This window comes from Ramlibacter ginsenosidimutans (assembly GCF_016654015.1).
Lineage (GTDB): Bacteria > Pseudomonadota > Gammaproteobacteria > Burkholderiales > Burkholderiaceae_C > Ramlibacter > Ramlibacter ginsenosidimutans.
The window spans coordinates 55872-160783 of sequence record NZ_JAEPWM010000012.1 but is presented as its reverse complement, the minus strand read 5'-3'; the positions used below and the strand labels follow the sequence as shown (position 1 = coordinate 160783).

The 104912-nt window shown below is 69.5% G+C and carries 105 protein-coding genes and 1 pseudogene; 48 read left to right on the top strand and 58 right to left on the bottom strand.

The window, feature by feature from the left end:
• Positions 1-235: 235 nt before the first annotated feature.
• Positions 236-1465 (top strand): multidrug effflux MFS transporter, encoded by a 1230-nt coding sequence (locus tag JJB11_RS22750; RefSeq protein ID WP_201176932.1) that lies wholly within the window; start codon positions 236-238, stop codon positions 1463-1465.
• A gap of 7 nt (positions 1466-1472) precedes the next feature.
• On the opposite strand, the gene JJB11_RS22745 is transcribed toward JJB11_RS22750, so the two are convergent.
• The 3 genes from JJB11_RS22745 to orn all read right to left on the bottom strand — a co-directional run bounded on the left by JJB11_RS22745 (position 1473) and on the right by orn (position 6094).
• Positions 1473-3542, bottom strand: coding sequence for an ATP-binding protein (locus tag JJB11_RS22745; RefSeq protein WP_201176930.1), 2070 nt, complete (start codon positions 3540-3542; stop codon positions 1473-1475).
• A 169-nt stretch (positions 3543-3711) separates the two neighbouring features.
• Complete coding sequence (locus JJB11_RS22740; protein ID WP_242529078.1) at positions 3712-5247, bottom strand: DEAD/DEAH box helicase; 1536 nt, start codon at positions 5245-5247, stop codon at positions 3712-3714.
• A gap of 265 nt (positions 5248-5512) precedes the next feature.
• Entirely contained in the window at positions 5513-6094 is a 582-nt protein-coding gene (orn, locus tag JJB11_RS22735; RefSeq protein ID WP_201176921.1) for an oligoribonuclease, read from the bottom strand.
• Between the two features lie 35 nt (positions 6095-6129).
• Between orn and JJB11_RS22730 the strand changes: the two genes are divergently transcribed.
• From JJB11_RS22730 to trxC, 4 genes are all read left to right on the top strand, one after another.
• The gene (locus tag JJB11_RS22730; protein WP_201176919.1) at positions 6130-7392 is read left to right on the top strand and encodes a M48 family metallopeptidase; all 1263 of its coding nucleotides are present in this window, start codon (positions 6130-6132) and stop codon (positions 7390-7392) included.
• A gap of 55 nt (positions 7393-7447) precedes the next feature.
• The gene (locus JJB11_RS22725; RefSeq protein WP_201176917.1) at positions 7448-7780 is read left to right on the top strand and encodes a 4a-hydroxytetrahydrobiopterin dehydratase; all 333 of its coding nucleotides are present in this window, start codon (positions 7448-7450) and stop codon (positions 7778-7780) included.
• Positions 7781-7792: 12 nt separating this feature from the next.
• Positions 7793-8722 (top strand): ribosome small subunit-dependent GTPase A, encoded by a 930-nt coding sequence (rsgA, locus tag JJB11_RS22720; protein ID WP_201176915.1) that lies wholly within the window; start codon positions 7793-7795, stop codon positions 8720-8722.
• Positions 8723-8789: 67 nt separating this feature from the next.
• Positions 8790-9242 carry a thioredoxin TrxC gene (gene trxC / locus JJB11_RS22715; RefSeq protein ID WP_201176913.1) on the top strand — a complete coding sequence of 151 codons (453 nt, stop codon included), beginning with the start codon at positions 8790-8792 and terminating at the stop codon, positions 9240-9242.
• 312 nt (positions 9243-9554) lie between these two features.
• Here trxC and JJB11_RS22710 read toward each other — a convergent pair whose 3' ends face one another.
• The 6 genes from JJB11_RS22710 to rpsP form a co-directional block, all read right to left on the bottom strand.
• Positions 9555-10556 carry a CobD/CbiB family protein gene (locus tag JJB11_RS22710; protein WP_201176911.1) on the bottom strand — a complete coding sequence of 334 codons (1002 nt, stop codon included), beginning with the start codon at positions 10554-10556 and terminating at the stop codon, positions 9555-9557.
• A gap of 31 nt (positions 10557-10587) precedes the next feature.
• On the bottom strand, positions 10588-11304 hold the full coding sequence (locus tag JJB11_RS22705) for a CoA pyrophosphatase (protein ID WP_201176909.1): 717 nt from the start codon (positions 11302-11304) through the stop codon (positions 10588-10590).
• Positions 11305-11368: 64 nt separating this feature from the next.
• Entirely contained in the window at positions 11369-11749 is a 381-nt protein-coding gene (gene rplS, locus JJB11_RS22700; protein ID WP_201176908.1) for a 50S ribosomal protein L19, read from the bottom strand.
• Between the two features lie 110 nt (positions 11750-11859).
• Positions 11860-12603, bottom strand: a complete 744-nt coding sequence (gene trmD, locus JJB11_RS22695) for a tRNA (guanosine(37)-N1)-methyltransferase TrmD (protein ID WP_201176906.1) — start codon at positions 12601-12603, stop codon at positions 11860-11862.
• A 41-nt stretch (positions 12604-12644) separates the two neighbouring features.
• Positions 12645-13241 (bottom strand): ribosome maturation factor RimM, encoded by a 597-nt coding sequence (rimM, locus tag JJB11_RS22690; protein ID WP_201176904.1) that lies wholly within the window; start codon positions 13239-13241, stop codon positions 12645-12647.
• Between the two features lie 6 nt (positions 13242-13247).
• On the bottom strand, positions 13248-13523 hold the full coding sequence (gene rpsP, locus JJB11_RS22685) for a 30S ribosomal protein S16 (RefSeq protein ID WP_201176895.1): 276 nt from the start codon (positions 13521-13523) through the stop codon (positions 13248-13250).
• Between the two features lie 130 nt (positions 13524-13653).
• Between rpsP and JJB11_RS22680 the strand changes: the two genes are divergently transcribed.
• Positions 13654-14187: a GNAT family N-acetyltransferase gene (locus tag JJB11_RS22680; RefSeq protein ID WP_201176893.1), complete on the top strand. Its 534-nt coding sequence runs from the start codon at positions 13654-13656 to the stop codon at positions 14185-14187.
• Positions 14184-14630, top strand: a complete 447-nt coding sequence (locus JJB11_RS22675; RefSeq protein WP_201176891.1) for an NINE protein — start codon at positions 14184-14186, stop codon at positions 14628-14630. The genes JJB11_RS22680 and JJB11_RS22675 overlap by 4 nt, the downstream gene beginning before the upstream one ends.
• A 21-nt stretch (positions 14631-14651) precedes the next feature.
• On the opposite strand, the gene JJB11_RS22670 is transcribed toward JJB11_RS22675, so the two are convergent.
• Genes JJB11_RS22670 through JJB11_RS22660 form a run of 3 tightly spaced genes read right to left on the bottom strand, consistent with a single transcriptional unit; the run spans position 14652 to position 16744 of the window.
• Positions 14652-15662: an inorganic phosphate transporter gene (locus JJB11_RS22670; protein WP_201176889.1), complete on the bottom strand. Its 1011-nt coding sequence runs from the start codon at positions 15660-15662 to the stop codon at positions 14652-14654.
• Positions 15663-15669: 7 nt separating this feature from the next.
• Positions 15670-16317 carry a DUF47 domain-containing protein gene (locus tag JJB11_RS22665; RefSeq protein WP_201176887.1) on the bottom strand — a complete coding sequence of 216 codons (648 nt, stop codon included), beginning with the start codon at positions 16315-16317 and terminating at the stop codon, positions 15670-15672.
• Between the two features lie 55 nt (positions 16318-16372).
• Positions 16373-16744 (bottom strand): DMT family protein, encoded by a 372-nt coding sequence (locus tag JJB11_RS22660; protein WP_201176885.1) that lies wholly within the window; start codon positions 16742-16744, stop codon positions 16373-16375.
• Between JJB11_RS22660 and JJB11_RS22655 the strand changes: the two genes are divergently transcribed.
• Together JJB11_RS22655 and JJB11_RS22650 are read left to right on the top strand one after the other, a co-directional pair.
• Entirely contained in the window at positions 16743-17381 is a 639-nt protein-coding gene (locus JJB11_RS22655) for an RluA family pseudouridine synthase (RefSeq protein ID WP_201176883.1), read from the top strand. The two genes, JJB11_RS22660 and JJB11_RS22655, sit on opposite strands and share 2 nt — an antisense overlap.
• Positions 17382-17599: 218 nt before the next feature.
• A pseudogene (locus JJB11_RS22650) lies at positions 17600-18356 on the top strand (SDR family NAD(P)-dependent oxidoreductase).
• Between the two features lie 306 nt (positions 18357-18662).
• On the opposite strand, the gene JJB11_RS22645 reads toward JJB11_RS22650, so the two are convergent.
• Complete coding sequence (locus JJB11_RS22645) at positions 18663-19391, bottom strand: 2OG-Fe dioxygenase family protein (RefSeq protein ID WP_201176882.1); 729 nt, start codon at positions 19389-19391, stop codon at positions 18663-18665.
• Positions 19392-19489: 98 nt separating this feature from the next.
• On the opposite strand from JJB11_RS22645, the gene JJB11_RS22640 reads away from it, so the two are divergent.
• Entirely contained in the window at positions 19490-19960 is a 471-nt protein-coding gene (locus JJB11_RS22640; protein ID WP_201176880.1) for a bacteriohemerythrin, read from the top strand.
• Between the two features lie 178 nt (positions 19961-20138).
• Here JJB11_RS22640 and JJB11_RS22635 read toward each other — a convergent pair whose 3' ends face one another.
• From JJB11_RS22635 to JJB11_RS22620, 4 genes are all read right to left on the bottom strand, one after another.
• Positions 20139-20420, bottom strand: coding sequence for a DUF427 domain-containing protein (locus tag JJB11_RS22635; protein WP_201176879.1), 282 nt, complete (start codon positions 20418-20420; stop codon positions 20139-20141).
• Positions 20417-21352 carry an L-histidine N(alpha)-methyltransferase gene (gene egtD / locus JJB11_RS22630; protein ID WP_201176878.1) on the bottom strand — a complete coding sequence of 312 codons (936 nt, stop codon included), beginning with the start codon at positions 21350-21352 and terminating at the stop codon, positions 20417-20419. Before egtD ends, JJB11_RS22635 begins: the two co-directional genes overlap by 4 nt.
• Complete coding sequence (gene egtB / locus JJB11_RS22625) at positions 21346-22614, bottom strand: ergothioneine biosynthesis protein EgtB (protein ID WP_377371458.1); 1269 nt, start codon at positions 22612-22614, stop codon at positions 21346-21348. Before egtB ends, egtD begins: the two co-directional genes overlap by 7 nt.
• A 275-nt stretch (positions 22615-22889) precedes the next feature.
• Positions 22890-23312: a hypothetical protein gene (locus JJB11_RS22620; RefSeq protein ID WP_201176876.1), complete on the bottom strand. Its 423-nt coding sequence runs from the start codon at positions 23310-23312 to the stop codon at positions 22890-22892.
• A 207-nt stretch (positions 23313-23519) separates the two neighbouring features.
• Between JJB11_RS22620 and JJB11_RS22615 the strand changes: the two genes are divergently transcribed.
• The 3 genes from JJB11_RS22615 (at position 23520) to JJB11_RS22605 (ending at position 25948) form a co-directional block, all read left to right on the top strand.
• Positions 23520-23801 (top strand): hypothetical protein, encoded by a 282-nt coding sequence (locus tag JJB11_RS22615; RefSeq protein ID WP_201176875.1) that lies wholly within the window; start codon positions 23520-23522, stop codon positions 23799-23801.
• An 89-nt stretch (positions 23802-23890) separates the two neighbouring features.
• Entirely contained in the window at positions 23891-24871 is a 981-nt protein-coding gene (locus JJB11_RS22610; RefSeq protein ID WP_201176874.1) for a Bug family tripartite tricarboxylate transporter substrate binding protein, read from the top strand.
• Positions 24872-24976: 105 nt separating this feature from the next.
• Positions 24977-25948, top strand: coding sequence for a Bug family tripartite tricarboxylate transporter substrate binding protein (locus JJB11_RS22605; protein WP_201965041.1), 972 nt, complete (start codon positions 24977-24979; stop codon positions 25946-25948).
• Between the two features lie 191 nt (positions 25949-26139).
• On the opposite strand, the gene JJB11_RS22600 is transcribed toward JJB11_RS22605, so the two are convergent.
• On the bottom strand, positions 26140-27162 hold the full coding sequence (locus JJB11_RS22600) for a methionine synthase (protein WP_201176871.1): 1023 nt from the start codon (positions 27160-27162) through the stop codon (positions 26140-26142).
• A 78-nt stretch (positions 27163-27240) separates the two neighbouring features.
• On the opposite strand from JJB11_RS22600, the gene JJB11_RS22595 reads away from it, so the two are divergent.
• Complete coding sequence (locus JJB11_RS22595) at positions 27241-27654, top strand: response regulator (protein WP_201176870.1); 414 nt, start codon at positions 27241-27243, stop codon at positions 27652-27654.
• On the opposite strand, the gene JJB11_RS22590 is transcribed toward JJB11_RS22595, so the two are convergent.
• The gene (locus JJB11_RS22590; RefSeq protein ID WP_201965040.1) at positions 27655-28692 is read right to left on the bottom strand and encodes an LLM class flavin-dependent oxidoreductase; all 1038 of its coding nucleotides are present in this window, start codon (positions 28690-28692) and stop codon (positions 27655-27657) included.
• Positions 28693-28804: 112 nt separating this feature from the next.
• Here JJB11_RS22590 and JJB11_RS22585 point away from each other — a divergent pair, with 112 nt between their 5' ends.
• Positions 28805-29191 (top strand): DUF488 domain-containing protein, encoded by a 387-nt coding sequence (locus JJB11_RS22585; RefSeq protein WP_201176964.1) that lies wholly within the window; start codon positions 28805-28807, stop codon positions 29189-29191.
• Positions 29192-29210: 19 nt separating this feature from the next.
• Here the strand turns inward: JJB11_RS22585 and JJB11_RS22580 are convergent, their stop codons facing one another.
• From JJB11_RS22580 to JJB11_RS22565, 4 genes are all read right to left on the bottom strand, one after another.
• Positions 29211-30071, bottom strand: coding sequence for an ion transporter (locus JJB11_RS22580; RefSeq protein ID WP_201176869.1), 861 nt, complete (start codon positions 30069-30071; stop codon positions 29211-29213).
• An 82-nt stretch (positions 30072-30153) separates the two neighbouring features.
• Positions 30154-31059, bottom strand: coding sequence for an NAD(P)/FAD-dependent oxidoreductase (locus tag JJB11_RS22575; RefSeq protein WP_201176868.1), 906 nt, complete (start codon positions 31057-31059; stop codon positions 30154-30156).
• 7 nt (positions 31060-31066) lie between these two features.
• Positions 31067-31543 carry a DUF2269 family protein gene (locus JJB11_RS22570; RefSeq protein WP_201176867.1) on the bottom strand — a complete coding sequence of 159 codons (477 nt, stop codon included), beginning with the start codon at positions 31541-31543 and terminating at the stop codon, positions 31067-31069.
• Entirely contained in the window at positions 31543-32838 is a 1296-nt protein-coding gene (locus tag JJB11_RS22565; RefSeq protein WP_201176866.1) for an SDR family oxidoreductase, read from the bottom strand. Before JJB11_RS22565 ends, JJB11_RS22570 begins: the two co-directional genes overlap by 1 nt.
• Positions 32839-32939: 101 nt before the next feature.
• Between JJB11_RS22565 and JJB11_RS22560 the strand changes: the two genes are divergently transcribed.
• Entirely contained in the window at positions 32940-33407 is a 468-nt protein-coding gene (locus tag JJB11_RS22560; RefSeq protein ID WP_201176865.1) for a hypothetical protein, read from the top strand.
• 9 nt (positions 33408-33416) lie between these two features.
• Here JJB11_RS22560 and JJB11_RS22555 read toward each other — a convergent pair whose 3' ends face one another.
• From JJB11_RS22555 to JJB11_RS22540, 4 genes are all read right to left on the bottom strand, one after another.
• Positions 33417-35120 (bottom strand): response regulator, encoded by a 1704-nt coding sequence (locus JJB11_RS22555; protein ID WP_201176864.1) that lies wholly within the window; start codon positions 35118-35120, stop codon positions 33417-33419.
• Positions 35117-36631 carry a DUF7125 family protein gene (locus tag JJB11_RS22550; RefSeq protein WP_201176862.1) on the bottom strand — a complete coding sequence of 505 codons (1515 nt, stop codon included), beginning with the start codon at positions 36629-36631 and terminating at the stop codon, positions 35117-35119. Before JJB11_RS22550 ends, JJB11_RS22555 begins: the two co-directional genes overlap by 4 nt.
• 106 nt (positions 36632-36737) lie before the next feature.
• Complete coding sequence (locus tag JJB11_RS22545) at positions 36738-38432, bottom strand: long-chain fatty acid--CoA ligase (protein ID WP_201176860.1); 1695 nt, start codon at positions 38430-38432, stop codon at positions 36738-36740.
• Positions 38433-38775: 343 nt separating this feature from the next.
• On the bottom strand, positions 38776-39066 hold the full coding sequence (locus tag JJB11_RS22540) for a hypothetical protein (protein WP_201176858.1): 291 nt from the start codon (positions 39064-39066) through the stop codon (positions 38776-38778).
• A gap of 285 nt (positions 39067-39351) precedes the next feature.
• Between JJB11_RS22540 and JJB11_RS22535 the strand changes: the two genes are divergently transcribed.
• Entirely contained in the window at positions 39352-39690 is a 339-nt protein-coding gene (locus tag JJB11_RS22535; protein WP_201176857.1) for a four-helix bundle copper-binding protein, read from the top strand.
• A 7-nt stretch (positions 39691-39697) separates the two neighbouring features.
• Here the strand turns inward: JJB11_RS22535 and glgP are convergent, their stop codons facing one another.
• Positions 39698-41386 carry an alpha-glucan family phosphorylase gene (gene glgP / locus JJB11_RS22530; protein ID WP_201176855.1) on the bottom strand — a complete coding sequence of 563 codons (1689 nt, stop codon included), beginning with the start codon at positions 41384-41386 and terminating at the stop codon, positions 39698-39700.
• A 47-nt stretch (positions 41387-41433) separates the two neighbouring features.
• On the opposite strand from glgP, the gene JJB11_RS22525 reads away from it, so the two are divergent.
• Complete coding sequence (locus tag JJB11_RS22525) at positions 41434-42411, top strand: P1 family peptidase (protein WP_201176853.1); 978 nt, start codon at positions 41434-41436, stop codon at positions 42409-42411.
• Complete coding sequence (locus JJB11_RS22520) at positions 42408-43760, top strand: TAXI family TRAP transporter solute-binding subunit (RefSeq protein ID WP_201176851.1); 1353 nt, start codon at positions 42408-42410, stop codon at positions 43758-43760. The genes JJB11_RS22525 and JJB11_RS22520 overlap by 4 nt, the downstream gene beginning before the upstream one ends.
• Positions 43761-43812: 52 nt before the next feature.
• Here the strand turns inward: JJB11_RS22520 and JJB11_RS22515 are convergent, their stop codons facing one another.
• Positions 43813-44667, bottom strand: a complete 855-nt coding sequence (locus JJB11_RS22515; protein ID WP_201176849.1) for a hypothetical protein — start codon at positions 44665-44667, stop codon at positions 43813-43815.
• 240 nt (positions 44668-44907) lie between these two features.
• Between JJB11_RS22515 and JJB11_RS22510 the strand changes: the two genes are divergently transcribed.
• Both JJB11_RS22510 and JJB11_RS22505 read left to right on the top strand, forming a co-directional pair.
• Positions 44908-45417 (top strand): OsmC family protein, encoded by a 510-nt coding sequence (locus tag JJB11_RS22510; RefSeq protein WP_201176848.1) that lies wholly within the window; start codon positions 44908-44910, stop codon positions 45415-45417.
• 2 nt (positions 45418-45419) lie between these two features.
• A complete protein-coding gene (locus JJB11_RS22505) occupies positions 45420-45752 on the top strand; it encodes a hypothetical protein (RefSeq protein ID WP_201176846.1) in 333 nt (110 codons plus the stop codon).
• On the opposite strand, the gene JJB11_RS22500 is transcribed toward JJB11_RS22505, so the two are convergent.
• The 3 genes from JJB11_RS22500 to JJB11_RS22490 form a co-directional block, all read right to left on the bottom strand.
• On the bottom strand, positions 45749-47836 hold the full coding sequence (locus JJB11_RS22500; RefSeq protein WP_201176837.1) for a DUF1631 family protein: 2088 nt from the start codon (positions 47834-47836) through the stop codon (positions 45749-45751). The two genes, JJB11_RS22505 and JJB11_RS22500, sit on opposite strands and share 4 nt — an antisense overlap.
• Before the next feature lie 29 nt (positions 47837-47865).
• Complete coding sequence (ettA, locus tag JJB11_RS22495) at positions 47866-49533, bottom strand: energy-dependent translational throttle protein EttA (protein WP_201176835.1); 1668 nt, start codon at positions 49531-49533, stop codon at positions 47866-47868.
• A 117-nt stretch (positions 49534-49650) separates the two neighbouring features.
• Complete coding sequence (locus tag JJB11_RS22490) at positions 49651-51903, bottom strand: DUF1631 family protein (RefSeq protein WP_201176833.1); 2253 nt, start codon at positions 51901-51903, stop codon at positions 49651-49653.
• A gap of 325 nt (positions 51904-52228) precedes the next feature.
• Here JJB11_RS22490 and JJB11_RS22485 point away from each other — a divergent pair, with 325 nt between their 5' ends.
• Together JJB11_RS22485 and JJB11_RS22480 are read left to right on the top strand one after the other, a co-directional pair.
• Positions 52229-54010 (top strand): DEAD/DEAH box helicase, encoded by a 1782-nt coding sequence (locus JJB11_RS22485; RefSeq protein ID WP_201176831.1) that lies wholly within the window; start codon positions 52229-52231, stop codon positions 54008-54010.
• A gap of 304 nt (positions 54011-54314) precedes the next feature.
• Entirely contained in the window at positions 54315-54977 is a 663-nt protein-coding gene (locus tag JJB11_RS22480) for an NAD(P)H-binding protein (RefSeq protein ID WP_201176829.1), read from the top strand.
• A gap of 28 nt (positions 54978-55005) precedes the next feature.
• Here JJB11_RS22480 and JJB11_RS22475 read toward each other — a convergent pair whose 3' ends face one another.
• Complete coding sequence (locus JJB11_RS22475) at positions 55006-55776, bottom strand: transglutaminase domain-containing protein (protein ID WP_201176828.1); 771 nt, start codon at positions 55774-55776, stop codon at positions 55006-55008.
• A 300-nt stretch (positions 55777-56076) separates the two neighbouring features.
• Between JJB11_RS22475 and JJB11_RS22470 the strand changes: the two genes are divergently transcribed.
• The 4 genes from JJB11_RS22470 (at position 56077) to JJB11_RS22455 (ending at position 60366) form a co-directional block, all read left to right on the top strand.
• On the top strand, positions 56077-57156 hold the full coding sequence (locus tag JJB11_RS22470) for an ABC transporter ATP-binding protein (RefSeq protein WP_201176827.1): 1080 nt from the start codon (positions 56077-56079) through the stop codon (positions 57154-57156).
• A gap of 47 nt (positions 57157-57203) precedes the next feature.
• The gene (locus JJB11_RS22465) at positions 57204-58514 is read left to right on the top strand and encodes an ABC transporter substrate-binding protein (protein WP_201176826.1); all 1311 of its coding nucleotides are present in this window, start codon (positions 57204-57206) and stop codon (positions 58512-58514) included.
• A gap of 68 nt (positions 58515-58582) precedes the next feature.
• Complete coding sequence (locus JJB11_RS22460; protein ID WP_201176962.1) at positions 58583-59485, top strand: carbohydrate ABC transporter permease; 903 nt, start codon at positions 58583-58585, stop codon at positions 59483-59485.
• A 5-nt stretch (positions 59486-59490) separates the two neighbouring features.
• Positions 59491-60366, top strand: a complete 876-nt coding sequence (locus tag JJB11_RS22455; RefSeq protein WP_201965037.1) for a carbohydrate ABC transporter permease — start codon at positions 59491-59493, stop codon at positions 60364-60366.
• Between the two features lie 10 nt (positions 60367-60376).
• Here JJB11_RS22455 and JJB11_RS22450 read toward each other — a convergent pair whose 3' ends face one another.
• The 6 genes from JJB11_RS22450 to JJB11_RS22425 all read right to left on the bottom strand — a co-directional run bounded on the left by JJB11_RS22450 (position 60377) and on the right by JJB11_RS22425 (position 66500).
• Positions 60377-61120: a FadR/GntR family transcriptional regulator gene (locus JJB11_RS22450; protein ID WP_201176825.1), complete on the bottom strand. Its 744-nt coding sequence runs from the start codon at positions 61118-61120 to the stop codon at positions 60377-60379.
• Positions 61117-62208 carry an ABC transporter ATP-binding protein gene (locus JJB11_RS22445; protein ID WP_201176824.1) on the bottom strand — a complete coding sequence of 364 codons (1092 nt, stop codon included), beginning with the start codon at positions 62206-62208 and terminating at the stop codon, positions 61117-61119. Before JJB11_RS22445 ends, JJB11_RS22450 begins: the two co-directional genes overlap by 4 nt.
• Before the next feature lie 147 nt (positions 62209-62355).
• Positions 62356-63198: a carbohydrate ABC transporter permease gene (locus JJB11_RS22440; protein WP_340643178.1), complete on the bottom strand. Its 843-nt coding sequence runs from the start codon at positions 63196-63198 to the stop codon at positions 62356-62358.
• Between the two features lie 2 nt (positions 63199-63200).
• Positions 63201-64085, bottom strand: coding sequence for a carbohydrate ABC transporter permease (locus JJB11_RS22435; protein ID WP_201176823.1), 885 nt, complete (start codon positions 64083-64085; stop codon positions 63201-63203).
• A 19-nt stretch (positions 64086-64104) separates the two neighbouring features.
• Positions 64105-65490: an ABC transporter substrate-binding protein gene (locus tag JJB11_RS22430; protein ID WP_201176821.1), complete on the bottom strand. Its 1386-nt coding sequence runs from the start codon at positions 65488-65490 to the stop codon at positions 64105-64107.
• Between the two features lie 50 nt (positions 65491-65540).
• Positions 65541-66500: a 2-hydroxyacid dehydrogenase gene (locus tag JJB11_RS22425; protein WP_201176819.1), complete on the bottom strand. Its 960-nt coding sequence runs from the start codon at positions 66498-66500 to the stop codon at positions 65541-65543.
• 65 nt (positions 66501-66565) lie between these two features.
• Here JJB11_RS22425 and JJB11_RS22420 point away from each other — a divergent pair, with 65 nt between their 5' ends.
• The 4 genes from JJB11_RS22420 to JJB11_RS22405 are packed head-to-tail and all read left to right on the top strand — an operon-like array spanning position 66566 to position 70662.
• Positions 66566-68299 carry an IlvD/Edd family dehydratase gene (locus JJB11_RS22420; RefSeq protein ID WP_201176816.1) on the top strand — a complete coding sequence of 578 codons (1734 nt, stop codon included), beginning with the start codon at positions 66566-66568 and terminating at the stop codon, positions 68297-68299.
• Between the two features lie 37 nt (positions 68300-68336).
• A complete protein-coding gene (locus tag JJB11_RS22415; protein WP_201176814.1) occupies positions 68337-69224 on the top strand; it encodes a 2-dehydro-3-deoxygalactonokinase in 888 nt (295 codons plus the stop codon).
• On the top strand, positions 69221-69865 hold the full coding sequence (locus JJB11_RS22410; RefSeq protein ID WP_201176813.1) for a 2-dehydro-3-deoxy-6-phosphogalactonate aldolase: 645 nt from the start codon (positions 69221-69223) through the stop codon (positions 69863-69865). The genes JJB11_RS22415 and JJB11_RS22410 overlap by 4 nt, the downstream gene beginning before the upstream one ends.
• A complete protein-coding gene (locus tag JJB11_RS22405) occupies positions 69862-70662 on the top strand; it encodes an SDR family NAD(P)-dependent oxidoreductase (RefSeq protein ID WP_201176810.1) in 801 nt (266 codons plus the stop codon). The genes JJB11_RS22410 and JJB11_RS22405 overlap by 4 nt, the downstream gene beginning before the upstream one ends.
• Before the next feature lie 42 nt (positions 70663-70704).
• Here JJB11_RS22405 and JJB11_RS26215 read toward each other — a convergent pair whose 3' ends face one another.
• The 5 genes from JJB11_RS26215 to JJB11_RS22380 form a co-directional block, all read right to left on the bottom strand.
• Complete coding sequence (locus tag JJB11_RS26215; RefSeq protein WP_201965035.1) at positions 70705-70929, bottom strand: hypothetical protein; 225 nt, start codon at positions 70927-70929, stop codon at positions 70705-70707.
• Positions 70930-70987: 58 nt separating this feature from the next.
• Positions 70988-71167 carry a ribbon-helix-helix protein, CopG family gene (locus JJB11_RS22395; RefSeq protein WP_201176808.1) on the bottom strand — a complete coding sequence of 60 codons (180 nt, stop codon included), beginning with the start codon at positions 71165-71167 and terminating at the stop codon, positions 70988-70990.
• A gap of 233 nt (positions 71168-71400) precedes the next feature.
• On the bottom strand, positions 71401-72627 hold the full coding sequence (locus JJB11_RS22390; protein ID WP_201176806.1) for an MFS transporter: 1227 nt from the start codon (positions 72625-72627) through the stop codon (positions 71401-71403).
• Between the two features lie 195 nt (positions 72628-72822).
• Complete coding sequence (locus JJB11_RS22385) at positions 72823-76587, bottom strand: translocation/assembly module TamB domain-containing protein (protein ID WP_201176804.1); 3765 nt, start codon at positions 76585-76587, stop codon at positions 72823-72825.
• Entirely contained in the window at positions 76587-78398 is a 1812-nt protein-coding gene (locus JJB11_RS22380) for an autotransporter assembly complex protein TamA (protein WP_201965034.1), read from the bottom strand. The genes JJB11_RS22385 and JJB11_RS22380 overlap by 1 nt, the downstream gene beginning before the upstream one ends.
• Positions 78399-78502: 104 nt before the next feature.
• Here JJB11_RS22380 and gloA point away from each other — a divergent pair, with 104 nt between their 5' ends.
• Complete coding sequence (gene gloA / locus JJB11_RS22375; RefSeq protein WP_201176796.1) at positions 78503-78898, top strand: lactoylglutathione lyase; 396 nt, start codon at positions 78503-78505, stop codon at positions 78896-78898.
• Positions 78899-79088: 190 nt separating this feature from the next.
• On the opposite strand, the gene eda is transcribed toward gloA, so the two are convergent.
• Both eda and edd read right to left on the bottom strand, forming a co-directional pair.
• Positions 79089-79742 (bottom strand): bifunctional 4-hydroxy-2-oxoglutarate aldolase/2-dehydro-3-deoxy-phosphogluconate aldolase, encoded by a 654-nt coding sequence (eda, locus tag JJB11_RS22370; protein ID WP_201176794.1) that lies wholly within the window; start codon positions 79740-79742, stop codon positions 79089-79091.
• Positions 79733-81556 (bottom strand): phosphogluconate dehydratase, encoded by a 1824-nt coding sequence (gene edd, locus JJB11_RS22365; protein ID WP_201176792.1) that lies wholly within the window; start codon positions 81554-81556, stop codon positions 79733-79735. Before edd ends, eda begins: the two co-directional genes overlap by 10 nt.
• Positions 81557-81675: 119 nt before the next feature.
• On the opposite strand from edd, the gene JJB11_RS22360 reads away from it, so the two are divergent.
• A complete protein-coding gene (locus tag JJB11_RS22360) occupies positions 81676-82287 on the top strand; it encodes a gamma-glutamylcyclotransferase (RefSeq protein WP_340643177.1) in 612 nt (203 codons plus the stop codon).
• Here JJB11_RS22360 and JJB11_RS22355 read toward each other — a convergent pair.
• Positions 82284-82838: a nucleotidyltransferase family protein gene (locus JJB11_RS22355; protein WP_201176790.1), complete on the bottom strand. Its 555-nt coding sequence runs from the start codon at positions 82836-82838 to the stop codon at positions 82284-82286. The two genes, JJB11_RS22360 and JJB11_RS22355, sit on opposite strands and share 4 nt — an antisense overlap.
• A gap of 118 nt (positions 82839-82956) precedes the next feature.
• On the opposite strand from JJB11_RS22355, the gene pdxH reads away from it, so the two are divergent.
• Positions 82957-83604, top strand: coding sequence for a pyridoxamine 5'-phosphate oxidase (pdxH, locus tag JJB11_RS22350; protein WP_201176788.1), 648 nt, complete (start codon positions 82957-82959; stop codon positions 83602-83604).
• A gap of 27 nt (positions 83605-83631) precedes the next feature.
• Here the strand turns inward: pdxH and msrA are convergent, their stop codons facing one another.
• Positions 83632-84171: a peptide-methionine (S)-S-oxide reductase MsrA gene (gene msrA / locus JJB11_RS22345; protein WP_201176786.1), complete on the bottom strand. Its 540-nt coding sequence runs from the start codon at positions 84169-84171 to the stop codon at positions 83632-83634.
• A 163-nt stretch (positions 84172-84334) separates the two neighbouring features.
• On the opposite strand from msrA, the gene JJB11_RS22340 reads away from it, so the two are divergent.
• The 6 genes from JJB11_RS22340 to JJB11_RS22315 are packed head-to-tail and all read left to right on the top strand — an operon-like array spanning position 84335 to position 91812.
• Positions 84335-85018, top strand: a complete 684-nt coding sequence (locus tag JJB11_RS22340) for a TetR/AcrR family transcriptional regulator (RefSeq protein ID WP_201176784.1) — start codon at positions 84335-84337, stop codon at positions 85016-85018.
• Positions 85015-86187 carry an efflux RND transporter periplasmic adaptor subunit gene (locus JJB11_RS22335; RefSeq protein ID WP_201176783.1) on the top strand — a complete coding sequence of 391 codons (1173 nt, stop codon included), beginning with the start codon at positions 85015-85017 and terminating at the stop codon, positions 86185-86187. Before JJB11_RS22340 ends, JJB11_RS22335 begins: the two co-directional genes overlap by 4 nt.
• Before the next feature lie 4 nt (positions 86188-86191).
• A complete protein-coding gene (locus JJB11_RS22330; protein ID WP_201176781.1) occupies positions 86192-89377 on the top strand; it encodes an efflux RND transporter permease subunit in 3186 nt (1061 codons plus the stop codon).
• Between the two features lie 16 nt (positions 89378-89393).
• Positions 89394-90080 carry a protein-L-isoaspartate O-methyltransferase family protein gene (locus JJB11_RS22325; RefSeq protein WP_201176779.1) on the top strand — a complete coding sequence of 229 codons (687 nt, stop codon included), beginning with the start codon at positions 89394-89396 and terminating at the stop codon, positions 90078-90080.
• Between the two features lie 10 nt (positions 90081-90090).
• Positions 90091-90426, top strand: coding sequence for a rhodanese-like domain-containing protein (locus JJB11_RS22320; protein ID WP_201176777.1), 336 nt, complete (start codon positions 90091-90093; stop codon positions 90424-90426).
• A 57-nt stretch (positions 90427-90483) separates the two neighbouring features.
• The gene (locus tag JJB11_RS22315; protein ID WP_201176776.1) at positions 90484-91812 is read left to right on the top strand and encodes a TolC family outer membrane protein; all 1329 of its coding nucleotides are present in this window, start codon (positions 90484-90486) and stop codon (positions 91810-91812) included.
• Between the two features lie 45 nt (positions 91813-91857).
• Here JJB11_RS22315 and JJB11_RS22310 read toward each other — a convergent pair whose 3' ends face one another.
• The 3 genes from JJB11_RS22310 to JJB11_RS22300 all read right to left on the bottom strand — a co-directional run bounded on the left by JJB11_RS22310 (position 91858) and on the right by JJB11_RS22300 (position 95552).
• Positions 91858-93102: a 3-deoxy-D-manno-octulosonic acid transferase gene (locus JJB11_RS22310; RefSeq protein WP_201176774.1), complete on the bottom strand. Its 1245-nt coding sequence runs from the start codon at positions 93100-93102 to the stop codon at positions 91858-91860.
• On the bottom strand, positions 93099-94064 hold the full coding sequence (gene waaC / locus JJB11_RS22305) for a lipopolysaccharide heptosyltransferase I (RefSeq protein ID WP_201176772.1): 966 nt from the start codon (positions 94062-94064) through the stop codon (positions 93099-93101). The genes JJB11_RS22310 and waaC overlap by 4 nt, the downstream gene beginning before the upstream one ends.
• A 105-nt stretch (positions 94065-94169) precedes the next feature.
• Positions 94170-95552, bottom strand: coding sequence for a phosphomannomutase/phosphoglucomutase (locus tag JJB11_RS22300; RefSeq protein ID WP_201176770.1), 1383 nt, complete (start codon positions 95550-95552; stop codon positions 94170-94172).
• Between the two features lie 113 nt (positions 95553-95665).
• On the opposite strand from JJB11_RS22300, the gene JJB11_RS22295 reads away from it, so the two are divergent.
• From JJB11_RS22295 to JJB11_RS22280, 4 genes are all read left to right on the top strand, one after another.
• On the top strand, positions 95666-97147 hold the full coding sequence (locus tag JJB11_RS22295; RefSeq protein ID WP_201176768.1) for a DNA-3-methyladenine glycosylase 2 family protein: 1482 nt from the start codon (positions 95666-95668) through the stop codon (positions 97145-97147).
• A gap of 1 nt (position 97148) precedes the next feature.
• The gene (locus JJB11_RS22290; protein ID WP_277988872.1) at positions 97149-97673 is read left to right on the top strand and encodes a methylated-DNA--[protein]-cysteine S-methyltransferase; all 525 of its coding nucleotides are present in this window, start codon (positions 97149-97151) and stop codon (positions 97671-97673) included.
• 79 nt (positions 97674-97752) lie between these two features.
• Positions 97753-98652 (top strand): DMT family transporter, encoded by a 900-nt coding sequence (locus tag JJB11_RS22285; RefSeq protein WP_201176767.1) that lies wholly within the window; start codon positions 97753-97755, stop codon positions 98650-98652.
• A gap of 14 nt (positions 98653-98666) precedes the next feature.
• Positions 98667-98813 (top strand): hypothetical protein, encoded by a 147-nt coding sequence (locus tag JJB11_RS22280; RefSeq protein ID WP_201176976.1) that lies wholly within the window; start codon positions 98667-98669, stop codon positions 98811-98813.
• A gap of 7 nt (positions 98814-98820) precedes the next feature.
• Here the strand turns inward: JJB11_RS22280 and JJB11_RS22275 are convergent, their stop codons facing one another.
• Positions 98821-99192, bottom strand: coding sequence for a hypothetical protein (locus JJB11_RS22275; RefSeq protein ID WP_201176765.1), 372 nt, complete (start codon positions 99190-99192; stop codon positions 98821-98823).
• A gap of 101 nt (positions 99193-99293) precedes the next feature.
• Here JJB11_RS22275 and JJB11_RS22270 point away from each other — a divergent pair, with 101 nt between their 5' ends.
• A complete protein-coding gene (locus JJB11_RS22270; protein ID WP_201176763.1) occupies positions 99294-100043 on the top strand; it encodes a hypothetical protein in 750 nt (249 codons plus the stop codon).
• 21 nt (positions 100044-100064) lie between these two features.
• Here the strand turns inward: JJB11_RS22270 and JJB11_RS22265 are convergent, their stop codons facing one another.
• From JJB11_RS22265 to JJB11_RS22245, 5 genes are all read right to left on the bottom strand, one after another.
• A complete protein-coding gene (locus JJB11_RS22265) occupies positions 100065-100214 on the bottom strand; it encodes a hypothetical protein (protein ID WP_201176761.1) in 150 nt (49 codons plus the stop codon).
• Positions 100211-100363, bottom strand: a complete 153-nt coding sequence (locus JJB11_RS22260; protein WP_201176759.1) for a hypothetical protein — start codon at positions 100361-100363, stop codon at positions 100211-100213. Before JJB11_RS22260 ends, JJB11_RS22265 begins: the two co-directional genes overlap by 4 nt.
• Positions 100364-100379: 16 nt before the next feature.
• Positions 100380-100544: a hypothetical protein gene (locus JJB11_RS22255; RefSeq protein ID WP_201176757.1), complete on the bottom strand. Its 165-nt coding sequence runs from the start codon at positions 100542-100544 to the stop codon at positions 100380-100382.
• A 2-nt stretch (positions 100545-100546) separates the two neighbouring features.
• Positions 100547-100714 (bottom strand): hypothetical protein, encoded by a 168-nt coding sequence (locus tag JJB11_RS22250; protein ID WP_201176755.1) that lies wholly within the window; start codon positions 100712-100714, stop codon positions 100547-100549.
• 93 nt (positions 100715-100807) lie between these two features.
• Complete coding sequence (locus JJB11_RS22245) at positions 100808-101164, bottom strand: hypothetical protein (RefSeq protein WP_201176753.1); 357 nt, start codon at positions 101162-101164, stop codon at positions 100808-100810.
• Between the two features lie 170 nt (positions 101165-101334).
• Here JJB11_RS22245 and JJB11_RS22240 point away from each other — a divergent pair, with 170 nt between their 5' ends.
• Genes JJB11_RS22240 through JJB11_RS22230 form a run of 3 tightly spaced genes read left to right on the top strand, consistent with a single transcriptional unit; the run spans position 101335 to position 104054 of the window.
• Entirely contained in the window at positions 101335-102012 is a 678-nt protein-coding gene (locus tag JJB11_RS22240) for an aspartate/glutamate racemase family protein (RefSeq protein WP_201176751.1), read from the top strand.
• On the top strand, positions 102005-103063 hold the full coding sequence (locus tag JJB11_RS22235; RefSeq protein ID WP_201176749.1) for an Ldh family oxidoreductase: 1059 nt from the start codon (positions 102005-102007) through the stop codon (positions 103061-103063). The genes JJB11_RS22240 and JJB11_RS22235 overlap by 8 nt, the downstream gene beginning before the upstream one ends.
• Positions 103064-103082: 19 nt before the next feature.
• Positions 103083-104054 carry a Bug family tripartite tricarboxylate transporter substrate binding protein gene (locus JJB11_RS22230; protein ID WP_201965033.1) on the top strand — a complete coding sequence of 324 codons (972 nt, stop codon included), beginning with the start codon at positions 103083-103085 and terminating at the stop codon, positions 104052-104054.
• Here JJB11_RS22230 and JJB11_RS22225 read toward each other — a convergent pair.
• On the bottom strand, positions 104041-104742 hold the full coding sequence (locus JJB11_RS22225) for an aspartate/glutamate racemase family protein (protein ID WP_201176747.1): 702 nt from the start codon (positions 104740-104742) through the stop codon (positions 104041-104043). The genes JJB11_RS22230 and JJB11_RS22225 overlap by 14 nt on opposite strands.
• Positions 104743-104912: the final 170 nt, after the last annotated feature.

Here is a 104912-nt window from a genome sequence, read left to right as displayed (position 1 = left end):
GGAGTCAATGCTGCATTCTTGGGTCTGTTCATCCGTCCTCTCCCGAGATGGTTGGCTGGGCTTGGTAACCACAGCTTCCCAAATCAGGGACGGATGAACAACCTATTGAGACATCACAGCTAGCGCCGCGCTGCAACGCAGGACGGCGGCCGCGGTCTGCGGGGTATAGCGCACGCGCGCATCCTGGCGCAGGGATGTGCGGTACAACCTCGGGTTCGCCCTCGCCTGCCCTTTCATGAATCCCGAAGCCAGCCAGATCTGGACCGCCCCGCGCTGGGCCCTTGCCTTCCTGCTCGCCCTGCTGGGCATGCTCGGGCCGTTCTCGATCGACACCTTCATCCCGGCGTTCTCCGGCATCGAGCAGACGCTGGGCGCCACGCCGGTGCAGATGCAGCAGACGCTGTCGGCGTACCTGTTCGGCTTCGCGTTCATGAACCTGTTCCACGGCGCCCTCTCGGACAGCTTCGGGCGCCGGCCCGTGGTGCTGTGGGGCATCGCGGTGTTCACGCTGGCGTCGGCAGGCTGCGCGCTGTCGCAGAACATCGGGCACCTGGTGTTCTTCCGGGCCTTGCAAGGCCTGTCCACCGGCGCCGGCATCGTGGTGTCGCGCGCGGTGATCCGCGACATGTTCCCGCCCGACCAGGCGCAGAAGGTGATGAGCCAGGTCACCATCTACTTCGGCGTCGCGCCGGCAGTCGCGCCCATCGTGGGCGGCTGGCTGTTCGTGCACGCAGGCTGGCATTCGATCTTCTGGTTCCTCACGGCCGTGGGCATCGCCCTGTGGCTCGCCAACTGGAAGCTGCTGCCCGAGACCTTGCACGTCACGCAGCGCCAGCAGTTCAACGTGCGCAACCTGCTGCGCGGCTACTGGCAGCTGGGCGCGAGCCCGCGCTTCCTGCTGCTGGCGCTCGCGAGCGGCGTGCCATTCAACGGCATGTTCCTCTACGTGCTCTCGGCGCCCGTGTTCCTGGGCGAGCACCTGCATCTCGCGCCGACCGAGTTCTTCTGGTTCTTCCTGCTGACCATCAGCGGCATCATGCTGGGTTCGTTCGCCTCGGGTCGACTGGCCGGCCGCATCGCGCCGAAGCAGCAGATCCGCTATGGCTTCGTCGTGATGCTGCTGGTCTCGCTCGGCAACGTTGCGGCGAACTTCCTGTTCACGCCGACCGCGGGCTGGGCGCTGATCCCGATCGCGCTGTTCGCCTTCGGCTGGGCGCTGATGGTTCCGGTGGTGACGCTGCTGGTGCTGGACCTGCATCCGGAGCGGCGCGGCATGGCCTCCTCGCTGCAGGCCTTCATCGGTTCCACGGCCAACGGCATCGTCGCGGGCGCGATCGCGCCGCTGGTGATGGGGTCCACGCGCGATCTCGCGGTGGCCTCGCTGCTCATGATGAGCGTGGGGCTGGTCGCGTGGGTGTACCTGCGCTGGCAATGGCCGCAGACCGGGCGGCACGCAATCGCTTGAACGTGCGCTAGGAACTGCGGCGCGGCGCGTTCACCAGCGGCAGCAAGGCCGCGAGGTCCACGGGCTTGGTGCAGTGGTAGTCGAAGCCCGCGGCCAGCGCGCGTTCCTGGTCCTGCGCCTGGCCCCACCCCGTGAGCGCGATCAGCAAGGTGTCACGACCCCATTCGGAAGCACGGATCCGTTTCGCGACCTCATGGCCGCTCAGGCGCGGCATGCCGATGTCGAGGATGGCCACGTCGGGCCGCAGTTCCTCGGCGCGCGCGAGGGCCTGTTCGCCGTCGGCCGCGGCGTGGACCTCGTGCCCCTCCATCTCCAGCAGCAAGGTCATGGTGGACAGGGCGTCGGCGTTGTCGTCCGCGACCAGGATCCGGCGCCCGCGTGGCGCCTCGCGCTGGGGCGCCGCCGCGCCACCGCTCGTTCCGGCCGGCTCCGCGGCGCGCGGCTGCAGCGGCAGCGACACGCTGAACTCCGAGCCCAGGCCCGGGCCGTCGCTGCGTGCCTGCAGCGTGCCGCCGTGCAGCTGCACGAGCCCGCGGCTCAAGGCCAGTCCGATGCCGAGCCCGCCCTGCGCATGTTCGGATGCGGACGCGACCTGCGAGAACATCCCGAAGATCGCCTCCATGTGTTCGGCGGACAGGCCGATGCCGTTGTCGCGCACGTGCAGCAGCAGCCGGTCGCCATGCACCTCGGCGGACAAGCGGATGCTGCCGCCCGCATCCGTGTACTTGGCCGCGTTGGACAGCAGGTTGGCCAAGACCTGCGCGATGCGCACCGGGTCCACCGCGAGCTGCACCGGCTCGTCGGGCAGCTGCACCTGCAGCTGATGCCGCTTCGCCTCGATCAGGGGCCAGGCGGTTTCGACCGCCGAGTCCACCACGGACCGGAGTTCGACCTGCGCGATGCGCAGCTGCAGCTGGCCGCGCGAGATGCGCGACACGTCCAGCAGGTCGTCCAGCAGCAGCGCCATGTGGCCGACCTGGCGCTCGATCACGTCCATGGCCCAGGCCTGGCGCGCCGCGTCGCGCGTGGACTTGGCGACCATGGCGGCCTGGCGGATCGGCGCGAGCGGGTTGCGCAGCTCGTGGGCGAGCGTCGCGAGGAATTCGTCCTTGCGGCGGTTGGCCTCCTCCAGCGCATTGGTGGCCAGCACCTGCTCGGTCACGTCGTGGCCTTGCGCGAAGATGCCCACCACCGCGCCGTTTGCGGCGCGCACGGGCTGGTAGAGGAAGTCCACGAAGCGCTCCTGCGCCGCGGCGTCGGGAGTGCGTTGCAGGACCACGCGCATGCCCCGCCCGACAAAGGGTTGGCCGGTCTCGTACACCTCGCGCAGCAGCTCGAAGTAGCCCTGGCTGGCGATTTCGGGCAGCGCCTGGAACAGCGACTGCCCCTCGAGCCCGCGGTGTCCCACCAGCTGGTAGTAGGCCTCGTTCACCAGCTCGAAGACGAAGTCGGGTCCACGCAGCAAGGCGACGAAGCCCGGCGCGTTGTCGAACCAGGTGCGCAGCGTGCGCGCGGCGTCCTGGGCTTCGCGCATCAGCCGGTCGCGCTCGCGCTCGGCGAGCACGCGGCCGGTTTCCTCGGTCACCGCGCAGAACAGGCCGCCGATGCTGCCGTCTTCCTCGTGGATCGGGCTGTACGACCAGGTGAACCAGGTGTCCTCGGGGAAGCCATTGCGCTCCATCACGAGCAGCACGCGCTCGTTCCAGGTCGGCTCGCCGCGCTCCATCACCAGCTTGCGCTGCGCGCCGACGATCTCCCAGATGTCGCTCCAGGTCTCCTGCGCGGGGCGGCCGAAGGCGGCGGGATGCCGCTGGCCGAGCATCGGGATGTAGGCGTCGTTGTAGATGTTGATCGCGTGCTCACCCCACCAGACGAACATCGGGAAGCGCGAGTTCAGGCAGATGCCGAGCGCGATGCGCAGGGCCTGCGGCCAGCAGTCCATCGGCCCGAGCGGCGTCGCCGCCCAGTCGGTGGCGAGCAGCATGCGGCCCGTCTCGCCCGCGGCGTATCCCGCCTGCGCAGGGCGCGCCGCGAGGAGCGGATGGGGATCAGGCTGGACGGTGCTGGCTTGGGTCACTGCGAGGTGTTTCGGGCGCGCGCGGCGCGTTCGCCCCTGTGGTGCTGTCGTGCTCTTCGCGTGCTACGACGTCTCCCGGCGAGATTATCGGAACCCGTCGCGCCGCGGCGACCGTGGGGGTATAAAAAAAAGCGGCCTTGCGGCCGCTTGCGGATGAGCTGGGGAGCGATCAGCGCGCGGGACGGGCCCGGCCGCCGAAGCCACGATCGCCACCGGCGCCGCGCGCATCGCGCTCGCCGCCGAAGCTGCGCTCGGCCGGCGCACTGCGGCCGTCGCGCGGCGTGAAGGTCTTGGCGCCGAAGCCGGTGTGCTTGCCGAAGCCGGTGGCGGCGCGGTCGCCGAAGCCGCTGCGACGCTCGCCCGGACGGGCGGGCTTGCCGCCGAAGCCGGTGCGCGCCGGCGGACGCTGCTCGAAGCGCGCCTTGGGCTCGAGGCCGGGGACGGTCTCGGCGTTGAAGCGCTGCTTGCTGTAGTGCTCGATGTCGCCGATCTTGCGGCGGTCGCGGAACTCGGCGAACGTGATCGCGAGACCATCGCGGCCGGCGCGGCCGGTGCGGCCGATGCGGTGCGTGTAGTCCTCGCTCTTCATCGGCAGGCCGTAGTTGAAGACGTGGGTGACGGTCGGCACGTCGATGCCGCGCGCCGCGACGTCGGTCGCCACCAGGAACTGGATCTGGCCATTGCGCAGCGCCGTCAGGCGGCGGTTGCGCAGGCCCTGCGACAGGTCACCGTGCAGCGACACGGCCGCGAAGCCGGCCTGCTGCAGGTCTTCGGCCAGGCTGTCGCATTCGACCTTGGTGCTCGCGAACACGATCGCCTGGTTGATGTTGGTGTCACGCAGCCAGTGATCGAGCAGCTGGCGCTTGTGGTGCATGTTGTCGGCCCAGAACAGCTTCTGCTCGATGTTGGCGTGCTTCTCGTGCTGCGAGTCGACCTGGATGCGCTGCGGCTCGCGCATCACGCGCACGGCCAGCTGCTGGATGCGCGGCGCGAAGGTGGCGCTGAACATCATGGTCTGGTGGCGGTTGGCGGTGAGCTGGTGCACTTCGGCCAGGTCCTCGGCGAAGCCCAGGTCCAGCATGCGGTCGGCCTCGTCGACGACCAGGAACTGCACCTGGTCCAGCTTGATCTGGCCCGAGCGCTGCAGGTCCAGCAGGCGGCCCGGCGTGGCGACCACGAGGTCGGCGTTCTGCAGGCGCGCGATCTGCATCTGGTAAGGCATGCCGCCCACCACGTTGGCGATGCGCAGGCCCTTGCAGTGCTTGACCAGGTCGATGGCGTCGTGCGCCACCTGCTGCGCCAGCTCGCGCGTGGGGCACAGGATCAGCGCACCGGGCACGGCGGCCTGGAAGTTGCGCGGCGACAGCGGGTTGCGGCGCGCGCGCTTGGGCGCGGTCTCGCCGCGGGCCACGGCCTCCTCGTGGGCCTTGCGTTCGGCCTCGATCTCGGCGGCCTTCTGCTGGATCAGCGTGTGCAGCACGGGCAGCAGGAAGGCAGCGGTCTTGCCACTGCCGGTCTGGCTGGAGACCAGCATGTCGTTGATCGCGCGGCCTTCGGCGTCCATCGCCATGGCGCGGCCGATGGCCTGCTGCTGCACGGAAGTGGGTTGCGTGAAGCCGAGGTCGGCGACCGCGGCGAGGAGTTCAGGGGCGAGGCCGAACGCGGCAAAGCCATTCGCCACGACGGTATCTTGGGTTTCGGTCATGAGATGTCCACGCGGCGCCCCGGGCGGGTGCGCCGTCATCGAAATGGTTGGAGTACATCAACCATTCCAACGACAAACAGGCCGGGGGCCTGCGGCCCAGATTGCTCGGAACGAGCGGGCCAGTGCGAGAAGGCAGATGCGCGAAAACGCCGCGATCAAGCGGCGAAGGACGAATTATGGCAGGTTTCGGGTTTTCCCGCACGCGGTGGCGGTTCGCGTCGTGCCCATCCCCCGTAGGCTGGGGTGAGCGCAGCGAACCCCAGCACTACCCAAGCTTGAGGAAGTGCTCGCGGTAATGCGCGAGTTCGTCGATCGACTCGTGCACGTCGGCGAGGGCCGTGTGCAACTGCTGCTTCTTGAACGAGGCGTACACATCCGGCCGCCAGCGGCGCGCGAGCTCCTTGAGCGTGCTCACATCCAGGTTGCGGTAGTGGAACCAGGCCTCGAGCTGGGGCATGTACTTCACCAGGAAGCGCCGGTCCTGCCCGATGCTGTTGCCGCACATGGGACTGCCGTTCCTGGGCACGTACTTGCCGATGAAGTCCAGCAACTGCCGCTCGGCATCGGCTTCGGTGATGGTGGAGGCGCGCACGCGCTCGGTGAGCCCGCTCTTGCCGTGCGTGCCCTTGTTCCACGCATCCATCAGGTCCAGTTGCGCTTCGCTCTGGTGGATCGCGAACACGGGGCCTTCGATGCGAGGCTGCAGGTCCGGCCCGGTGACGACCACCGCGATCTCGATGAGGCGGTCGCGCTCCGGATCGAGGCCGGTCATCTCACAGTCGAGCCATACGAGGTTCTGGTCACTTTTGGCGAGGCTGGCAGGGGCTGCGGCGGGCATTTCGGACATCGGTCGATTGTCGCCGATGGCCTAAGATCCATGGGATGGATCCCTCTTTCGTGCTCACGCTGGCCTTTGCGGCATTCCTGGTCGCCGGCCTGGCCGTGAAGTTCTGGCTCGCGACGCGCCAGGTGCGCCATGTCGCGCGCCATCGCGATGCGGTGCCGCCCCCATTCGCCGCCACCGTGTCGCTGTCGGCGCACCAGAAGGCCGCCGACTACACGATCGCGAAGTCGCGCGTCGGCCTGATCGAGACCGCTTTCGGCGCGGCCGTGCTGCTCGGGTGGACGCTTCTCGGCGGCCTCGATGCCTTGAACCGCGGCCTGGTCGCGTGGCTCGGCACGGGCATGTGGCAGCAGCTCGCGCTGCTCGCGTGCTTCGCCGCCATCAGCGGCCTGCTGGAACTGCCCTTCTCGCTGTACACCACCTTTGTCGTCGAGGAGCGCTTCGGCTTCAACAAGATCACCTGGAAGCTCTGGCTGGCCGACTCCGCCAAGGCGGTCGTGCTCGGCGTGGCCATCGGCCTGCCGATCGCGGCGCTGATCCTGTGGCTCATGGGCGCCGCCGGCCACGTGTGGTGGCTGTGGGCCTGGGGCGTGTGGATGGGGTTCAACCTGCTGCTGCTGGTGATCTACCCGACGTTCATCGCGCCGCTGTTCAACAAGTTCAAGCCACTGGAAGACGAGACGCTGAAGGCGCGCGTGACCGCGCTGATGCAGCGCTGCGGATTCGCGGCCAAGGGGCTGTTCGTCATGGACGGCAGCAAGCGCAGCGCCCATGCCAATGCCTACTTCACCGGCTTCGGGGCCGCCAAGCGCGTGGTCTTCTACGACACGCTGCTGGCCAAGCTCTCCCCCGGCGAGGTGGATGCGGTGCTCGCGCACGAGCTGGGCCACTACAAGCACAGGCACATCATCCAGCGCATCGTGCTGATGTTCGCGATCTCGCTTGCCGGCTTCGCCCTCCTCGGCTGGCTGGCCACGCGCGTCTGGTTCTACACCGGCCTGGGCGTGCGGCCCAACCTGCAGGGGCCCAACGACGCGCTGGCGCTGCTGCTGTTCATGATCGCGGTCCCGGTGTTCACGTATTTCGTGTCGCCGCTGATGGCGCAGTTCTCGCGCAAGCATGAGTTCCAGGCCGATGCCTTCGCGGCCACGCAGACCAGCGGCCAGGACCTGGGCAGCGCCCTGCTGAAGCTGTACGAGGACAACGCGTCCACGCTGACGCCCGATCCGGTGTACGTGAAGTTCTACTACTCGCATCCGCCGGCCACCGAGCGGCTCGCGCGGCTGGGAGCGGCGGCATGAGCCGCCGGGCCGCCCCAAGGCGAATCCCGCAGCGGGTAGCGCGGAGGGAATTCGAATGAGCGATCTCGCGAAGCGCGAGTGGGCGAAAGTGCCGCGCCGCGCGCTCACGCCGACGGAGATCGTGAAGCGGCTGGCGGACCGGCCCGGCTGGAAGCTCAGTGGCGACGGCGCGGACGTCGCGATCGAGCGGACCTTCCGCTTCGCCGACTACTTCGAGACGATCGCCTTCGTCAACGCATTGGCCTTCGTCGCGCACCGCATCGACCACCATCCGGACCTGTCGGTGCACTACGACCGCTGCGTGGTGCGCTGGAGCACGCACGCCGTGCAGGGCATTTCGGAGACCGACTTCGAATGCGCCGCGCTCGCCGACGCGTTGCTCGCATGAGGATGCGCACGCTTGGCTGAAGACGACACGGCCAGCACCGGCCTGGTGGTCGCGACCCACGGCCGGCATTGCCTCGTCGAGCGGCCCGACGGCACGCGCGTGCTGTGCCACGCCAAGGGCAAGAAGAACGAAACCGTGGTCGGCGACCGCGTGCTGTGGCGCGCCACCGGCGACGAAGGCGTGATCGTGCGCGTGCAGGAGCGGCGCAACCTGTTCTATCGGCAGGACGAGGTCCGCACCAAGTCCTTTGCCGCCAACCTGGACCTGGTGCTGGTGCTGATCGCGGCGGAGCCGGAGTTCTCCGAGATGCAGCTGGCACGCGCGCTGATCGCGGCGGAGGCCGAGCGCATCGCGCCGCTGATCGCGCTGAACAAGAGCGACCTCGTCGAGCCTTTCGAGCGTGCGTGGGCGCGGCTGCTGCCCTACCGGCACATGGGCTACGGCGTGCTGCCGCTGTCGCTGCGCCGGTCCAGCGACACCGACCGCGATCACCTGCTGCAGCACCTGCACGGCAAGACGACGCTGGTGCTCGGGCCCTCCGGCGCGGGCAAGAGCACCTTGATCAACCTGCTCGTGCCGCAGGCCCAGGCGTTGACCGGCGAGATCTCGCAGGCGCTCAACTCGGGCAAGCACACGACCACCGCGACCACCTGGTACTGGGTGGATGCGCAGCGCAGCACCGGGCTCATCGATTCGCCCGGCTTCCAGGAGTTCGGGCTGCACCACATCGAGCCCATGCAGCTGGCCGGGCTGATGCCGGACCTGCGGCCGCACGTTGCGGAGTGCAAGTTCTACAACTGCACGCACCTGCACGAGCCCGGCTGCGGCGTCATCGCCGCGGTCGCGCAGGCGCCGGGCGCGCCGGCCGGGCAGATCGAGCCCAGCCGTTACCGCATCTACCGAACGCTGTTCGAGGAACTTTCCGAGCCGCCTCGCTACTAGCAAGGAGGACGTCCGCGGCTCTTGCACGCTGCGGGGGCGCCCTCACCTAAGTAGAAGGAGGTAGCCCATGAGCGCGTTGCACGTCGTCTGTCCGCATTGCCACACCACAAACCGCGTCCAGTCCGAGGACCTGGGCAATGCGCCCGACTGCGGCCAGTGCCATGCGCCGCTGTTCACCGGGCACCCGGTGAACCTGGGCGCGACCGATTTCGAGCGCCACATCGCGCGCAGCCAACTGCCGGTGCTGGTCGATTTCTGGGCGCCATGGTGCGGTCCCTGCCGCATGATGGCCCCGGCGTTCGATGAAGCGGCCGCCCAGCTCGAGCCGCGCGTGCAGGTGGTGAAGCTCAACACGGATGAAGCGCAAGGCATAGGCGCGCGGCTGAACATCCGCAGCATCCCCACGCTGGCCCTGTTCGTGAACGGCCGCGAAGTCGCCCGCCAGGCCGGCGCCATGGGCGCGGCGGACATCGTTCGCTGGACGCAGGGGCAGCTGGCGCGGACGAGCAGCATGGCTTGAGGCGGTTGGCTGATCGGAGAGGAGAACGCAGAGGACGCAAAGGTTACGCAGAGGACGCAGAGAAGACCTGAATAATGATTTTCTTTGCGTCCTTTGCGTAACCTCTGCGCAGTCTGCGTTCTCCTGCCGTGATCAGACGGCACGGTCTGACGTGGGTGGCTGATCGGACAGGAGAACGCAGAGGACGCAAAGGTTACGCAGAGAACGCAGAGAAATCTATTCAAAGGTTTTCTTTGCGTCCTTTGCGTAACCTCTGCGCACTCTGCGTTCTCCTGCCGTGATCACCGGCCAAGCCTCGCACGGGGTCGACGCTTATCCCAGCAGCCGCGCGAGCGTCAGCAGCGCCAGCAGCACCATCCACAGCACGACCGAACGCCAGACCAGGCCGACGATGGTGCGCAGGTGGGCGACTTCGGCTTCGCGGCCCGGGGTGCTCTCGGTGCCGATCGGTGGATCGGCGGTGAGGCCCGAGGCCTGGAAGGAGGTGCCGGGCGCACTCGGCGCGAACACCGGCTGCAGCGCCTCGCCGCCCAGGCGCACGTTCACGGCGCCCGAGGTGGCGGCGAGGATCACGCCGTCGTTGTCGTTCGGGAAGCGCTGCGCGTAGTTGCGCCAGCAGTCGATCGCCTCCTCGAAGCTGCCCACCACCGCGAAGGCGATGGCCGTGAGCCGGGCCGGCAGCCAGTCCACCACGGTCCAAGCGCGCGCGGCGGCGGACTGCAGCGCCTCGCTGGCCGGCTGCGCCTGCGTGCGGTTGCGATAGCGCCAGTAGCGCGCCACGAATTCGGCCATGCGATAGAGCACCGCGCCGGCCGGCCCCAGTCCGAACGCGGCGAGGATCGAGAACCACGCGAGCACGCCGAACACGTGGCGGTGCGCCGCGAGCACCGAGTACTCGATCACGTGCCGCACGATTTCGCTGCGGGGCAACTCGCTCGCGTCGACCCGTTGCCACAGGGCGAGCAGCTCGCGCGCGCGCGCTTCGTCGCCGGCCTCCAGCGCGTCGCGGATCTCGGTGAAGTGGTGGCTGAACTGGCGGAAGCCGAGCGTGACGTACAGGACCAGCACGCTCCACACCATGGCCGCGGGCCAGCCGATGAAGGTCGCGAGCAACCAGTGCACCGCCAGCGCGGCCAGCGCAGGCGCGATCACCGCGAGCAGCCAGGCGATCCAGCCATGCTGGGGCTTGCCCGCGTCGAAATTCCGGCTCACCCACCGCGCCCACACCCGCAGCCCCGAGTGGATCGGGTTGTGCGCTCCCAGTGGACGCACCTGCTCGATCAGCAGGGCGAACAGGATCGCGAAGAAGCTCATGGCGCGATGATAGCCGCGCCGCCAGGATGGCCTATGCGGCGAGGAAGCGGTACAGGTTGCGCAGCATGCCCGCCGTCGCGCCCCAGATGAAGCGCTCCTTGCGCTCGTCGACGTAGGGCATCGAGTACCACTCGCGCCGCGTGCCGCCGAACTCCAGGGCGTGCTTGCGGTGGTTCGCCGGGTTCATCAGGAAATCCAGCGGCACCTCGAACGCATCGGCCACTTCGTACGCATTCAGCGCGATGCGGTAGTCCGGCCGCACCAGGGCGATCACGGGCGTGATGATGAACATCGTGCCGGTCGTGTACGTCGGCATCGTGCCGATCACCTGGGCCAGCGCGCGGTCCAGGCCGATCTCTTCCTCCGCCTCGCGCAAGGCCGTGTCGGCGGCGTCGACATCGGTGTCGTCCCGCTTGCCGCCGGGGAAGGCGACCTGTCCCTGGTGCGTGGTGAGATGCTCGGTGCGCTCGGTGAGCAGCACCATGGGCCGTTCGCGCTGCACGATGGGCACGAGCACCGCGGCCTGCGCCGGCTGCCGGTCGGTGAAGCGCCTTTCGGCCCACAGCTCCGGCTGCCAGGCGGGCGGGTGCGCGAAGCGGCGCCGCAGCGCCTCGGGCGTCAGTTGCGACGGCGGCACGGCCGGCAGCTGCGTGTCGACGGCGACCACGGGCACCTCGCGCGGATCGAAGTTGGGCAGCTTCGACAGCGGAGTGTCCGGGGGAATGACGGCGGAAGGATCGATCGGCATAACGGAAAGAAAAACCGCCGCGAGCTCGGGGCCGGCGGCGGTCGCTGTGGAGGCTTGCCCCCGCTTATTCGGCGGCAGCGGCCTTCTGCGTGTGGGCCAGCTTTTCCTTGATGCGGGCCGACTTGCCGGAACGCTCGCGCAGGTAGTACAGCTTGGCGCGGCGGACGTCGCCGCGGCGCTTGACTTCGATGCCGGCGATCAGCGGGCTGTAGGTCTGGAAGGTCCGCTCGACGCCTTCGCCGCTGGAGATCTTGCGCACGGTGAACGCGCTGTTCAGGCCGCGGTTGCGCTTGGCGATCACCACGCCTTCGTAGGCCTGCGCGCGCTTGCGGCTGCCTTCGACGACGTTCACGGAGACGATCACCGTGTCGCCGGGGGCGAAGTCGGGGATCTTCTTGCCCAGGCGGGCGATTTCCTCTTGCTCGAGGGTCTGGATCAGGTTCATGGCTACCTCTGCGATCGTGCCCGCGCTGCGCTGAAGGCTCTCGCTTCGCTGGGGCCAACCTGGGTTGGAGCGGCTGGAGCGGCCGGGTAGAGGATCTGGGAAGCCGGCGATTATAGCCCGGCGAGGAATTCCTCGTCGGCCGGGCCCAGCCGGCCGGCCTGGCGCGCGGCGGCGATCAGGTCCGGGCGCTGCCGTGCGGTGAGGGCCAGCCGCTGCCGGCGGCGCCACGCGGCGATGCGCGCATGGTGGCCGGACAGCAGTTCCTCGGGCACCTTGCGGCCCTCCCACTCCTCGGGCCGCGTGTAGTGCGGGCAATCGAGCAGGCCGTCGAGCGCCGGGTTGAAGCTGTCCTCCTGGTGGCTCCCGGCGTCGTTCAGCACGCCGGGCTGCAGCCGCGCGACCGCGTCGAGCAAGGCCATCGCCGCGATTTCGCCCCCGGAAAGCACGAAGTCCCCGAGGCTCAGTTGCACGTCCACGTGGGCGTCGATGAAACGCTGGTCGATGCCCTCGTAGCGGCCGCACAGCAGCACCGCGCCGGCGCTCGCCGACCATTGTTCCACCTGCGCGTGATCCAGGCGCGGGCCCACCGGCGAGAACAGCACCACGGGCGCCGCGTCGGTGCGGTCCGCGCGGATCGCCGCCAGGCAGCGGGCGAGCGGCTCGGCCAGCATCACCATGCCGGGGCCGCCGCCGAAGGGACGGTCGTCGACGCGCCGGTAATTGCCCTCCGCGAAATCGCGCAGGTTCCACAGGCGCACGTCGACTTGCTTCGTCTCGTAGGCACGGCGCGTCACGCCCGCGGCCAGGAAGGGCGCGAACAGTTCGGGGAACAGCGTGACGACGTCGAAGCGCATGGAGCGAGCTTAGCGCGCGCCGGCCGCGCCGCGCGTGCCGGCTAGTAGTCGGCCTGCCAGTCCACGGCGATGCGCCGCGCCTGCAGGTCCACCTTGTCGACGTAGGCGGCGACGAAGGGGATCATGCATTCCACCGTCTTGCCCTCTTCCTCGCGCACGACCACCAGCACGCTTTGCGGGCCGGTGGACATGAGGTCCTTCACCTGGCCGAGCGCCACGCCTTCGCGGTTGACGACGTCCAGCCCCAGCAGGTCGACCCAGTAGTACTCGTCGTCACCCGCGGTGGGGAACGACGTGCGGGGAATGAAGATGCGGCAGCCCTTGAGCGCTTCGGCGGCACTGCGGTCGTCGACGCCGTCGGCGCGGGCGACCACCGAGTCCGAATGCTCCTTCGTCTCGCGCACGCGCAGCAGCACCGTCCCCGAGAAGGCTTTCGCGCCTCGCTCGGACGGCTGCAGGTACCAGCGCGTGGAAGAAAACAGCGCCTGCGGGTCGGCGCTGTGGGGGAGGACCTTGAACCAGCCCTTGATCCCCCAGGCATCGGCGATGCGCCCGACCTCGATGGCGTCCGCGGGCAGGTCCGCGGGCTCGATCTCGGCTGGCAGCGGGGCTGCCGGACGGCCGGGCGCTGCCGTCATGAAAGATTAAGCTGCTGCTGCTGCGGGAGCGGTGGCGGACGCCTTGGCGCCGTCCTTCAGCAGGCGCTCGACGCTGGGGGACGCCTGGGCGCCGACGCCGCGCCAGTAGGTCAGGCGGTCCTGCGCGATGCGCAGCTTCTCTTCACCATCCTTGGCGACCGGGTTGTAGAAACCCAGGCGCTCGATGAAGCGGCCGTCACGACGCACGCGCTTGTCCGCGACGACGATGTTGTAGAACGGACGATGCTTGGCACCGCCGCGGGAGAGTCGAATGACGACCATGATTTATCCTTCGGGTGGCTGAGGCAGTTCCGAAGTGGAACCGCCCGATGTTCTTCCGGCGTTGAGACACGCGACTGGCCACCCGGCCAGCGACACGCCGAAAAGCCCGCGATTATAGCTTTTTCCGCCCATGCTCACCCTGCGCTCCAGTACCGACGCCGACGTACCCGCCATCACGGCGATCTACGGCCACCACGTAACCCATGGCACGGGCACCTTCGAGACCACGCCGCCGACGCAGGAGGACATGGCCGCGCGCCGCGCCGACGTGCTGGCCAAGGGCCTGCCCTACCTCGTCGCCGAACTTGACGGCCGAGTGGTGGGCTTCGCCTACTGCCAGTGGTTCAAGCCGCGTCCGGCCTACCGCTTTTCCGCCGAAGACTCGATCTACCTCGACCCCGATGCAGCGGGCCAGCGCCTGGGCAACAAGCTGCTCGGCGAACTCGCGCGGCAGGCCGAGGCGGCCGGCGTGCGCAAGCTGATTGCGGTGATCGGCGACTCCGGCAACGTGCGCTCGATCGGCGTGCACCGCGCGATGGGCTTTCGCCACGTCGGCACCATCGAAGCCTGCGGCTGGAAGTTCGGCCGCTGGCTGGACATCGTGCTGATGGAGAAGTCGCTGGGCCAGGGCAGCCGCACGCCGCCCGACGAAGAACGCGCATGAAGAACAAGACCGTCGCCGCCTGGCTGGCCTTCCTCGGCGGCCCGTTCGGCCTGCATCGCTTCTACCTGCATGGCAGCCGCGACTGGCTCGGGTGGCTGCTGCCCCTGCCGACGCTGCTGGGCGCCTACGGCGTCGTGCGCATGTGGAACCTGGGGCAGGACGACGTCGCCAGCTGGCTGCTCGTGCCGCTGCTCGGATTCACCGTGGCGGGCTGCTGCCTCACCGCGATCGTCTACGGGCTGAAGCGCCCGCAGGACTGGAACGCGCGCTTCAATCCCTCGGCCGACCCGGAAGCGCCCGCCGGTGCGACGCAGTGGGCGACGATCTGGGCGATCGTGCTGTCGCTGATGGTGGGCGCCGCCGTCCTCATGAGCAGCATCGCCATGAGCTTCCAGGCCTATTTCCAGAACCAGGTCGAGGAAGGCCGCAAGATCAGCGAGTGATCGGCGCATGGCCGGCGCGGCTCAGAACAGCTTCAGGCTGATCCAGTAGGCGATCGCGGCGACGAACGCGCTCGCCGGGATGGTGAAGATCCAGGCCCACACGATGTTGCCCGCCACGCCCCAGCGCACGGCGCTCAGGCGCTGCGTCGAGCCGACGCCGACGATGGCGCCGGTGATGGTGTGCGTGGTGGACACGGGCACGCCGAGCGCGCTCGCCAGGAACAGCGTGAGCGCGCCCCCGGTCTCGGCGCAAAAGCCGCCCACCGGCTTGAGCTTCGTGATCTTCTGGCCCATGGTCTTGACGATGCGCCAGCCGCCCAGCAGTGTGCCCAGGCCCATCGCGGTGTAGCAGCAGACGATCACCCAGATCGGCGGTTCGGCGTCGCCTGCGGCGACGTAGCCCGTCGCGATCAGCAGCATCCAGATGATGCCGATGGTCTTCTGCGAATCGTTGCCGCCGTGGCCCAGGCTGTAGGCACCGGCCGAGATGAGCTGCAGGCGCCGGAACCACTTGTCCACCCGCGAGGGACGGCTGGCGCGGAAGATGTTGGAGACGATCACCATCATCAGCGAGCCGAGGATGAAGCCCAGCACCGGCGACAGGAAGATGAACAGCACCGTCTTCCAGATGCCCTCGGCCACCAGCGCCTGCGCGCCGGCCTTGGCCAGCACGGCGCCGCAGATGCCGCCGATCAGCGCATGCGAGGAGCTGCTGGGGATGCCGTACAGCCACGTGATCACGTTCCACGCGATCGCGCCGATCAACGCGCCGAACACGACGTGCGTGGTGACCACGCCCGGCTCCACGATGCCCTTGCCCACGGTGGAGGCGACGCTCAGGTGGAAGATGAACAACGCCAGCACGTTGAAGAAGGCGGCGAAGGCCACGGCCTGCGTCGGCTTCAGCACGCCCGTGGACACCACGGTGGCGATGGAGTTGGCGGCGTCGTGGAAGCCGTTCATGAAATCGAACAGCAGGGCCACGACGACGAGCATGATCACGACCCCGAGGGCCGCCTGTTGGACGGACATGGCGACCTCAGGAGTTCTCGAGCACGATGCCTTCGACGACGTTGGCCACGTCCTCGCACTTGTCGGTGATGGTCTCCAGCAGCTCGTAGATCGCCTTGAGCTTGATCACTTCGCGCACGTCCGGCTCTTCGCGGAACAGCTTGGACAGGGCCGCGCGCATCACGCGGTCGGCGTCGGACTCCAGCTTGTCGATTTCCTCGCAGGTCTTGAGCGCGGCGGCCGCGGTGTCGTGGTCCGACAGCTTGGAGAGGAAGCCCACGGCCTCCTGCACCCGCTCGCAGCAGCGCACCGAGAGGTCGGTGAGGCGGGTGATCTCCTCGGTCATGTGGCGCACGTCGTACAGCGCCATGGTCTCGGCCGAGTCCTGGATCAGGTCCGCGACGTCGTCCATCGTGTTGATCAGCGTGTGGATCTGCTCGCGGTCGATCGGCGTGATGAAGGTCGAGTGGATCAGCCGGTTGACCTCCTGCGTCACCTTGTCGGCGGCACGCTCGGCGTTGTCCACCTCGCGGTTGTACTGCTCGCGCAGGTTGGCATCGGCGTAGTTCGCCACCAGCTTGGAGAATGCGTGCGCTCCTTCGATCATGCGCGCCGCATGCGCATTGAAAAGTTCGAAGAAGTTGCCTTCCTTCGGCAGCAGTTTGTTGAACAGCATGGTTCGGTGGCGGTTCGGTGCGTATGTTGGCGCGGAGTGTAACGGGCAGCGGCCCTCAGGCATTGCGGAAGATGAAATAGACGGCGCCCAGCATGCACAGCGCCGCCCAGAGGTAGTCCAGGCGCAGGGGCTGCTTCAGGAAGAAGACGCTGAACGGCACAAACACCGCCAGGGTGATGACTTCCTCCATGATCTTGAGCTCGCCCACCTCCAGCCGGGCCACCTGGAAGCCGATGCGGTTGGCGGGGACCTGCAGCAGGTATTCGAACAGGGCAATGCCCCAGCTCGCCACGGCGGCGACGTACCAGGGCGAGCCGGCCAGGTTCTTCAGGTGGCCGTACCAGGCGAAAGTCATGAACACGTTGGAGCCGACCAGCAGCAGCACGGTCCATCCAGACGGCGGGAGAAGGGGGAAGAAGGAGCTCATGCACGCATTATCCGAAGGCCTGGTGTTCGTCGACGACGAGCTCCTGGTGCTGGACAAGCCGGCCGGCCTGCTGGCGGTGCCGGGCCGCGGCGAGGACAAGCAGGACTGCCTGTCGGCGCGCGCGCAGGCGCTGTGGCCGGACGCGCTGGTCGTGCACCGGCTCGACATGGCGACCTCGGGCCTGTTCCTCATGGGGCGCGGGCTGCACGTGCAGCGGGTCCTCAGTCGGGCGTTCGCCGAGCGCCGCGTGCGCAAGGGCTACGAGGCGATCGTCGCCGGCGTGCCCGGGCCGGCGGGAGCGCAGGGCCTGATCGAGCTGCCGCTCGCAGCCGACTGGCCGAACCGCCCGCGCCAGCAAGTCGATCGCGAGCACGGGCGCCCCAGCGTGACGCGCTGGCAAGTGCAAGCCGTGCAGGGAGACACGGCGCGCCTCGCGCTCGAACCCCTGACCGGGCGAACCCACCAGTTGCGCGTGCACCTGCAGGCGATCGGCCATCCGATCCTGGGCGACGCACTCTATGCGCCGCCCGACATCGCGGCACGGGCCCCACGCCTGCTGCTGCATGCTTGCACCCTGGAGCTCGCGCATCCGGCCAGCGGCGAGCCCCTGCGCTTCGAGAGCGCAGCGCCGTTTTGAGCGGCGCGCCCTTTCGAGAGCCGCCGCGTTGAGGGGCGTTTACTTCCAACAACCGGACGCAGAGGGCGCAGAGATGACGCAGAGGACGCAGAAGAAAACCTTTGAAAATCTTCTTTGACTCTTTTGCGTCCTCTGCGAAACCTTTGCGTCCTCTGCGTCCGGTTGTTGGGTTTTCATCGGCTGCGGGGCCGCGGCGCGCCGGGATTACCATGGGGGCCATGAGCCAGCGACACCTCACCATCCTCACCGGCGCCTCGCGCGGCATGGGCCTCGCCATGGCGCAGCAACTGCTCGCGGCGGGTCACGACCTGCTGTGCATCGCGCGCCATACCAACGACGCGCTCGCTGCGGAAGCGAAGCAGGCAGGCCGGCAGTGCGAGCAATGGCCGCACGACCTCGCCCGCGCGGACGGCGCCGCCACGCGCCTGGACACCTGGCTGCAAGCCCGGGACCAGCGCGAGCTTGCGTCCGTCACGCTGATCAACAACGCCGGCCTGATCCCCCGCATCGCACCGCTGGACGACATCCCGGTCGACCAGTTGAAGGATGCGATGCGTGTGGACCTCGAAGCGCCGCTGCTGCTCACCAGTGCCTTCCTGCGCGCCACGGCCGCGTGGAAGGTGCCGCGCAAGGTGCTGAACATCTCCTCCGGACTGGGCCGCCGCGCGATGGCGGCGCAGGCCGCGTATTGCGCCGCCAAGGCCGGCATGGACCACTTCACGCGCTGCGTGGCGCTGGAACAGGCGGCGCTGCCGAACGGCGCGCGCATCGTGTCGCTGGCGCCCGGCGTGATCGACACCGACATGCAGGTGCAGTTGCGCGGCGCCGATGCCGCCCTGTTCCCGGACCGGGGCAACTTCGTCGGCCTGAAGGAAAAGGGCGCGCTGGCCTCACCAGAGGAAGCCGCCGCGCGTGCTCGCCTACCTGCAGCGCCCCGACTTCGGCAGCAATCCGGTGGCGGACGTGCGCGACTGAGGCGCGAGCGAAGCCGGTGGCTGATTGGACAGGAGAACGCAGAGGACGCAAAGGTTACGCAGAGGACGCAGAGAAGACATTCAAAATGGTTTTCTTTGCGTCCTCTGCGCCACCTCTGCGCACTCTGCGTTCTCCTGGCCTCGTCACCTGCCAGGCTTCATAGGCGCAAGCGCGCCGAACGAGCAGAGGAAACATTCAAGAGGGTTTTCTCTGCGTCCTCTGCGTAACCTCTGCGCACTCTGCGTTCTCCTGCCCTGATCCCCACGCAGCCTTCCCAAGGCCGCGCATGCAACGTGCAGCTGGACGTCACCCGCCCTGAAAGCCACCCGCCCGCAGCGTCAGCACCAGCGTGTCGCGGTGGCCCGGGCCGTCCACCGGCTGGATGGGCGTGGTCTCGTGGATCACGCGGGCGTCGTCCAGCAGCAGCACGCTCCAGGGCTCGGTCAGAGTGAAGCGCTCGCCCGCGGGGCCGTCGGCCTGGAACACGCGCGTCTCCCCGCCCTTGATGTTCTCGCGCGCCAGCAGGAACACGGCCACCAGGTCCACGCCGTCGCGGTGCGCGCCCTCGGGCGTCGGCCGGCCGATGCCGCCTTCGGTGTCGATGCGGAACTGGTGGGCCTCGATGTACCAGGGCTGCGGGCCCTTGACCGCCGTCGCCACATCGCCCATGGACTGCAGCAGGCGCGTCCATGCGGGCTGCGCCACCACCTGCGGCTCCATGGGTGCGAACCAGCGCTGCATGCCTCCGTGCAGCGCGTTGTATTCCAGCGGCTGCCAGTGCGCGCGATGCGGCGCCTGCGTGAGCGCCCCGGCCTCGGCCACGAAGCATGAATGGCGGCGTCGCCGGTAGCGGCCGCCATCCTTCAGGTACTCGTCGGGCGGCAGGTCGTCCCAGGACGGCAGCAGCTCCTGCAGCTGCGCGAGCGTGCAACCGGCCAGCGTGCACACGCCTTGCGCGTCGAGCACGGCGTAGCCGCGCTCGCGCAACGTCGCGGTGAGCTGGTCGGGATCGGTGGTGGTGGGGCGCAACAGCATGCGGCGAGCTTACCAATCGCGCGGCGCACCCGAAACCCTGACGTGCATCAAGGTCGCGCGCGCAGCGGGCTTCTATGCTGCAAGGCAAGGAGATCGCCATGGCCGCCCTGCCCTGGTCCGAGGCACTGGAACTCGGCCTGTCCTTCATGGACGACACGCACAAGGAATTCGTAGCCCTGCTCGCTCGCGCCGAAGAAGCGGACGACCGCAGCCTGCCCGCCTTGTGGGACACACTGGTCGCGCACACCGCCGAACACTTCGGCCGCGAGGACGCCTGGATGCGCTCCACCGGCTTCGCGCACGACAACTGCCACAGCATCCAGCACCGGATCGTGCTGCAGGTGCTGCGCGAAGGCCTGGTCGAAGCGCTGGCTGGCAACGTCGCGCCGGCGCGGCAGCTGGTGCGCGAGCTGGCGGTCTGGTTCCCGCAGCACGCGCAAAGCATGGACGCGGCGCTGGCGCTGCACCTGCGCGGCGTGGGCTACGACGCGGAGACCGGGCAAGTGCTGGAGCCGGCCGCGCTGCCGGCCGAACGCGTCCACGGTTGCGGCGGCGCTAGCTGCTCGTAGCCCTCAGGGTGCCGAAGTACGCACTGAGCGCGATCGGAGAGAGGAACGCAGAGGACGCAGAAAAAACCTGGCGTTGAATTCTCTGCGTCCTCTGCGAAACCTCTGCGCACTCTGCGTTCACCTGCCCGATCTGGCAGGCTATTCGGACATCGCCAGCGTGCGCCGGCGCAGCGCCGGCTTACGCGCCGACCTTCACGCCTTTCCAGAACGCGACGCGGTCGCGGACCATCTCCGCCTCGGGCTTCGGATCGGGGTAGTACCAGACCGCGTCCGGATTCAGCTCGCCGTTCACCAGCAGCGAGTAGTAGCTCGCCTGCCCCTTCCACGGACAGCTGGTCTTGTGGTTGCTGAAGGTCGTGTACTCGCGCTTGAGCGCGCTCGCCGGGAAGTAATGGTTGCCCTCCACCACCACGGTGTCGTCGCTCTCGGCCACCACCACGCCCTTCCACTCTGCCTTCATGCACTGACTCCTTGCGGCGCGTGCAGCCAGTGCACGCTGAACAGTCGATCGGGATCGGTCCACACCGGCCCCGGACGGAAGCCGGCGCGCTGCGCGAGCCCGCGCAGCCCGTCCAGGGTGAACTTGTACGAATTCTCGGTGTGCAGGGTCTCGCCTTCCTCGAAGGCGAAGCGCTCGCCGGCCAGGCTCACCGACTGGCGCACGCGACTGAGCAGGTGCATCTCGATGCGCTGCAGCGGTGCGTTGTAGAAGGCGTAGTGCGCGAACTGCGGCAGCGCGAAGTTCGCGCCCAGCTCGCGGTTGGCGCGCGCCAGCAGGTTCAGGTTGAACGCAGCGGTCACGCCCTGCGCGTCGTTGTAGGCGGCGTGCAGCACGTGCGGATCCTTCACCAGGTCCGCTCCCAGCAGCAGCGCACCGCCGCGCAACAGGTCCGCCGCGTGGCGCAGGAAACCCAGCGCCTCGTCGGGCGTGAAGTTGCCCAGCGTCGAGCCCGGGAAGAATCCGATGCGCCGGCCGCGGCCGGTTGCGGGCGGAAGCTGCAGCGACTGCGTGTAGTCGGCCACCACGGGCTGCACGTCCAGTCCCGCGAAGGCGCCGCGCAGGACGGCCGCCGAATCGCGCAGGTGCTCGCCCGAGATGTCGATCGGCACGTAGCGCGCCGGCGCGTCGAAGGCCTGCAGCAGCAGGCGCACCTTGTGCAGCGAGCCGGCGCCGAACTCGACGATCTCCGCCCCGGGACCGGCGAGCGCGGCCATCTCGCCGGCGCTGCGCCCCAGGATGCCGAGCTCGGTGCGCGTCGGGTAGTACTCGGGCAGCTCGCAGATGCGGTCGAACAGGCGCGAGCCTTCGGCGTCGTAGAAGTACTTGGGGGAGATGCTGCGCGGGCGGGTGGCCAGCGCAGCCTGCAGGTCGCGGCCGAACGCGCTCAGCATGCGCCGTCCCGCGCGAGCCGCAGGCCGCTGAACTGCCAGCGGGCCGCGGGTGGGAAGAAGTTGCGATAGCTGGAACGCGCGTGTCCCGGCGGCGTGGCCAGGCTGCTGCCGCGCAGGACCATCTGGCCGACCATGAACTTGCCGTTGTACTCGGCGACGGTGCCCGCCCAGGGACGGAAGCCCGGATAGGGATCGTAGGCCGAGCGCGTCCACTGCCACGCGTGGCCCGTCATCTGCCGCAGGCCGGGCAGTGCATACGCCGCTTCCCACTCGGCTTCGGTGGGCAGGCGCGCGCCGGCCCATTCCGCGAAGGCGGCGGCTTCATAGAAACTCAGTTGAGTGACCGGCGCGTGCGGGTCCAGCGGTTTCACCCCGTGCAGGCCGTACACCTGCCACTGCGGCAAGGCAGCGCGCGGGTCGTCCGGCGCGATCCAGTAGAGCGGCGCGTGCCACTGCTGCGACTGCACGGCGGCCCAGCCGTCGGACAGCCACAGCGATGCCCGCCGATAGCCGCCATCCGCGATGAACTCGGCGTATTCGCCGCAGGTCACCAGCCGGTCGGCGATGCGGTAGGGCTGCAGCCACACCGTGTGGCGCGGCGACTCGTTGTCGAAGGCGAAGCCCTCGCCCGTATGGCCCACGCGCACGGGACCCGCCGGCCCGGTGATCCAGTGGAGCGGCGGCGTGCCGGCGGCGCCCGATGCGGCCGGCGGCTCGCTAGCCTCGTACGCGGGCAGCAGCGGATTGCACGACAGCGCATGCAGGATGTCGGTGAGGATCAGCTCCTGGTGCTGCTCCTCGTGCTGCACGCCCAGTTCCACCAGCGGCTGCACGGCGGCCCAGGTCGCGTCGTCGCAGCGGGCGACGAGGTGGTCGACCGCGGCCTCCACGTGCGCGCGATAACGATGCACGGACGCCAGCAGCGGCCGCGTGAGCAGGCCGCGCTGCGGCCGCGGGTGGCGCGGTCCGAGCGATTCGTAATAGGAATTGAACAGCGTCTGCCAGCGCGGCTCGAACGCTTCATAGCCCGGCTGGTGCGGCATCAGCACGACCGTCTCGAAGAACCAGCTGGTGTGCGCGAGATGCCACTTGGTGGGACTCGCGTCGGGCATGGATTGCACGCACTGGTCCTCGGGCGACAGGGGTTCGGCGAGCGCAAGCGTGCGGGCACGCACGCGCGCGAAGCCCTCGGCGAGTCGCGCGCGATCGGCATCGATACCGGCGTCGGCGGTGGCCAGCAACGAGTCGACCGTGGGATTCAAGGACATGGGTCCGGGCTCCTGTCGTGCAACGCGCCTCCCGTGACCGCGCCGCGAATGCGAATGTCCCCTGCCGTTTCATTACAGCACAGGCCGGCGAGCCTTGCTGCCGCGAGCGAGCGCAGGCACGTGCATTGGCAAGAGAACGCAGAGGACGCAAAGGTTGCGCAGAGGACGCAGAGGGATTCATTCAAGATGACTTCTCTGCGTCCTCTGCGTAACCTCTGCGCACTCTGCGTTCACCTTTCCATCCAGCGCACTCCTTTGAATTTGGCCGATCACTCATCCTGGTGCAGCGCGAGTTCGGCCTCGCGCAACTCGTGCCAGCGGCCCCAGCGGCTCGGGCTATCGTCGATGCGCACGAACAGCACCGGCTCGTCGCACGCGGACCAGCGCGCGCAGCTCTGCTTCCACTTGCGCACCTGCCCGGGCGGGACATAGAGATACACGGGACGCACGCCGCGCGGCACGATCGCGTCGTCGGCGATCACGGGCTGCTGATAGATCACGGGTGGCGGCGTCTTGCCCTTGATGTCGATGCGCCCGTACACGCCGGGACGCAGGGTGCCGCCGGCGGTGAGGTTGCGCCAGCCGCGCGCGCCCTCCGCGTGCGCCGCGAAGCTGGCCAGCAGGGCGACGACGCAGACGAGCGCGACGGCGAGCGCCGGGACCCAACGGGTCAACCGGGTGCTGGGGGACATGGTGGTCTCCTGGGTCACGGCCGTGTTTCTCCCAGTCAGCCGCGAACGCCCGTGTAGGCCAACCGCAAGCGCGAGGGGAGGATTTGTCCCACGTCGAGCTGGCGCCAACGCGGCGGGGCGTCGCGCCTGGTCGAACTGCCGCCGTCCGTGTCGAAGCACACGCAGGCCCCGGCAGACCGTACTGTATGCTCGTACAGTATGCGAGTCGTGGTTCATCTCAGGCGGCACGACGGTGCCTACCGGCCGTCGTACGGCCAGCATCCCAAGCCCACGGGAGATCTCCACCTGACGCACCTCACGGTGGACGGGCGTCGCGTCGCCGCCCTGCAGCTGCTTGGCGCCGACCAGCCGATCTCCAGGCTGTTCGACCCCAAGCTGGTGGAGCTGGCATCCGACAAGCTCCGGTTCATCGGATTCGAACGGGTCGAGAGGTCGTGGGTGATGCAGGAGTGGGACTGCCAGCTCGTGCCTCCGTCCTTTGCGCGCTGACGTGCGCTGTCTTGGCGCGCTGGTGCTTCGTCTTTCCGATCGCCCGGCGCCGCAAGCTAAAGTCGCCTCCGCGCCAACGGAGAACCAGCATGCATTACACCCGCCGAGATTTCGGCCGCCTGGCCGCGGCCCTCGTTCCCCTGGCCCACACCGGCCTCGCAGCCGCGGCCGACACCTGGCCCGCGCGCCCGATCCGCCTGCTTGTGGGCTACAGCCCCGGCGGCGCCGTGGACGTGATCGCGCGCGTGCTCGCGCAGCACCTGTCCGCCGCGCTGGGCCAGTCGGTGGTCGTCGACAACCGGCCCGGCGCCGGCACCAACATCGCGATGCGCACGGTGATCGACAGCGCGCCGGACGGCTACACGCTGATGCTGGTGGCCAACGCCGCGGCGGCGAACCCGTCCTTGTTCCACCCGCAGCCCTTCGACCCGGTGCGCGACCTGACCGCCATCGCCCTGGTGGGCCGGGTGCCGGTCGTGATCGCGGCCAATGCGCAAAGCGAGGTGTCGTCGCTCACGCGCCTGCTGGCGCTCTCGAAGGTGAAGCCCGGCTCCGTCCAGTTCGCCTCGCCCGGCAACGGCTCGACGCCGCACCTCGCGGTGGAACTGTTCGAGCGCGCCGCCGGCATCCAGCTCACGCACGTGCCGTACAAGGGCGGCCAGCAAGCCCTCAACGACGTGATCGGCGGGCAGCTGCCGCTGGTGGCCGTCAACGCGCTGGAGGCGCTGCCGCACATCCAGTCCGGCAAGCTGCGCGCGCTGGCGGTGCTCTCGCCCAGGCGCACGCCCATCCTGCCGGACACGCCCACGATCGCCGAAAGCGGCTTTCCCGGGTTCGAGGCGTCCGTGTGGTACGGCCTGGTCGGCCCCGCGAAGCTGCCCGCGCCCATCGTCACGCGCCTGTACGGCGAGGTGGAGAAGGCGCTGGCCGCGCCCGACGTGAAGGAGCGCCTCGCACAGGGCGGCGGCGAAACGACGCCGGGCCCGCGCGATGCGTTCCCCAAGTTCCTCGCCGCCGAGACGGCGCGCTATGCCAGGCTGATCCAGGATGCGCACATCCGCCTCGACTGACCGCACCCGTCGCGCGCTACTGGCCGGTGCACTCGCACTGGCCGCGGCCGCAGCGCGCGGGATGGCCCGCGCCTGATGCCGCACGATCAACGACGGAGACCTGCCTTGCCATCCACCATCCACCGCCGCCACGTGCTCGCGCTGTTCGCCGCGGCAGGCGCGAGCCCCTGGGCCGCAGCCGCCGACGCGCGGGCGCTTCGCCTGATCGTTCCCTTCCCGCCCGGCGGCAGCAGCGACATCCTCGCGCGCACCGTCGCGCCCGGGCTCGGCGCCGCCATCGGCCAGGCCGTCGTCGTGGAGAACCACGCTGGCGCGGGCGGATCGATCGGCTGCGCCGAAGCTGCCAAGGCCGAGCCCGATGGCAACACCATCCTCATGGGGCACCTCGGCACGCTGGCCGTGAACCCGTGGGTCTATCCCAGGCTGGCCTACGATCCGCTCAAGAGCTTTGCCGCGATCGGCGGCGTCGCGCGCGTGCCGAACGTGCTGGTGGTGAATGCCAACGCCCCGTTCCGCACGCTGAAGGACCTCGTCGACTTCGCGCACCGCAACCCCGGCAAGCTGACCTATTCCTCCGGCGGCAACGGCAGCGCCGCGCACATCGCGATGGAGGCGCTGAAGCTGCAGGCGAAGATGTCGCTCGTGCACATCCCGTACCGCGGCACCAGCCCGTCGATCACCGACCTGATGGCGGGCAACGTGGACGCGACCTTCACCGGCGTGACGGTGGTGGGCCCGCACGTGCGCGGCGGCCGCCTGCGCGCGCTCGCCGTGTCGGGTCCGCAACGCATCCCCAGCCTGCCGGAGGTGCCCACCGTGGCCGAGAGCGGCTATCCCGGTTTCGAAGCGGACCAGTGGTACGGCCTGGTCGCGCCGGCCGCCACGCCCGCCGCGCGGGTGCAGCAACTGAATGCAGCATTGAACGGCGTGCTCACGCAGCCCGTCATCGCGAAGCAGCTTGCCAACGAAGGCGCGTTGCCGCTCGTGACCTCGCCGCAGGCGTTCCGCGCGCTGATCGAGAAGGAGCTGCCGCGCTGGGGCGCGGTGGTGAAGGCCGCCAACGTGACGGCCGGCTGAAGCCGGCGCGAGAGTGGCAACTTCACGGCGACGGCGCTGGGCTCCGCTCCAGTGGTCATGTCGCGGAGCTCTTCGCAGGCTGGGGTGAGCAAGGCGAACCCCAGCGATCCAGCGTGGCGGAGCGAGCCGGGGTTCGCCTGCGGCTCACCGCCAGCCTGCGGGGTCGGGCGGATCGCCGCAACCCCGCTGTCTCAGCCGCCGTACTGCTTGCGCGCCAGCGCGGCGCCCTGCGCGAGGGCTTCGAGCTTGCGCAGCGCGATCTCGCGGTCCATGGGCGCCATGCCGCAGTTCGTGCAGGGGAAGAGGCGATCGCGCGGCACGAACTGCAACGCGCGGGCTATCGTCTCGGCCACCTGCTGCGGCGTCTCGACCTCGTCGCTCGCGACGTCGATCACGCCGACCAGCACGTCCTTGCCCTTCAGCAGCGCCATCAGGTCGGGCGGCACATGCGAGTGGAAGCACTCGAGGCTCACCTGCTTGATGCTGCTGGCGGCGAGCGCGGGAAACACCTGCGCGTACTGGCGCCATTCCTCGCCCAGCGTCTTCTTCCAGTCGTTGTTGGCCTGGATGCCGTAGCCATAGCAGATGTGGACGGCGGTCGTGCAGGTCAGGCCCTGCGCCGCGCGCTCCAGCGCCTGCACGCCCCAGTCCGCCGCGTCCTTCATGTACACGTTGAACGCCGGCTCGTCGAACTGGATCACGTCGACGCCGTCGGCCTGCAGCGCGAGCGCCTCCTGGTTGAGGAGCTCCGCGAAGGCGAACGCCATCTTCACGCGGTCGCCGTAGAAGCGGTCGGCCACGGTGTCGACGATCGTCATCGGCCCGGGCAAGGTGAACTTCAGCTTGCGCGTGGTGTGCGCGCGTGCGAGCCGCGCTTCGGCCGCATGCACGCGGCCCTTCAGGCGCAGCGGGCCGACCACCTGCGGCACCATGGCCTTGTAGCGGTCGTTGCGGATGCCCATCTCCACCTTGTGCGCGAAGTCGATGCCCTCGACCTGCTCGAGGAAGCCGTGCACGAAGTGCTGCCGGGACTGCTCGCCGTCGGTCACGATGTCGAGTCCGGCGTCCTCCTGCGCCTTGATCCACAGCAGGGTGGCGTCGGCCTTGGCTTCCTGCAGCGCCTCGCCCTCCTCCTTCCAGCGCGGCCACAGCTTGTGGGTTTCGGCGAGCCAGCCGGGCTTGGGCAGGCTGCCGGCAATCGTCGTGGGGAACATGCGTTCGTCTCCTCGCGGGTTGTCGAATGGCCCGCGCAGCCTATCATGGAGATTCCGACCGTCCTACCGTCCCAGCCGATGCGCAACCTCCCCGATCCGGAACGAGCCAAGCCCTGCGTGCTGGTCATCGACGACGACGAAGCCGTGGCCTGGGCCATCGCCGGCCGCCTGGGCAAGGACTTCCACGTGGTCGGGCTGAGCGACCCGGCGCAGGCCGTGCAGCGCGCGTGCGCCGAGAAGCCGGGGCTGATCCTGTGCGACATCAACATGCCGGGCATGCAGGGCGACGACGTCGCCTTCGCCCTGTCGCAGGACCCGCGCACGGCCGACGTGCCCCTCATCTATCTCACCGCGCTGGTCGGGCCCGAGGACGATCCGGAGCTCGAAGGCGTGTTCGGCGACTACGCGACCATCTCCAAGAGCGCGACCACGGAGCAACTGCGCGAGGCGGTCGCCGCCGCGCTCGGCCTGTCCAGCAACGAAGAGGACTGATCAGGAACCTGCGCGGGCAGGTTCCTGGGCCGGCCGCAAGGCGAAGGCCTGCGCCAGCAGCTCGTAGGAGCGGCGCTGCGCCTGCGGATCCCAGGTCCATGTGATCACGACGAGCTCGTCCACCTGCAGCTCGGCGGCCAGCGCACGCAGCTTCGCCGCGACCTGTTCGCCCGTGCCCACCATCGCCTTGCGGCGCAGCGCCTGGCGGTACGCCTCCTCGGCGGGGCTGTAGGCGCGCAAGGCCTGCTCGGGCGGCAGCAGCGGGCCGAAGCGGCCGGTCTGGCGGTCCACGCGGGCGCGTTCGCGGCTTGAGAACAGGCGCCAGGCTTCTTCCTCCGTGTCGGCGGCCAGCGCCCACACGCAGATGTTCGCCTGCGGCTTCGCGATCACGCCCGGCTTGAACAGGTGGCGATAGAGCTCCAGCGCCTCGGCGCAGCCTTCGCCGTCGGTGATGAAGTGCGCGAACGAATACGGCAGGCCGTAGTGGGCGGCCAGCTGCGCACCGTAGCCCGAGCTGCCCAGCATCCACAGCTGCGGCGCCGTCGCCGAGCGCGGCAGCGCCTGGATGCCGCGCCCGGGATGGCCTTCTGGCATCTCCTGGCCGGTGATCCACGCCTGCAGCTCGCGCACCTGCTGCGGGAAGGCCTCGGCCGAACGCGGGTCGGGATTCAGCAGCATGGCCGTGCGATGGTCGCTGCCCGGCGCGCGACCTACGCCCAGGTCGATGCGGCCGGGCGCCAGCGCATCGAGCACGCGGAATTGCTCGGCCACCTTGAAGGGCGAGTAGTGCGGCAGCATGATGCCCGCGCTGCCGATGCGGATGCGCGAGGTGCGCGCGGCCACGGCCGCCATCAGCACCTCCGGCGCGGTGCCGACGATGGCGGGCAGGCTGTGGTGCTCGCTGAGCCAGAAGCGCTGGTAGCCGAGGCGCTCGCAGTGCTCCGCGAGCGTGACGGTGTGGCGGATGGATTCGTCCTGCGGCCGGCCGACGCAGGCGACCGACTGGTCCAGGACCGAGAGGCGCAATTCAGGGGACATGGCCGCATTCTCCGCCGCGCCGGCGGGCGCCGGGTTGGCGTCCGGCCAAGCCCCCACGCGCCTGGGGCGCGCCCTCTTCCGCAGCGCGACCACGGGCTGCTACGCTGCGCGCATGACCATCCGCATCATCCGCCTCGGCTCCCCACGCGCAGCGGGCGAAGGGCTGCGCCTGGGCACTGTGCGCCGGCCGCCGCGGGGCGTGCCCAAGGAGGAGTTCGCGCAACGCGACTTCTACGACGTCTGGCTGCCCAACCTCGCGCCCAGCGCGGAGCTCATGGCGCAGGGCCGCGCCGCGCAGAGCGACAGCGAGTGGGCGGCGTTCAAGCGCCGGTACGAAGCCGAGATGAAGCAGCCGCAGGCAGCGCACGTGCTCGACACACTGGCCGCGCTGTCGCACCAGACCTCGTTCGCGGTGGGTTGCTACTGCGAGGACGAGGAGCGCTGCCATCGCTCCGTGCTGCGCGCCTTGCTGGCCGCGCGCGGCGCGGAGATCGCCTGAGCGTCGGGCACTCGCGGCTTCAGGACGAGGCTGGCGGCGGCGGCAGCACGGCGCCGCAGACGTGGCAATAGCGCGATCGGTCCGTGGCCGCGGGCTCGCCGCACTGGCCGCAGGTCCGCACCAGCAAGGACGGTTGCTGGCGGCGCACCGTCATCTCCGCGGTGACGATGCCCGTGGGCACGGCCAGCGTGCCCCAGCCGATCAGCATGATCACCGAGGCGATGAAGCGCCCGAGGTCGGTCTTCGGCGTGATGTCGCCGAAGCCGACGGTCGTGATGGTCGTGATCGCCCAGTAGACGGAGGTGGGGATGTCGGTGAAGCCGTGCTCCGGGCCTTCCACCACGTACAGCAGCGTGCCCAGGATCAGCACCACCATCATCACGGCGGAGAGGAAGACGAGGATCTTGCGGCGGCTCGCCGCCAGCGCCTCCGCCAGCATCTGGTACTCCACCAGGTAGTCGGTAAGCTTGAAGATCCGGAAGATGCGCAGCAGCCGCAGCACGCGCACGTCGATCAGGGCCTGCGCTTCGGGCAGCACGAAGGCGAGGTAGGTCGGCAGGATCGACAACAGGTCCACCAGTCCGAAGAAGCTGGTGGCATAGCGCAGCGGCCGCTGCACGCTCGTGAGCCGCGCGAGGTATTCCAGCGAGAAGAGCAGCGTGAAGAGCCACTCCATCACGTCGAGCGCGCGCTCGTGGGGCTGCCGGATGGAGGGAACGCTGTCGGCGATGACCACCGCGACGCTCAGGAGGATGGCGAGCACCAGCACCTTGTCGAAGGCGCGCCCGGCCGGCGTCTCCGATTCGAAGACGACCTGGTACAGGCGCAGGCGCGGGCCCGGGGCGGGCCGGCCGAATCGCGCTTCGGTGCCGGGCAACATGGCCGGATGGTAGCCCGGCGGCGCGCTGGACGACCCGCCGCGCTGCACGCTGCGGGATTCGCCTTGGGAGCGGCCCGGCGGCTCAGAGCCGGTTGTGGATCGCGGTGGCGGCGATCGCCGCATGGCCGGCGGCGACTGCGATCTGGTTCAGGTCCACGGCCACGTCGCCGGCGACATAGAGGCCGTCCACGCTGGTCTGCTGGTGCGCGTCCACCCGCAGCTGGCCGTTGTCCGCCGCCTGCGCGCCCAGGGCCGTCGCCAGTTCGCAGGCGTGGTGCAGCCCCAGCGCGGGATACAGCGTGTCGAACGCGAGCACCTGCCCGTTCTGCAGTTCCACCCGCACGCCCACGCCGTCGACGCCGCACTCGATCCGGTGCGGCGGGCTCTCGGCGATGCGCACGCCCGCGTCACGCAGCTGCGCCAGCTCCGTGAGTGGCACTTCGTGCTGCGTGGCCATGGCCAGCCAGGTGACCTGGTTGCCGAAGTTCGCGACGAACAGCGATTCGCGCACGCCATGGCCGGCGCGCCCCAGCACGGCGACACGCTGGCCTTGCGTCTCGTAGCCGTCGCACACGGGGCAGTAGCGCACCTGCCCGGCCCGGGTCGCCGCCTGGATGCCTTCGATCTCCGGCTCCACATCGCACGCCCCGGTGGCGAGGATGACGAAGCGCGCGCGCCAGCTGCGCGCCTCCGCCTCGGCGCGGAACGTCCCGTCCGGCAGCCGCTCGATGCGCTGAACCGTGACGCGCTCGGTGGCGACGCCATAGCGCGCTGCGTGTTCGCGCATCCGCGCGAGCAGCTCGGGGCCTTCGACGCCTTCGGGAAAGCCGGGCACGTTGCGCGTGCGCGGGATCCTCTGCAGCCGGCTGCCGCCCGCATCCAGGATCAAGGCCTTGCGCTTGTAGCGCCCCAGGTAGACCGCGCTCGTGAGGCCGGCGGCGCCGCCGCCGACGATCAGGCAGTCGAGGAGTTCCGCTTCATGCTGCATGTCGATCTCAGGCGCTCCAGGGCAGGTTCTTCGCCACCATCAGCCAGAAGATGAGGACGAAGGCGAGGAAGGCCGCGATGCCGAGCGCGGTCCAGCGATGGAACAGCCGGTCGTACGCCGCAGGCAACGAGGCGCCGCGAAGCTCCGCGGCCTCGGCCAGCTTCTGCATGCGGATCTGCATCACGACGACGGGCAGCCAGCAGGCGATGGCGACGGCGTAGAGACCCATCGACCAGGCCACCCACGGCGTGGCGAAGGACAGGCCCAGCTTGTGCACGAGCGCGACGCCCGTGACGGGCTGCAGGATCGCGCTCGGTGTGGTGAGCATCCAGTCGGCGAGCACCACGTTGCGCGCGCTGCTCGCAACGCCGCCGACGCGCCGGCGCAGGCTGGCTGCGAACAGGTGGAACGCCGAGCCCACCCCGGCGCCGAACAGGATGGTCGCCGAGAGGATGTGGACCCACTTGAGGAGCACGTACTCCATCAGCGCTTTCCTCCGCGGGCGGCGGGTGGCTCCAGCGTCCACAGCAGGCCGATCAGGGCCAGCAGCGGCAGGTTCTTGCTGATCGGACCATAGGGGTGCAGCCAGTACCCGGGCAGGAACAGCGTGATGAGCACCGTGTAGCCGGCGATCAAGGCCGCCTGCGCGAGCCACACGGCGCGGCGCCAGCCCGCGGGCGCGGCGAGCGTGAGCACGCCCAGCATGAGATCCAGCGCCGCCGCGCCATACAGCGCGATGCTTGCGAGCGCGCCGTGCAGGCCCACGCGCGCGAGCAGCGCGCGGCTGTCCGCTACCGGATACAGGCCGAAGGAGACGAGCGCGGTCCAGATCCAGAGCAAGGCGAGCGCTGCCCGCAGCACCGGCTGCCACAGGTCCAGCACGGCGGCGCGCCGTTGCAGCTCACGCTGCTCGGGCGGGATGAACTCGCGCGGCGGCCTCGGCGGTCGGCCCAACAGGTCCGGCAAGGCGTTCGCCTGGGTGGCATTGCCGGCGAGCAGCATGTCCGCCGTCTCGGCATCGAGCATGCTGCCCGGCACGTGCGCCGCGAGCGCCGCGGCCGTGCGGAACCAGGACTCCGGCAGCGCGATCACCCATTGCCGGTGCGGCTCGCCGAGCGCCTCGCGCAATTCGCCCAGGTAGTCGCGCAGCGCGATCGGCTGCGCACCGGCGAAGGCCAGCGTCGCCACGGAGAGCGGCGGCTCCTCGACCAGCCGCACGATGCCCTGCACGACGTCGGCGATGTGCACCGGCTGCACCAGCATGCGGCCGCCTTGCGGGAAGGGCAGCACCGGCGCGACCGCCAGCTGGTTGAACAGCGCTGCGCTGCTGCCGCCGGGCCCGTACACGAGCGACGGCTGGACGACCGCGCCCGCGAGCGGCAAGGAGCGCAGCACGTCGTCGGCGGCCTTCTTGCTGCGGTGATAGGCGGAGCGCGCCTGCGCGTCCGCGCCTAGGGCCGAGACCTGCACGACGGTGTGCACGCCCGCGGCGGCACACGCCTGGAAGAGCTCGATCGGCGCGTCGCTGTGCAGGGCGCGAAAGGTCTGGCCGCCCTGCTCGCGCAGGATGCCCACCGCATTCACCACGGCGTCGATGCCCGCGAGCTGCTCCAGCCACCAGCCGCGGCGCGGCACGCCCGCGAAGTCCGCCTGCACGGCGTCCTGCGCAGCGGCGCCCGGATGGCGCAGCACGGGCACGACCGCGTGCCCGCGCTCGCGCAGCGCTTGCGCGACAGCACGGCCGATGAAACCGCTGGCGCCGGTGAGCAGGATCCGCATGGCCTGCCAGTCTAGCCAGCGCCCTTGTCCCGCGAGCGCAGGCGGTTACCTCTTGCAAGCGTGGGCCCACGGCGGGCTGCCGCTTGCCTACACTGCCAAGCATGAGCACCTGGAAACAAGCGTTCCGCGAAGGGCTGGTCTCCGGCAGCCTGGCTTCGCTCTTCTCCGCCGCCTATCTCGCCGCCGCGGGCTGGCGTCGAGGCCATGCGGCCGCGCCGATCAATGCGGTGAGCCACTGGGTCATGGGCGATCGTTCCTTCGGGCAGGACCGGCCCAGCGTCGTGTACACGGCCACCGGCTACCTCACGCACCACCTTGCCTCGCTGTTCTGGGCCGTGCTGCACGCGAAGGCGTGGGGCACGCGGCCGGAAGCGAAGAAGCCCGTCGGCGCGGCGCTCGGCGCCGTCGCGGCCAGCTCGATCGCCTGTTTCGTCGACTACGAGCTGACCCCGAAGCGGCTCACGCCGGGATTCGAGCACCGCCTGGCCAAGCCGGAAATGACGGCGGTATACGCCTTCTTCGCGCTGGGCCTGATGGCCGGCAGCCTGCTGATGAAGCCGAAGCGCTGAGCGGCGTGCTCAGACGCTGCGCGCTTCCGCCTCTTCGCGCGCCGCATCGAGCACGCTGCTGACCGCGTCGCCCAGTTGCGCGATGTCGAAGGGCTTGCGCAGGATGCGCGGGCGGCCGGCCAGGCGCTCCACCGCCGCCATGTCGGCATAGCCGGTCGCCATGATCACGGGGATGTCGCCGACCCGCTTGCGCGCCTCGGAGATCACTTCGGCTCCGGTCATGTCCGGCATCGCATAGTCGACCACCAGCAGGTCCGGCTTGCCGGCTTCGAGCTGCGTCAGGGCCTCGCTGCCGTTGGCGGCCTCGGTGACCTTGTAGCCGATCAGGCTCAGGCACTCCACGATCACGCGGCGCACGTCGGGGTCGTCCTCGACGACGAGGATGTGGCAGGCGCCCGCCAGCGCCGGAATCGCGGGCTGCTGGCGCACGGCGATTTCCTCGTCGGCTTCCGCGTCGGCCTCCGGAAAGAACATTTCCACCGTCGTGCCCTGCCCCTCCGCGCTGCGGATGCGGGCGATGCCGCTGGACTGGCGCGCGAAACCATAGACCTGGCTCAGGCCCAGGCCCGTGCCGCGGCCGACCGGCTTGGTCGTGAAGAAGGGATCGAACACCTTGGGCAGCACGTTCGCCGGGATGCCGGTGCCGGAGTCGGTGACGCTCACCAGCACGTAGTCGCCCTCCGGCAAATCGCGGTCGGCGTCGAGGAAACGCGTGCCGGTCGTGATCTTCAGCTTGCCGCCCTCGGGCATGGCATCGCGCGAGTTCACCGCGAGGTTCAGGATCGCCATCTCCAGCTGGCTGGGGTCCAGCACCACCGAGGCGTCTTCCTCGCACAGGTCGAACTCCACCTCGATGCCGGAGCCGACCGAGATCTCCAGCAGGTCCTTCATGCCGTTGATCAACTGGTTGACGCGCGTGAGCTTGGGCAGCAGCGACTGGCTGCGCGCGAACGAGAGCAACTGGTTGGTGAGCCGGGCGCCGCGGCGCGCGGCGCTCTTCGCGCGGTCGACCACGGGCCGGACCTTCTCCTCCTTCGCGTAGAGGGAGACCAGCTCGAGGTTCATGTTCACCACGTGCAGGAGGTTGTTGAAGTCGTGCGCGATGCCGCCGGTGAGCCGGCCGATCGCCTCCATCTTCTGCACCTGCGTGAGCGCGGCCTGGGCGCGCTCGCGTTCGGCGATCTCCTTCATCAGGCGGTCGTTGGCGCTCGAGAGCTCCCGGGTCCGCGTGAGGATCCGGTCTTCCAGCTCGCGATTGAGCCGTTCCAGCTCGATGCGCGTGCGCTTCAGCTCCTCGAGGTGCTCGCGCGCGGCGTATTGCCGGCGGCGGGCGCGCACCGCGGAATCGGCCGCACTCGCGAGCGTCTCCGCATTGAGCGGCCGCTCCAGCAGCACCAGGTTGCCCAGGCTGTGCAGCGAGCGGAAATCGTTCTCGGCGCGCCGGCCCTCGCGCTTGGTCGCGAGCACCACGAAGGGAAAGTCGGACCAGGGCGGCTGGCTGGTCAGCCAGGTCGCGAGGCGCTGGTCGGCCAGCAGTTGCGGCAACGCCTCCTCGGTGAGGATCACGGCCGCCGCGCCTTCGGCCAGCGACGCGATGAGATCGTCCTCGCTGGCGCAGACCTTGGTCACGATGCCCTGGCGTGCCAGCACGGTCTCCACGACGGATGCGTCGCGGCCGCGGGGTGCGTGCACCAGCACCCGCTGTTCGTTCATGTCCGGCCCGCCTGGCGGTCGCCCAGCAAGGGCAGGTCCCCGCGGTACGCAGTCACGCCGGCGATCACGCCTTCGAAGTCGGTCAGCTCCTGCCCGACTTCCAGCCCGCCGGGGCCCATCCGGAACTCGCGGATGGTCTGTTCGTGCCGGTTGGTGCGGCTCTTCACCATCGACACGGCCTTCAGCAGGCGGCCGCGCGCTTCGAAGTAGCGGAACAGCAGGATGGCGTCGGCCAGGTAGCTCATGTCCACGTCGGACTCGATCTCGCCCAGCACCCCGTGCTGGCCGAGGATCAGGATCGTCACGATGTTGCGATGATTGAGGTAGGTGAGCAGCTCGTGCATCTGCAGCATCAGGTACTTGCTGCCAGGCATCGCCTGCAGGTAGGCATTGAGGCTGTCGATCACCACCAGGCCCGCACCGTCGTCCTCCACCGCATGGCGCACCATGTGCGCGAACTCGCCCGCCGAGACTTCGGCCGGGTCGAGCGGCACGACGCGCAGCTGGCCGCTCACCAGGTAGGGCTCGAGGTCCATGCCGAGCGCCTTGCCGCGGATCAACAAGGTGGCCAGCCCCTCGTCGAACAGGTAGTAGACCGCGCGGGAGCCGCGCTTCAATGCGGCGAGCGCGCAGGCCATCGCGGTCGTGGTCTTGCCGACGCCCGAAGGTCCGCTGAACAGGGTGTTGCTGCCGCAAGGCAGGCCGCCGCCCATGAGCGCATCCAGCATGGTCACGCCGCTGCTCACGATCTTGTGATCGGCCGTGATGCGGTGTTCCGCCGCCACCAGGCGGGGGAAGACGGAGAGTCCGCCCGTGTCCAGCACGAAGTCGTGCTCGCCACCGCGAAACTTGATGCCGCGCATCTTGAACACCCGCAGGCGCCGGCGCTCCGGGCCGTACTGGTCCACCGCCTGCTCGAGGCTGATCACCCCGTGCGCGATGCTGTGCAACTGCTGGTCGGTGTCGCGGCTGGAGCGGTCGTCCAGCAGCAGGACGGTGCAGCCCTGGTCGGCGAAGAACTTCTTCAGCGCCAGCACCTGGCGGCGATAGCGCAGCGGATCCTGCGCGAGCAGGCGCATTTCCGAGAGGCTGTCGAAGACGACGCGCTGCGGGCGCAGCCGTTCCACTGCGGAAATCACGCCGCGCACGGTTTCGCCGAGTTCGACCTGCGACGGATGCAGGATCGACTGTTCGAGCTCGGGACTCAGGCCCTCGCTGCTCACCAGCTCGAACAGCTCGATGCCATCCAGCGTCCAGCCGTGCGACGACGCCACCGTGCGCAATTCCGCCGCCGTTTCCGACAAGGTGACGTAGAGGCCGCGCTCGTTCTCCTTCACGCCCTGGCGCAGGAACTGCAGGCCGAGCGTGGTCTTGCCCGAACCCGGATCGCCTTCGATCAGGTAGACGTGCTGGGCGGGCAGGCCACCGCCCAGGATGACGTCGAGGCCGGCGATGCCCGTGGAAGCGCGCGCCTGTTCAGGAATCTTTGCTGTGGAGGTAGTACGTTGCATGCAGGTGCGACCACGCCGCGAGGCAGCGAAGCCGCGCAATACTACGCGCTACGCGACAGCATCCGTGTAGGCGTCGTCCGACATCCTGGTCCGACGCACGCTGGTTTCACGCGCGGGGTTCGGCCTCCTGCAGGGTCCGCCACATCACCTTGCCGCTGCCGCTCTTGGGGAGCGCCTCGGCGAACTGCACGATGCGCGGGACCTTGTACACCGCCATGTTCTCGCGGCACCAGGCGATGATGTCCTCCTCGCGCACCTGGCCCCTGAACTGCGGGCGCAGCACCACCACTGCCTTCACCGTCTCGCCCCGGTACGCGTCGTGCGCCGCGATCACGCAGGCCTCCTGGATGGCGGGATGCCGGAACATCAGCGCCTCCACCTCCGCCGGCCACACCTTGAAGCCCGACGCGTTGATCATCCGCTTCAGGCGATCGGTAATGAAGAAGTACCCGTCCTCGTCCGTGCGGCCCAGGTCGCCGGTGCGGAAGAAGCGCCGGCCCTCGAACTCGATGAAGGCCGCCGCCGTCGCCTCGGGTCGCTTCCAGTAGCCGTTGAACACCATCGGCCCGTGCACGATGATCTCGCCCTGCTGGCCGGAGGGCACTTCCAGCAGCGTGTCGGGGTCGATCACGCGCGCATCGCAACTCATGAAGGGAATGCCCAGGCACTGCTGCTTGGGTGCGTCCGGCGGGTTGCTGTGCGAAGGCGCGGCCGTCTCGGTGAGGCCGTAGCCCTCGATGTAGTTCAGGCCGTAGTGCTCGTACAGGCGCTGCGCGACCGCCTGCGGCATGGCGGCCCCGCCGCCGCCGATGTGCACGAGACTGGAGAGGTCGAAGCTCGCGAAGCTGGGACTCGCCAGCAGGTCGATCACCATCGTGGGAATGTTGGTCCACGAAGTCACCTTCCAGTTCGAGATCAGCCAGCCGGCCACGTCGCGGTCCCAGCGGGGCATCATGACCAGCGTAGCGGCGGTGTAGATGCTGGAATGCATCATGCTCACCATGCCGGTGATGTGGAACATGGGCACGACCGCGAGCGTCACGGTCTCCGGCGTGCCGTTGCCCCACACGTTGCCGGCCACGGCGTTGTGCATCAGCGAACGGTGCGGGTGCATGCAGCCCTTGGGCAGCCCCGTGGTGCCGCTCGTGTAAGGCAGCGCCGCCAGGTCCTCGGGCCCGACTTCCAGCGGCGGCAGCGGCAAGGCGTTGTCGATCGCCACGGCCCACGCCATCGTTTCGCCGGAGGCTAGCGGCGGCAGCGCATGCCGCGGCAGCAGCCAGTCGCGCCACGCGGCAGGGATGGGCCCGGTGTCGGGTGCGTCGGGGTCGAAGGCGTCGGTGAACTGGGTGACGATCAGGTGCGCGAGGCGATCGGCCGGCGCGAGCTGCGCATCGGCTTTCGCGATCTCGCCGGCGAGGTCACCGGTCGTGATCGCGACCTTCGCGTCGGGGTCGGTGATGTAGTGCTTCAGCTCCTCGGCCCGGTTCATCGGGTTCACCGGCACGACCACCGCGTTGGCGCGCAGGATCGCGAAGTGCGCGATCACGAGCTGCGGACAGTTCTGCATGTCCAGCAGCACGCGATCGCCCTTGCGCACGCCCAGCGCGAACAGGCGCGCCGCCAGCCGCTCGGCCTGCTCCTGCAGTTCGGCATACGAGGTGGTACGCCCGAAGAAGACGATCGCCGGCTTGTGCGGATAGCGGCGCGCGCTGATCTCCAGGTTGTCCCACAGCGACGTGGCAGGCGGGGTCAGGGCATGGGGCAGGCGCTTGGGCCAGAACTTGTAGTGCGGACGGTCCATGGGATGAGCGATCGGGCAACGCCGCAACATACGCGATGCCGTCGCTGTATCCCATGCGGGGAAGCCCCCACGGGCGTCACCCAGGCGACGCGGCCGTCACCCGCGTTGGCCCCCTGGAAGGCGGAAGCGGAAAGCGGACAAGGGAACGCAGAGGACGCAAAGGTTACGCAGAGGACGCAAAAAGACTTCCCTCGAAAAGGAATTCCTTTTGCGTCCTTGGCTGTTCTTTTGCGTCCTCTGCGTCCGGTTGTCCGCCTTGGAAGTCCGGACTTCGCGCGCCACGGAAAGCGGCCGCCCAAAGGCGGCCGCTCGATCGGGCCGCGGCTGCGGCCCACGCCTCGGATCAGCGCAGGATGCGCGCGATGATGAAGCCCGCGGCGAAGGCGACGCCCAGCGCGGCGAGCGGATTGGCGCGCACCTGGTCGCGCGCCATGTTGCCGTATTCCTCCTGCATGCCCATCACGCGCTCGCTGCTGGAGCCGATCTTCTGCTCGAGCGTATCGACCGCCTCGTGCAGCGTCTGGGCGATCTTGCGCACGCGCGTGGCATCGCCATTGAGGGCGGCGCTGCCATTGGTCCCGGAGCTCTCGGCGCTGGTGGGGAAGGGGTTCTGGGTCGACGTCTCGGCGTTCATGCTGTTCCTCTCTCGCGATCGTGGGAAGCCGGACCGGGCCGGCGGAAGCTTGCACTGTAGGAAGCCCAGCGATGGGCTGCTGTCGGAAGAACGGGAGCCGCCGCGTAGGACGGGTCCTTCGGGCGCCCGGCGCCGGACTGCTGGTGCCTGGTCGGGGGGCATCGTACGCCGACCGGAGCACGGTGCACGCCATGCCCCCGCTACCCCGGGCCTGTAAGGGTTTGCACGGCCGCGCTCGGCCGGGAGCGCCCCTGCCTAGACTGGGCCACACCCATGGAGGAATGCATGTCACGCGAGAAATACGAGGACTTCAAGGAGTGCATCGCGGCCTGCCACGCGTGCGTGGTGGCGTGCAACCACTGCGCGGCCTCGTGCCTGCAGGAGCCGCACGTGCAGGACATGGTCCGCTGCATCGCGCTCGACACCGACTGCGCGCAGGTCTGCCAGCTGGCCATCTCCTTCATGGCCGGCGGCAGCGACTTCGTGCCTTCCGTGTGCCGCACCTGCGCGGAGATCTGCCAGGCTTGCGCCGAGGAGTGCGGCAAGCACGACATGGACCACTGCCAGCAGTGCGCGGAGGCGTGCAGGCGCTGCGCCGAGGCCTGCCGCCCCCTGGCGCAGTGACCGGCGCTCAGTTCCAGTAAGCCTCGGAGACGTAGCGCCGCAGCATGCGGTGGCTGTTGAAGTACGAGCCGTTGCGCGCGATGGCGGACTTCATGATGGCGGCCCAGGCGCCGTGGTCCTGCCTGAACTTGGGCAGCACCACCCGTTCCAGCTTGTCGTAGAGCGCCTCCGCGTGGTGCGGCGCCTCGCGCTCGCCGTCCTCGCCGATGGCCCAGCCCGTCACGCCCTCGTCGCAGCCTTCGATCCACCAGCCATCCAGCACGCTCAGGCTGGGAACGCCGTTGAGGGCGGCCTTCATGCCGCTGGTGCCGGAGGCCTCCATCGGCGGCAGCGGCGTGTTGAGCCAGAGGTCGACCCCGGCGACCATGCGGCGCGCCGCGGCCATGGCGTAGTCCGGCACGAACACCACGGTGACCTGCCCCGCCAGTTCGCGGGCCCACGCGTGGAGGCTCGCGATGTGGCGCTTGCCGTCCTCGTCGCGCGGATGCGCCTTGCCGCCGACGATGACCTGGAAGGGAAAGCGGTCCGCGATCGCGCGCAGCCTCGCGAGATCGGTGAACAGCAGGCCGGGCCGCTTGTAGTCGGTCATCCGGCGCGCGAAGCCGATCGTGAAGCGCTGGGGGTCGAGGCGCTGCGCGCCCTCGACGCCCGCGAGCGACAGCATCAGGTCCTGCTTGGCGCGCGCATGCGCTGCGGTCACTTCCGCGTCCGGGATGCGCAGGGCGCGCACCAGCAACTCGGGCTCGTGGCACCACTGGGGAATGTGGCGGTCGAACACCGCCTGCATCGCCGGCGCGGTCCACGTCAGCGCATGCACGCCGTTGGTGATGGCATGCACCTCGTAGCCGGGAAAGAGCGAGCGCGAAGTCTGCGCGTGCCGGTCGGCGACGCCGTTGACCCAGCCCGAGAGCGACAGCGCCAGCCGCGTCATGTTGAAGCGCGCATCCGGGCACACCGTGCGCAACACCTCCTGGTCGACCATCCCGGAGGTCATCTCCTCGACCACCGCATGCGGGAACTGGTCGTGGCCGGCCTCCACCGGCGTGTGCGTGGTGAACACGCAGCGCCGGCGCACCGCCGCGATCGCTTCGTGCAGGCCGGACACGCCGGCCGCGGCGGCCTGCTCGCGCAGCAGGTCCAGCGTGAGGAAGGCGGAGTGGCCTTCGTTGAGGTGGAACTTCACGATGTGCATCCCGAGCGCATCGAGCATGCGCAAGCCGCCGATGCCCAGCACGATCTCCTGCTCCAGCCGATAGCTGTCGTCGCCGCCGTACAGCCAGTCGGTGAGCCGGCGGTCCGCCGGACCGTTCTCCGGCAGGTCGGTATCCAGCAGGATCACCGGCACGGGCTGGAACTGCCGGCACAGCGTCTGCACGTCGTACTGCCACGCGCCGACCCACACCTCGCGGCCCGCGATGCGGATGGAGACCTTGCAGGGAAGCCGACGGGCCTTCGCGGCCGGGTCCCAGGGCTGCGGCCGTTCGACCTGCTCGCCGCCGTCGATCTCCTGCCGGAAGTAGCCTTGCCGGCTCGCCAGCGTCACGCCCACCATGGGAACGCCCAGGTCGGAGGCGCTGCGCAGCAGGTCGCCGGCCAGCACGCCGAGGCCACCGCTGTACGTCGGGATGCCGTCTTCCAGCGCGATCTCCATCGAGAAGTAGGCGATGCGCGGACGTGACAGGTTGGGCGTCTCCATGGCCCAAAGCATAGTGTGCATGAGGCAGCGGCGCACATAATCCCCGCATGACCTCATCCATCTGCGACGTGGCCGGCATCGAGGTGGGCCACTGCACCGATGGCCGCCGGCCGACCGGCTGCACCGTGGTGCTGGCGCGCGCCGGCGCGGTGGGCGCCGTGGACGTGCGCGGCGCCGCGCCGGGCACGCGCGAGACGGACCTGCTGGCGCCGCACAACGTGGTGGACTGCGTGCACGCCGTGCTGCTGTCCGGGGGCAGCGCCTTCGGGCTGGACGCGGCCGGCGGCGTGATGCGCTGGCTCGATGAGCGCGGCATCGGCCTGGCCGTCGGCCCGGCGACCGTCCCCATCGTGCCGGCCGCCGTGCTGTTCGACCTGCCCCTGGGCGACGCGCGCATCCGGCCCGACGCGCAGGCGGGCTATGCCGCGTGCGAGGCAGCAACGGCCCACGCGCCCGCCGAGGGCAACGTGGGCGCGGGCGCGGGGGCTGCGGTCGGCAAGATCTTCGGATATGCGCGAGGAATGAAGGGCGGCATCGGGTCGGCGTCCGTGACGGTCGACGGGGTGACCGTCGGTGCGATCGTCGCATGCAATGCGCTCGGCGATGTGTTCGACCCGGCCACCGGGCGCGTGCTGGCGGGCGCGCGCAGCGCCGACGGGCTGGCGCTGCTCGATGCGCAGGAGGCCTTGCTGCGCGGCGACGAACCGCGGCCCATCCTCGCGGGCAGCAACACCACCATCGGCGTGATCGCTACCGACGCGCAGCTGTCGAAAGTGCAGGCGGGCCGGCTCGCGACGCAGGGGCACGACGGGCTCGCGCGCTGCATCCGGCCGCTGCACACGCTCTCCGACGGGGACGCCTTGTTCGCGCTGGCCACCGGCGCGAGCCGCCGCAGCCTCGGCATGATGACGCTCGGCGCGATGGCGGCCGAGGCGTGCACGCAAGCCGTGCTGCGCGCCGTGCGTGCCGCGCGAACCGTGCGCGTGGGCGAGCAGTTCCTGCCCGCAGCGGCCGACATTCCATGAAGAAGCCCGTGAAGGTCCTGCACCACACCTTGCTGTCGCTGCGCGACCTGCTCATCTCCGCCGGCCCCATCGCCCTGCTCGCCCTCGTGCTGCTCGCGGCGGCGTACTGGTGGCTGGACCCGAACCCGCCGAAGAAGGTCACGCTGGCCACGGGTCCGGCGCAGAGCGCCTACGACGAATTCGGCAAGCGCTACCAGCAGGCATTGAAGCGCTACGGCATCCAGGTGGTGCTGGTGCCCAGCGAGGGCTCGCGCGCCAACCTGCGCCTGCTGAAGGAAGGCAAGGCGGACGTCGCCTTCGTGCAGGGCGGCAGCGGCGACCCTGCCGCGAACGAAAGCAGCGGCATCGTGTCGCTGGGCAGCCTGTTCGTGGAGCCGGTGTGGATCTTCTACCGCGAGGCTGCGGCCAGGGACTTGCCGAACGGCACGCTCACCTCCCTCACGCAACTGCAGGACCTGCGCGTGGACATCGGCGCGCGGGGCAGCGGTTCGCCGGGCATCATGCGCCGCCTGCTGGAGGCGAACAGCCTGGACCTCGCGAAGCTGAAGATCTCGCGGCAGGACCAGACCGCCGCGACGGTGGCCTTCCTCAATGGCGACCTCGACGTGCTGGTGTTCGCGTCGGCGCCCGAATCGCTGATGGTGCAGATGCTGCTGCAGACGCCCGGCGTGCGGCTGATGGACTTCAGCCAGAGCGAGGCGTACTCGCGGCGCCTGCCCTTCCTCACGCCCGTGCTGCTGCCGCGCGGCATCGTGGACCTCGCGCGCGACCTGCCGCCGCAGGATGTGCACCTCGTCGCCACCACCACCGGCCTGCTCGCGCGCGAGGGCACGCATCCCGCGCTGCTGCAGCTGTTCACGCAGGCTGCGCACGACCTGCACAGCCCCGCCGGCTGGTTCAACCGCGCCGGCAGCTTTCCGAACATCGAACACAGCGAGTACCCGGTCTCGCGGGAAGCGGAGCGGACCATCCGCGCGGGCCAGCCCTTCCTGCAACGCTGGCTGCCGTTCTGGCTCGCCAACCTCGTGGAACGCATGTGGCTCGTGCTGGGCATCATCCTGGCCGTGCTGCTGCCGCTGTCGCGCATCGTGCCGCCGCTGTACCAGTTCCGCATCCGCTCGCGCGTGTTCCGCTGGTACGGGCAGTTGCGCGACCTCGAGAACCGGCTGGGCGCCCGGCCGGAGGAAGGCAGGGAAATCGCGCGCGAGCTCGAGGTGCTCGACGAGCGCGTGGGCCGCATCAGCGTGCCGCTCTCGTACGCCGACGAGCTCTACGCGCTGCGCAACAACATCGATGCGGTGCGACGCAAGGCCGCGGGCGCAACCGCTGCGGTCTTTCCGTCGCCATGAAAAGCGCCGGCGGGCGCAGGCCGGCCGGCGTCATCGGTGAACGGCGCGCGCTTTAACCGCCGTTGTTCTTCTGGAAGGACGCGGTCAGCATGCCGGGGGCGCCGACGCGCGCACGCACGGCCTGCAGTTGCTCCTCGAGCTCCGCAGCCTCCCGCGCACCGATGCGCGCGTTCGCGATGTGCCGTTGCGTCTCGATCGGCAGCTTGGCGGTGTTGAGGCCGTTCCAGACGCTGCGGCCCTTGCTGGAGAGGTTGTAGTAGATGGACACGCCCTCGCGCAGCTTGCGCGCACGCTCTTCCGGCGTGAGCTTGAGGTTCTCGATGCGCTTGGCGCTCCAGATCGCCGCGTCCTTCAGGTGCAGCGCGAGCGCGTGCACGGCCTGCACGGGATCGGTCGGGTCGGTGAGGCCCACGGCGCGCGCGGTCGCGGGCTCGAACTGCGCGATGCCGAGGTTGGGCGTGCCATCCTTGCTCGCGCCCATGCGCGGAATCCACGAGGTCTCGGCATTGATGATGCCGTACACGTCGCGATAGCTCAGGCCGACCTGCGCCAGCCCCGCACGCTGCGCGGCCGACTCGACCAGCAGCAGCCGCGACTTGGGATCGGGCGTCTCGAGGATGCTGTCGCCCAGGCGCACGGGCATCCAGTGCAGCTTGCTGCGCAGCTGGTCGTAATAGCCGTTCGTGGCCATCTTGAAGGGGGACACGGCGGCCGCCGCGGGCGCCGGCGCCAGCGCGATGACAGCGGGCTGGGGCGCGGGCGCAACCACCGGCGACGGCGCGGGCGCACGCTGAGCCAGCGTGTCCGACACGGGCGCGGGGGCGGTGCCCATGGAACCAGTCAGGCCCACGGCCACGAGGCCGGCCAGCATCACGACGTAGTGAACGGAGGTGTGTTGCGAGGCCACGCGCTCTTTCATTCCTGAAGTCCCTGCCAGAGTTGCGAACAAGTGGTGACTGACGGCCTGTGTCGGTGAAAGTTCGGGCTGTTACAGCGTTCTGTCCTACGAGCTTGTCAGACGTGAAAAACTCATGCGCTTCACCGCCGAAAGTAGCTCTGCGCGTGAATTTGCACAGGGGCTCCCGCAGCCACCTCCGCAGCACGCCATTGCCTTGTACCTCGACTTGTATCCACGTATAAATTCGGCATGACTGCCTCTTCCATTGCGCGTACCGCGAAGTCCCCGCACACCTATGGCTGTACCGTGGAATGGACCCGCGGCGACGCGCCGTTCACCGACAACCAGTACGCGCGCGCGCACCAGTGGCTCTTCGATGGCGGCGCGGTCGTGCCCGGCTCGAGCTCGCCGCTGTCGGTGCGCGTGCCCCTGTCCGATCCCACCGCAGTGGACCCCGAGGAAGCGCTGGTGGCCGCCACTTCGAGCTGCCACATGCTGTGGTTCCTCTCGCTCGCGGCGCAGCGCGGCATCGTGGTCGACAGCTACCGCGATGCGGCGCAGGCGCGCATGGGCCGCTTCCCCGACGGGCTCGAGGGCATCACGGAAGTGATCCTGCGGCCCGACGTGCGCGTGTCAGGCACGGCGGCCGTGGACGATGCGACGATCGCCTCGCTGCACCACGAAGCGCACGCGCACTGCGCGATCGCCCATTCGCTGCGCGGCGAGGTGCGCATCGAAGGCGCCTGGCGCCGCGCCTGAGAATGCCGCGCGCACCGCGCCACCACTACCACGTGTATGTCGTCGAACTCGACGACCGCGTGTGGAACAACGCGCGCTTTCGCCGCTGCAATCCCGACTACCGCCTCGGCATGCCCTTCGTGTACGTCGGCATGACGGGCCTCGACCCGGACGTGCGCTTCGACCGCCACAAGGCCGGCATCCAGTCCAACAACTACGTGCACGATTACGGCGTGCGCCTGCGGCCCGACCTGTACGCCGTCTACAACCCGATGCCGTACCGCGCCGCCTGCGACATGGAAGTGGAACTGGGCATCGCCCTGCGCGAGCGGGGCTACGGCGTGTGGCAGGCCTAGGCGGTGTTGCGCCAGGCCGCGCGCGCCACCGCATCGAGTGCGCCGTCGACCACGGGATGCGCCGACACCAGGCGCAGCGTGCCCTGCGCGAGCATGCTGTTCAACTTGCGCCGCGTCATCGAGCGCGCCGCACCGCTGGCATGCGTGAACATGAACAGCAGGCCGTGCGGGCTGGCCCACGTGAGCTGCCAGCGTTCCCAGCCATCCGCCATCAGGTCCACGAACGCGCCGACCTCCAGCTCCTGCGAGCCCAGCGCATCGGCCTCCGGCGCACTCGTTTCCGGCGTCATCGCGGAATCCGGGATGAAGCCCGACTCGTGCATCTCGAGCGGAGCCAGCCAGGTGTTGGTCGTCTCCGGCGCAGTCTCCGCCTCGCGGCTGCGCGCCGGCGTGCCGGCGCCCGAGGCGAGGGCCAGGTCGCGCAAGGCCGACAGCAGGTTCTGCCAGCGGTCGGTATCCGCCGGCAGGTGGTCGATGCTCTGCAAGCCCGCGTCGATGCGTGCCACGAGGGTGCGATGCTGGCCCGCGACGCGCGCGGCCAGCGCAGGCTGCACACTCCACAGCACGCTCTGCACCACCCACCAGCCGCCCCCCGGGTCCTCTTCGCCCGCCATGTCGGCCAGGCGCGCCTGCGCCATCACCTGCGTCCACGGCCCGGTGAGGAAGGCCAGCGCCTCGCGCGGAGCCTGCGCCGCGTCGGGACGCTCCAGGATCTGCTGCGCGATGCGGCCGGCGAGCAGGTTGCGCTGCTCTGCGCGCATCAACGCGCGCACGGCGCGCTCGCGGTTGCGGCGGCCGCGCGGCTGGGCCTCGTCCCAGGCCTCCTGTAGCGCCGACAACGCGATCTCGAAGGTCTCGGGCCCGGTGCCGCCTGCGTCGAGCAGGGCTTCGGTCGCCTGCTGCAGGCCGTCCATGAAGGTGGAGAAGCCCGGCTCCTGCGGCGAGGACCACGCGAGGCTGCGCTGCGTGATTTGCTCCAGCAGCCGGCGCGCCGGATGCGAGCGGTCGCTGAAGAAGCGGGGATCGACCAGCGCCAGGCGCAGCAGCGGCGGCTCCAGGTCGCGCACGACGTTGCGCACCGCCGGCAGCAGCCGCGGCTCCTCGGCGAGGTTGTCGATCATCAGGTGCACGACTTCGAGCCCCAGCGCCTGCGCCGGCCGCCGCGCCTCGTGGCGCAGCGCCCGGCGGAATGCGGCGAGGCTGTCGCGTTCGCGGCCCGGCATCGCGGCCTGGCGCTGGCGCAGCTGCAGCAGCAGCTGGTCGACCTTGCGCATGTCCTGCACCATCTCCAGCGCAGCCGGCACCGTGTGCGAGAAGTCGCTGTCGCCGGTGTCCGAGAAGACGATCACGCCTTCGTCCGCGGCATCGCCGGGCGCGCCGGAGAGCAGCTTGCGCAGCGCGCGGATGGTGAGCTGGGTGGCCTCGTCCATCTCGTCCTGCGGGTGCACCGCAGGCAGCTCGATGTGGTCGGCCAGTTCGGCCTGCAGCCGCTGCGCCGTGCCATGCAGCGCCTGCGCCAGTTCGGGCGCCATCAGGGGCGGCAGGTAGCGCAGCCAGCGGCGTCGCACGGCCGGCGAGACCGGGCTCACGCGCGCGAGGCGATGCATGGCGCGCGCATACACCTCCGGCCGCAAGGGATGGCGCTGCTGGCCGCCCTCGGGCGTGAGCTGCGCCGCCAGCAGCACGCGTTCGAGTTCGGCCAGTTGCGGACGCACCGCCTGTTCGAGCTCCTGCCCGGCGTGCACCAGGTCCGCGTTCTCCTGCACCTGCTCGTCGCCGAGCAGCGGCAGCGTGTCGAAGCTGAGGGAGGCGACGCGATCGCCCGCGATCGCCTGCGCGAACTCGGTGAGCAGGGCCTGCGGAAAACCGGCGCCTAGGGCAGCCTGTTGTTCGCGCAACACATTCACCGCCTCGAGCAGCAGGTTGCGGTCCACGACGTCCGGCATGGCCGCCGCCCGGTCCGGCAGCTCCTGAAGCGCCCGCGCAAGCGCGGCCCGCATCAACTCGCCCCCAGCGAGGGCGGCGTCCTTGATGCAGGCGCGATAGAGCGCGTGGTACCGGGGTTGTTGCGTGGCACCAGCCATCGCGGCAGGCCCCTCCTCTGTGAGCTCGCTTACTTCAGGGCTTTATAGCGCACCCGGTGCGGTCTTGCACCTTCTTCGCCGAGGCGCTTGCGCTTGTCGGCCTCGTATTCCTGGTAGTTGCCGTCGAAGAACACCCACTTGCCTTCGTCCTCCGCGGCCAGGATGTGGGTCGCGATCCGGTCCAGGAACCAGCGGTCGTGGCTGATCACCATCACGCTGCCGGCGAACTCCAGCAACGCGTCTTCCAGCGCGCGCAACGTTTCCACGTCGAGGTCGTTGGACGGTTCGTCCAGCAGCAGCACGTTGCCTCCCTGCAGCAGCGTCTTGGCCAGGTGCAGGCGCCCGCGCTCGCCGCCGGAGAGCATGCCGACCTTCTTCTGCTGGTCGCCGCCGTTGAAGTTGAAGCGGCCGCAATACGCGCGACTGGCCATCTGGAACTTGCCGATGGTGATGATGTCGAGGCCGCCGGAGACGTCCTCCCACACGGTCTTGTCGTTGGCCAGTTCGTCGCGGTGCTGGTCGACGAAGGCCATGTGCACCGTCTTGCCGATCTTCACCTCGCCCGAGTCCGGCTTCTCCTTGCCGGCGATCATCTTGAACAGAGTCGACTTGCCGGCGCCGTTGGGGCCGATGATGCCGACGATGGCGCCCGCGGGCACCTTGAAGCTCAGGTTGTCGATCAGCACGCGGTCGCCGAAGGACTTGGAGACGTTGACGAACTCGATGACTTCATGGCCCAGGCGCTCGCCCACGGGGATGAAGATCTCGTTGGTCTCGTTGCGCTTCTGGTACTCGTAGTCGGACAGTTCCTCGAAGCGCGCCAGGCGCGCCTTGCTCTTGGCCTGCCGGCCCTTGGGGTTGGAGCGCGCCCACTCCAGTTCCTTCTTCATCGCCTTGGTGCGGGCGTCCTCGGTGCGCTGCTCGGTCTCCAGGCGCGCTTCCTTCTGCTCCAGCCAGGTGGAGTAGTTGCCCTTGTAGGGGATGCCGCGGCCGCGATCCAGCTCCAGGATCCATTCGGCGGCGTTGTCCAGGAAGTAGCGATCGTGGGTGATGCCGACCACCGTGCCGGGGAAGCGCGCGAGGAACTGCTCCAGCCATTCCACCGATTCGGCGTCCAGGTGGTTGGTGGGTTCGTCCAGCAGCAGCATGTCCGGCTTGGACAGCAGCAGGCGGCACAAGGCCACGCGGCGCTTCTCGCCGCCGGAGAGGTTCTTGATCACCGCGTCCCAGGGCGGCAGGCGCAGCGCGTCGGCCGCGATCTCGAGCTGGTGCTCGGTGTCGCCGCCCGCGCCGGACGCCGCGATGACCGCTTCCAGCTTCTGCTGTTCCTCGGAGAGCTTGTCGAAATCGGCGTCGGGCTCCGCGTAGGCGGCGTAGATCTCCTCCAGCCGCGCCTTCGCCTGCATCACCTCGCCCATGCCGCCTTCCACCGCTTCGCGCACGGTCTGCTCGGGGTCGAGCTGCGGCTCCTGCGGCAGGTAGCCTATCCTGAGGCCGGGCATCGCCATGGCCTCGCCCTCGATCTCCTTGTCGATGCCCGCCATGATCTTCAGGAGGGTGGACTTGCCGGAGCCGTTCAGGCCGAGGACGCCGATCTTGGCGCCGGGAAAGAAGCTGAGGGAGATGTCCTTCAAGATCTGCCGCTTGGGCGGCACGATCTTGCTGACACGATTCATCGTGTAGACGTACTGGGCCATGGTGTCCTGCCGGGGAAACCGAGCATTATCCCAGTTAGGGGCCAGGAGCCAGGGTCTAGGGGTTAGGGAGCGTCGAAGACAGCGAACCTGGCCCCTGGCCCCCAGCCCCTGGCCCCTCTACTTCAAACTGTTCTTCAGCGCCGCCTGCGCGACCTGGTCCAGGGCCTCTTCGACCACCGGGCGGTCGGCGACCACGCGCAGGTGGTCCGTGCTGCGCAGGCGGTCCAGCGTGCGGCGCGACATCGAGTGCGCCGTGCCGCCGGCGGAGGTGAACATGAACAGCGTCGCATGCGGGCTGCACCAGGTGAGCTGCGCGCGCACCCATTCCGCCTTGATGCGGATCTCCACCCAGGTGCCCACGCGCAGGTCTTCGGGCCGGCCCGCGCCCAGCGTGATCTCGCCCGGCGCATCCTCTTCGCTGCTGCGCTGGGCTTCCTCCTGCTGCCGTGCCTGCGCCTCCTGCTGCGCGGCCTCGACGGAGGCGACGTGCTCGGTGTCGGTCTCCAGGCCCTGGAAGTCCACGTAGCCGGACTCCTGCACCTCGACGCCGTCCAGCCACATCTCCACGGCGCTGTCGCTGAAACCGGACTCTTCGTTCCAGGCCGCGTCGGCCGCCTTCTGGACCTCGGGGTCGCGCCCTTCCTGCACCGCCGCCTTGTGCAGGGTGATCAGGTGGTCGAAGAAGCGCTGCGTCAGTTCGGACGGATAGCCGATGCGCTGCAGGCCTTCGCGCATGCGCTGCAGCAGGCCCGGGATCATCTGCACCAGGCGCCGCGCGCGTCCGCGCTGGGCCGAGGTCTTCTGCACGCTCCAGATCAGGTCGTCCACCAGCGCGCGATAGCCGAACGGGTCCGAGGAGCCGTCTTCGCAACTGAGTTGGGCGTCGGCCACCACCTGCGCCCACGCATTGCGCAGGAAATCGCGCACGAAGTCGGCGACGTCGATGTCCTCCACGAGTTGCACGAACTCGGCGGCCAGCTTCTGCGCCAGCAGGTTGCGCTGTTCCGCGTGCAGCAGCGCCTTGGCGGCCTCCTCGCGCTTGTGCTTGCCGCCCTGGTCCTGCTCCTTCCACTGCTCCTGCAGGCTGTGCTGCAGTTCCGCGAACGTGTCCGCATCGATGACCTTGCTTTCCAGCCACCGGCTCGCTTCCTGCACGGTCGCGATGAAGCGGGGCCAGCCCGGATCCTCTTCGGACGTGAACGCCAGGCTGCGTTGGGTGATGCGATCGAGCACCTGGCGCCCGGGGTGCGTACGGTCGCTGAAGAAGCGCGAATCCGCCTTGGCCAGCCGGTGCACCGCCGGCTCCATGGTCTTGAGCTCGCGCTTGAGCGCCGGCAGCAGCCGCCGGTCTTCGAGCAGGTGCTCGAACATCATCTGCACCACTTCCTGGCCGAGCTGCTCGCCGATGCGCGCCGGCGCCGGGGCGGGCTGGCCCACGTCGGCCAGCATGTCCACCGGCTGCGCGGGCGCGGCCACGGTCTCCACCCTGGGCCGCTGCTCCAGGCGCTTGACCAGTTCGTCGGTCTTCTTCAGGTACTGCAGCATCGCCATCGAGGCCGGCACGGTGTGCAGGAATTCGGCCTTGCGCGGCGTGTCGAAGTCGCCGGTGAGCAGCTTGCGCAGCCGGTCCAGCGTCAGCAAGGTCTTGGCTGCCGCGTCGCTCACGGGTTTGCCGCTGGCGCCTGTGGTCTTGTCCACGCGGCCGCCCAGGGGCACCGCGGGTTCGATGCCGGTGGAGCGCAGCCAATCCGTCACTTCGCGATAGAGCCGGCGCAGGTTCACGCCCAGCAGCCCGGCCGCCGGCGTGATGAGGGCTTCGCGCACGTGCGCGTCGCGCACGTGCTCCTGCAGTGCGAACTGCAGTGCGCGCACGAACACGTCCGGACGGATCGGGTTGAGGCCCGGCTGGATGGTGCGCCAACCCAGCATCGTGCTGATCAGAGCATCCACTGCCGGCAGCGAGTCGTCCACGGCCAGCGCCACTTCCTGTTGCGCGCGCGCGAGCTCGATGCTCTGGTCCAGCTGTTCGTCGGCGAACAGCTGCAGGTCGTCGAAGCGCAGCACTTCGGCCGCCGTCTGGTCCTTGCCGCCGCCTTCGTACACCAGGCGGGTGAGTTCCTGCACGAACGTGGCCTGGATGGCAGCCGGACCGGCGCGCAGCGCGAGGATGGTGCCGCGCACGGCAGGCTGCTGGAACGCGGCAATGCGCCGCGAGCCGGTGCCCGCTGCGCCCGTGTCCAGGCCGTGCAGCACCTCGGCCATGAGTCCGTTCGCCTGCTGCAGGATGGCAGCAAGGCAGTCGCTGAGGGAGGGTTGCAGCTGCGTGGGGTCGTCGGCAACGCCCAGGCGCAGCTTCATCGTCTTGGCCATGGATATGGATGAACTACTGCGGCCCATTATGGGTGCCGGGCCCGGGCCGGTCATTTTTGACAGGACAGGTGACACTTTGCGCACGACAGCCGGTGCGCCCGTGCAACACAGGCGGTTTGCCCGGCAGCATCCGGACAAACATGCGACAATGGCTTCTCTCGCGGCCTCCAGTTGCCTGCGAGCTCAGCGTTTCGCTGGGGACGAAGCGGGCCTCGCTGCCTGCCGGCTCCCAACCTCCTGAAACTCATCTGCCCTTGACTGGATCCGGCCTGCGTGGCCCGGAACGGCCGATGCCCCAGCGCCCGGTAGGCGCCAATAGCAATCCATGACTTTTGACGAACTGAAACTCGCCCCCGCCATCCTCAAGGCGGTCCACGAGCAAGGCTACGAGACTCCCACCCCCATCCAGGCCCAGGCCATCCCGGCCGTTCTCGAGGGCCATGACCTCCTCGCCGGCGCCCAGACCGGCACCGGCAAGACGGCGGCGTTCACGCTGCCCATGCTGCATAAGCTGACCCACGGCCAGAGCAAGACCAACAAGTTCGGCAAGGACGGCATCGCCGCCCTGGTGCTCACGCCCACGCGTGAACTCGCCGCGCAGGTGGAAGAGTCCATCCGCACCTACGGCAAGTACCTGCCGCTCACCTCCGCCGTGATCTTCGGCGGCGTGGGCATGAACCCGCAGATCGACCGCATGAAGCGCGGTGTCGACATCCTCGTCGCCACGCCCGGTCGCCTGCTGGACCTGCAGCAGCAGGGCCACGTCGACCTGTCCACCGTCGAGATCCTCGTGCTGGACGAAGCGGATCGCATGCTGGACATGGGCTTCCTGCCCGACGTGAAGAAGATCCTGGCGCTGGTGCCGCGCGAGAAGCAGAGCCTGCTGTTCTCGGCCACCTTCAGCGACGAGATCCGCGACCTGGCCCATACCCTGCTGAAGAATCCGCAGAGCATCCAGGTCACCCCGCGCAACACCACCGTGCAGCGCATCACGCAAGTCGTGCATCCCGCCGGCCGCGGCCGCAAGAAGGAACTGCTGGCCCACGTGATCCAGGAACACGAGTGGTCGCAGGTCCTGGTGTTCACGCGGACCAAGTTCGGCGCCAACAGCGTCGCCGAGTACCTTCAGAAGAAGGGCATCACCGCGATGGCCCTGCACGGCAACAAGAGCCAGACCGCCCGCACGCAGGCGCTGGCCGGCTTCAAGAGCGGCGACATCCGCGCGCTGGTCGCCACCGACATCGCCGCCCGCGGCATCGACATCGACGACCTGCCGCACGTGGTGAACTACGAGATTCCCAACGTGCCGGAAGACTACGTCCACCGCATCGGCCGCACCGGCCGCGCGGGCAAGGAAGGCCAGGCCGTGTCGCTGGTCTGCCTGGACGAGGAAGGCTTCATGCAGGAGATCGAGCGCTTCACGAAGCAGGACATCCCGACCGTCGTGGTCGAGGGCTTCGGTCCCGAACCCGGCGAAGAGGCCCAGCCCATCGCCATGGGCCGCCAGGTCCTGTGGGGCGGCAAGGGCCGCCCGCCGTCGCGCGAGGTGATGAACGCCGCGGCCAAGGCGGCGCGCAGCGAGATGATGCAGCGCATCCGCGAGAACAAGGACAAGTCCGGCGGCTCCGGCAAGCGCAAGCCCGAAGGCGAAGCCCGCAGCGGCAACGGCCAGCAGGCGCGCAACGGCAATGGCGGTGGCCAGCAGGTCCGCAACGGCAACGGGCAGCAGCCGCGCAACGGCAACGGCAACGGCCAGCAGCCCCGCAACGGCAATGGCGGCGGCCGGCCGCCGCGCAGCAACCGGCCGGCCCAGCCGGCGCAGGTGGCGCGCGCGCCGCAGCAGCCGCGCGACGACGGACGCGAACGTGCCTTCGACGACGACGGCGACGACCGGATGCCGCGCAACGTGGATCCGCTGCGCACCAACATGCCGGGGCGGCGTGACATGACCGGCGTGAAGCGGGTCAATGCCAACGGCCAGCCGGATCCGACGCGCACCAGCATCGACAGCATGGGCGCCACCGGCCGTCGCCATGGCGGCGGTGGCGGTGGTGGCGGCGGCGGTAACCGTCGCGGCGGCAACCCGACGCGCAACTACGGCCGCTGAGCTAGGAGCCTGGGCGGCAGAGAGACGGGCCTGCGCCGGGGCTTGGAAGCGTGTCAGGCTAGGCGCAGCCGACGCCGTGTAGTTCATCTACACAAGGAGGCTGCAACGACGCATGGCGCGCTTCCAAGCCCCGGCCCGCAGGGTTGGACCGAGAAGGGGGCGTATGCGTCGTTGCGGAAACGGGTCCAGCCGGCCAGGCTGGACCCGTTTCCGCGCCTAGCCTCCACCCCCTTCTCGGTCCAACGCAGGCCCGTCTCTCTGCCGCCCAGGCTCCTAGGCGGTCCGGCCGGCGTACCATGCCGGCATGGACCGACCTGCTCCTGCCCCGGACCGTAGCGCCCTGCTGGCGGGAGCCACGGGGCTCGTCGGCCGGGCCATTCTCGAGGGACTGCTCGCCGATGCGTCGGTCGCGGCAGTCCACGTCCTCGCGCGTCGCGCGCCAGGCGTTTCCCACCCCAAGCTGCACCTGCATCTCGTCGACTTCGCGGCGCTTCCGGCGCTGCCCCCGGTCGACGAGGTGTACCTCGCGCTGGGCACCACCATCAAGGTCGCCGGCAGCCAGGCCGCATTCCGCGCGGTCGACCACGACGCCAACCTGGCCGTCGCGCGAGCCGCGCTGGCAGCGGGCGCGAAGCGGCTGGGACTGGTGAGCGCGATGGGAGCGGATACGCGCTCGTCGCTCTTCTACAGCCGGGTGAAGGGCGAGCTCGAACAGGACCTGGACGCGCTCGGCTACGAAGGCCTGGTCATCGCGCGGCCGTCGATGCTCGCGGGCGACCGCGGCGCGCTCGGCCAGCCCGAGCGCGGTGGCGAGCAGCTCGCACTGCGCGTGACGCGCCTGCTGCGGCCGCTGATCCCGGCGAACTACCGCTCGGTGCAGGCCAGCGACGTGGCGCGCGCGCTGCTGCGCCGGGTGCCGGTGGCACGCGGCAAGGAAATCGTGCTGTCCGGGGCGATGCAGGCGTAGCGCCTCGCGTCGGCGCCCGCCCGCAGGTTCAGTTGAAGCGGCTCGTGTGCACGATCGGGCGCACCGCCTCGCTGCGCAGGTTGCGCAATCCCCAATCCACCAGCGGCGCGACCAGCGTCCAGCGCAGGGTCTCCAGCAGCGAGAACTGGCGCCGGTAGGCGCGCGATGCGTGCAGGTGGCCGGCGTCGTTGAAGACGCCGAGCTCGCCCGTCACCATCAGGTCGCATTCCGTGGGCACGCCGCCGAGGAAGGCATCCTCATGGCCGTCCCACAGCATGTGGCCGTTCACGTGGATTCCGTAGCCCCATTCCCAGCCGAGGTCGCGCAGCCGCTGGCGCGCGGCGGCCATGCAGGCCGCATCGAAGATGTAGGTGTCGGTGCCGATCCAGCGTTCCTGCAACCAGACCTCCACGATGGGCCGGTACGCACCGCGCGAGCCTGGCGCCATGCCGCGCAGGATCTCGCCGGAGAGCGTGACGGCACGGATGCGCGAAGGCAGCTTGGCGATGCGCAGCATGGCGACGAGCAGCGTCGCCTTGTCGCTCGCATCGCCGCGGCCGGCGTCGTACACCTCGCGCGCGGTGCGCGGGCGCAGCTTCATGCGCCGCGCCAGCGGCAGGCGCTTCACGTAGCCATAGAGGGCCAGGGCTTTCTGCCGGTCGGTCGTGCACAACTGGACCAGCGACTGCACGCGCAGGCGCAGCTTCGGGTCCTGGAGGTCCAGCAGGGGCGACGCAGCCAGCCACCGCTGCGGCTCGTCCAGCGCCTCGTCCGTCGACCATGGGGTGGGCGATGCCACTTTGCGTCCCTCTTTGTGCGTTGTCCGGCCCGCGACTGCGGCCCCGAATGTTTCAAAGTGTAGAACGAACCGGGCCGCGGCCTTTAAGGGAGTCGCGTAAGCGTTGCTGGGAGGATGCACCGGCGCCGGCCGGCACCCGCGCGCCGGCCCGGGACAGCACCTCCGGCATGCTGCGGCGCAGGGACCGCGAACCGTGCGCGTATGCGGTGCGCGCAGCGCGAGGAAGGGGTTCGATGCTGATGACGCCCCATTTTTTCCATGTTACAAGGTCCGTCGCCTCGTACTTTCACATGGGGGACCATGGCCAGGGTCGACATCCGACGCGTTGAGAAGTACTTCGGGACCGCCCAGATCATCCGTGGCGTCGACATCGCCATCGAGGACGGGCAGTTCGCCGTGCTGGTGGGCCCCTCGGGCTGCGGCAAGTCCACGCTGCTGCGCATGATCGCCGGACTGGAGGAGATCAGCAGCGGCGAGATCGCCATCGACGGCCGCGTCGTCAATGCGCTCACGCCCAAGGAGCGGGACATCGCGATGGTGTTCCAGAACTACGCGCTGTACCCGCACATGACGGTGCGCGACAACATGGCGTTCAGCCTGACGCTGGCGAAGCAGTCCAAGGCGCAAGTCGAGGAACGCGTGCGCCGGGCGGCCGACATCCTGGGGCTCGAGACCCTGCTCGATCGCTTTCCGCGCCAGCTCTCCGGCGGCCAGCGGCAGCGCGTCGCCATGGGGCGCTGCATCGTGCGCGACCCGCAGGTCTTCCTGTTCGACGAGCCGCTGTCCAACCTGGACGCGAAGCTGCGGGTGCAGATGCGTACGGAGATCAAGGAACTGCACCAGCGCCTGCAGACCACCTCCATCTACGTGACCCACGACCAGATCGAGGCCATGACCATGGCCGACCGCATCGTGGTGATGCGCGATGGCCTGGTGGAGCAGACCGGGTCGCCGCTGGAGCTCTATGACCGGCCGGTGAACCAGTTCGTCGCCGGCTTCATCGGCTCGCCCGCGATGAACTTCCTGCCCGGCGTCCTGCGCCGCTCCAGCGGCGACGCGCGCGTGGAACTGGGGGAAGGGCTCTGGCTGCCCGCGCCGCCGCAGGCAGCCGCGGGACAGGACGGGCAATCCGTCCTGTACGGCATGCGCCCGGAGCACATCCAGCTGGCCAGCGGCGAGGACGGTGTCGCCACCGCCGTCGTGGTGGTCGAGCCCACCGGCGCCGACACGCAGGTCTTCACCAAGATCGCCGGCGTCGAGGTCACCAGCGTCTTTCGCGAGCGCCATGAGTTCCGGCCCGGCGAGATCATCCGCCTGCGCCCCGACCCCGCGCGCGCCCACCTGTTCGATGCCGGCACCGGCATGCGGCTGGCGTCCTGAGACGCCGCTGCGCAGCCTTCGTTCACCACCAAAGACCAGGAGACAACATGACCGATCGTCGCAAGTTCCTGAAGAAGGCCTCGGCCGGCGCGGCCGCGGTGTCGCTGCCGCTGCTGTGGCCGGCGAGTGCGCAGGCGCAGTGGAGCAACCAGCCGGAAAAGGGCGCGAAGCTGCGCGTGCTGCGCTGGAAGCGCTTCGTCGCCGGCGACGAGGAGCAGTACATGGCCAACGTCCGCAAGTTCACGCAGGCGACCGGCATCGAGGTGCGCGTGGACAACGAGAGCTGGGAGGACGTGCGGCCCAAGGCGGCGGTCGCGGCCAACGCGGGCGCCGGCCCGGACATCATCCTGTCCACCAACGACGACGCGAACCTCTATCCGGAAAAGCTCGTCGACGTCACCGACGTGTGCACGTATCTCGGCAAGAAGTACGGCGGCTGGTACCCGGTCTGCGAGCAGTACCTGCGGCCCAACGGGAAGAACTGGATCGGCGTGCCGCTAGGCTGCGCCGGCAATGCGATCGTCTACCGCGAGAGCCAGGTCAAGGCCGCGGGCTTCGACAGCTTTCCGAAGGACATGGACGGCTTCCTCCGCCTCATGAAGGCGCTGAAGGACAAGGGCACGCCGGGCGGCTTCGCGCTCGGCCACGCGACCGGCGACCAGGCCTGGGCGCACTGGCTGTTCTGGGCCTTCGGCGGCAAGCTGGTGGACGAGAAGAACAACGTGATGATCGACCGGCCCGAGACGGTGAAGGCGCTGGAGTTCGCGAAGGAGCTGTATCCCACCTTCGTGCCCGGCACCCTCTCGTGGCTGGACCCGAACAACAACAAGGCGTTCCTCGACAACCAGATCAGCGTGACCGCCAACGGGATCTCGATCTACTACGCGGCGAAGACCTCGCAGGATCCGAAACTGCAGGAGATGGCGAAGGACATCCAGCATGCGAACTTCCCCATTGGCCCGGTGGGCGTGCCGACGGAATTCAACCTGTTCTTCAACCAGATGATCTTCAAGTACACCAAGTACCCGAAGGCCGCCAAGGAGTTCCTGCGCTTCATGATGGAACAGGAGCAGTACGGACCGTGGATGCAGGCGAGCATCGGCTACACGTGCCACCCGCTCAAGGCGTACGAGAGCAATCCGATCTGGACGAGCGACCCCAAGCACACCCCGTACCGTGACGCGATGAAGGTCATGCGCCCGATCGGCTACGCCGGCAAGCTGGGCTACGCGTCGGCGGCCTCCATCTCGGACTTCATCATCCTCGACATGGTGGCCGAAGCCGCCAGCGGCGCCCGTCCCCCCAAGGAAGCGGCCGAGCGCGCACAGAAGCGCGCCGAGCGCTACTACAAGGTGTGACCCAGCCCGGCGCCCGCGCCACCCCGCTGCCAGCCGGCGAACCCGCCCGCGAGGGCCGGCTCGCCGGGCTGCTGCATCGCCTGCAGAACAGCCGCAATGCACTCGGCATGCTGTTCATGCTGCCGGCGGGGGCGCTGCTGCTCGTGTTCCTCACGTACCCGCTGGTGCTGGGCGTGTGGCTCGGGTTCACCGACGCGAAGATCGGGCGCAAGGGCGTGTGGATCGGGCTGGACAACTACCGGTTCCTGCTGCAGGACGACGTCACGCGCACGGTGCTGTTCAACACGCTGTTCTACACCTTCGTGGCCAGCGTGCTCAAGTTCGCACTGGGACTCTGGCTGGCACTGCTGCTGAACGAGAAGCTGCCGTTCAAGACCTTCTTCCGCACGGTGATCCTGCTGCCGTACATCGTGCCGACCGCGCTGTCCGCCATCGCCTTCTGGTGGATCTACGACGCGCAGTTCTCGGTGATCAGCTGGGTGCTGATGCGCCTGGGCTGGATCCATACGTACATCGATTTCCTGGGCAACCCCTGGAACGCGCGGCTGTCCACCATCGCGGCGAACGTCTGGCGCGGCGTGCCCTTCGTGGCGATCACCCTGCTGGCCGGGCTGCAGACGATCTCGCCTTCGCTGTACGAAGCGGCCGCCATCGACGGCGCCACCGGCTGGCAGCGGTTTCGCCGCATCACGCTGCCGCTGCTCACGCCGATCATCGCGGTGGTGATGACCTTCTCGGTGCTCTTCACGTTCACCGACTTCCAGCTGATCTACGTGCTCACGCGCGGCGGCCCGCTGAACGCCACGCACCTGATGGCGACGCTGTCGTTCCAGCGCGCGATCCCCGGCGGCTCGCTCGGCGAGGGTGCGGCGATCGCCATCGCCATGATCCCGTTCCTGCTGGCGTCCATCCTCTTCAGCTACTTCGGCCTGCAGCGCCGCGCCTGGCAGCAGGGCGGCGAGGACAAGTGACCACGATGCGCAGCAAGCAAGGCAGCGACCGCGAAGGCATGGATTTCCTGCAGTCCGTGCCGCGCCGCGTGGTGACGGTCTGGCTGCCGCTCGGCATCTTCGTGTTCGTGCTGCTGTTCCCGTTCTACTGGATGGCGATCACCTCCATCAAGCCGGACGCCGAGCTGATCTCGCGCGAGGGCAACCCCTTCCTGGTGGTCGGCCCGACGCTGGCGCACTTCAAGAAGCTGCTGTTCGAGACGGACTATCCGGCCTGGCTGTGGAACACGGTGCTGGTCTCGGTCGTGTCGACCTTCGTGTCGCTCGCCGCGGCGGTGCTGGCGGCGTACGCGATCGAGCGGCTGCGCTTCCGCGGAGCGCGCCAGGTCGGCCTCGCGATCTTCCTCGCCTACCTGGTGCCGCCCTCGATCCTCTTCATCCCGCTGGCGGCGCTCGTGTTCGAGCTGGGCCTGTTCGACTCGCGCATGGCCCTGATCCTCACCTATCCGACCTTCCTGATCCCGTTCTGCACCTGGCTGCTCATGGGCTATTTCCGCACGATCCCGTACGAGCTGGAGGAATGCGCGCTGATCGACGGCGCCACGCGCCTGCAGATCCTGCGCAAGATCATCCTGCCGCTGGCCGTCCCGGGGCTGATCTCGGCGGGCATCTTCGCCTTCACGCTGTCCTGGAACGAATTCATCTATGCGCTGACCTTCGTGTCCTCGTCGGAAGTGAAGACCGTGTCGGTGGCCGTGGTAACCGAACTCGTGGAGGGCGACATCTACCACTGGGGGCCGCTCATGGCCGGCGCCCTGCTCGGCTCGCTGCCGGTGGCGGTCGTGTACTCGTTCTTCGTCGAGTACTACGTCTCGGGCCTGACCGGCGCGGTAAAGGAATGATGGATCCGGCCTAGGCGGCGCGCAGGCGCCGGGCCGGGCTGTCCAGCCGCGGCAGCGGCCTGCGGCTGGCCAGCACCGCATCGATGTCTTCGCGGGCGCCGTCGATCAGGACCAGGACGGCACGCTCGGCGCGCTCGGGCTCGCGCGCGATCACCGCATCCAGCACCTCGCGATGCAACGGCAGCGAATTGCGGGGGCCGTCCTTGCGCGTGGTGGAGATTTCGAAGCTGGTGCGCAGCAGCGCCGAGAGGGCATTGCTCATCTGCACCAGCATCCGGTTGTGGCAGGCGCGGATCAGGCGCTGGTGGAAGTGCAGGTCGTGCGACACGTAGTCGCCGCCGTGCTCCACGGCGCGCTTCATGCCGGCATAGGCGTCCTCGACCCCGGCGATGTCCTCCAAGGTGGCGCGCTGCGCCGCGATCCGCACCGCAGCCGGTTCGACCACACGCCGCAGCTCCTGCAGGTCCCGCAGGAACTCGCGCGTGAGTCCGGCCTGCGACTGCCACACGATCACGTCGGGGTCGAACCAGTTCCACTGCTGCGGCGGGAGCACGCGCGTGCCGACCTTCGGGCCGGTGGACACGAGCCCCTTCGCCACGAGCGACTTCACGGCTTCGCGCACGACCGTCCGGCTCACCCCGAGCTCCTCGCCCAGCAGGGGCTCGGGAGGCATGGCCGTCCCGGGCGGATAGCGCCCGGACACGATGGCCACACCCAGGTAGTCCAGGGCCTGGCCGTGGACGTTCTTGGTCATTGCAGCCGGGGCGGCAAGGTGTCGAGGCGTTGGCCTCCCGCGGCGTCGAAGACGTGCGTCTTCTCCGGCGCGACCTCCAGCATGACCGTGTCGTCGGCGCGTGCGTTGGTGCGGCCGTGCAGCACGCACACCAGGTCCGCGTCGCCGACCTTCAGCAGCAACTCGGTTTCGGCGCCCGTGGGTTCCACCACGACCACCTTGGCGGGAATGCCCTGCCCCGTGGTCGAGAGGCGCAGGTCGCCGGGGCGCACGCCGTACTGCACGGACTGCCCGTCCTGGCCCTGGGCCTGCACCACCGTCGGCCAGCGCTGGCCTTGCGCTTCGACCCAGCTGCCGGATTCACCCTGGCGCAGCGTGCCCGCCATCACGTTCATGGAGGGCGAGCCGATGAACTGCGCGACGAACAGGTTGCCGGGACGGTCGAACAGCTCCAGCGGCGTGCCGATCTGCTCCACCAGCCCGTCGTGCATCACGACGATGCGATCGGCCATCGTCATGGCCTCGATCTGGTCGTGCGTGACGTACACCGTGGTGGTCTTCAGGCGCTGGTGCAGGGCCTTGATCTCGGCGCGCATCGCGACGCGCAGCTTGGCGTCCAGGTTGGACAGCGGTTCGTCGAACAGGAACACCTTGGGGTCGCGCACGATCGCCCGGCCCATGGCCACGCGCTGGCGCTGGCCGCCCGACAGCTCGCGCGGATAGCGATCGAGCAGCTGCGTGAGGTTCAGGATGCGCGCGGCGTTGTCGACGCGCTGCGCGGTGAGCTTCGTGTCGGCCTTGCGCAGCTTCAGGCTGAAGGCCATGTTGTCGCGCACGGTCATGTGCGGATACAGCGCGTAGCTCTGGAACACCATCGCGATGTCGCGGTCCTTGGAGTCGAGCTCGTTGACCACGCGGCGGTCGATATCGATCTCGCCGCCGGTGATCGGCTCCAGGCCGGCCAGCATGCGCAGCAGCGTGGACTTGCCGCAGCCGGACGGGCCGACCAGCACGACGAACTCGCCGTCCTGGATGTCGAAGCTGATGCCGTGGATGACCTTGAAGCGGCCGAATTGCTTTTCGACGCCGCGGAAGGAAACAGATGCCATTGCGTCAGACCTTGTTCTGGGAGGAAGCCGTGCACGCAGTGGCCGCGTGCCGCGAAAGGGAGTCGAGGGGCGCCGCGGAACCGGTCCGGCCGGGCCGCTGGGGGCGAGCCCTCGAGGGGAAAACGCCGAAGGCGTTGCGCAGCTGCGTCATGACTTCACTGCACCGGCCGTGAGGCCGCCCACCATGTAGCGCTTGAACGCGTAGTAGATCGCCGCGGGCGGCAACGCATACAGCACGCCCGTCGCCATCAGCAGTTCCCACGGCGAATCGTCGGCCGACAGGAAGCTGCCCAGCGCCACGCCGAGCGTCGTGCTCTTGTCGTCGGACAGCAGCAGGAAGGCATACAGGTACTCGTTCCAGGCCAGCAGCAGCGCGTAGGTGCCGACGGCCACCAGCGAGGGCACCATCAGCGGCAGGTACACCAGCCGGAACAGTTGCAGCGGTGTCGCGCCATCCATGCGCGCCGCTTCGTCGAGCTCCCAGGGCAGCTTGTCCGAGGCCTGCTTCAGCACCCAGATGCAGTAGGGCGAGGCGATCGTCACCATCGCGAGGATCAGCGCCCACTGGTTGTTCAACAAGCCGTAGACGCCCATGGCCTTGTACATCGGCACCGCGAGGAAGGCCGCGGGAATGAAGTACGTAAACAGCGCCAGGTTCATCACCGTGCGGCCGCCCGGCACCTTCAGTCGCGAGATCGCGAAGGCGGCGCAGGTGGCCACGAACAGCGTCAAGGCCCCCACCGAGACCGCGATCAGCACCGAGTTCCACATCTGCAGCCAGAAGTGGTTCAGGTAGAAGTGCTCCTCGTGCAGGACGATGCTGAAGTTGCGCAGCGTCGGGTGGTCCGGCCACAGCCGGCCGGAGGTCGCAGAGTCCCTGGGCGAGATCGCGAACAGGAACAGGTGGTAGATCGGGATCATGGTCCACAGGAACACCGGGATCCCGATCAGCAGCAGCTTCGCCTCGGTGGAGACGGTTCGCCATTTGATCTTCACTTGCTCAACCTCTTCATCATGAAGTAGACCAGCGGCAGCACGAGCGGCATGGCGACGACGATGGATGCCATCGCGAGGTCGACCTGGTCGAGGCGCAGGTAGCGGATGCCCAGCGTCGCGAGCACGTGCGTGAGGTCGGCCGGACCGCCCCCGGTCAGCAGGTACACGCTGTTGAAGTCGCCCAGCGTCCAGATCATCGACAGGATGGTCGACGTGAGGTACAGGGTGCGCATGGAGGGCCAGGTGATGAAGCGGAACTTCTGCCAGGTGCTGGCTCCGTCCACCGCTGCCGCCTCGTATTGCTCCGACGGGATCGACAGCCGTCCGGCCACCAGGATCAGCGTCCAGAACGGCAGCGACTTCCAGATGTGCATCAGCATGGAGAACGACAGCGCGAGCGTCGGGTCGTTCAGCCAGTTCGGGCCGTCCATGCCGGTCAGCCGGAAGATCAGCGTATTGACGACGCCCCACTCGGGGTTCAGCATGAACCGGACCGAGAGGATCGTCGGAATGGAGGGCACCGCCCACGGCAGGATGAACAACGCCGACAGCACCTTGATCCACCAGCGGGTCTGCACGAAGAAACCCGAGAGCAGCAGTGCGACCATCATCTTGATGTTGATGGCGACGACGAGGAACACCAGCGTGTTGATGACGGTGCGGAAGAAGATGGGGTCGGCGAACAGCCGCACGTAGCTTTGCGGGTGCCGCGCAAGCCACAGGCCGTAGCCGACCGGGTAGAGCACGAACACCGCGAACACCAGCAGGTAGGGCACCACCATGACCCGTCCCCAGTTGTCCCAGGAGGCGGATCGGCGGGCTGCCGGCGCGGGGGCCGGCAGCTCGTGCGTCGTGGTCGGAGTCGCGATGATCGAGCTCATGTCGCCAGGCCTCCCAGGGTCAGTCGGTGCTGCCCGCGACCGTCTTGATGCGGGCGATCATCTCGTCGACCGCCTTGTCCACCGGCACGTGCTCGTTCACCACGCGGTTCATCGCCTTGGCCCAGACGTTCTCGTTGTTCAGGATCGTGAACTTGTAGTTCTTCGTGAACTCGAAGGTGGTCACGCCGCTCATGTACTGGTTGTACACGTCGAGACGGTGCGGGTCGTTCTTCCAGAACGGGCTGGCCTGGCCGTGCTTGGTGACCGGGAACCAGCGGCCCAGGGAACCTTCCACGTAGGGCGTCAGGTTCTCGTCCTGCAGCAGGAAGGCCACGAACTTCTTGGCCAGGTCCTTGTGCTTGGCTTCCTTGAAGATCACGCCCGTCTTCACGGCGGTGCGGTACTTCATCTTGCTGCCGTCCGGCTTGTTGGGGAAGCCGGCCGTGGCGATCTCCTGGGTGTAGTTCTTCTTCGCCTCGTCACGCTGCGCCTGCGTCAGCGCCGGGTTGTTCATGTCGTCCAGCCACTTGGCGGCGATCGAAATGGTCGCGTTGTGCGTCATCACGGTCGTCTTGTTGTGGAAGGCGACGTTGTTGTCCGGATCCTTCCAGCTGGTGGACGAAGGCGGGGTGCAGCCTTCCGTATAGGGCTTGGTGTAGTCGGTCAGCGCGCCGATCAGGCCCTGGCGCACCGCCGGGTCGTCGACCAGCAGCTTGCCCGAGTCGTTCACCATGTGCACGTTGTACGCGTCGGCGAAGGTCAGGAACGAGTAGAACGAGTCGCTCGAATCCACGCCCATGGGCATGCCGATGCCGAAGATGCGCTTGCCAGTCTTCTTGCGCTCGGCCGGCTGCACCTTCTCGCACCAGAAGTTCCAGTAACCCTTCCAGTCCTTCGGGATGTCGCTTTCCTTGAAGCCCGCTTCGGCCAGCATGTCCTTCCAGTACTGGATGTGCATGGTCTGCTGCTTGAGCGGGAAGGCGTAGTACGCGCGCTTCTGGGCCTTCGCGTCGTACAGGAAGGTCGTGGACAGCGCGGTCGGCTCGAAGCGCGCGCTGATCGGGCTGATGACGCTGCTGATGTCCTCCAGCTTGTCGTCATTGGCCCACTTGCCGGTGACCTGGAAGTCATAGACGTCGGCGTACGCCACGTCGGGCGGATTGCCCGAGTCGAGCGCGGCCACCGTCTTCGGGATCATGTCCTGGATCGGGTACTGCGAGAGCTCGACCTTCACGCCCTTGTGCTTGGCCTCGAACTTCTTGATGACGTTGAACAGGGCGGCGTCTTCCGCGGGATAGAAGCCCTTGACCCACCAGACGGTGAGCGTCTCCTGCGCCATCGCCGGCGCACCGGCGAGCATGCCAAAGGCAATGCCTGCCGCGGCCACAACCATTCTCGTTTTCATGCCTGTCGTCTCCTGTCTTCGTGGTGGATGGAATCGGAAAGCCGGCGCCTTCAGCGGCACTCGGGAACGGGACTCAAGAGCGGCTGCCCGGCGAAATGCGCCTGCAGGTTCGCCAGCGCGAGGTCCGCCATCGCCTGGCGCGTCTCGTGCGTCGCGCTGGCCATGTGGGGCGTGAGGACGACGTTGTCGAGCGCGCGCAGCGCCTCGGGCACGCGCGGCTCGTCCTCGAACACGTCGAGGCCGGCACCGGCGATCACGCCCTGCTGCAAGGCTTCGATCAGCGCGCGCTCGTCGACGACGCTGCCGCGCGCGACGTTGACGAGGAAGCCTTTCGGGCCGAGCGCCCGCAGCACGTCCGCGTCGATCATCCGCCGCGTGCCTTCGCCGCCCGGCGTGATCACGACCAGGAAATCCACGTTCGCCGCCAGCGCTTTCGCGGAGGGGTAGTACGGATAGGAAACGCCGGGCTGCTGCGTGCGGCCCGTGTACGCGATCGACATGCCGAAGCCTTCGGCGCGCCGTGCGATCGCCTTGCCGATGCGGCCCAGGCCCACGATGCCCAGGCGCTTGCCCGACATCCGGGTCGCGAGCGGCATGTTGCCCTGCTCGGCCCAGCGGTTCTCGCGCACGTGCCGGTCCGCGTGCGGCACGCGCCGCGCGACCGACAGCATCAGCGCCAGCGCCAGGTCGGCCACCTCGTCGTTGAGCACCTCGGGCGTGTGCGTCACCGGGATGCCGCGCTCGATGGCGGCGCGCACGTCCACCTTGTCGTAGCCGACTCCCATGATCGAAATCATTTCCAGCGCGGGCAGTTGCTGCATGAGCTCGCGCGACACGACGGATTCGCCGCCGCCCGTGATGGCGCGGATGCGGGGGGCGATCTTCGCGAACGCCTGCGGATCGGTTTCGTGCAGGCGGTCGTGCACCGTGAATGCCGCCTGCAGGGGCTGCAAATAGAAGGGCGGCAGCTTCGCCACTGTCAGCACATCGGGACGCGAGGGGTCGCTCATGGTTTATCCGTAAGGGGAGCGCAATCGTATGACCATAAGATCCGGACTCGATCAGGACCAACCCTATGACACCCCCAAAAAAGAAGCCCGAAGACCTCCGCTCCCAGCAGTGGTTCGGGCGGCAGGACCGTGATGGATTCGCCTACCGCAGCTGGCTGAAGGGCAAGGGCATTCCCCACGACCAGTTCGACGGCAGGCCCGTCATCGGCATCTGCAATACCTTCAGCGAGCTGACGCCGTGCAACTCGCATTTCCGCACGCTCGCCGAACAGGTGAAGATCGGCGTGTACGAGGCCGGCGGCTTTCCGCTCGAGTTCCCGGTGATGTCGCTGGGCGAGACGATGCTGCGGCCCACGGCCATGCTGTACCGCAACCTCGCGAGCATGGACGTCGAGGAATCCATTCGTGGCAATCCAATCGACGGCGTCGTGCTCCTGATGGGCTGCGACAAGACGACGCCGTCGCTGATGATGGGCGCGTCCAGCGTGGACCTGCCGACGATCGGCGTGTCCGGCGGCCCGATGCTCTCCGGCAAGTGGCGCGGCCAGGAGCTGGGCTCCGGCACGGGCGTCTGGAGCATGAGCGAACAGGTGCGCGCCGGCACGCTCAAGCTGCAGGACTTCTTCGAGGCCGAGAGCTGCATGCACCGCAGCCACGGCCACTGCATGACCATGGGCACCGCCTCGACGATGGCGAGCATGGTCGAAGCGCTGGGTGTCGGGCTGCCGGGCAATGCCGCGTATCCCGCGGTCGACGGGCGCCGCAACGTGCTGGCGCGCTTCGCTGGGCGCCGCATCGTGGAGATGGTGCACAGCGACACCAAGCTGTCGCAGATCCTCACGCGCGAGGCGTTCGAGAACGCGATCAAGACGCTGGCCGCGATCGGTGGTTCGACCAACGCGGTGATCCACCTGATCGCGATCGCCCGCCGCATCGGCGTGGAGCTGGCGATGGAGGACTTCGACCGTCTCGGCAGCGAGCTGCCCTGCCTCGTGAACCTGCAGCCTTCGGGGCAGCACCTGATGGAAGACTTCTGCTACGCCGGCGGCCTGCCGGTGGTGATGAAGGAGATCCGCGAGCACCTGCACCTCGGCGCACTCACTGCCAGCGGCAAGACCGTCGGCGACAACATCGCCGACGCGCAGAACTGGAACAAGGAAGTCATCCTGCCGCTGGAAGCGCCCTTCAAGGAGAAGGCCGGCATTGCGGTGCTGCGCGGCAACCTGGCGCCCCGTGGCGCCGTCATCAAGCCCAGCGCCGCCACGCCCAAGCTGATGGTGCATCGCGGCCGCGCCGTGGTGTTCGAGGACATCGAGGACTTCCACGCGCGCATCGACGACGAGAACCTGGACGTCGACGAGAGCTGCGTGCTGGTGCTGAAGAACTGCGGGCCCAAGGGCTACCCTGGCATGGCCGAAGTCGGCAACATGCCGCTGCCGCCCAAGATCCTGCGCAAGGGCATCACCGACATGGTGCGCATCAGCGATGCGCGCATGAGCGGCACGGCGTACGGCACCGTGGTGCTGCACACCGCGCCCGAGGCCGCCGCCGGTGGCCCGCTCGCGCTCGTGCGCAATGGCGACATGATCGAGCTGGACGTGCCCAGGCGGCGCCTCCACCTCGAAGTGAGCGACGAGGAGCTGGCAAGCCGCCGCGCCGCATGGAAGGCGCCCGAGCCGAGGCTCAGCTCCGGCTACTGGAAGCTCTACGTGGACCACGTGCTGCAGGCCGACGAGGGCGTCGACCTCGACTTCCTGGTCGGCAAGCGCGGCGCCTTCGTTCCGCGCGACAACCACTAGCAACCCACGCTCCCCGCGCGCGGGGAGCCCTCTTTTCATGAGATCACTCGTCGCAGTCGACTGGGGCACGACTTCGCTGCGGGCCGCCCGCATCGCGCCCGACGGCGCGGTGCTGGAGGAGCGCGCGGCCCCGCGGGGCATCCTGAGCGTGCCGCCCGGCGGCTTTCCCTCCGTGCTGCAGGAGACCTGCGGCGACTGGCTCGCCGATCCTGCGGCGCTGTGCCTCGTGAGCGGCATGGCCGGCAGCCGGCAAGGCTGGCGCGAAGCGCCCTACTGCGCGTGTCCGGCGGGCTTCGGCGAAATTGCCCGCTCGTTGTGCTGGATCGAACCGGACCGCATCGCCGTGGTGCCGGGCCTGAGCTGCGAGGCGCGCGGCGTGCCCGACGTCATGCGCGGAGAGGAAGTGCAGGTCTTCGGCGCGCTGGAATTGCTGCCGGCGCGCGCCGCCCGCATCGTGCTGCCCGGGACGCACAGCAAGTGGGTCGAGGTGGCCGACGCACGCGTGCAGTCCTTCGCCACCTTCATGTCGGGCGAGTTCTACGCGCTGCTGCGCCAGCACTCCATCCTCGCGCGCACGCTGCCGGCCGAGGACGGCGAACTGCACGAGGACGCCTTCACCCGCGGCGTGCGGCACGCACAGGAGAGCGGCAGCCTGCTGCACGCAGCGTTCAGCGCCCGCACGCTGGCGCTGTTCGAGCGCGTGCCGGCGCAGGAGATGCCCAGTTATCTTTCGGGCCTGGTGATCGGCGAGGAGCTGCGGGCGGCGGCGCCTGGCGCGAGCGAGCTGGTGCTGGTGGGGAGCGCCGCGCTGACGCGCCGCTATGCTCTCGCGCTGCAGGAGCTGGGATGCAGCAGCCGCAGCTTTGGCGCAGAAGCGACCTGGCGCGGCCTGCACGCACTGGCCCGCACCCTGGAGAACGCATGAACCCTGAAACAACGAGAACCTGGCAGCACGCGATGTCCACGCTGCCCCTGGTCGCCATCCTGCGCGGCATCGCGCCGCACGAAGCCGACGCCGTCGGCGATGTCCTGGTGCGCAGCGGCTACGCGCTGCTCGAGGTGCCGCTCAACTCGCCGGACCCGCTTGCCAGCATCGCCAGCATGGCGCGCCGGCATCCCAACGCACTGGTCGGCGCGGGCACCGTGCGCTCGGCCGAGGAGGTGAAGGCGGTGCACGCGGCGGGCGGTCGCCTCATCGTGTCGCCGAACTTCGATGCGCGCGTGGTGCAAGCCGCCGCAGCCCTCGGCCTCGTGTGCCTGCCGGGCGTCGCGACGCCGAGCGAAGCGTTCGCGGCACTCGAAGCGGGCGCGACCGGGCTGAAGCTCTTTCCCGCGGAAATGATTCCGCCGGCCGCCGTGAAAGCCATTCGGGCCGTGCTCCCGCCGCAGGTCCTCCTGCTGCCCGTGGGCGGCATCACGCCCAGCAGCATGGCGGCCTACCGCGCTGCCGGCGCGAACGGCTTCGGCATCGGTTCGGCGCTCTACCAGCCCGGCCGCGACCCGCACGCCATCGCTGCTTCCGCCCAGGCGTTCGCCGACGCCTGGACGGGTACCATCCGCGCATGAACAGCGCGCCCTCCTCTCCCGCTCCTGCCACCGGCGTCAACTTCGGCCTGCAGGGCCGCGTATGCATCGTGACCGGCGCCGCGCAAGGCATCGGCGAAGCCTGCGCGCGGCGGTTCGCGCGGGAGGGCGCGAAGGTGGTCATCGCCGACATCGACGACGCGCGCGGACAGGCGCTCGCGCAGGAATTGCAGGGGCTGTTCGTGCACTGCGACGTCGGCGACAAGGCGCAGGTGGACACGCTGGTGGCCAAGACCATCCTGAGCCACGGACGCATCGACGTGCTGGTCAACAACGCGGGCATCTTCAAGGCCGCGGAGTTCCTCGACATCACGGAGGCCGACTACGACGCCGTGCTGCGGGTGAACCTCAAGGGTTCCTTCCTGGCCGGCCAGGCCGTGGCGCGCGAGATGGTGAAGGCGGGACGGGGTGCGATCGTCAACATGAGCTCGGTGAACGCGGTGCTCACCATCCCCACCATCGCGACCTACAACATGAGCAAGGGCGGCATCAACCAGCTCACGCGCGTCATGGCGCTGTCGCTGGCCGACAAGGGCGTGCGCGTGAATGCAGTGGCGCCGGGCACCATCGCCACCGAACTCGCGGCCAAGGCGGTGCTCACCAGCGAGGAAGCGAAGGCGCGCATCATGATGCGCACGCCGATGAAGCGGCTGGGCGAGCCCTGGGAAGTGGCCGACGTGGTGGCGTACCTCGCGAGCGACGCAGCCAGCTATGTCACGGGCGAGATCGTCGTGGTCGACGGCGGCCGCATGACGCTGAACTACACGGTGCCGGTGTAGCGCACGGCGCGGCAGCGCAACGCGCCTGCCGCGGCGCTGGTGCTAGCGCGTCTTGCGCGCGGGCGTCGCCTTGCGCGGCGTGGCCTTCGCAGCCTTGGCGGCGGCACGGCGAGCCGGCACCTGTGGTGCCTCCTGGTCCATGAATTCCCGGATGAGGCGCCGGACCACCTGGGAGGGCGTCATGTCCTGCGTGCGGCAGAGCGTCTCGAACGCCTCTTTCTTCCCCGGGTCGATCAGGATCGTGAGCCTTGCAGTCTTGAGCTCCATGCGAACGGTTCCGATGTTAATCGGATTGTAATTGCTTTCCGGTCGCAAGCGGCCCGGATCAGTCCGTATCGCGCTGCAACGCCCGGACCCATTGCACGCCGTGCTTCTGCAGGTACTCTCGTATTAATTGCCGGACCACCTGCGAGGCCGTGATGTCCTGCGCGGCGCAGAGCTCGTCGAAAGCCTTCTTCTTGTCGGCGTCGATGAGAACGGTGAGGCGTGCGGGTTTGTCTTCCATGCGATCGTTCTGCTTTACGGACATGATAATAAGGTGCATCTATCATGTGAGTCCGATGGTAGTACTCCCGCTGGCCGGACGTTGCGGGAATGCAAGCCCGGGCCCCGCCGGTCTGTGGCTCTACGTTTTGTAGTCCTGCATTCGCGATGAGTCAGCGCGGGCCGCACCGCGGGCGGCCGGCCGCCCCTCGGTGGCGAGGCGAAACGTCCCGTCCGGGAACCGGACGGCTCAGCTCAGGCTGCGGCGGAGGCGGCGGATTCGCGCGGCGCGACCGGTGCTTCGCGGATCGGCAGGTTGATGAGCGCCGCACCCGCCGCCAGCACGATGTCGGCGTACCAGAACCAGTCGTACGCGCCGGTCCATTCGAACACCTTGCCGCCGAGCCAGGAGCCGAAGAAGGCGCCGACCTGGTGCGTGAGCATGACCAGCCCGAACAGCGTGGCCATGTGGGTCGGACCGAAGAACTTCGCCACCAGGTTCGCGGTCGGCGGCACTGTCGAGAGATAGCTGAGCCCCATGACGGCGGAGAACAGCAGGACCACGGTGCCGGTCTTCGGCGCGAACAGGAAGGCCAGCACGGCGAGCCCGCGCACCGCGTAGACCAGCGCCAGCAGCGACTTCGAGCGCCACCGGCCGGTCGCCCAGCCGATGGCGAGGCTGCCGGCGATGTTGAAGAGGCCGATGATCGCGAGCGCCCAGCCGCCCCACTGGGTCGGCAGACCGCAGGCCTGGATCACGCCGGGCAGGTGCACGGCGAGGAAGGCGACGTGGAAGCCGCAGACGAAGAAGCCTGCACCGAGCAGCAAGTAGCCAGGATGATGCAGCGCCTCGCGCACCGCCTGGCCGGTGCCCACCGGCTTCTGCCCCGATGCCTCGCTGCGTCCGCCCGTACCCCGGAGCACCCAGGCGGCGGGCAGGCACACGAGCACCATCAGCCCCAGCACCTGCATGGCGCTGGCCCAACCGAGACCGACGATCAGCGCCGCCGCGATGGGCGCCGTCGCGAACTGGCCGAAGGATCCGCCGGCATTCACGATGCCGGTGGCGAAGCCGCGGCGAGCCGGCGCGATCATGCGCATGCTCGCCGACATCAGGACCGCCGGGCCGGCCATGCCCGAGCCGCCGGCAGACAGCACGCCGATCGCGAAGATCAGGCCGAGGGTGGTGCTCATGAGCGGGGTGATGAAGGTGCCCAGCGCCATCAGCACTAGGCCGACGACCAGCACGCGGCCCGCTCCGTAGCGGTCGGCCATGGCACCCGCGAACGGCTGCGTCAGTCCCCACCACAACTGACCGAACGCGAAGGCCAGGCTGATGCTGCCCAGCCCCAGGCCGGTGGACGTGTTCAGGGCGGGCAGGAACAGGCCCATGCTCTGGCGGCTGCCCATCGTCACGGCGAAAGTGCCCGCAGCGGCCAGCAGCACCAGCCCGTAGGCGGTCCGGCGCGTCGCATCAGTCATCGTGTCCTCCTTCGGGAAGTGGCGCCGGAACGCCCGGCACACGTGCAGCACCTTGTAACGCTACCACGCGTCAGCAACCCTGCCGAGGTGCCAGTCTTTCCCGCGCGACAGGCAAAGCGGGATTCGCCGGTGCGGCGTTGGATAGGTGCTGCATCTGTCGTGCAGGCGAGACGCCGCGACGGCGGCCAGCGCTGCCTACTTCTTCTTCGGCTCGCCGAAGTAGAAGGTCAGGATCAGGTCCAGGCCGGTGCGCTCGCCCGCCTCGGCGCGGACCGTGACCCGGCGCGAGACGTCGTAGAAGAGGAACAGCGTGCCCATCGCGCCGGAGAGGCTGCGCTCGTACGAGGCATAGAAGTCCTTGGCGAAACGCTTGCCCACGCGCACCACCGCGCCACTGGTGCCATCGGGTGAGACGCTGAGGTCGTCCAGCCCCAGGCTGCCGGCGAGGCCCTTGCCGGAGCCGCTCTTGCCGGCGAGCAGCGCCGTGGCCGCGCGCTGCAGCAGCGCGGTCTCGGCGCCGCCGCCGGAGGAGGAACGCCCGAGCACCACGTAGGAGAGCGTCTCCGCATCGGACAGGCCCGCGTCTGAGTAGAGCTCCACATGCGGCGACTGCGCGCGCCCCGTGACCTGCACGCCCACCTTCACCGTGAGGTTGGGCCGGATCGCCAGGACGTCCAGCGCCGGATTGTCCGGCGCTCCGGTGAACCGCAGTTCGCCGCGCTCGATCTTCATGCGCTGCCCGTACGCGAAGAAGGTGCCATCCACCGCGTGGATCACGCCGACGATCTGCGGCGTGCCGTCCGGGTTGTTGGTGATCTCCACGCTGCCCGCCAGGCGCGCGTCGAGGCCGCGGCCGCTCAGGCGGAAGTCCGGGCCGAGATCGAAGTGCATCCGCAGCGTGAGGTGCATGGGCTGCGCTGTCCTGGAGCCGGACTGCCGGCGCTCCGCATAGCTCTCGGGCAGCCCCGGCGCGTTGTGGACGACCACATCTTCAGCCAGCTTGGGCGGGGACTCTTCGGGGATGGTGATGCGCGCGCGATCCACCTTCAGCGCGCCGGTGACGCTGCTCGCGCCCTGCTCGACGCGCGCCTGCACGGTTCCCGACACGGTGAGCTGCCGGTCGCTGCGGATGCTGGCCCGCAGTTGCGACAACACCGCTTCGGCGGAGAACACCGGCCCTTGCGGCGTCCACTGCCCTTCCCCGTGCGCGACCAGCGTGCCGCCGTCGCCGCCGGCTTCGCCGATGCCGTGCAGCAGGAACTCGTCGACGATGACGCGCTGGCCCGCCAGCCGTGCGCGCAAGCGGCCATTGCGCAGACCGACACCGTCCACGACCGACCGCACGGCGAGATCGTCGGCGTTCACGGGCCCGGAGAGCTCGGGCTGCGCGCGCGTGCCGGCGATGCGCACGTCGGCCGACACCGAACCGCGCAAGCGCCAGCCGGGCGGGGCCAGCACCGACCACACGCCGATGCGGGGCAGTTCGGCCTGCACGCGCCCGGCCAGCGGCGCCTGCGCAGGCCAGCTCCACGACCCGTCGCTCGCGCGCACCAGGCGGCTGCGCAACTGCCCGTCGGCATGGCCGGCATGCTCGCTGTCCCACAGCAGGTGCGCCTCCACCTGCTCGCCGCGCGCGCTGACGCTGAGGCGCGCCTCGCGCACGCCTGCGGGCACGCGCGCGGAGCTGCCATCGGCCGTTTCGGCGAGCACGTTGACGTCGCCCCGCACGCGTGCCAGCGATGCGTCGATGCGCACGGTGGATCCGAGCTGCGCGTTCCACTGGCCGTCGAACACCAGGTCGCCGGAGAGCGCCAGGGCCTGCAGTTGCGACCCGCCCGCGAATTGCAGCCATGCGAGCGGCAGGCCCGACACCGTTCCGGCGGTCGACAGGACGCCGTGGTCGCGGCGCAGCGGCGACCATGCGACGCGCGCGTCCGTTGCGGCACCTCCGCTCGGCAGCGACGGCGCGTGCAGGGCTGCCGAGCCGGCGCCGACTTCCAGATCGGAGCCGGCCACGCGCCAGTCGACCGCCTGCTGCAAACGCAGCTGCCACGGTCCCGGCGCGATCCCGGGGTCCTGCAGCTGCAGCGCGAGCGACGCGACCTGCCCGTGCCAGTGCGCGAGGTCCGCCGCGCCGACGCGACCGGCCGCCAGCAGGTCGATCCTGCGTTGCCCCTGGTCGCCCTGCAGGTGCACATCCAGCGCCGCATCGTGCAGGCGTCCGTTGACTTGCAGGCTGGCCTCTCGCACGACCCAGGGCAGCGGCGCGTCAGCCTGCGCGTTGCCGGCCGGCTGCCAGGCGAGCGCCTGCCCATGGGCGAGCGCCTGCACGGTGGGGTCGCGCCAGCCGCCCTGCCAGGACAGTTGCACGCGGGCCTGGCCGCGCAGCGCCGGCGGCGGCAGCCACGCCGCGCTGCCCGGCCAGCGTGCGAGCCAGTGGCGCACCTGCGCCAGGTCGCGCGCCGACAGCTCCAGCGAGCCGCGCCCGCTCGTTGCCGCCAGCTGGCCCTGCGCCTTGGCGTCGACACCGGGCGCGTGCAACTGCAGGTGCCCGCTGCCCGCCCGGCCCGCAGACTCCCATTCGCCCGCACCTTCCAGAGAAGCATCGTCGGTGTGCAGTTGCAGTTGCGACAGCGACAGCACCGTGCCGCTCCAGCGTCCCTGCGCCAGCAGGTCGCGCAGCTGCAGCGCCGCGGCCTCGGCCGCGAGCCCGTGCGCACCTGCGGCGTGCGCGGCCCGCGCCCGCAGGTCCACGTCGAAGTCCACCCGCTGGCCCTCCCCCGCGAGCTGGATGGGGCCGCTCAGGGGCAGCGCCGCGAGGCGGGTGTGCAGCTTCGCCGGATCGACGTCGGCCACGCGTCCCTCGAAGGTCCAGCCGTGGTCGCGCCACTTCCCGCTGCCGCTGACGTGGCCTCCAGCGGCATCCGCGGCGAGCGATTGCAGCAGCGCCTGGCCGTCGCGCCATTCCCCGGTGAGTTGCACGGCGCTGACCGGCAGGCGTTGCGCGTCCCAGGGGCCCGCGGCGGCGTTGCGCACGTCCGCCTGCAACGCGAACCTGGCCTTCGTCTCGGGCTGCAATTGCACGTGCCCGGAGAGCAGCGTGTGCGGCGCATCGGGCCGGAACAGGTGCGCATCGAGCTGCCGGAAATCCGCCAGCGCCTGTTGCACCGGCATGCGCTCGAACGGGTGGATCTCCGCTTTCACCGTGGCCTCCGGCAAGTCGCCACGGGCGCGGGCGCCGCGCCGCACCTGCAGCAGCGCCCGCACGCCGATGGCACGCGCGGGCCCCTGCGCCTGCAGGTCGAAGGACAGCGGCACGGGCTCGGCCACGCCCGGCACCGGCGCGGCGAAGCGGCCCGCCACGCTCGCACCGAGCGTGAGCGGCGCGCGGGCCTGCACCACCATGCGCCCACGGTAATCGCCGCCCGCCAGATGCAGGCCGGCGAGCTCGACGTGGTGCCGGCGCCCGTCGTACGCGTACTGCGCATCCAGGCCCGACCCGGCGAATTGCACGCGTCCCTGGTACGACAGCGAGCCGACTTGCAGCCGCTGGACGTCGACCTGCCAGGGCAGCAGCAGGTTGGCGGGCTCCGGCAGCGGCGTGTCCTTGACCGGGCGCGTGTCGGTCACCTGCACGCGAGCGACGGCAAGCTGCTCGAGCCGCAGTGTTTGCTCCAGCAGCGCCAGGGGCTGCCATTCGAGGCGGATGTCCTCGGCTTCCACGCGGATGCCATCGCGCTCCCACGTGATCCGGGCAATGTGCCAGGGACCGCGGAACGAGCCTTGCACGCCTTCGCTGTGCAGCGGCACGCGGCCGCCGATGCGCTCCAGCACGGTTTGCAGCGAGCCTTCCTGGCCGGCCCACCACCACACCACAGCCGCGGCGAGCGCGAGCAGCAGCCCGCATCCGACCAGCAGGCGGACGGTCCAGCGGAAAGCGCGGGTCGCGTGGGCGCGCATCAGAACACGAAGCCCGCGGTGAAGTGGATGCGGAACTGGTGCGTCTCGACGCCATAGGCGACTGCGGCTTCCACCGGGCCGACCGGGCTGCGCCAACGCACCCCGGTGCCCACGCCGACGCGCGCCCGCAGTTCGCTCGGCTCGTTGGCGACTGCGCCCGCATCGACGAACAGCGTGTGCTCGAAGGTGGTCGGCTGGCCGTTGTGCGTGATGGGCCGCTGCCATTCCACGCTGCCCACCGTGAGATAACGGCCGAAGCCGATCACGCCGCCGGGCAGCGGCACGCCGATGTCGAGATAGGGATAGCCGCGCACCGTGGTGTCGCCGCCGGTGCGGAACAGCTGGGTGGCCGGAATGTTCGCTCCGGAAGGCGCGAACAGCGCACCGGCTTCCGCGCGCAGCTGCAGCCGGCTCTTGCCGGTGGGCCGGTAGCCCAGGTAGCGCAGCACCGTGCGCTGGAAGGGGTCGTGCCTGTCATCCAGCGTCACGCCGGCGCCCAGCTCGAATCCGTAGCCGTGGCCCTGCGTAGGCGACTGGATGTTGTCGAAGTAGCGGCCGGTCCAGATGTAGTTCACGCTGAGCGCCTTGCCGTCGCCCGTGTCGGCTGCGGTCAGTTCCACGCCGCGCGGGTTGCTCACGTGCGCGCTCTCGTATTGCACGTAGTAGTTGCGGTCGATCCGGTCCTCGTTGCGGAAGCGGCCGACGCGCAGCCGCTGGCTGTAGGTGACGAGGCGGTCGTCGTCCAGGCGTTCGAGGCGCCCGAGCACCGACCAGCGCCAGCCGGCCGGATCGGGGATGTCGGTCCACTCGCTCTGCGCGTACGGATTCTTCTTCTCGGCCTGCAGCTTGGTCACGGCGCGCCAGCCGATGCCGGGCACCTTGTTGTACGTGTGTTCCACGGTCGCACGCGGGCCGCCGTCGGTGGTGAAGCCGACGCCCAGCACCAGCTTCTGCAGCGGCGCCTCGCGCACGGTGACCTGCACGGTGGCGTTCTCCGGGTCCGAGGCCGGATCCACGAAGATGAAGGCCGAATCGTAGTAGCCGCTGCCCGAGAGGCGCAGCTGCGCCTGCACGATGCGTTCCTGGTCGTACACCGAGCCCTTCGGCAAGCGCGCGAGCCGGGGCACCAGCACGGGGTCGTAGCGCTCGACGCCCGTGACCTCCATCGCGCCCAGGTGGTACACCGGTCCGGAGTCCAGGCGCAGCCCCAGGCGCGCCGAGGCCGTCGCCGCGTCGACGTCGGCCAGGCTGTAGCTGATGCGGCCCGCGGGATAGCGCTTGGCCAGCAGCTCGCGCGTGGCCACCGACTTGGCGCGGTCCCAGCCCGTGCCCGTGAAAGGCTGGCCGGGCGGCAGGCTCCAGCCCGAGCGGATCGCCTCGCGCTGCGCGATCGCGTCGGGGTCGGTGCTGGTCGCGATGTCGCCTTCGAACTCCACCCCGGCCTGCTTCACCAGCGTGCGAACGCCGGGTTCCACGGTCACGACAAGCGTGGTGCGGGGACCGGGCTCGCGCGCGATCCGCACCTGCGGCGCGAAGTAGCCCTGGGTGGCCAGCAGTTCGCGCGCGTCCTTCTCGCCCAGCACGATGAGGCGCGCGATCTCCGCGTCGTCGAGGTCGCTCACCTCGCGGTAGCGGCGCAGTTCGAGGTTCTGCTCCAGCAGCGCGCGCAGCGGGTCGGGCGCACGGATCACCAGGTCGAAGGCGGGCGGGGCGGCCGCGGTGCGGGCGGCAGGGGTGGATTGGGCAAGCGCGGGCGCGGCGAACAGCGTCGCAGCGCCGACGGCCGCGGCGGCGACAAGCTGGCGGATCATCGAGCCCCGAATGATCATGGCGCGGCGCAGCGGCGGGCGTAGGCGCATTCCGACACCTTCGGCGAACGGGCGGGCGGGCGGGCTTCCATGGCTATGATGATCCCATGCGGATCCTCCACACCATGCTGCGCGTCGGCGACCTCCAGCGGTCGATCGATTTCTATACCCAGGTCCTGGGCATGAAGCTGCTGCGGACCACCGACCGGCCGGAGCAGAAATACTCGCTGGCCTTCGTCGGCTACGGCAGCAACCCCGAGCACGCCGAGATCGAGCTGACCTACAACTACGGCGTGTCCTCGTACGAGCTGGGCAGCGCCTACGGTCACATCGCGCTGGGCGTGCCCGACGCCTACGCCGCCTGCGACCGCATCCGTGCGGCGGGCGGCAACATCACGCGCGAACCCGGCCCCGTCAAGGGCGGCAACACCGTGATCGCCTTCGTGACCGACCCGGACGGCTACAAGATCGAACTGATCCAGCGCACCGGCGACTCCGAATAGGCGGCAGTGGACCTGCCGGAGCGGGGTGAAGGCGGACAGCCGACAACCAACAACCGGACGCAGAGGACGCAAAGGTTTCGCAGAGGACGCAAAAGAACATCCATTCAAGAATGGAAGTCCTTCCGCGTCCTTTCGCTCCTTTGCGCCCTCTGCGTCCGGTAGTCCGCTCCCGCTCCCGGCCCCGCCTTCCTCAACCCCGCGGCAAGCCCGCGGCTTCGCTGGCGAGGCGCGTGATGCGCGCCCAGTCCTGCGACGCGAGCGCGTCGGTCGGGACGAGCCAGGAGCCGCCGACGCATGCGACATTGGGCAGCGCCAGGAATTCGCGCGCATTGCCGGCCGTGATGCCGCCGGTGGGGCAGAACCTCACGTCGTTGAACGGGCCGTGCCAGGCCTTGAGCATCGCCGTGCCGCCGGCGGGTAGCGCAGGGAAGAACTTCAGCGCGGTGTAGCCGCCTTCCTGCGCCTGCATGATCTCGCTGCCCGTGGCCACCCCGGGCAGCAGCGGCAGCCCGAGGTCGTGGCAGGCCTTGCCCACCTCCTGCGTGTAGCCGGGGCTCACCGCGAACCGGGCGCCGGCCAGCGCCGCGGCCTGCGCGTCGGCCGCGCTGCGCACGGTGCCCGCGCCGACCACGGCCTCGGGCACCTCCTTGGCGATCGCCTCGATGCACGCCAGCGCCACGGGCGTGCGCAGCGTGACCTCCAGCATGCGGATGCCGCCGGCTACCAGCGCGCGCGCCATCGCCACCGCCTGAGTTCGGTCCTGCAGCACGATCACCGGGATCACCGGCGCATCCTGCATGATTTCCAGCGGCGTCAGCCGCGTCGTGATGTCTTTCAAAGCCATGTGCAGGCGCCCCTTTCCGCCTCGAGCGCATTGCGGCGCATGCCGCCGAACAGCTCGCGTCCGACGCCATGCGCGTTGTGCTCGCGCTGCGCGTCGGTCATCCGCGCCGGCTCGCGCCGGCTCCATTCCTCTCCATCCACCAGTGCCTCCAGCCGCCCCGCCGGCGCATCGAGCCGCACGATGTCGCCATCGCGCAGGAGCGCGAGCGCCCCGCCCGCCTCCGCTTCGGGCGAGACGTGGATCGCCGCGGGAACCTTGCCCGAGGCGCCGCTCATGCGCCCGTCGGTCACCAGCGCCACGCGAAACCCCTTGCCCTGCAGCACCGCCAGCGGCGGCGTGAGCTTGTGCAGCTCCGGCATGCCGTTGGCGCGCGGTCCTTGCCAGCGCACGACGCACACCACGTCGCGTTCCAGTTCGCCCGCCTTGAAGGCAGCCAGCAAGTCGTCCTGGCTGTCGAAGATGCGTGCCGGTGCCTCGATCACGTGCCGGTCCTCGGGCACGGCGGAGACCTTGATCACGCTGCGTCCGAGATTGCCGGTGAGCAGCTTGAGTCCGCCCGTGCGGCTGAAGGGCTGCCCGGCCGGCCGCAGGATGCTGTCGTCCCCCGACGCGCCGGCGTCGGCCCAGGCAAGCCCCTTGCGCCCTTCGCCCCAGTGCGGGATGCGCGTGTACTCGCGCAGTCCGCCCTCGCGCACCGTGAGGGCGTCGTCGTGCATCAGGCCCGCATCGAGCAGTTCCCGGATCACGTAGCCAGGGCCGCCCGCGTCCTGGAACGCATTCACGTCCGCCACGCCGTTCGGGTACACGCGGGCCAGCAGCGGCACGACCGAGGAGAGCCGGTCGAAATCGTCCCAGTCGATCACCATGCCGGCGGCACGCGCCACCGCCACCCAGTGGATCAGGTGGTTGGTGGATCCGCCCGTGGCCAGCAGGGCGGCCATCGCGTTCACGATGCTGCGTTCGTCGACGAGCCGTCCGATCGGCGTGTAGCGGCGCGACTTCAGGTTCGCGAGCACGGTGCGCACCGCTTCGCGCGTGAGCTCCCCGCGCAGGTCGTCCTGCGGCTGCACGAAGGCCGCGCCCGGCACGTGCAGGCCCATCGCCTCCATCAGCATCTGGTTGCTGTTGGCGGTGCCGTAGAAGGTGCAGGTGCCCTGCGTGTGGTACGCCTTCTCTTCCGCATCGAGCAACTCCTTGCGGCCCACGAGGCCCTGCGCCGCCAGTTCGCGCACCTTGGACTTCTCGGTGTTGGACAGGCCGCTGGGCATCGGGCCACCGGGGACGAACACCATCGGCAGGTGGCCGAACTGCAGCGCCCCGATCAGCAGGCCGGGGACGATCTTGTCGCAGATGCCCAGCAGGAGCGCGCCGTCGAACACGTCATGGCTCAGGCCCACCGCTGTCGCCATCGCGATGACGTCGCGCGAGAACAGGCTCAGCTCCATGCCGGCCGTGCCCTGCGTGACGCCGTCGCACATGGCCGGCACGCCGGCAGCGACCTGCGCGTTGGCGCCGAGGCGATGCGCCTCCTCCTTGATCAGCGGCGGATAGCTGCCATAAGGCGCGTGCGCCGACAGCATGTCGTTGTAGGAGTTGACGATCGCGATGTTGGGCGCGCGCTCGGCGACGACGCGGAACTTGTCGTTCGGCGGAATGCCGGCGAAGGCATGGGCGACGTTGGCGCAGCCCATGCGGTCGGCGCCACGCTCGCGGGCGGCGGCCTGGGCAATCCGGTCGAGGTAGGCGGAGCGCGTGGGCGCGCTGCGTTCGCGGATGCGCTGCGTCACCGCCGCGAGGACGGGGTGCAGTTTCATGGTGGGAGGATCACGTGTTGTGAGCATCCTACTCCCCGGACCCGCTGCTGTGGCGCGGATGCCGGTACGAACCGGTTACCAACTTCCAGCCGGCGCCGTGCTCGGCTAGAGTGCAGAGCGTGAGCGAAGTGATTCGTCCCGCGCGGGATCCCGAGGCCTTGCTGCAGCAGGCGCTCGCCGAATGGGGCGGGCAGGAGGACCTCTGGGTGTTCGGCTACGGCTCCCTCATCTGGCGGCCCGAGTTCGACTTCCTGGAGCGGCGCCCGGCGCGCGTGCACGGCTGGCACCGAGCGCTGAAGATGTGGAGCCGCATCAACCGCGGCACGCCGGAGCGGCCGGGGCTGGTCTTCGGCCTCCTCACGGGCGGTGCCTGCCGCGGCGTGGTGTTCCGCATCGCGCGCGAGGAAGGCGGCGCCGCGCTGGCGCGGCTGTGGCAGCGCGAGATGAAGCTGGCCGTCTACGACCCGCGCTGGCTGCCGGCCGACACTCCGCAAGGGCGCGTGCGCGCGCTGGCCTTCACGCTCTCGCGCAAGAGTCCCAGCCACACCGGCGAGCTCAGCGAGGAAGAGTACCGGACGATCTTTGCCTGCGCCTCGGGCATCTACGGCACCACGCTCGACTACGCGCACCGCACGCACGAGGAATTGAAGCGGCACGACATCCACGACCGCAACCTCGAGAAGCTGCTGCGCCTGATCCGCGAGCGCGAGGAAGACGCGACGCGGAGCTAGGAGCGGCCGCGCCGGGCCAGCAGCGACTCGGCACGCGCGAGGTCGGCCAGCGTGTCGATGTCGGCGACGATGCCTTCGTCCTCGAGTTCCAGCTTCAGCGGCTGCGCAGCGCGAACGATGGCGGCCGCCCCCTCCGCTCCCTGCAGCCTCTGCAGAGCCGGCCCGTGCTCGCGCGCGAAGCCGACCGGATGACCGCGCGTGCCGCGGTACGTCGGCAGCACCACGGAGGCATGGGCGAGCGCGGCGGCCACGGCACGCAGCGACTCCGGCGACACCAGGGGCAAGTCCGCGGGCAGCACCAGCCAGCCGCCGGCGTTCGGCGTCGCACGCACCGCCGCGGCGATGGAATCGCCCATGCCCGGGTGGCCGCTGCCTTCGACGTGGAACGGCAGGCCGCTCGCACGCACGGCAGCGAGCGTGTGCTCGATCACCGGCCTTCCCGCGAGCAGGGCCTTCAGCTTGGAGCCGCTGCCGCCGGACGCGACGAAGCGCTCGCCCCGCCCGGAGGCGAGGACGAGGACCACGGGGCTGTTGGAGGCTGGTTCATCCATGGAGATTTGGCGAGCGCCGAAGCGTTGTCGACACGGGATCCATTCTGCATGGGGTGAACCCCGGCCCGCGCATCATGTTCCCGGAACGGGAGGCGCCCGCCGATGCGAAAATCGCCGCATGAGCAGCACCGCCGACCGAATCGCCGACTTGCGCAAGAGCTATGAACGCGCCGAGCTGAGCGAAGACGCTTCGCACGCCGATCCGCTGAAGCAGTTCGATCAATGGCTGACGGAGGCGATCTCCTGCGCAGTGCCCGAACCGAATGCGATGACGGTCGCCACCGTCGCCAGCAACCTGCGACCGAGCACGCGCATCGTGCTGTTGAAGGGCTACGACGCACGCGGCATCGTCTGGTACACGAACTACGAGAGTCGCAAGGGCGAGGAGCTGGCGGGCAATCCGTGGGCCGCGCTGCAGTTCCACTGGGTCGAGCTCGAACGCGTGGTGCGCATCGAAGGACGCGTGGAGAAGACGAGCGCGCAGGAGAGCGATGCGTACTTTGCCAGCCGGCCGCTCGACTCGCGCATCGGCGCCTGGGCCAGTCCGCAAAGCCAGGTCATCCCGGGGCGCAGCGTGCTCGTGGCGAACGCGGCGAAATTCAGCGCGCAGTTCCTGCTCAACCCGCCGCGCCCGCCGCACTGGGGTGGTTACCGGCTGGTCCCGGACGAGTGGCAGTTCTGGCAAGGGCGCAAGAGCCGCCTGCATGACCGGCTGCGCTATCGCCGCGCCGGCAACGACTGGCTGCGCGAGCGGCTCGCGCCCTGAGGCGCCGCTCGCGCCGGCGCGCCTCGCCTAGCTGCGCGTCAGCTCGGTGAAGGTCTTGCGGAACTTCGCCACCTTGGGCGCGGCCACCGCGAGGCAATAGCCCTGAGTCGGGTTCTTCTCGAAGAAGTCCTGGTGGTAGCTCTCGGCCGGCCAGTAATTGCGCAGCGGCAGCACCTCCGTGACGATGGGACGGCCGAACGCCTTGTCCTTGCCCAGCTCGGAGATGATGTCGTCGGCGACCTGCTTCTGCTCGGGCGTCGTGTAGTAGATGCCGCTGCGGTACTGCGTGCCCATATCGTTGCCCTGCCGGTTCATCTGCGTGGGGTCGTGCACGACGAAGAAGATCTCGAGCAGCTGGCGCGTGCTGACCTGCGCCGGGTCGTAGGTGAGCTTGACCACCTCCGAATGCCCGGTGCGGCCCGTGCACACTTCGTCGTAGCTGGGGCGCTCGGTGTCGCCGTTGCTGTAGCCGGATTCCACGTCGGTGACGCCGCGCACTTCCTTGTACACCGCCTCGGTGCACCAGAAGCAGCCGCCGCCCAGCACGATCGTTTGCAGGTCGCTCATCTCGCTCTCCGTGTTCGCCCCACTGTAGCGCGTGCCCGAATTCCCCGGCGCCTGCGGGCCTGGAAGGGCGCCTTGACGCGGCCGGCGCAGCCCAGCTATATTACTAACCAGTCAGTCATTAACAGCGGGCCGTGCCCTCGCATGCCCGGCCGCTGTCCCTCCCATGCCTTCTAGCAAGCTCGCCGAACGTGGCGAAGACCCCCAGGCCAAGCGCGAGCGGCGCAAGGAAGCGCGACCCGGCGAACTGCTGGACGCCGCGCTCGACCTCTTCGTCGAGAAGGGCTACGCCGCCACGCGCTCCGAGGAAGTGGCCGCGCGCGCCGGCGTGTCCAAGGGCACCCTGTTCCTGTATTTCCCGAGCAAGGAAGAACTGTTCAAGGCGGTCGTGCGCGAGAACATGTCCGGCCGCTTCGCGGAGTGGGAAGAGGAGTTCGCGGCGTTCGAAGGCTCCACCGCCGAGATGATCCGCTACTGCCTGCGCGTCTGGTGGGAGCGCATCGGCGCAACACGCGCCTCGGGCATCACCAAACTGATGATCAGCGAAGCGCGCAACTTCCCCGAACTCGCGACCTTCTACCAGCAGGAAGTGATCCGTCCGGGAACGGACCTGATGCGACGCATCCTGCAGCGCGGCGTCGACCGCGGCGAGTTCGCGCCCATCGACGTCGAGTACGGCGTCTATGCCCTGGTCGCACCCATGATCTTCCTCATCATGATGAAGCATTCGCTCGGCGCGTGTGCGCCGCAGGACTATCCGCTCGATGCGCAGCGCTACGTCGAGACCATGGCCGACCTGCTGGTCAACGGGCTGTGCGCACGCGCCGAGGCGCCGCGGGGCCGGGCATGAAGCGCTGGCACTGGGGCGTGGTGGCGGCGGTCGTCGCCCTCGTCGCTGTGGGCGGCATCCGCGCGATCGGCGCGCGTCGCGCCCAGCAGGAAGCGCAGGCCGCACTCGCCGCGCAGCGGGCGCAGCCGATCATCGAGCTCGCCCGGACCGACGTCGTGCGAGCCGATACGCACGAATTGCGGCGCGTGCTGCCGATCTCCGGCTCCATCAAGGCGGTGAACTCCGCCTTCGTGAAGGCGCGCGTGCCCGGCGAGTTGCAGGACCTCAAGGTGCGCGAAGGCGACAGCGTGCAGGCCGGCCAGGTGCTTGCGCGCATCGAGCGCGTCGAGGGCCAGGCCCGACTGAACCAGGCGCAGGAACAGGCCGACGCCGCCAAGGCGCAGATCGACATCGCCGAACGCCAGTTCAACAACAACAAGGCGCTGGTGGATCAGGGCTTCATTTCCAGGAGCGCGCTGGACACCTCGCTGAACAACCTCACCGCCGCGCAGGCCACGCACAAGGCGGCGCTGGCCGCCGTGGACCTGGCCCGCAAGACCCTCGAGGACACGGTGCTGCGCGCACCCATCTCCGGCGTGATCTCGCAGCGGCTCGCGCAGCCCGGCGAGAGGGTCGCGGTGGACAGCAAGATCCTGGAGATCGTGGACCTGTCCCACCTGGAGCTGGAAGCGATGCTCACCGCGGCGGACTCCGTCGACCTGCGCGTGGGCCAGGAAGCGGCGCTGCAGGTAGAAGGCAGCGCCCGGCCGGTTGCAGCTCGCGTGGCGCGCATCAATCCGAGCGCGCAGCCCGGCAGCCGCAGCGTGCTGGCCTATCTCGAGATCGCCGACACCACCGGGCTGCGCCAGGGCCTGTTCGCGCAGGGCAGCGTCACCATGGGGAGCAGCTCCGCGCTGGCCGTGCCGCTGTCCGCGGTGCGCACCGATCGCCCGGCGCCTTACGTGCAGCTGGTGGAAGGCGGCAAGGTGGTGCACCGCACGGTGCAGATGGCGCAGCGCGGGGAAACGGACAAGGAGACCTGGGTCGCCGTCAGCGGCGTGCCGGCCGGCAGCCAGGTGATCCTGGGCCATGTCGGCCCGCTGCGCGAAGGCACGCTGGTGAAGTTCACCGGAGGGCCGCCGCCCCAGCCCTCGCCCGGCGCGCCGGCCAGCAAATCCCCCGGCGCCTAGCCCCATGTGGTTCACCCGCGTCAGCCTGAGGAACCCCGTGTTCGCCACGATGGTGATGCTCGCCATCGTGGTGCTGGGGCTGTTCTCCTACCAGCGACTCAACATCGACCAGTTCCCCAACATCGAGTTCCCGGTGGTGGTGGTGCAAACGGAGTACCCGGGCGCCTCGCCGGAAATCGTCGAGAGCGAGGTCAGCAAGCCCATCGAGGAAGCGGTCAACTCGATCGCCGCCATCAACGCCCTCACCTCGCGCAGCTACCAGGGGCAGTCGGTCGTCATCATCGAGTTCCAGTTGCAGGTCGATGGCCGCAAGGCCGCCGACGACGTGCGCGAGAAGGTCGCGTCGGTGCGCTCCACCTTCCGCGAGGAAGTGAAGGAGCCGCGCGTGCTGCGCTTCGATCCGTCCAGCCGCCCGATCTGGTCGCTCGCGGTGCTGCCCGACAACCGCGGCGGCGCGCACCCGCTGTCGGCGGTGGAGCTCACCAACTGGGCCGACCAGGTGCTCAAGAAGCGGCTGGAGAACGTGCGCGGCGTCGGCTCGGTCACCCTGGTGGGCGGCACCAAGCGCGAGATCGACATCTACCTCAATCCGCCGGCGATGGAAGCGCTGGGCATCACCGCCGACCAGGTGGTGAGCGCTGTCCGCAGCGAGAACCAGGACCTGCCCGTGGGCGCGATCCGTTCGCTGGCGCAGGAGCGCGTGGTGAAGATCGACGCGCGCATGCAGCGGCCCGAAGACTTCGGCGACATCATCGTGGCCCGGAAGAACGGCGCACCGGTGCGCGTGAACCAGGTCGCCCGCGTGTCCGACGGCGGCCAGGAAGTGGAAAGCCTGGCCCTCTACAACGGCCAGCGCACGCTGCTGCTGCAGGTGCTCAAGGCTCAGGACGAGAACACCATCGAGGTGATCGACGGCCTGCAGTCCACCCTCGCCGAGATGACCAGCCAACTGCCGCCGGGCGTGCGCCTCGAACCGGTCGCGGACGCGTCCCGGCCGATCCGCGTGGCGGTGGAAAACGTGCGCCGCACGCTGCTGGAAGGCGCTGCGCTCACCGTGCTGATCGTCTTCCTGTTCCTGAACTCCTGGCGCTCCACGGTCATCACCGGACTCACGCTGCCGATCGCGCTGATCGGCACCTTCCTGTTCATGTACGCGTTCGGCTTCTCGATCAACATGGTGACGCTGATGGCGTTGTCGCTGTGCGTGGGCCTGCTGATCGACGACGCGATCGTCGTGCGCGAGAACATCGTGCGGCACGTGCAGATGGGCAAGCCGCCCTTCCAGGCCGCCATGGACGGCACGCAGGAAATCGGCCTGGCCGTGCTGGCCACCACCTTCTCGATCGTCGCCGTGTTCCTGCCGATCGGCTTCATGGGCGGCATCATCGGCAAGTTCTTCCACGAGTTCGGCGTGACCATCGTGGCGGCGGTGCTGATCTCGATGTTCGTGAGCTTCACGCTCGACCCGATGCTGTCCTCGGTCTGGCACGACCCGGAAGCGGAAGGCCACGGCAAGCCCAAGGCGAAGCTCACGACCTACGACCGCACGATCGGGCGGGTGACGGGCTGGTTCGAACGCAGCACCGAGCGGCTGGCCGAGGCCTACCAGTCCATCCTGCGCTGGTCGCTGGCGCACAAGCTCGCGACGGTGCTCGGCTCGGTCGCCATCTTCCTCACGTCCATCTTCATGGTGCCGCTGCTGGGGACGGAGTTCGTGCCCAAGGCGGACTTCTCCGAGACCAACCTGAACTTCTACACGCCGGTGGGCTCCTCGCTGGAACTGACCGAGGCGAAGGCGCGGCAGGTGGAGTCCATCATCCGTGAGTTCCCGGAGGTGCGCTACACGCTGTCGACGATCAACACCGCGCAGGCCGGCAAGATGTACGCGTCGGTGTACGTGCGCATGGTCGATCGCAAGGCGCGCAAGCGCAGCGTCGACGAGATGGCGGCGGTGCTGCGCGAGCGCCTGAAGCAGGTGCCCGGCATCACGGTCACGCATGCCGGGCTGCTGGACGCCGTGGGCGGCAACAAGCAGATCGAGTTGTCGCTGCAAGGCCCCGACCTGAAGGAGCTCGAGCGCCTGGCCAAGCTGGCGATGGACCGCATCCGCGACATCCCCGGCCTGGTGGACCTGGACTCCAGCACCAAGCCGGACAGCCCCACGGTGGCTATCCACGTGCGGCGCGACGTCGCCTCCGACCTGGGGCTCTCGGTCGCGCAGATCGCCGGTTCCCTGCGCACGCTGGTAGCGGGCCAGACCGTTGGCAACTGGCGCGCCCCCGACGACGAGACCTACGACGTGAACGTCCGGCTGGCGCCCGAAGCGCGCAATGCGCCGCAGGACCTGGAGCACCTGCCGTTCGCGCTGGGCAGCAACGCCGACGGCACGCCGCGCATCGTGCACCTGAACCAGGTGGCGACGGTACGCGAGTCCACCGGTCCCAACCAGATCAACCGCCGCGACCTGACGCGCGAGGTCGCGATCAGCACCAACGCGTACGGCCGCGCGGCCGGCGACGTGTCGAACGAGATCCGCGCGCGGCTGGACACCATCCAGTTTCCCCCGGGTTACCGCTACCAGTTCAGCGGCTCGACGAAGAACATGAAGGAGTCCTTCGGCTACGCGGTCTCCGCGCTGGCGATGGCGGTGATCTTCATCTACATGATCCTGGCCAGCCAGTTCAAGAGCTTCCTGCAGCCGCTGGCGCTCATGACGTCGCTGCCGCTCACGCTGATCGGCGTCGTGCTGGCGCTGATGATGTTCCACTCGACCCTGTCGATCTTCTCGGTGATCGGGGTGGTGATGCTCATGGGCCTGGTCACCAAGAACGCCATCCTGCTGGTGGACTTCGCCATCCGCATGCGCGAGCAGGGCATGGACCGCTCGCAGGCGTTGCTGCACGCGGCCCGCGTGCGCCTGCGGCCCATCCTCATGACCACCCTGGCGATGGTCTTCGGCATGGTGCCGCTGGCCTTCGCCATCACCGAGGGCTCGGAGCAGCGCGCGCCGATGGGGCAGGCCGTGATCGGCGGGGTCATCACGTCCTCGCTGCTCACGCTGGTGGTGGTGCCGGTCGTCTACTGCTACCTGGACGACCTGGCCCGCTGGTTGAAGCGCGGGCGCCACGCCGACTCCGGCGGGTCCGGGGCCGAAGCCGTCCCGGCTTCTAGAATGGGCGGTTTGTCCTGAACGCCACGAGAAATCCATGACCCCCGCCACCGACATCGAACGCGCCCGCTTCAACATGATCGAGCAGCAGATCCGCACCTGGGACGTGCTCGACCTGGACGTGCTCGGCCTGCTGTCGCAGGTGAAGCGGGAAGACTTCGTCCCCGCCGCGCACAAGGCGCTCGCCTTCATGGACCTGATGATCCCGCTGGTGGGCCACCCCGAGGAGGCCCTGCGCAACGGCTGGTGCATGCTGGAGCCCAAGCAGGAAGCCCGCCTGCTGCAGGACCTGGCGCCGCGCGCGCACGAGAAGGTGCTGGAGATCGGCGCCGGCTCGGGCTACATGGCCGCCCTGCTCGCCAGCCGGGCGCAGCGCGTCATCAGCCTGGAGATCCACCCCGAGCTGGCCCGCATGGCCCGCGAGAACCTGCAGCGCGCCGGCATCCGCAATGCGGAGGTCCGCGAGGCCGACGGCGCCAAGGGCCTGTCCGCGGAAGGCCCGTTCGACGCCATCCTGCTGTCCGGGTCCGTGGTCGAAGTGCCGCACGCCCTGCTGGCGCAGCTGAAGGTGGGCGGCCGGCTGGCGGCCATCGCCGGCGAGCCGGTGATGCGCGCGACCTTCATCACGCGCACCGGCGAGGCCTCGTACACGACGACCCAGCCCTGGGACAGCGCGGCGCCGCGCCTGATGCACTTCCCCGAACCGTCCCGGTTCCGCTTCTGAGGTCCTTGCCATGATCCACCAGGTCCGCCCCGCCGACTGGAACGACTGGCTGCAGGCCCAGTCCGCGCGCCCCGTGCTGCTGGACGTGCGCGAGCCCTGGGAAGTGCAGACCGCGCACGTGCAGGCCGGCGACTTCGACCTGGTCACGATCCCGATGAACGAGATTCCTGCGCGCACCTCGGAGCTGCCGCAGGACCGGCCCATCGCCTGCCTGTGCCACCACGGCGGGCGCAGCCAGCGGGTGGCGATGTTCCTGGCGCAGCAGGGCTACACCGATGTGGCGAATATCGCGGGCGGCATCGATGCGTGGTCGCGGGAGCACGACCCGGGAGTGCCCCGGTACTGACGCGGCGTACAAAGCCGTAAGCAGAACGATCAGAAAAGCAAGACGGAAGGACGGACCATGAAGAAGTTGCGGCTTGCGCCCCTCGCGGCGGCAATCGGGCTCGCCCTGGCCGGAGCGGCGCACGCGGAAGGCCTTCTCGAGATGTACGAGGACGCCCGCGCGTATGACGCCACCTGGCAATCCGCGAAGGCGCAGTACGACGCCAACCTGTACCGCGCGGAGCAGGCGAAGGCCGGCATCCTTCCGCAGGCCGGGCTGACGGCGAACGCCGGCCGCAGCAAGATCGAGGTGAACGCGCCGCCCCTGCCTTCGTCCCACTCCTACGGCACCGAGAGCGCCACGCTCAGCGCCTCGCAGCCGCTCTACCGGCCCGCCAACCTGGCGACCTGGCGGCAGGCGGAGCGGCAGAAGCAGCAGGCCGAGTACCAGCTCACCGCCGCGAGCCAGGACCTGATCATCCGGGTGAGCCAGGCCTACTTCGACGTGCTGGCGGCGCAGGACACGCTGACTTTCGTGCGCGCGCAGAAGGAAGCGACGGCGGAGCAGCTCGCCTCGGCCAAGCGCAATTTCGAGGTGGGCACCACCACCATCACCGACACGCGCGAGGCGCAGGCACGCTACGACCTCGTGCTGGCCCAGGAGATCCAGGCCGAGAACGACCTGCGCATCAAGCGCCTCGCGCTCGACACGCTGGTGGGCAAGCCGGGCGCGATGCCCGATCCGGTCGGCACCCTGGACCGCGTGCCGCCGCCGCAGCCCGCCGACCCGGAAGCGTGGGTGGCTGCGTCCGAGAGCGCGAGCCCGCCGATCCTGCAGGCGAAATCCAACGTGGAGATCGCCGAACTCGAAACCGAGAAGGCCCGCGCCGGCCACAAGCCCACGGTGGACCTCACGGCCAGCTACGGCTGGGCGCACAACATCAACGGCACCGCGACTTCGTTCCTCGATAACGCGCCGCGCCAGGGCACCGCCGGCATCGCGATCAACGTCCCGCTGTTCTCCGGCTTCGCGGTGCAGAACAGGATCCGCGAGACCCTCGCGCTGGAAGAAAAGGCCCGCACCGACCTCGAGGCCACCCGGCGCCAGGTCGCGCAGGCCGTGCGCACTGCCTACTTCGGCGTGGTCTCGGGCCAAGGCCAGGTGCGTGCGCTGGAAGCGGCCGAAGCCTCCAGCCAGAGCTCGCTGGATGCCAACCGCCTCGGTTACCAGGTGGGCGTGCGCATCAACATCGACGTGCTGAACGCGCAGACGCAGCTGTTCCAGACCAAGCGCGATCTCTCTCAGGCGCGCTACAACGTGCTGCTGGGCCACCTCAAGCTGCGCCAGGCGAACGGCACGCTGCAGGCGGAAGACCTCACCCGGCTGAACACGCTGCTGCAACGCTGAGCGTTCGCATCTCCGACCCAGGAGCGCGTCGCCCCTTCCTTATCGTCAGCGCTCGATGAGCGCGAGCACCGCTTGCGCGGTCTTCGCCGCTGCACCGCGATGCGCGGCGGCAAAACGCTCACCGGCCCGGGCCGCGGCTGTCCTTGCAGGCGGGTCGCGCACCAGTTCCACGGCCGTGCGCACGCCCTCCCCCATCGTGCCCGCGCGGCGCGCGGCGCCCGCCTGCAACGCCAGTTCGGCAGCCTCGCTGAAGTTGAAGGTGTGCGGCCCCATGACCACGGGACAGCCGCAGGCCGCCGCTTCGATCAGGTTCTGCCCACCGAGCGGAGCGAAGCTGCCTCCCAGCAGCGCCGCGTCCGCCAGCGCGTAGTACAGCGGCATCTCGCCGAGCGAGTCGCCCAGCCACACGTCGGCGGGTTCGGGCACGCCGTCCCAGGCGCCGCGCCGAGACACGGAGCGGCCGGCCTGCGCCACCAGCCCGGCCACTTCGTCGAAGCGTTGCGGATGGCGCGGCACCAGCAGCCACTGGATCCCCTGCACCCCCGCGATGGCGCGCAGGAATTCGACCTCCTCGCCTTCGCGCGAGCTGGCAAACATCACGACCGGGCGCGTGCTGGTGGAGCGCCAGTCGCGCCCCATCTGCAGCAGCAGCGGGTCCGGCGCCGCGTCGAACTTGAGGTTGCCGAACACGCCCTGCACCGAGGCGCCGACGGACGCCAGCCGGCGGGCGTCGTCCTCCGTCTGCGCCCACACGGCGCGCAGCGCGCCGTACGCGGGACGCGCCAGGCGCGAGAACCGGCGTGCCTGCGCCATCGACTTGGGCGACAGCCGCGCATTGGCGAGCACCAGCGGCACGCCGCGGGCCAGGCAGGCCGCGGCGAGGTTGGGCCACACCTCGGTTTCCATCAACACGCCGCAGCTGGGGCGGAAATGCGCGAGGAAGCGCTGCACGGCTTGCGGCGTGTCCCAGGGCAGCCACGCTTGCGCATCGCCTTCCCGCAGCAGCCGCCGGCCCTCGGCCCGGCCGGTCGCCGTGCCGTGCGTGAGCAGCACGCGCAGGTCCGGCTGGGCGCGGCGCAGCGCTTCCAGCAGGATCGCCGCGGCGCGCGTCTCCCCCAGCGAGACCGCGTGGATCCACAGGCGCCCCGACTGCGCGGCGTGCTGGTAGCGGCCAAAGCGCTCCTCGACGTGCTCCAGGTAGCCCGGCTCGGCGACCCCGCGCCGGCGCAGCTTGCGCCGCAGCAACGGCTGGGCCCCGATCACCAGCAGGGAATAGAGCGGCCGGATCATTCCGGCATTGTGACGGCCTGCCAGGCCTCCCACACCGCGTCCGCCGAAGGGGCGGGAGAGGCGTACACGGCGCGCTGGCGCGGGCTGTCCAGCGGGCCCGTGCGCCACGCGGTGTCGTGGTTGTAGATCTGCACGTGCGGCAGGTCCAGCGCGACGGCGATGTGGCTCAGGCCGCTGTCGACGCCGATCGCGCCGGCGCAGCGCGCCATGCGGTCCGTCAGTGCGTCGAGGGAAAGCCGCGGCCACACCTGCGCGCGTGGCCCGAGCGCCTGCGCGATCCGCGCGCTGCGCGCCTCCTCCTCGTCGCTGCCGTGCGGGAGGGCGAGCGCATGGCCCTGGGCGAGCAGCCGCTGGCCCAGATCGATCCACTGCGCTTCGGGCCAGTGCTTGTCCGCGCGCGAACTGCCGTGGATCAGGACCACCGTGTCGTCACGCGACCCCGTCGCCCGCGCCAGCCCGTAGCGGGGCGCACCCTGCACCGCATAGCCGAGCGCCCGCGCGCAGACTTCGCGCGCGCGCTGCACCGCATCGAGCTGCGGCTCCAGCGGGATCGCCACATCGGCGATCCAGCGCGTCGGCGCCTCGTAGCTGGATCCCGCCGTGCGGTTGGCCATCGCATAGCGCTTGCCGCCGGGCGCGAGCGTGGCCATGTGGGCGATCAGCGCCGACTTGGTGAGGCCTTGCAGGTCCAGCACCGCGTCGTAGGCCTCGGCATGCAGCTGGGCGCGGAATGCGCGCCACTCCTGGCGCGTGTCGTGCGCGAACGGCGCCTTGCGCCAGCGGCGCAGGTCGCTGGCGATCACGCGCTCCACGCCTTCGCAGCGCCGCACCAGCGAGGCGAAGCCGGTTTCCGCGACCCAGTGGACGCGCACGCCGGGAAGCGCGGCATGCAGGTCCTGCACGGCCGGCAGGGTGTGCACGACGTCACCGAGCGAGGACAGTTTGACGATCAGGATGTTCAAGGGACTCCGTCATCCCCGCGCAGGCGGGGATCCGGCGCTTCGAGGCGCCCGCACGGGCACTCTAATCGATGGCGCCTGACTTCCCGCCGGCGCCGCAAGCCGCGCTCAGTGCGCCGCTTCGGCGATCTTCGCGTCCGGCTTCACGGTGCGCAGCAGCGACAACATCTCGCCTTCGATGCGGTGCATGGCCTCCTGCGAATGGCCTTCGAAGCGCAGCACGAGCACGGGCGTGGTGTTGGATGCGCGCACCAGGCCGAAGCCGTCGCTCCAGTCCACGCGCAGGCCGTCGATCGTCGACACCTGGGCGGCGGGGAAGTTCGCCTTCTTCACCAGCTGGTCCACGATGCGATGGGCCTCGCCCTCCTCGCACTTGACGTTCAGCTCCGGCGTCGAGAAGCTGGTGGGCAGCGCATCCAGCACCTTGCTCGGGTCCGCCGAGCGCGACAGGATCTCCAGCAGGCGGCAGCCGGCATACGTGCCGTCGTCGAAGCCGTACCAGCGCTCCTTGAAGAAGATGTGGCCGCTCATCTCGCCGCCCAGCGGCGCGTTGATCTCCTTCATCTTCGCCTTGATCAGCGAGTGCCCGGTCTTGTACATCAGCGGCTTGCCGCCGGCCTCGGCGATGGTGGGGCCGAGGCGTTGCGTGCACTTGACGTCGAACAGGATGGTCGCGCCCGGCACGCGCGTGAGCACGTCGCGGGCGAACAGCATCATCTGGCGGTCCGGGTAGATGTTGTTGCCCTGCTTGGTGATGATGCCCAGCCGGTCGCCGTCGCCGTCGAAGGCGAGGCCCAGTTCGGCGTCGGTCTCCTTCAGCTTGGCGATCAGGTCGCGCAGGTTCTCGGGCTTGCTGGGGTCCGGGTGATGGTTGGGGAAATTGCCGTCCACCTCCGTGAACATCTCGATCACCTCGCAGCCGATCGCCCGGAACACCTCGGGGGCATACGCGCCGGCGACGCCGTTGCCGCAGTCGACGACCACCTTCATGGGTCGCGCGAGCTTGATGTCGCCCTTGATGCGGTCGCGGTAGGGCGCGAAGATGTTGACGTTGCGCACCTTTCCGGGCGCAGGCGGCTGGTCCCAGCCGGCGGACTCCATCATCCGCCGCAGCGACTGGATTTCCTCGCCGTAGATGGCGCGGCCGGCCAGCACCATCTTGAAGCCGTTGTAGTCCTTGGGGTTGTGGCTGCCGGTGACCTGGATCCCGCTGTGGGCGAGCGTACTCGCCGCGAAGTACAGCATGGGCGTGGTCACCATGCCCACGTCGATCACGTCGACGCCGCTGGCGACGAGGCCGCGCACGAGCGCCGCGGCGAGCGAGGGGCCGCTGAGGCGGCCGTCGCGGCCGACGGCCACCGCCTGTTCGCCTTCGCGGCGGGCCAGGGTGCCGAAGGCCCGCCCGAGCGCCTCGGCGACCTCCTCCGAGAGCGTGGAAGGAACGATGCCGCGAACGTCGTAGGCCTTGAAGATGCTGGGGCTGAGCTGCATTGGAGGGTTGGGGCTGGATTCGGGGAAGGGTCGGACCCATTCTAGGGGGCGCGCTGCCAGGGACATGTCCGTAAACGGCTAGTCCTGCGGCGGCCCGCGCGTAACATGGCCGCATGAGTTCCACCGAGCCGCCCCTGCACCCCGACGCCTGCTACCTGGCGCTGAAGGCGCGCGACGCGCGCTTCGACGGCAGCTTCTTCACGGGCGTGACGAGCACCGGCATCTACTGCCGGCCCGTCTGCCGCGTGCGCACGCCGCGCCGGGAGAACTGCCGCTTCTTCGCGCATGCCGCGCAGGCCGAGGGAGCGGGCTTCCGGCCGTGCCTGCGCTGCCGACCCGAACTGGCGCCGCAGGGCTTGCGCTGGTCGCTGCAGGACGCGAGCGCCGTGCTGGCCCAGCAGGCGGCGCGCCTGCTCGACGAGCCCGAAGCCTGGGCGGAGGAAGCGCCTTCCGCCGAGGGCCTCGCGCGCCGGATCGGCGTGAGCGACCGGCACCTGCGCCGCATCTTCGAGGAACACGTGGGCGTCTCGCCGGTGCAGTACCTGCAGACCCGCCGTCTGCTCAATGCCAAGCAACTGCTGGCCGACACCCCGTTGCCGATCACGCAGGTCGCGCTGGCCAGCGGCTTCGGCAGCGTGCGCCGGTTCAATGCCGCCTTCCTCGCGCACTACGGCCTGAGCCCGAGCGCGCTGCGGCGCCAGGGCCTGGACCGCTCCAGCGCGTGCGAGGTGCGGCTCGGCTACCGGCCGCCCTACGACGTGGACGCGATGCTCGGCTTCTTCCGCACGCGGGCCATTGCCGGCGTCGAGACCGTCGGCGAGCGGCAGCTCGCGCGCACCTTGTCCGTCGGGTCTGGCGATCAACGCGCGGACGGCTGGCTCACGGTGGAGTTCGACGAGGCGGAGTGCCAGCTGCGCCTGAAGGTCAGCGAGTCGCTGCTGGGCGTGTTGCCGCTCGTGATCCGGCGCGTGCGCGCCGCCTTCGACCTCGACGCGGACCCGCATGCGATCAATGCGCGGCTGCATGGCAGCTTTCCGCTCGGCGACGGGCTGCGCGTACCGGGTGCGCTCAGCGGCTATGAGCTCGCGGTGCGCGCCGTGCTGGGACAGCAGATCACGGTTGCGGCGGCGCGCACCCTGGCGCAGCGGCTCGTGCAGCGCTTCGGCGTGCCGCTCGCGACGCCGGTGCCGGGACTCACCCAGCTGTTTCCCGCGCCCGAGGTGCTGGCGGCTGCCGAAGGCGATGCGCTGGGCCAGCTGGGCATCGTGCGGCAAAGGCAGGCGGCGATCGTCGCCATCGCCCGCGCGACCGCCGAAGGCCGGCTGCACCTGCACCCGGGTTCGGACGTGACCGCGACGACGGAGGCGCTGAAGGAATTGCCCGGCATCGGGGACTGGACGGCGCAATACATCGCGATGCGGGCCCTGCGCTGGCCCGACGCCTTCCCGGCCGGCGACGTCGCATTGCACAAGGCGCTGGGCGTGCAGCAGATGCGGCAGCCGGCGCGCGAGGCCGAGGCGGCTTCGAAGGCCTGGAAACCCTGGCGCAGTTACGCCGTGGTGCGCGCATGGAGCGCGCTTTCGCAAGGAGCTTGAGATGGACCAGACGATTGCGCGCGTGCGCGCGCGGTACCCGATTGCGCGCGTGTGCACGCGCTATGAGAGCCCGCTGGGCCCTATGCTGCTGGCCGCCAGCGACCGCGGCCTGTGCGGGGTGTGGTTCGAAGGACAGCGCCACGGGCCCGACGCGACGACCTGGCGCGAGGATCCCGGGCATCCGGTGCTGGTGGAGACCGTGGCGCAGTTGCGCGCGTACTTCGCGGGCGAGCGCACGTCCTTCGACCTGCCCCTGGACCTCCAGGGCGGCACGCCCTTCCAGCAAAGCGTGTGGAGTGCATTGCTCGGCATCCCGCGCGGCGGCACGACCAGCTATGCGGCCCTCGCGCGCGAGGTCGGCAAGCCGCAGGCAGCCCGGGCCATAGGCGCGGCGGTCGGACGCAATCCCGTGAGCATCGTGGTGCCCTGCCACCGCGTGCTGGGCACGGGCGGCAGCCTCACCGGCTATGCGGGCGGGCTGGAGCGCAAGACGGCGCTGCTGCAGCTCGAAGGCGCATTGATGTGAGCAGCGCATCGATGCGCGCCTGAAAATTCATCAGCGCCCGGCGGCGGCCGGGCGGAATTGCCCTGAAACTCGGTTCGCCATGCCTCTCGCCTCCATCATCGACTTCGTCGCGCTCGCCGCCATCTGGGGCGCGTCCTTCCTGTTCATGCGCCTGGCCGTGGGCGACTTCGGCGTCGTCTGCACGGCGGCGGTGCGTGTGACCATCGCCAGCCTGTTCCTGCTGCCGCTGATGCTGTTCAAGGGCCACGCCGCCGCCTTCCGCCAGCACTGGTGGAAGGTGTGCCTCGTCGGGCTGCTGAACTCGGGGCTGCCCTTCCTGCTGTTCGCGTTCGCGCTGCTGTCGATCACCACCGGGCTCTCGGCCATCCTCAATGCGACGGTGCCGCTGTTCGGCGCGCTGGTGGCGTGGTCCTGGTTGAACGACCGGCCCGCGGGCTCGCGCGTGCTGGGGCTCGTGGTGGGATTCGCCGGCGTCGCGGCGCTGGCGTGGGACAAGGCCAGCTTCAAGCCCGATGCGGTCTCCGGCATCGCACCGGCGTGGGCCGTGCTGGCCTGCCTGGCCGCTACGGTCTGCTACGCGTTCGCCGCCAGTGCGACCAAGCGCTTCCTCACCGGCCTGCCGCCTTTGATGACGGCCACCGGCAGCCAGATCGGTGCCGCGCTGGCCCTGGTCATCCCGGCGCTTTGGCTGCGGCCGGTGCACATGCCCGGCGCGCAGGCATGGCTGGCCCTGCTGGTGCTCGGCGTGCTGTGCACGGGCGTGGCGTACATCCTGTATTTCCGGCTGATCGAACAGGCCGGCCCGTCGCGTGCCTTGGCCGTGACCTTCGCGATCCCGGTGTTCGCAATCCTGTACGGCGCCCTGTTCCTCGGCGAGCGGGTCACGCCCTGGATGCTGGCGTGCGGCGCTGTGGTGGTGCTCGGAACGGCGCTGTCCACGGGCCTGCTCAAGATGCCGCGCCTGCGCCCTGCCGCATGAATTCCGCGCGCCGGATGAAGCTGCGCCTCACGGCGCTCAAGCCCCGCAACCCGCTGGTGGTGCCGGCGGCGCAGCGCAAGGCGGGCGAGCATCGCAAGTCGCGCTCGGCCGAACGCCAGCAGCAAAAGGCCGCGCTCAGTAAGTCGCTGCGGGAGAGCTGAGGCGCGGTTAGAAGCGCGGCAGGTCGGTGAGGCGCTGGCCGGGGTCGTCGGCGGCGGCCGCGAGCGTCTCGACGCCTTCGGGCAGCACGTCCACTTTCACCTCGGGCCCCATGCGCAGCGTGCCGCGCTCGGTCGGGAACAGCGTGACGATGGTGTCGCCCTCGACCAGGCGGTCCACCACCTCGACCAGCCGCGTGGGCGAGGGACGCAGGTCCCAGTGCTCCAGGCTGGGGTCGATCATTCCCATCATCACCTCGGCCACCTGGCTTCCTTCCAGGCGCACGGCGGTGATGCCGTAAAGCACCGGGGGGACAGGCCCGCCGATATAGGCGGGCCACATCGCGGCCGCGGGCGAGGACTGCAAGGATTTCTCAACCATGCGGCTCATTGTGGACAGGACCCTGCCCTGCGCGATAAGCCTGTTCCGCGTGCAGGCGTGGGAGCGTGCCTACCGTCGGGCCGTAAACTGCGGCCTTCGCCATGTCCGTCCTGTCCTCCACGGCCGCTCCCGAACTGACGCGGGCGCACGCGCGCCGCTTGCGCGAGCTGTATCGCTCCGCCGGCTGGCCCAGCCAGGACAGCATCGAGATCGACCTGCTCGCCGCCGGCCTGCTCGAGCGCGTGCGGTCCTCCGCCGGCCACGAGACGCTGCGCGTCACCGATGCAGGGGTGGGCTGGATGGCTGCCGTGCTCGCCCGCAATCGCGCGGCGCTGTCGGCGCACGAAGCGCTGGTGCAGCGCGTGGCGCGCGAGATGGCACGCGCGGGTCGGCTCGCGTGGACCGGGCTGAGCTTGCGCGCGCAGGTGGAAACCGGCGACGCAGCCAAGCCCTTGCGCTGGTGCGTGGCACGGCCGGACGTGTTCTCGATCCGGCACACCTCGGTGGAGAGCTACGTCGAGCCGATCGTGCACGAGATCAAGGTGCGCCGCTCCGACCTGCTGGCGGACCTGCGGCAGCAGGCGAAGCGGGCCGCCTATCGCGATCTCGGCGAGTGCTGGTACGTGCTCGGCACCGACGCGCATGGTCGGACTATCGGCGAGCCGGAGGAGATTCCGGCAGAGTGCGGCGTGCTGCTGGCGCACGGCGAGGGCAAGCTCAGCGTCGCGCGCGCGGCCTTGCGCCCGGCGCGTGCGGGACTGCCCTTCGGTGTCTGGATGGCGCTCGCGAAGGCGACGCCGATGGCGCCGCTGGACGACGACGCGCAAGGCCTGCTCGCCGCGAGCAACTGAGCCGCTCGCGCGCAGCGCGGCCTACTGCTTGGGATGCTCCGAATGCCCCTGCTCCGGATCGGTCTTGACGCGGCCCTTCTCCGGATCGATGGGCGGGGCCGTCGGCTCCGGGTTGGCGGGCTTGGGCGCGTCGGCCGGCGGGGTCGACGGCGCAGGCGCGGTGGCGCTCATTCCGCGTCGGGACTGCGGGCGGGACGCTCGTCGCGCGTGGCGGCCGCTTCCTCGACAGGGATGTCTTCCTCCGGAACGAAAGCCGGCTCCTCGTGCTCGAGGCCGGGTGCAGGCGGTGTGATCCCGCGCGGGGTGCGGACGTTGGGCATGGCGGACTCCTTGAATTCAGATCGCGGGCTTGTTCACGCCCGGGTCCTCCGGCTCCGCCGGCGGCAAGGCCTGGCCGAACTCGGGCTCCACGGGCAGTTGCGTCGGGTTGGAGGGCGGAGCGTCCGTCTCGGTGGGGTACGGATCGGGCTCGACCGGATGGGTGGGCGGATGGGTGTGCATGGTCAGAACGGGCTCTTGTTGCCCAGCGCGGGTTGCAGCGGCGCCTTGTCCGCGGCTTCCGCCGAGGCCTCGCGCTCCGCCTCCGCGGGAGGAGAGAAGCCATCGTCGAGGCGGTCGGGCGCAGGCTCAGCCGCGCAGAGCGTAGGGTCGACAGGGGTGCGCTGGCTCATCTCGGCCTCCAGGGCACCCATGCTGCCGCTGCGCAGCGGCCTGGGGTCTCGGAAGGGGAGATCATCGCGTGTAGTCGCAGTGCGCGACACGCGTCAGTGGTGCTCGTCGGGGACCCTGTGGGCCTCGCGGCGCATCACGGTGCTGGGCTCGTGCGTGAAGGGAAGCCGTGGCAGCCCGATCAGCGCCTGCAGCCGGGCATGCGCACGATCCATGTCGGCGCCGATCATGGCGAGGGCAACCTCGTGCGTGGGCTCGTTCTGCGCGATATCGACGTATGCGTTGCGCAGCCGCTGGTAGTCGGCATCTGCGCGCGCGACTTCTTCCTGCAAGGCAAGGACCTTGGCGTATTCGGCGCGGCTGTAGCGCGCAGTCTTGGCACCCGGGCTGCCACCCGGTCGGTCATCGGCCGAAGCGCTCGCCCGTGCGTGGGGACCGTTCCTGTCACTCATGCAGGCACTTTAGGAAGGACTGCACGGAAAGGGTGTAGGACAACGCGCAACACGTTCGCAGTCCATGCCCCCGGGCGTGAGGGAATGCACGAGGCGGGAATGCACCCGCCTGTTCCATGGCGCGTGCCGCGGCGTGCGTGGGCGGTCCCGCGTCCGGTACGATCGCGCCGATGAGCAGCCCGCGCATCGCCCTCATCCACGCGACGGCATTGGCCGTCGAACCGATCCGCGCCGCGTTCGAGCGCCACTGGCCGCAGGCGCGCCGCATGAACCTGCTGGACGACAGCCTGTCGGTGGACCGCGCCGAAGCGGGCGCGCTCACGCCAGCCATGGTGCAGCGCTTCGTCGACCTGGCGCAGTACGCACAGCGCACGGGTTGCGACGGCATCCTCTTCACCTGTTCGGCATTCGGCCCGGCCATCGAGGCTGCAGCGCGCGCGACCGGCGTGCCGACGCTGAAGCCGAACGAAGCGATGTTCGAGCAGGCGCTGGCGCAGGACAGCGGCGGTGGCGTGCTGAAGCTCGGGCTGCTGGCCACCTTCCGCGCCTCGATCGCGTCCATGGCCGAGGAACTCGAGGCGCTCGCCAGCGGGCGCGGGCGGGCCATTGCATTGCGCAGCGTGTTCGTCCCCGAAGCGATGGACGATCTCGCGCAAGGCCGCGCCGCGGACCATCATCGCAAGGTCGCGGCGGCCGCTCGCGAACTCGGCGACTGTCACGCGGTGATGCTGGCGCAGTTCTCCATGGCTGCCGCAGCGGGCGCAGTGCAGGCCACCCTGGCCTGCCCGGTCCTCAGCAGCCCCGATTGCGCGGTGCTCGCGCTGCGACAAGGAATCCTGCATGCCTGATCGACGCATTCCCACCGCGCAAGTGCGGCGCTTCCTCACGACCGCGTTCGAACGCCTGGGCCTGCCGACCGGCGACGCGGCCACCGTCGCCGACCTCATGACCGAAGCGGAGATGCAAGGCTCCGACGGCCATGGGGTGATCCGGCTCGTGCCTTATGCGCGGCGCATCCGCGCCGGCGGCGTGAACGTGCGTCCCGACATCCGCGTCGTGAAGGAGAAGGCCGCGATGGCGCTCCTGGATGGCGACAACGGCATGGGCCACCTGGTGATGAAGAAGGCCGCGGAGATCGCGATCGCCAAGGCCAGGCAGTGCGGCATTGCGTGGGTGGGCGCGCGCCTGTCCAATCACGCGGGCCCGGCATCGCTCTATCCCCGCATGTGCCTCGCGCACGACATGGTCGGCATGTACTTCGCGGTGGGCAATGCCAACCACCTGCCGCCCTGGGGCGGCCTGGACATGCTGCTGTCGACGAATCCCATCGCCGTGGCGGTTCCGGCGGGCGAAGAGCCGCCCGTGGTGCTGGACATGGCGACCACGGTCGCTGCCTATGGCAAGGTCAAGGCGAAGGCGCAGCGCGGCGAGTCCATGCCGGTCGGCTGGATGATCGACCGCCAGGGCCAGCCGCTCACCGACCCCAAGCGCGCGGAGCAAGGCTTCCTGATGCCCATCGGCGGGTACAAGGGCTACGGCCTCGCGATGATCGTGGGCTTGCTGGCCGGCACGCTCAATGGCGCGGCGATGGGCAGCGAGGTGATCGACTTCAACAAGGACGACACCAGCGTGACGAACACCGGCCAGGCGATCGTCGCCATCGACCCGGACGCCTTCGGCGAGGTCGACGAATTCAAGGCGCGGGTGGACAAGCTGGTGCGCGAGCTGCGCGCGAGCGAGCGCATGCCGGGCGTGGACCGGATCTGGATGCCGGGCGAACAAAGCCACGCCAAGCGTCTCGTCAACGAGCGCGACGGCCTGGCCTTGCCGCCGGCGCTGCGCCAGCAACTGGACCAGTTCGCAAGCGAGATGGGCATCCCGCCCCTGCAGGACCACTAGACCAGGACAGGAGACAAGCATGACCCTCACCCGCCGCCTCGCGCTGGCCTTTGCCGCGACCGCCTTGTGCAGCCTCGCGCAGGCGCAAGCCAACTGGCCCACGCGCACCATCCGCATGGTGGTTCCGCTCGCCGCGGGCAGCGCGGTGGACGCTGCCGCCCGCATCGTTGCCGAGAAGATGAGCCGCGACCTCGGCCAGGCGATCGTCGTCGAGAACCAGCCCGGCGCCGCCGGGCTGATCGGCGCGGGCACCGTGGCCAAGGCAGCGCCCGACGGCTACACCATCGGGGGCTTCAACGACAGCATCATGACGATGGTGCCCAACCTCACCGCCAGGATGCCTTGGGACATCCTCAGGGATTTCACTCCAGTGTCGCTGGTCGCGACGGTGGAATGGGGGCTGGTCGTGCCGGCCGATGCGCCCGCGAAGTCGGCTGCCGATCTCATCGCGCTGGCCAAGCGCAAGCCGGGCGAACTGAACTACGGCTCCGGCGGCAATGGCAGCCCGCAGCACATCGCGATGGCCTTGTTCGCTTCGCAGGCGGGGGTGCAGATGAGGCACGTGCCCTACAAGGGCGCGACCCAGGCGGCGATGGGCGTGGCCGGCAAGGAAGTCGATGCGGCCTTCCAGGGCATCGCCACCGTCAGTTCGCTGGTGAAGGCGGGCAAGCTGCGGCTGATCGGCGTGACCACGCCCAAGCGCATGCCGCAGTTCCCCGACGTGCCGACCGTGTCGGAGTCCGGCCTGCCCGGCTTCGAATTCAATTCCTGGTTCGCGATGATGGCGCCGGCGGGCACGCCGACGGAGATCACGCACCGCCTGGCCGCCGAAGTGCAGCACGCGCTGGCCGATCCCGAGGTGCGCGAGAAGCTCGCCGCCGTGGGCCTCACACCGCGTGGCAGCACGCCGGAGGAGCTCGGCGCCGCGACGCGCGCTCAGCTCGCGAAGTACGGCGCGCTGATGAAGGCCGCCAACATCACGGCCGAATAGCGGCCGCGCGGCGCAAGGCCGCGCGCGCCAGCAGGCGCGTGGAGTCCAGCGTGGGCAGCGGCGAATTGCCGTCGTTGAGGATCAACGGCAGTTCGGTGCAGCCCAGCACCACCGCGTCGCAGCCTTGCGCCTTCAATCCTTCGATCACGGCCGCGAGGACTTCGACCTGGCGCGGTGACTGCACGCCGCACACCAGTTCGTCCATGATGATGCGGCCCATCTGCAGGCGCTCGCCTTCGCTCGGCCGCGCGAAGTCCAGGCCGTGCGCGCGCAGGCGTTCGGGGTAGACCTCGCTTTGCACCAGCCAGTGCGTGCCGGTGATGCCGATCTTGCGGAAGCCGCGGCGCTGCGCCTCCTCGGCGACCACGTCGGCGATGTGCAGCCAGGGCAAGGGGGAGCGCGGCTGCACCAGCGGGAACGCCTGGTGGATCGTGTTGTCCGGACAGATCAGGAAATCGGCGCCGCTGCGCGCCAGCCGGTCCGCCGACGCGAGCATCAGGTCGGCCACGCCTTGCACGTCGCCGGCGTCGAGCCGCTCGACGTAGAGATGCAGCGAAGGCGTGTGCAGGCTCACCTCAGGATGACGATGCGCGCCGCCCAGCACCTGCGCACCTTCGGTGCAGATGGCGCGATAGCAAAGGGCCGAGCCCTCGGCGGAACACCCGACGATGCCGATGTGGCCGCTCATGGCGTCAGGACGGCAGGTCCCGTCACGAAATCCGTGCAGCGCCGGCAGCGATAGCGGGAGAGGCCCATGGCGGCATGGTAGCCGCCCCGGACCGCCCGCACTCAGGCGGCAGAAGCCGCGCGAGTCAGCGGCGACAGCAAGTTCGAGGCCGGCTGCTCGAGGCGCGCGGC

What these genes read in the sequence shown, in the direction of transcription:
- JJB11_RS22385 (WP_201176804.1), bottom strand. Translation starts at nt 76,587, where the DNA reads ATGCGCGCCCACGCGACCCGCGCTTTCCGCTGGACCGTCCGCCTGCTG.
- JJB11_RS22635 (WP_201176879.1), bottom strand. Translation starts at nt 20,420, where the DNA reads ATGAAGGCAGAGTGGAAGGGCGTGGTGGTGGCCGAGAGCGACGACACC.
- JJB11_RS22575 (WP_201176868.1), bottom strand. Translation starts at nt 31,059, where the DNA reads ATGCAGCATGAAGCGGAACTCCTCGACTGCCTGATCGTCGGCGGCGGC.
- JJB11_RS22510 (WP_201176848.1), top strand. Translation starts at nt 44,908, where the DNA reads ATGACTGCCTCTTCCATTGCGCGTACCGCGAAGTCCCCGCACACCTAT.
- JJB11_RS22320 (WP_201176777.1), top strand. Translation starts at nt 90,091, where the DNA reads ATGATCCACCAGGTCCGCCCCGCCGACTGGAACGACTGGCTGCAGGCC.
- JJB11_RS22710 (WP_201176911.1), bottom strand. Translation starts at nt 10,556, where the DNA reads ATGAGCTTCTTCGCGATCCTGTTCGCCCTGCTGATCGAGCAGGTGCGT.
- glgP (WP_201176855.1), bottom strand. Translation starts at nt 41,386, where the DNA reads ATGGAGACGCCCAACCTGTCACGTCCGCGCATCGCCTACTTCTCGATG.
- JJB11_RS22610 (WP_201176874.1), top strand. Translation starts at nt 23,891, where the DNA reads ATGCATTACACCCGCCGAGATTTCGGCCGCCTGGCCGCGGCCCTCGTT.
- JJB11_RS22450 (WP_201176825.1), bottom strand. Translation starts at nt 61,120, where the DNA reads ATGACCAAGAACGTCCACGGCCAGGCCCTGGACTACCTGGGTGTGGCC.
- JJB11_RS22355 (WP_201176790.1), bottom strand. Translation starts at nt 82,838, where the DNA reads ATGGATGAACCAGCCTCCAACAGCCCCGTGGTCCTCGTCCTCGCCTCC.
- JJB11_RS22620 (WP_201176876.1), bottom strand. Translation starts at nt 23,312, where the DNA reads ATGTCCCCCAGCACCCGGTTGACCCGTTGGGTCCCGGCGCTCGCCGTC.
- JJB11_RS22415 (WP_201176814.1), top strand. Translation starts at nt 68,337, where the DNA reads ATGAGATCACTCGTCGCAGTCGACTGGGGCACGACTTCGCTGCGGGCC.
- JJB11_RS22280 (WP_201176976.1), top strand. Translation starts at nt 98,667, where the DNA reads ATGAAGCTGCGCCTCACGGCGCTCAAGCCCCGCAACCCGCTGGTGGTG.
- JJB11_RS22285 (WP_201176767.1), top strand. Translation starts at nt 97,753, where the DNA reads ATGCCTCTCGCCTCCATCATCGACTTCGTCGCGCTCGCCGCCATCTGG.
- JJB11_RS22445 (WP_201176824.1), bottom strand. Translation starts at nt 62,208, where the DNA reads ATGGCATCTGTTTCCTTCCGCGGCGTCGAAAAGCAATTCGGCCGCTTC.
- JJB11_RS22705 (WP_201176909.1), bottom strand. Translation starts at nt 11,304, where the DNA reads ATGCCGATCGATCCTTCCGCCGTCATTCCCCCGGACACTCCGCTGTCG.
- JJB11_RS22390 (WP_201176806.1), bottom strand. Translation starts at nt 72,627, where the DNA reads ATGACTGATGCGACGCGCCGGACCGCCTACGGGCTGGTGCTGCTGGCC.
- JJB11_RS22540 (WP_201176858.1), bottom strand. Translation starts at nt 39,066, where the DNA reads ATGAACGCCGAGACGTCGACCCAGAACCCCTTCCCCACCAGCGCCGAG.
- JJB11_RS22570 (WP_201176867.1), bottom strand. Translation starts at nt 31,543, where the DNA reads ATGGAGTACGTGCTCCTCAAGTGGGTCCACATCCTCTCGGCGACCATC.
- JJB11_RS22750 (WP_201176932.1), top strand. Translation starts at nt 236, where the DNA reads ATGAATCCCGAAGCCAGCCAGATCTGGACCGCCCCGCGCTGGGCCCTT.
- JJB11_RS22725 (WP_201176917.1), top strand. Translation starts at nt 7,448, where the DNA reads ATGAGCGATCTCGCGAAGCGCGAGTGGGCGAAAGTGCCGCGCCGCGCG.
- JJB11_RS22580 (WP_201176869.1), bottom strand. Translation starts at nt 30,071, where the DNA reads ATGTTGCCCGGCACCGAAGCGCGATTCGGCCGGCCCGCCCCGGGCCCG.
- JJB11_RS22740 (WP_242529078.1), bottom strand. Translation starts at nt 5,247, where the DNA reads ATGACCGAAACCCAAGATACCGTCGTGGCGAATGGCTTTGCCGCGTTC.
- JJB11_RS22250 (WP_201176755.1), bottom strand. Translation starts at nt 100,714, where the DNA reads ATGAGCCAGCGCACCCCTGTCGACCCTACGCTCTGCGCGGCTGAGCCT.
- egtD (WP_201176878.1), bottom strand. Translation starts at nt 21,352, where the DNA reads ATGCTGAGCGCGTTCGGCCGCGACCTGCAGGCTGCGCTGGCCACCCGC.
- JJB11_RS22645 (WP_201176882.1), bottom strand. Translation starts at nt 19,391, where the DNA reads ATGCTGTTGCGCCCCACCACCACCGATCCCGACCAGCTCACCGCGACG.
- JJB11_RS22595 (WP_201176870.1), top strand. Translation starts at nt 27,241, where the DNA reads ATGCGCAACCTCCCCGATCCGGAACGAGCCAAGCCCTGCGTGCTGGTC.
- rpsP (WP_201176895.1), bottom strand. Translation starts at nt 13,523, where the DNA reads ATGGTCGTCATTCGACTCTCCCGCGGCGGTGCCAAGCATCGTCCGTTC.
- JJB11_RS22555 (WP_201176864.1), bottom strand. Translation starts at nt 35,120, where the DNA reads ATGAACGAACAGCGGGTGCTGGTGCACGCACCCCGCGGCCGCGACGCA.
- edd (WP_201176792.1), bottom strand. Translation starts at nt 81,556, where the DNA reads ATGAAACTGCACCCCGTCCTCGCGGCGGTGACGCAGCGCATCCGCGAA.
- JJB11_RS22290 (WP_277988872.1), top strand. Translation starts at nt 97,149, where the DNA reads ATGGACCAGACGATTGCGCGCGTGCGCGCGCGGTACCCGATTGCGCGC.
- JJB11_RS22235 (WP_201176749.1), top strand. Translation starts at nt 102,005, where the DNA reads ATGCCTGATCGACGCATTCCCACCGCGCAAGTGCGGCGCTTCCTCACG.
- JJB11_RS22500 (WP_201176837.1), bottom strand. Translation starts at nt 47,836, where the DNA reads ATGGCTGGTGCCACGCAACAACCCCGGTACCACGCGCTCTATCGCGCC.
- JJB11_RS22535 (WP_201176857.1), top strand. Translation starts at nt 39,352, where the DNA reads ATGTCACGCGAGAAATACGAGGACTTCAAGGAGTGCATCGCGGCCTGC.
- JJB11_RS22665 (WP_201176887.1), bottom strand. Translation starts at nt 16,317, where the DNA reads ATGCTGTTCAACAAACTGCTGCCGAAGGAAGGCAACTTCTTCGAACTT.
- JJB11_RS22330 (WP_201176781.1), top strand. Translation starts at nt 86,192, where the DNA reads ATGTGGTTCACCCGCGTCAGCCTGAGGAACCCCGTGTTCGCCACGATG.
- JJB11_RS22310 (WP_201176774.1), bottom strand. Translation starts at nt 93,102, where the DNA reads ATGATCCGGCCGCTCTATTCCCTGCTGGTGATCGGGGCCCAGCCGTTG.
- JJB11_RS22255 (WP_201176757.1), bottom strand. Translation starts at nt 100,544, where the DNA reads ATGCACACCCATCCGCCCACCCATCCGGTCGAGCCCGATCCGTACCCC.
- JJB11_RS22245 (WP_201176753.1), bottom strand. Translation starts at nt 101,164, where the DNA reads ATGAGTGACAGGAACGGTCCCCACGCACGGGCGAGCGCTTCGGCCGAT.
- JJB11_RS22325 (WP_201176779.1), top strand. Translation starts at nt 89,394, where the DNA reads ATGACCCCCGCCACCGACATCGAACGCGCCCGCTTCAACATGATCGAG.
- JJB11_RS22730 (WP_201176919.1), top strand. Translation starts at nt 6,130, where the DNA reads ATGGATCCCTCTTTCGTGCTCACGCTGGCCTTTGCGGCATTCCTGGTC.
- JJB11_RS22275 (WP_201176765.1), bottom strand. Translation starts at nt 99,192, where the DNA reads ATGGTTGAGAAATCCTTGCAGTCCTCGCCCGCGGCCGCGATGTGGCCC.
- JJB11_RS22565 (WP_201176866.1), bottom strand. Translation starts at nt 32,838, where the DNA reads ATGCGGATCCTGCTCACCGGCGCCAGCGGTTTCATCGGCCGTGCTGTC.
- pdxH (WP_201176788.1), top strand. Translation starts at nt 82,957, where the DNA reads ATGAGCAGCACCGCCGACCGAATCGCCGACTTGCGCAAGAGCTATGAA.
- JJB11_RS22260 (WP_201176759.1), bottom strand. Translation starts at nt 100,363, where the DNA reads ATGCCCAACGTCCGCACCCCGCGCGGGATCACACCGCCTGCACCCGGC.
- JJB11_RS22230 (WP_201965033.1), top strand. Translation starts at nt 103,083, where the DNA reads ATGACCCTCACCCGCCGCCTCGCGCTGGCCTTTGCCGCGACCGCCTTG.
- JJB11_RS22640 (WP_201176880.1), top strand. Translation starts at nt 19,490, where the DNA reads ATGGCCGCCCTGCCCTGGTCCGAGGCACTGGAACTCGGCCTGTCCTTC.
- JJB11_RS22525 (WP_201176853.1), top strand. Translation starts at nt 41,434, where the DNA reads ATGACCTCATCCATCTGCGACGTGGCCGGCATCGAGGTGGGCCACTGC.
- rimM (WP_201176904.1), bottom strand. Translation starts at nt 13,241, where the DNA reads ATGACGGCAGCGCCCGGCCGTCCGGCAGCCCCGCTGCCAGCCGAGATC.
- gloA (WP_201176796.1), top strand. Translation starts at nt 78,503, where the DNA reads ATGCGGATCCTCCACACCATGCTGCGCGTCGGCGACCTCCAGCGGTCG.
- JJB11_RS22480 (WP_201176829.1), top strand. Translation starts at nt 54,315, where the DNA reads ATGGACCGACCTGCTCCTGCCCCGGACCGTAGCGCCCTGCTGGCGGGA.
- JJB11_RS22655 (WP_201176883.1), top strand. Translation starts at nt 16,743, where the DNA reads ATGCACGCATTATCCGAAGGCCTGGTGTTCGTCGACGACGAGCTCCTG.
- ettA (WP_201176835.1), bottom strand. Translation starts at nt 49,533, where the DNA reads ATGGCCCAGTACGTCTACACGATGAATCGTGTCAGCAAGATCGTGCCG.
- JJB11_RS22225 (WP_201176747.1), bottom strand. Translation starts at nt 104,742, where the DNA reads ATGAGCGGCCACATCGGCATCGTCGGGTGTTCCGCCGAGGGCTCGGCC.
- JJB11_RS22410 (WP_201176813.1), top strand. Translation starts at nt 69,221, where the DNA reads ATGAACCCTGAAACAACGAGAACCTGGCAGCACGCGATGTCCACGCTG.
- JJB11_RS22240 (WP_201176751.1), top strand. Translation starts at nt 101,335, where the DNA reads ATGAGCAGCCCGCGCATCGCCCTCATCCACGCGACGGCATTGGCCGTC.
- JJB11_RS22335 (WP_201176783.1), top strand. Translation starts at nt 85,015, where the DNA reads ATGAAGCGCTGGCACTGGGGCGTGGTGGCGGCGGTCGTCGCCCTCGTC.
- JJB11_RS22380 (WP_201965034.1), bottom strand. Translation starts at nt 78,398, where the DNA reads ATGATCCGCCAGCTTGTCGCCGCCGCGGCCGTCGGCGCTGCGACGCTG.
- JJB11_RS22405 (WP_201176810.1), top strand. Translation starts at nt 69,862, where the DNA reads ATGAACAGCGCGCCCTCCTCTCCCGCTCCTGCCACCGGCGTCAACTTC.
- JJB11_RS22425 (WP_201176819.1), bottom strand. Translation starts at nt 66,500, where the DNA reads ATGAGCGACCCCTCGCGTCCCGATGTGCTGACAGTGGCGAAGCTGCCG.
- JJB11_RS22600 (WP_201176871.1), bottom strand. Translation starts at nt 27,162, where the DNA reads ATGTTCCCCACGACGATTGCCGGCAGCCTGCCCAAGCCCGGCTGGCTC.
- JJB11_RS22545 (WP_201176860.1), bottom strand. Translation starts at nt 38,432, where the DNA reads ATGGACCGTCCGCACTACAAGTTCTGGCCCAAGCGCCTGCCCCATGCC.
- JJB11_RS22395 (WP_201176808.1), bottom strand. Translation starts at nt 71,167, where the DNA reads ATGGAAGACAAACCCGCACGCCTCACCGTTCTCATCGACGCCGACAAG.
- JJB11_RS26215 (WP_201965035.1), bottom strand. Translation starts at nt 70,929, where the DNA reads ATGGAGCTCAAGACTGCAAGGCTCACGATCCTGATCGACCCGGGGAAG.
- orn (WP_201176921.1), bottom strand. Translation starts at nt 6,094, where the DNA reads ATGTCCGAAATGCCCGCCGCAGCCCCTGCCAGCCTCGCCAAAAGTGAC.
- JJB11_RS22300 (WP_201176770.1), bottom strand. Translation starts at nt 95,552, where the DNA reads ATGCAGCTCAGCCCCAGCATCTTCAAGGCCTACGACGTTCGCGGCATC.
- JJB11_RS22435 (WP_201176823.1), bottom strand. Translation starts at nt 64,085, where the DNA reads ATGAGCTCGATCATCGCGACTCCGACCACGACGCACGAGCTGCCGGCC.
- JJB11_RS22455 (WP_201965037.1), top strand. Translation starts at nt 59,491, where the DNA reads ATGCGCAGCAAGCAAGGCAGCGACCGCGAAGGCATGGATTTCCTGCAG.
- JJB11_RS22520 (WP_201176851.1), top strand. Translation starts at nt 42,408, where the DNA reads ATGAAGAAGCCCGTGAAGGTCCTGCACCACACCTTGCTGTCGCTGCGC.
- JJB11_RS22585 (WP_201176964.1), top strand. Translation starts at nt 28,805, where the DNA reads ATGACCATCCGCATCATCCGCCTCGGCTCCCCACGCGCAGCGGGCGAA.
- JJB11_RS22590 (WP_201965040.1), bottom strand. Translation starts at nt 28,692, where the DNA reads ATGTCCCCTGAATTGCGCCTCTCGGTCCTGGACCAGTCGGTCGCCTGC.
- JJB11_RS22505 (WP_201176846.1), top strand. Translation starts at nt 45,420, where the DNA reads ATGCCGCGCGCACCGCGCCACCACTACCACGTGTATGTCGTCGAACTC.
- JJB11_RS22315 (WP_201176776.1), top strand. Translation starts at nt 90,484, where the DNA reads ATGAAGAAGTTGCGGCTTGCGCCCCTCGCGGCGGCAATCGGGCTCGCC.
- msrA (WP_201176786.1), bottom strand. Translation starts at nt 84,171, where the DNA reads ATGAGCGACCTGCAAACGATCGTGCTGGGCGGCGGCTGCTTCTGGTGC.
- JJB11_RS22295 (WP_201176768.1), top strand. Translation starts at nt 95,666, where the DNA reads ATGAGTTCCACCGAGCCGCCCCTGCACCCCGACGCCTGCTACCTGGCG.
- JJB11_RS22560 (WP_201176865.1), top strand. Translation starts at nt 32,940, where the DNA reads ATGAGCACCTGGAAACAAGCGTTCCGCGAAGGGCTGGTCTCCGGCAGC.
- eda (WP_201176794.1), bottom strand. Translation starts at nt 79,742, where the DNA reads ATGGCTTTGAAAGACATCACGACGCGGCTGACGCCGCTGGAAATCATG.
- rplS (WP_201176908.1), bottom strand. Translation starts at nt 11,749, where the DNA reads ATGAACCTGATCCAGACCCTCGAGCAAGAGGAAATCGCCCGCCTGGGC.
- JJB11_RS22340 (WP_201176784.1), top strand. Translation starts at nt 84,335, where the DNA reads ATGCCTTCTAGCAAGCTCGCCGAACGTGGCGAAGACCCCCAGGCCAAG.
- JJB11_RS22660 (WP_201176885.1), bottom strand. Translation starts at nt 16,744, where the DNA reads ATGAGCTCCTTCTTCCCCCTTCTCCCGCCGTCTGGATGGACCGTGCTG.
- trmD (WP_201176906.1), bottom strand. Translation starts at nt 12,603, where the DNA reads ATGCGCTTCGACGTCGTCACGCTGTTCCCCGAACTGTTCGCGCCCTTC.
- JJB11_RS22420 (WP_201176816.1), top strand. Translation starts at nt 66,566, where the DNA reads ATGACACCCCCAAAAAAGAAGCCCGAAGACCTCCGCTCCCAGCAGTGG.
- JJB11_RS22680 (WP_201176893.1), top strand. Translation starts at nt 13,654, where the DNA reads ATGCTCACCCTGCGCTCCAGTACCGACGCCGACGTACCCGCCATCACG.
- JJB11_RS22270 (WP_201176763.1), top strand. Translation starts at nt 99,294, where the DNA reads ATGTCCGTCCTGTCCTCCACGGCCGCTCCCGAACTGACGCGGGCGCAC.
- JJB11_RS22265 (WP_201176761.1), bottom strand. Translation starts at nt 100,214, where the DNA reads ATGAGCGCCACCGCGCCTGCGCCGTCGACCCCGCCGGCCGACGCGCCC.
- JJB11_RS22550 (WP_201176862.1), bottom strand. Translation starts at nt 36,631, where the DNA reads ATGCAACGTACTACCTCCACAGCAAAGATTCCTGAACAGGCGCGCGCT.
- JJB11_RS22670 (WP_201176889.1), bottom strand. Translation starts at nt 15,662, where the DNA reads ATGTCCGTCCAACAGGCGGCCCTCGGGGTCGTGATCATGCTCGTCGTC.
- trxC (WP_201176913.1), top strand. Translation starts at nt 8,790, where the DNA reads ATGAGCGCGTTGCACGTCGTCTGTCCGCATTGCCACACCACAAACCGC.
- JJB11_RS22465 (WP_201176826.1), top strand. Translation starts at nt 57,204, where the DNA reads ATGACCGATCGTCGCAAGTTCCTGAAGAAGGCCTCGGCCGGCGCGGCC.
- JJB11_RS22675 (WP_201176891.1), top strand. Translation starts at nt 14,184, where the DNA reads ATGAAGAACAAGACCGTCGCCGCCTGGCTGGCCTTCCTCGGCGGCCCG.
- JJB11_RS22430 (WP_201176821.1), bottom strand. Translation starts at nt 65,490, where the DNA reads ATGAAAACGAGAATGGTTGTGGCCGCGGCAGGCATTGCCTTTGGCATG.
- JJB11_RS22470 (WP_201176827.1), top strand. Translation starts at nt 56,077, where the DNA reads ATGGCCAGGGTCGACATCCGACGCGTTGAGAAGTACTTCGGGACCGCC.
- JJB11_RS22490 (WP_201176833.1), bottom strand. Translation starts at nt 51,903, where the DNA reads ATGGCCAAGACGATGAAGCTGCGCCTGGGCGTTGCCGACGACCCCACG.
- JJB11_RS22485 (WP_201176831.1), top strand. Translation starts at nt 52,229, where the DNA reads ATGACTTTTGACGAACTGAAACTCGCCCCCGCCATCCTCAAGGCGGTC.